Annotated in this window: 93 protein-coding genes, 2 tRNA genes, 1 other RNA gene and 1 other annotated feature (2 of these 97 cut by a window edge); of the genes, 32 read left to right on the top strand and 64 right to left on the bottom strand. The window is 49.7% G+C overall.

The window, feature by feature from the left end; genetic code table 11:
• The 3 genes from AC6R03_RS01720 to AC6R03_RS01710 form a co-directional block, all read left to right on the top strand.
• Positions 1-439, top strand: the 3' portion of a protein-coding gene (locus tag AC6R03_RS01720; protein ID WP_334554388.1) for a YajG family lipoprotein. The gene continues 131 nt to the left of window position 1, outside the view; 439 of the gene's 570 nt are visible here — the last part of the coding sequence; its start codon lies beyond the left edge, outside the window; it ends in the stop codon at positions 437-439.
• On the top strand, positions 439-984 hold the full coding sequence (locus tag AC6R03_RS01715; RefSeq protein WP_487901302.1) for a peptidylprolyl isomerase: 546 nt from the start codon (positions 439-441) through the stop codon (positions 982-984). The genes AC6R03_RS01720 and AC6R03_RS01715 overlap by 1 nt, the downstream gene beginning before the upstream one ends.
• Positions 985-1,079: 95 nt before the next feature.
• Complete coding sequence (locus AC6R03_RS01710; RefSeq protein ID WP_500631750.1) at positions 1,080-2,435, top strand: AmpG family muropeptide MFS transporter; 1,356 nt, start codon at positions 1,080-1,082, stop codon at positions 2,433-2,435.
• A gap of 76 nt (positions 2,436-2,511) precedes the next feature.
• Here AC6R03_RS01710 and AC6R03_RS01705 read toward each other — a convergent pair whose 3' ends face one another.
• From AC6R03_RS01705 to AC6R03_RS01695, 3 genes are all read right to left on the bottom strand, one after another.
• A complete protein-coding gene (locus AC6R03_RS01705) occupies positions 2,512-3,183 on the bottom strand; it encodes a ChrR family anti-sigma-E factor (protein WP_500631751.1) in 672 nt (223 codons plus the stop codon).
• Complete coding sequence (locus AC6R03_RS01700) at positions 3,180-3,764, bottom strand: RNA polymerase sigma factor (RefSeq protein ID WP_334554380.1); 585 nt, start codon at positions 3,762-3,764, stop codon at positions 3,180-3,182. The genes AC6R03_RS01705 and AC6R03_RS01700 overlap by 4 nt, the downstream gene beginning before the upstream one ends.
• 85 nt (positions 3,765-3,849) lie before the next feature.
• Positions 3,850-4,416: an LON peptidase substrate-binding domain-containing protein gene (locus AC6R03_RS01695; RefSeq protein ID WP_500631752.1), complete on the bottom strand. Its 567-nt coding sequence runs from the start codon at positions 4,414-4,416 to the stop codon at positions 3,850-3,852.
• Between the two features lie 356 nt (positions 4,417-4,772).
• Here AC6R03_RS01695 and AC6R03_RS01690 point away from each other — a divergent pair, with 356 nt between their 5' ends.
• The 4 genes from AC6R03_RS01690 (at position 4,773) to csdA (ending at position 8,428) form a co-directional block, all read left to right on the top strand.
• Positions 4,773-5,630 carry a nucleoside-specific channel-forming Tsx family protein gene (locus AC6R03_RS01690; protein ID WP_500628684.1) on the top strand — a complete coding sequence of 286 codons (858 nt, stop codon included), beginning with the start codon at positions 4,773-4,775 and terminating at the stop codon, positions 5,628-5,630.
• A 107-nt stretch (positions 5,631-5,737) separates the two neighbouring features.
• Positions 5,738-6,625 (top strand): 2-dehydropantoate 2-reductase, encoded by an 888-nt coding sequence (panE, locus tag AC6R03_RS01685; protein WP_500631830.1) that lies wholly within the window; start codon positions 5,738-5,740, stop codon positions 6,623-6,625.
• Positions 6,618-7,217 carry a DJ-1 family glyoxalase III gene (locus tag AC6R03_RS01680; protein WP_500631753.1) on the top strand — a complete coding sequence of 200 codons (600 nt, stop codon included), beginning with the start codon at positions 6,618-6,620 and terminating at the stop codon, positions 7,215-7,217. The genes panE and AC6R03_RS01680 overlap by 8 nt, the downstream gene beginning before the upstream one ends.
• Positions 7,217-8,428, top strand: coding sequence for a cysteine desulfurase CsdA (gene csdA / locus AC6R03_RS01675; RefSeq protein ID WP_500631754.1), 1,212 nt, complete (start codon positions 7,217-7,219; stop codon positions 8,426-8,428). The genes AC6R03_RS01680 and csdA overlap by 1 nt, the downstream gene beginning before the upstream one ends.
• Positions 8,429-8,517: 89 nt before the next feature.
• On the opposite strand, the gene radA is transcribed toward csdA, so the two are convergent.
• Positions 8,518-9,897: a DNA repair protein RadA gene (gene radA, locus AC6R03_RS01670; protein ID WP_334554370.1), complete on the bottom strand. Its 1,380-nt coding sequence runs from the start codon at positions 9,895-9,897 to the stop codon at positions 8,518-8,520.
• Between the two features lie 134 nt (positions 9,898-10,031).
• Between radA and AC6R03_RS01665 the strand changes: the two genes are divergently transcribed.
• Positions 10,032-12,377, top strand: a complete 2,346-nt coding sequence (locus AC6R03_RS01665; protein ID WP_500631755.1) for a PilZ domain-containing protein — start codon at positions 10,032-10,034, stop codon at positions 12,375-12,377.
• 140 nt (positions 12,378-12,517) lie between these two features.
• Here the strand turns inward: AC6R03_RS01665 and carB are convergent, their stop codons facing one another.
• The 5 genes from carB to secA all read right to left on the bottom strand — a co-directional run bounded on the left by carB (position 12,518) and on the right by secA (position 21,498).
• Positions 12,518-15,745, bottom strand: coding sequence for a carbamoyl-phosphate synthase large subunit (gene carB / locus AC6R03_RS01660; protein WP_500631756.1), 3,228 nt, complete (start codon positions 15,743-15,745; stop codon positions 12,518-12,520).
• Between the two features lie 16 nt (positions 15,746-15,761).
• Positions 15,762-16,919, bottom strand: a complete 1,158-nt coding sequence (carA, locus tag AC6R03_RS01655; protein ID WP_500631757.1) for a glutamine-hydrolyzing carbamoyl-phosphate synthase small subunit — start codon at positions 16,917-16,919, stop codon at positions 15,762-15,764.
• 482 nt (positions 16,920-17,401) lie between these two features.
• Positions 17,402-18,211, bottom strand: a complete 810-nt coding sequence (dapB, locus tag AC6R03_RS01650) for a 4-hydroxy-tetrahydrodipicolinate reductase (RefSeq protein ID WP_334554362.1) — start codon at positions 18,209-18,211, stop codon at positions 17,402-17,404.
• 71 nt (positions 18,212-18,282) lie between these two features.
• Positions 18,283-18,678: an 8-oxo-dGTP diphosphatase MutT gene (gene mutT / locus AC6R03_RS01645; protein WP_500631758.1), complete on the bottom strand. Its 396-nt coding sequence runs from the start codon at positions 18,676-18,678 to the stop codon at positions 18,283-18,285.
• Between the two features lie 93 nt (positions 18,679-18,771).
• Entirely contained in the window at positions 18,772-21,498 is a 2,727-nt protein-coding gene (secA, locus tag AC6R03_RS01640; protein WP_500631759.1) for a preprotein translocase subunit SecA, read from the bottom strand.
• 322 nt (positions 21,499-21,820) lie between these two features.
• On the opposite strand from secA, the gene AC6R03_RS01635 reads away from it, so the two are divergent.
• Positions 21,821-22,276 (top strand): DUF721 domain-containing protein, encoded by a 456-nt coding sequence (locus AC6R03_RS01635; RefSeq protein WP_500631760.1) that lies wholly within the window; start codon positions 21,821-21,823, stop codon positions 22,274-22,276.
• A gap of 120 nt (positions 22,277-22,396) precedes the next feature.
• On the opposite strand, the gene lpxC is transcribed toward AC6R03_RS01635, so the two are convergent.
• The 16 genes from lpxC to rsmI form a co-directional block, all read right to left on the bottom strand.
• On the bottom strand, positions 22,397-23,314 hold the full coding sequence (gene lpxC / locus AC6R03_RS01630) for a UDP-3-O-acyl-N-acetylglucosamine deacetylase (protein WP_487901315.1): 918 nt from the start codon (positions 23,312-23,314) through the stop codon (positions 22,397-22,399).
• 99 nt (positions 23,315-23,413) lie between these two features.
• Entirely contained in the window at positions 23,414-24,637 is a 1,224-nt protein-coding gene (gene ftsZ, locus AC6R03_RS01625; RefSeq protein WP_500626517.1) for a cell division protein FtsZ, read from the bottom strand.
• Positions 24,638-24,667: 30 nt separating this feature from the next.
• Positions 24,668-25,930: a cell division protein FtsA gene (gene ftsA / locus AC6R03_RS01620; RefSeq protein WP_487901317.1), complete on the bottom strand. Its 1,263-nt coding sequence runs from the start codon at positions 25,928-25,930 to the stop codon at positions 24,668-24,670.
• Positions 25,923-26,705, bottom strand: coding sequence for a cell division protein FtsQ/DivIB (locus AC6R03_RS01615; RefSeq protein WP_334554348.1), 783 nt, complete (start codon positions 26,703-26,705; stop codon positions 25,923-25,925). The genes ftsA and AC6R03_RS01615 overlap by 8 nt, the downstream gene beginning before the upstream one ends.
• 179 nt (positions 26,706-26,884) lie before the next feature.
• Entirely contained in the window at positions 26,885-28,345 is a 1,461-nt protein-coding gene (murC, locus tag AC6R03_RS01610) for a UDP-N-acetylmuramate--L-alanine ligase (RefSeq protein ID WP_334554346.1), read from the bottom strand.
• A gap of 9 nt (positions 28,346-28,354) precedes the next feature.
• Positions 28,355-29,419, bottom strand: coding sequence for an undecaprenyldiphospho-muramoylpentapeptide beta-N-acetylglucosaminyltransferase (gene murG / locus AC6R03_RS01605; RefSeq protein WP_500631761.1), 1,065 nt, complete (start codon positions 29,417-29,419; stop codon positions 28,355-28,357).
• Positions 29,406-30,599 (bottom strand): cell division protein FtsW, encoded by a 1,194-nt coding sequence (gene ftsW / locus AC6R03_RS01600; protein WP_500631762.1) that lies wholly within the window; start codon positions 30,597-30,599, stop codon positions 29,406-29,408. Before ftsW ends, murG begins: the two co-directional genes overlap by 14 nt.
• Positions 30,600-30,612: 13 nt before the next feature.
• Entirely contained in the window at positions 30,613-31,956 is a 1,344-nt protein-coding gene (gene murD / locus AC6R03_RS01595; RefSeq protein WP_500631763.1) for a UDP-N-acetylmuramoyl-L-alanine--D-glutamate ligase, read from the bottom strand.
• A 39-nt stretch (positions 31,957-31,995) separates the two neighbouring features.
• Positions 31,996-33,078, bottom strand: a complete 1,083-nt coding sequence (mraY, locus tag AC6R03_RS01590) for a phospho-N-acetylmuramoyl-pentapeptide-transferase (RefSeq protein ID WP_500631764.1) — start codon at positions 33,076-33,078, stop codon at positions 31,996-31,998.
• Positions 33,075-34,433: a UDP-N-acetylmuramoyl-tripeptide--D-alanyl-D-alanine ligase gene (locus AC6R03_RS01585; RefSeq protein ID WP_500631765.1), complete on the bottom strand. Its 1,359-nt coding sequence runs from the start codon at positions 34,431-34,433 to the stop codon at positions 33,075-33,077. Before AC6R03_RS01585 ends, mraY begins: the two co-directional genes overlap by 4 nt.
• Positions 34,430-35,908, bottom strand: coding sequence for a UDP-N-acetylmuramoyl-L-alanyl-D-glutamate--2,6-diaminopimelate ligase (gene murE, locus AC6R03_RS01580; RefSeq protein ID WP_500631766.1), 1,479 nt, complete (start codon positions 35,906-35,908; stop codon positions 34,430-34,432). The genes AC6R03_RS01585 and murE overlap by 4 nt, the downstream gene beginning before the upstream one ends.
• A gap of 12 nt (positions 35,909-35,920) precedes the next feature.
• On the bottom strand, positions 35,921-37,648 hold the full coding sequence (locus AC6R03_RS01575; protein WP_500631767.1) for a penicillin-binding transpeptidase domain-containing protein: 1,728 nt from the start codon (positions 37,646-37,648) through the stop codon (positions 35,921-35,923).
• On the bottom strand, positions 37,645-37,962 hold the full coding sequence (gene ftsL, locus AC6R03_RS01570; RefSeq protein WP_500626510.1) for a cell division protein FtsL: 318 nt from the start codon (positions 37,960-37,962) through the stop codon (positions 37,645-37,647). Before ftsL ends, AC6R03_RS01575 begins: the two co-directional genes overlap by 4 nt.
• A gap of 6 nt (positions 37,963-37,968) precedes the next feature.
• Complete coding sequence (rsmH, locus tag AC6R03_RS01565; protein WP_500631768.1) at positions 37,969-38,919, bottom strand: 16S rRNA (cytosine(1402)-N(4))-methyltransferase RsmH; 951 nt, start codon at positions 38,917-38,919, stop codon at positions 37,969-37,971.
• 183 nt (positions 38,920-39,102) lie between these two features.
• An RNA gene (rnpB, locus tag AC6R03_RS01560) (RNase P RNA component class A) lies at positions 39,103-39,506 on the bottom strand.
• Positions 39,507-39,587: 81 nt separating this feature from the next.
• A complete protein-coding gene (gene rsmI / locus AC6R03_RS01555) occupies positions 39,588-40,448 on the bottom strand; it encodes a 16S rRNA (cytidine(1402)-2'-O)-methyltransferase (RefSeq protein WP_500626508.1) in 861 nt (286 codons plus the stop codon).
• Positions 40,449-40,511: 63 nt separating this feature from the next.
• Here rsmI and AC6R03_RS01550 point away from each other — a divergent pair, with 63 nt between their 5' ends.
• The 4 genes from AC6R03_RS01550 to AC6R03_RS01535 are packed head-to-tail and all read left to right on the top strand — an operon-like array spanning position 40,512 to position 43,857.
• Positions 40,512-42,326: a penicillin-binding protein activator gene (locus tag AC6R03_RS01550; protein ID WP_500631769.1), complete on the top strand. Its 1,815-nt coding sequence runs from the start codon at positions 40,512-40,514 to the stop codon at positions 42,324-42,326.
• Positions 42,268-42,678, top strand: coding sequence for a YraN family protein (locus AC6R03_RS01545; RefSeq protein ID WP_500631770.1), 411 nt, complete (start codon positions 42,268-42,270; stop codon positions 42,676-42,678). Before AC6R03_RS01550 ends, AC6R03_RS01545 begins: the two co-directional genes overlap by 59 nt.
• A 3-nt stretch (positions 42,679-42,681) precedes the next feature.
• Positions 42,682-43,272, top strand: coding sequence for a phosphoheptose isomerase (locus AC6R03_RS01540; RefSeq protein WP_334554322.1), 591 nt, complete (start codon positions 42,682-42,684; stop codon positions 43,270-43,272).
• 3 nt (positions 43,273-43,275) lie between these two features.
• Positions 43,276-43,857 carry a BON domain-containing protein gene (locus tag AC6R03_RS01535; RefSeq protein WP_500626505.1) on the top strand — a complete coding sequence of 194 codons (582 nt, stop codon included), beginning with the start codon at positions 43,276-43,278 and terminating at the stop codon, positions 43,855-43,857.
• A 95-nt stretch (positions 43,858-43,952) separates the two neighbouring features.
• Here the strand turns inward: AC6R03_RS01535 and sspB are convergent, their stop codons facing one another.
• The 8 genes from sspB to zapE form a co-directional block, all read right to left on the bottom strand.
• Positions 43,953-44,423 carry a ClpXP protease specificity-enhancing factor gene (sspB, locus tag AC6R03_RS01530; protein WP_500631771.1) on the bottom strand — a complete coding sequence of 157 codons (471 nt, stop codon included), beginning with the start codon at positions 44,421-44,423 and terminating at the stop codon, positions 43,953-43,955.
• An 8-nt stretch (positions 44,424-44,431) separates the two neighbouring features.
• A complete protein-coding gene (gene sspA / locus AC6R03_RS01525; protein WP_334554316.1) occupies positions 44,432-45,067 on the bottom strand; it encodes a stringent starvation protein SspA in 636 nt (211 codons plus the stop codon).
• Positions 45,068-45,163: 96 nt separating this feature from the next.
• Complete coding sequence (locus AC6R03_RS01520) at positions 45,164-45,901, bottom strand: cytochrome c1 (protein WP_487901329.1); 738 nt, start codon at positions 45,899-45,901, stop codon at positions 45,164-45,166.
• A complete protein-coding gene (locus AC6R03_RS01515) occupies positions 45,898-47,163 on the bottom strand; it encodes a cytochrome b (RefSeq protein WP_334554312.1) in 1,266 nt (421 codons plus the stop codon). Before AC6R03_RS01515 ends, AC6R03_RS01520 begins: the two co-directional genes overlap by 4 nt.
• Complete coding sequence (gene petA / locus AC6R03_RS01510; protein ID WP_334554311.1) at positions 47,163-47,756, bottom strand: ubiquinol-cytochrome c reductase iron-sulfur subunit; 594 nt, start codon at positions 47,754-47,756, stop codon at positions 47,163-47,165. The genes AC6R03_RS01515 and petA overlap by 1 nt, the downstream gene beginning before the upstream one ends.
• Before the next feature lie 339 nt (positions 47,757-48,095).
• Positions 48,096-48,488 carry a 30S ribosomal protein S9 gene (rpsI, locus tag AC6R03_RS01505; RefSeq protein ID WP_005436094.1) on the bottom strand — a complete coding sequence of 131 codons (393 nt, stop codon included), beginning with the start codon at positions 48,486-48,488 and terminating at the stop codon, positions 48,096-48,098.
• A 15-nt stretch (positions 48,489-48,503) separates the two neighbouring features.
• The gene (gene rplM / locus AC6R03_RS01500) at positions 48,504-48,932 is read right to left on the bottom strand and encodes a 50S ribosomal protein L13 (RefSeq protein WP_005372872.1); all 429 of its coding nucleotides are present in this window, start codon (positions 48,930-48,932) and stop codon (positions 48,504-48,506) included.
• A 247-nt stretch (positions 48,933-49,179) separates the two neighbouring features.
• Positions 49,180-50,286, bottom strand: coding sequence for a cell division protein ZapE (gene zapE / locus AC6R03_RS01495; protein ID WP_500631772.1), 1,107 nt, complete (start codon positions 50,284-50,286; stop codon positions 49,180-49,182).
• A 151-nt stretch (positions 50,287-50,437) separates the two neighbouring features.
• On the opposite strand from zapE, the gene zapG reads away from it, so the two are divergent.
• The 3 genes from zapG (at position 50,438) to degS (ending at position 53,610) form a co-directional block, all read left to right on the top strand.
• Positions 50,438-50,905, top strand: a complete 468-nt coding sequence (gene zapG / locus AC6R03_RS01490; RefSeq protein ID WP_500631773.1) for a Z-ring associated protein ZapG — start codon at positions 50,438-50,440, stop codon at positions 50,903-50,905.
• Positions 50,906-51,021: 116 nt separating this feature from the next.
• Positions 51,022-52,389 carry a DegQ family serine endoprotease gene (locus AC6R03_RS01485; RefSeq protein WP_500628724.1) on the top strand — a complete coding sequence of 456 codons (1,368 nt, stop codon included), beginning with the start codon at positions 51,022-51,024 and terminating at the stop codon, positions 52,387-52,389.
• Positions 52,390-52,542: 153 nt separating this feature from the next.
• Positions 52,543-53,610, top strand: a complete 1,068-nt coding sequence (gene degS, locus AC6R03_RS01480) for an outer membrane-stress sensor serine endopeptidase DegS (RefSeq protein WP_487901332.1) — start codon at positions 52,543-52,545, stop codon at positions 53,608-53,610.
• 91 nt (positions 53,611-53,701) lie between these two features.
• Here degS and parC read toward each other — a convergent pair whose 3' ends face one another.
• The 6 genes from parC to nudF all read right to left on the bottom strand — a co-directional run bounded on the left by parC (position 53,702) and on the right by nudF (position 60,581).
• Entirely contained in the window at positions 53,702-55,984 is a 2,283-nt protein-coding gene (gene parC, locus AC6R03_RS01475) for a DNA topoisomerase IV subunit A (RefSeq protein ID WP_500631774.1), read from the bottom strand.
• Positions 55,985-55,987: 3 nt separating this feature from the next.
• On the bottom strand, positions 55,988-57,868 hold the full coding sequence (gene parE / locus AC6R03_RS01470) for a DNA topoisomerase IV subunit B (protein ID WP_487901334.1): 1,881 nt from the start codon (positions 57,866-57,868) through the stop codon (positions 55,988-55,990).
• Between the two features lie 205 nt (positions 57,869-58,073).
• Positions 58,074-58,655, bottom strand: coding sequence for an esterase YqiA (gene yqiA / locus AC6R03_RS01465; protein ID WP_500631775.1), 582 nt, complete (start codon positions 58,653-58,655; stop codon positions 58,074-58,076).
• Between the two features lie 2 nt (positions 58,656-58,657).
• A complete protein-coding gene (cpdA, locus tag AC6R03_RS01460; protein ID WP_500631776.1) occupies positions 58,658-59,479 on the bottom strand; it encodes a 3',5'-cyclic-AMP phosphodiesterase in 822 nt (273 codons plus the stop codon).
• A 9-nt stretch (positions 59,480-59,488) separates the two neighbouring features.
• Positions 59,489-59,929, bottom strand: a complete 441-nt coding sequence (locus AC6R03_RS01455) for a DUF1249 family protein (RefSeq protein WP_334554536.1) — start codon at positions 59,927-59,929, stop codon at positions 59,489-59,491.
• Positions 59,930-59,945: 16 nt separating this feature from the next.
• Complete coding sequence (nudF, locus tag AC6R03_RS01450) at positions 59,946-60,581, bottom strand: ADP-ribose diphosphatase (protein ID WP_500631777.1); 636 nt, start codon at positions 60,579-60,581, stop codon at positions 59,946-59,948.
• A 231-nt stretch (positions 60,582-60,812) separates the two neighbouring features.
• On the opposite strand from nudF, the gene tolC reads away from it, so the two are divergent.
• Positions 60,813-62,144, top strand: coding sequence for an outer membrane channel protein TolC (tolC, locus tag AC6R03_RS01445; protein ID WP_500631778.1), 1,332 nt, complete (start codon positions 60,813-60,815; stop codon positions 62,142-62,144).
• Positions 62,145-62,226: 82 nt separating this feature from the next.
• On the opposite strand, the gene AC6R03_RS01440 is transcribed toward tolC, so the two are convergent.
• From AC6R03_RS01440 to mnmL, 3 genes are all read right to left on the bottom strand, one after another.
• Complete coding sequence (locus tag AC6R03_RS01440; RefSeq protein ID WP_500631779.1) at positions 62,227-62,673, bottom strand: hypothetical protein; 447 nt, start codon at positions 62,671-62,673, stop codon at positions 62,227-62,229.
• A 4-nt stretch (positions 62,674-62,677) separates the two neighbouring features.
• Positions 62,678-65,020, bottom strand: a complete 2,343-nt coding sequence (gene arcB / locus AC6R03_RS01435) for an aerobic respiration two-component sensor histidine kinase ArcB (protein ID WP_500631780.1) — start codon at positions 65,018-65,020, stop codon at positions 62,678-62,680.
• 133 nt (positions 65,021-65,153) lie between these two features.
• Positions 65,154-66,098 carry a tRNA modification radical SAM protein MnmL/YtqA gene (mnmL, locus tag AC6R03_RS01430; protein ID WP_500631781.1) on the bottom strand — a complete coding sequence of 315 codons (945 nt, stop codon included), beginning with the start codon at positions 66,096-66,098 and terminating at the stop codon, positions 65,154-65,156.
• 513 nt (positions 66,099-66,611) lie between these two features.
• Between mnmL and gltB (AC6R03_RS01425) the strand changes: the two genes are divergently transcribed.
• The 5 genes from gltB (AC6R03_RS01425) to AC6R03_RS01405 all read left to right on the top strand — a co-directional run bounded on the left by gltB (AC6R03_RS01425) (position 66,612) and on the right by AC6R03_RS01405 (position 79,391).
• Entirely contained in the window at positions 66,612-71,150 is a 4,539-nt protein-coding gene (gene gltB / locus AC6R03_RS01425; RefSeq protein ID WP_500631782.1) for a glutamate synthase large subunit, read from the top strand.
• Positions 71,150-72,619, top strand: a complete 1,470-nt coding sequence (locus tag AC6R03_RS01420; RefSeq protein WP_334554283.1) for a glutamate synthase subunit beta — start codon at positions 71,150-71,152, stop codon at positions 72,617-72,619. The genes gltB (AC6R03_RS01425) and AC6R03_RS01420 overlap by 1 nt, the downstream gene beginning before the upstream one ends.
• A gap of 397 nt (positions 72,620-73,016) precedes the next feature.
• Entirely contained in the window at positions 73,017-77,480 is a 4,464-nt protein-coding gene (gene gltB, locus AC6R03_RS01415) for a glutamate synthase large subunit (protein ID WP_500631783.1), read from the top strand.
• Positions 77,481-77,494: 14 nt separating this feature from the next.
• Positions 77,495-78,907, top strand: a complete 1,413-nt coding sequence (locus AC6R03_RS01410) for an FAD-dependent oxidoreductase (protein WP_500631784.1) — start codon at positions 77,495-77,497, stop codon at positions 78,905-78,907.
• A 43-nt stretch (positions 78,908-78,950) separates the two neighbouring features.
• The gene (locus tag AC6R03_RS01405; RefSeq protein ID WP_500631785.1) at positions 78,951-79,391 is read left to right on the top strand and encodes a DUF1499 domain-containing protein; all 441 of its coding nucleotides are present in this window, start codon (positions 78,951-78,953) and stop codon (positions 79,389-79,391) included.
• 77 nt (positions 79,392-79,468) lie between these two features.
• On the opposite strand, the gene truB is transcribed toward AC6R03_RS01405, so the two are convergent.
• The 10 genes from truB to ubiT form a co-directional block, all read right to left on the bottom strand.
• The gene (gene truB, locus AC6R03_RS01400) at positions 79,469-80,413 is read right to left on the bottom strand and encodes a tRNA pseudouridine(55) synthase TruB (RefSeq protein WP_500631786.1); all 945 of its coding nucleotides are present in this window, start codon (positions 80,411-80,413) and stop codon (positions 79,469-79,471) included.
• Complete coding sequence (gene rbfA / locus AC6R03_RS01395; RefSeq protein ID WP_500631787.1) at positions 80,413-80,814, bottom strand: 30S ribosome-binding factor RbfA; 402 nt, start codon at positions 80,812-80,814, stop codon at positions 80,413-80,415. Before rbfA ends, truB begins: the two co-directional genes overlap by 1 nt.
• 109 nt (positions 80,815-80,923) lie before the next feature.
• On the bottom strand, positions 80,924-83,635 hold the full coding sequence (infB, locus tag AC6R03_RS01390) for a translation initiation factor IF-2 (protein ID WP_500631788.1): 2,712 nt from the start codon (positions 83,633-83,635) through the stop codon (positions 80,924-80,926).
• A gap of 22 nt (positions 83,636-83,657) precedes the next feature.
• The gene (gene nusA / locus AC6R03_RS01385; protein WP_334554270.1) at positions 83,658-85,145 is read right to left on the bottom strand and encodes a transcription termination factor NusA; all 1,488 of its coding nucleotides are present in this window, start codon (positions 85,143-85,145) and stop codon (positions 83,658-83,660) included.
• Between the two features lie 24 nt (positions 85,146-85,169).
• Positions 85,170-85,625: a ribosome maturation factor RimP gene (gene rimP / locus AC6R03_RS01380; protein WP_334554268.1), complete on the bottom strand. Its 456-nt coding sequence runs from the start codon at positions 85,623-85,625 to the stop codon at positions 85,170-85,172.
• A 252-nt stretch (positions 85,626-85,877) separates the two neighbouring features.
• A tRNA-Met gene (locus AC6R03_RS01375) sits at positions 85,878-85,954 on the bottom strand.
• Positions 85,955-86,009: 55 nt separating this feature from the next.
• Positions 86,010-86,093 (bottom strand) — tRNA-Leu (locus AC6R03_RS01370).
• A gap of 27 nt (positions 86,094-86,120) precedes the next feature.
• Positions 86,121-86,453 carry a preprotein translocase subunit SecG gene (gene secG, locus AC6R03_RS01365; protein WP_500631789.1) on the bottom strand — a complete coding sequence of 111 codons (333 nt, stop codon included), beginning with the start codon at positions 86,451-86,453 and terminating at the stop codon, positions 86,121-86,123.
• A 215-nt stretch (positions 86,454-86,668) separates the two neighbouring features.
• The gene (locus tag AC6R03_RS01360) at positions 86,669-87,172 is read right to left on the bottom strand and encodes a GNAT family N-acetyltransferase (protein WP_500631790.1); all 504 of its coding nucleotides are present in this window, start codon (positions 87,170-87,172) and stop codon (positions 86,669-86,671) included.
• On the bottom strand, positions 87,156-87,683 hold the full coding sequence (gene ubiT / locus AC6R03_RS01355) for a ubiquinone anaerobic biosynthesis accessory factor UbiT (RefSeq protein WP_500626487.1): 528 nt from the start codon (positions 87,681-87,683) through the stop codon (positions 87,156-87,158). The genes AC6R03_RS01360 and ubiT overlap by 17 nt, the downstream gene beginning before the upstream one ends.
• Positions 87,684-87,882: 199 nt before the next feature.
• On the opposite strand from ubiT, the gene AC6R03_RS01350 reads away from it, so the two are divergent.
• From AC6R03_RS01350 to AC6R03_RS01340, 3 genes are all read left to right on the top strand, one after another.
• The gene (locus tag AC6R03_RS01350; RefSeq protein ID WP_500631791.1) at positions 87,883-89,922 is read left to right on the top strand and encodes a sensor domain-containing protein; all 2,040 of its coding nucleotides are present in this window, start codon (positions 87,883-87,885) and stop codon (positions 89,920-89,922) included.
• Between the two features lie 166 nt (positions 89,923-90,088).
• A complete protein-coding gene (gene ubiU / locus AC6R03_RS01345; RefSeq protein WP_500631792.1) occupies positions 90,089-91,102 on the top strand; it encodes a ubiquinone anaerobic biosynthesis protein UbiU in 1,014 nt (337 codons plus the stop codon).
• Between the two features lie 20 nt (positions 91,103-91,122).
• Positions 91,123-92,004, top strand: coding sequence for a U32 family peptidase (locus AC6R03_RS01340; RefSeq protein WP_500631831.1), 882 nt, complete (start codon positions 91,123-91,125; stop codon positions 92,002-92,004).
• A gap of 34 nt (positions 92,005-92,038) precedes the next feature.
• Here the strand turns inward: AC6R03_RS01340 and nlpI are convergent, their stop codons facing one another.
• The 3 genes from nlpI to rpsO all read right to left on the bottom strand — a co-directional run bounded on the left by nlpI (position 92,039) and on the right by rpsO (position 95,801).
• On the bottom strand, positions 92,039-92,956 hold the full coding sequence (nlpI, locus tag AC6R03_RS01335) for a lipoprotein NlpI (protein WP_500631793.1): 918 nt from the start codon (positions 92,954-92,956) through the stop codon (positions 92,039-92,041).
• A gap of 129 nt (positions 92,957-93,085) precedes the next feature.
• A complete protein-coding gene (gene pnp / locus AC6R03_RS01330; protein WP_500631794.1) occupies positions 93,086-95,215 on the bottom strand; it encodes a polyribonucleotide nucleotidyltransferase in 2,130 nt (709 codons plus the stop codon).
• Between the two features lie 316 nt (positions 95,216-95,531).
• Positions 95,532-95,801, bottom strand: a complete 270-nt coding sequence (rpsO, locus tag AC6R03_RS01325) for a 30S ribosomal protein S15 (protein WP_032551549.1) — start codon at positions 95,799-95,801, stop codon at positions 95,532-95,534.
• 235 nt (positions 95,802-96,036) lie between these two features.
• On the opposite strand from rpsO, the gene mtnN reads away from it, so the two are divergent.
• The 4 genes from mtnN (at position 96,037) to AC6R03_RS01305 (ending at position 99,230) form a co-directional block, all read left to right on the top strand.
• A complete protein-coding gene (gene mtnN / locus AC6R03_RS01320) occupies positions 96,037-96,732 on the top strand; it encodes a 5'-methylthioadenosine/S-adenosylhomocysteine nucleosidase (RefSeq protein WP_500626482.1) in 696 nt (231 codons plus the stop codon).
• 15 nt (positions 96,733-96,747) lie between these two features.
• Positions 96,748-97,722 (top strand): cobalamin biosynthesis family protein, encoded by a 975-nt coding sequence (locus tag AC6R03_RS01315; RefSeq protein ID WP_500631795.1) that lies wholly within the window; start codon positions 96,748-96,750, stop codon positions 97,720-97,722.
• Positions 97,722-98,540: a vitamin B12 ABC transporter substrate-binding protein BtuF gene (gene btuF, locus AC6R03_RS01310; RefSeq protein ID WP_500631796.1), complete on the top strand. Its 819-nt coding sequence runs from the start codon at positions 97,722-97,724 to the stop codon at positions 98,538-98,540. The genes AC6R03_RS01315 and btuF overlap by 1 nt, the downstream gene beginning before the upstream one ends.
• Before the next feature lie 69 nt (positions 98,541-98,609).
• Complete coding sequence (locus AC6R03_RS01305; protein WP_500626479.1) at positions 98,610-99,230, top strand: TRIC cation channel family protein; 621 nt, start codon at positions 98,610-98,612, stop codon at positions 99,228-99,230.
• 86 nt (positions 99,231-99,316) lie between these two features.
• On the opposite strand, the gene thrC is transcribed toward AC6R03_RS01305, so the two are convergent.
• From thrC to thrA, 3 genes are read right to left on the bottom strand one after another with little or no spacing between them, the layout of a single operon-like run.
• Positions 99,317-100,600, bottom strand: a complete 1,284-nt coding sequence (thrC, locus tag AC6R03_RS01300; protein ID WP_500628943.1) for a threonine synthase — start codon at positions 100,598-100,600, stop codon at positions 99,317-99,319.
• The gene (gene thrB / locus AC6R03_RS01295) at positions 100,597-101,553 is read right to left on the bottom strand and encodes a homoserine kinase (protein ID WP_500631797.1); all 957 of its coding nucleotides are present in this window, start codon (positions 101,551-101,553) and stop codon (positions 100,597-100,599) included. The genes thrC and thrB overlap by 4 nt, the downstream gene beginning before the upstream one ends.
• 16 nt (positions 101,554-101,569) lie before the next feature.
• Positions 101,570-104,029 carry a bifunctional aspartate kinase/homoserine dehydrogenase I gene (gene thrA / locus AC6R03_RS01290; RefSeq protein WP_487901359.1) on the bottom strand — a complete coding sequence of 820 codons (2,460 nt, stop codon included), beginning with the start codon at positions 104,027-104,029 and terminating at the stop codon, positions 101,570-101,572.
• Positions 104,030-104,058: 29 nt separating this feature from the next.
• Positions 104,059-104,180, bottom strand: a sequence feature (Thr leader region).
• A 366-nt stretch (positions 104,181-104,546) separates the two neighbouring features.
• Here thrA and AC6R03_RS01285 point away from each other — a divergent pair.
• Positions 104,547-105,011, top strand: coding sequence for a hypothetical protein (locus AC6R03_RS01285; protein WP_500631798.1), 465 nt, complete (start codon positions 104,547-104,549; stop codon positions 105,009-105,011).
• On the opposite strand, the gene AC6R03_RS01280 is transcribed toward AC6R03_RS01285, so the two are convergent.
• On the bottom strand, positions 105,008-105,490 hold the full coding sequence (locus AC6R03_RS01280; RefSeq protein WP_500631799.1) for a putative 4-hydroxy-4-methyl-2-oxoglutarate aldolase: 483 nt from the start codon (positions 105,488-105,490) through the stop codon (positions 105,008-105,010). The two genes, AC6R03_RS01285 and AC6R03_RS01280, sit on opposite strands and share 4 nt — an antisense overlap.
• 81 nt (positions 105,491-105,571) lie before the next feature.
• Positions 105,572-105,961, bottom strand: coding sequence for a DUF3293 domain-containing protein (locus tag AC6R03_RS01275; RefSeq protein WP_500631800.1), 390 nt, complete (start codon positions 105,959-105,961; stop codon positions 105,572-105,574).
• 326 nt (positions 105,962-106,287) lie between these two features.
• On the opposite strand from AC6R03_RS01275, the gene arcA reads away from it, so the two are divergent.
• A complete protein-coding gene (gene arcA, locus AC6R03_RS01270; RefSeq protein WP_334554234.1) occupies positions 106,288-107,004 on the top strand; it encodes a two-component system response regulator ArcA in 717 nt (238 codons plus the stop codon).
• Between the two features lie 84 nt (positions 107,005-107,088).
• On the opposite strand, the gene hldE is transcribed toward arcA, so the two are convergent.
• The 3 genes from hldE to AC6R03_RS01255 all read right to left on the bottom strand — a co-directional run bounded on the left by hldE (position 107,089) and on the right by AC6R03_RS01255 (position 112,911).
• Positions 107,089-108,519: a bifunctional D-glycero-beta-D-manno-heptose-7-phosphate kinase/D-glycero-beta-D-manno-heptose 1-phosphate adenylyltransferase HldE gene (gene hldE, locus AC6R03_RS01265; RefSeq protein WP_500631801.1), complete on the bottom strand. Its 1,431-nt coding sequence runs from the start codon at positions 108,517-108,519 to the stop codon at positions 107,089-107,091.
• A gap of 141 nt (positions 108,520-108,660) precedes the next feature.
• Positions 108,661-111,519 carry a bifunctional [glutamate--ammonia ligase]-adenylyl-L-tyrosine phosphorylase/[glutamate--ammonia-ligase] adenylyltransferase gene (glnE, locus tag AC6R03_RS01260; RefSeq protein WP_500631802.1) on the bottom strand — a complete coding sequence of 953 codons (2,859 nt, stop codon included), beginning with the start codon at positions 111,517-111,519 and terminating at the stop codon, positions 108,661-108,663.
• 135 nt (positions 111,520-111,654) lie between these two features.
• Positions 111,655-112,911 carry a methyl-accepting chemotaxis protein gene (locus AC6R03_RS01255; protein ID WP_487901363.1) on the bottom strand — a complete coding sequence of 419 codons (1,257 nt, stop codon included), beginning with the start codon at positions 112,909-112,911 and terminating at the stop codon, positions 111,655-111,657.
• 122 nt (positions 112,912-113,033) lie between these two features.
• Between AC6R03_RS01255 and AC6R03_RS01250 the strand changes: the two genes are divergently transcribed.
• A complete protein-coding gene (locus AC6R03_RS01250; protein WP_500631803.1) occupies positions 113,034-113,816 on the top strand; it encodes a potassium channel family protein in 783 nt (260 codons plus the stop codon).
• Between the two features lie 28 nt (positions 113,817-113,844).
• Here AC6R03_RS01250 and AC6R03_RS01245 read toward each other — a convergent pair whose 3' ends face one another.
• A protein-coding gene (locus AC6R03_RS01245; RefSeq protein ID WP_500631804.1) for a CYTH and CHAD domain-containing protein crosses the window boundary here: on the bottom strand, positions 113,845-115,343 show its 3' portion. The gene runs 19 nt beyond the window's last position; 1,499 of the gene's 1,518 nt are visible here — the last part of the coding sequence; the start codon falls outside the window, past its right edge; the stop codon is at positions 113,845-113,847.

The raw sequence follows: 115,343 nt of genomic DNA, 5'->3' as shown, positions 1-115,343 counted from the left end.
TATTACCAGTAAAGATGTTCGCTCTGCGCAATATGTCGCCTTGGTCGACAGTGGCCGCTCTAACATCGAACCGATTCATTCTAAACAGAATGTGCGTATCACATTAGAAAATGCCCTGCTAGAGCAGTTCCAATCTCAAGGTTTCCGTAACACCGTCAACAGCGAAAACGCACTGAAGATTGAAGTGCAGGAAGCTTTGGTGTCGGTCAAACACTCGGTAATGGAAAATGAGATGGACGGCAAAGTAGTGCTAGAAATCACCGCCGAAACGCCACGCGGCAAGTTAGTAAAAGCTTACACCGGCACAGCGAAACGCACAGGAGCACTCAGTGCATCCAACCAAGAGATCGAAACCGTTCTTAACGATGTGGTCAACTTGGTGCTAAAAGAAGTCGCGAACGATCGTGAATTGCAAACTTACATGCAGGAGCGTTTCTAATGTGGAAGTGGGCACTGACGTCACTGGCATTGGTGAGCCAACTTGCGTTTGCCGGGCCAAAAGTCTTGGTGGAAACCACGCTGGGTAATTTCACCCTTGAGCTTAACCAAGAGAAGGCGCCGATTACGGTCGCCAACTTCCTCAAGTACGTCGAAGAGGGCAGTTATGCAGGGAGCCAATTTCACCGTGTGATCCCTGGCTTTATGGCGCAGGGCGGCGGCTTTGACACCAATATGAAACAGTTGAGTACGTACGCTCCAATTCAGAACGAAGCCGCAAACGGGCTAAAAAACGACCGTGGCACGATTGCAATGGCGCGTACCAACAACCCAAATTCTGCCACTCGCCAGTTTTTCATCAACTTTAAAGACAATCACTTTTTAGACTATGACCAGCGCCCCCCGGGCTATGCGGTGTTTGGTAAAGTGGTCGATGGCTTTGACGTCGTTGAATCGATGGCGGGCATCAAAACGCACAATGTCGGTCGCTATAGTGACGTACCGTCGATCCCTATCGTCATCAAAAAAACCACCCTTATTGAATAAACCTCTACCCGCCCCAACACATGTTGGGGCGGTGGCATCTCCGTCGTTAGTGACCTGCCCTCTTATTTCAAACCGCACAGAACAAGGATACGTCTATGTCTGCGACATCATCGCCAATGTCATGGCGCGACACCATCAAAAGCTATCTCGATAAGCGTCTGCTTTGGGTATTTATGCTGGGCTGCTCAAGCGGCTTTCCGTGGGTGTTGATTGGCTCCAACATGTCTGGCTGGCTTAAAGATGCAGGCTTAACCCGAGCCGCCATCGGCTATTTTGGTAGCGTGTTCGCCGTCTACGCGATCAACTTTTTGTGGGCACCACTGGTTGACCGAGTCCGCCTGCCTTATCTCACCGATAAAATTGGCCAACGCCGCAGTTGGATATTACTCTGTCAGCTTGTTGTGCTCTCTTGCACCCTGTTCATTGCCGGTGTCGATCCTGCAAAAAACTTAGCGTTCACGTCGATGCTCGCGCTGGGTATTGCGATTGCCTCAGCGACACAAGACATTGCTATTGACGCCTTTCGTATCGACACCTTCCCTAAGTCTGAATCCTCTAAACTGCCTCAAGCCTCAGCGATGGCCGTGATCGGATGGTGGACGGGGTATTCTCTACCGGGTTATCTCGCGTTTATCAATGCAGACAGCATGGGGTGGAATGGCGTCTATTACGGCATGGCGATCATCGTTGGGGTATTGATGCTCTTTACCTTGCTGGTCGGCGAGCCCAGGACTGAGCGAAGTGCGCTGCAAGAACAAGCCGAGCAAAGACATTACCAAGTCGTCGATTCAAAAACCGTCGCGTGGTTGAGTGTCACGGTTGTCGAACCCTTCCTCGATTTCTTCAAACGTAACGGTGTGCGCGTCGCGATCACGCTGTTACTGTTTGTGTTCTTGTTCAAGATTGGTGAGGCGTTCCTTGGCCGCATGTCGATCACTTTCTACAAAGAAGTCGGCTTTAGCAATGAGCAAATTGGTTACTACTCGAAATTGATTGGTTGGGGGGCAACCATTGTCTTTACCTTGGTCGGCAGTCTATTTAACGTCAAATTTGGCATCGTTCGCGGGCTGATGATCGGCGGTATTGCGATGGCGGGCAGTAACTTAATGTTTGCCTGGATCGCCATGACAGGACCAAGTGAAACCCTCTTCTTAGCCACGATCATTGTGGACAACTTCACCACGGCCTTCTCAACCGTCGCGTTTGTCTCATTTTTGACTGTACTCACCGGCCAAGCCTTCTCCGCCACGCAATATGCGCTGCTGGCTTCACTCGGCAACTTCGGCCGTACGACCCTTGCGTCATTCAGTGGCGAGCTCGCCGATTACTTAAACGATTGGTCACTGTTCTTCATACTGACCGCGGTAATGGTTATCCCAAGCTTATTGATGCTCTATTCTCTGCGTCACTACTTCTCGGATCTACTCGAAAAAGCACGTCAGCAAAAATAGACAAGATGGCAAGAACGAAAAAGGCTTGGAGTGCTCCAAGCCTTTTCTTTTGTCTATTATTAATCTAGGGAAGAGACTAAGGGTACAAGCCACGTCCAAACATATTGAAGACTCGGGCGACGCCTTGGGTGAAGATCATAGGCTCAGTCAGCACCGTTAAACACAAGCAATCTTCACCAACTTGAGTTTGCGGGCTGTGCTTGACCGATGCGTCTTTATAGAGAAAGTCGCCGACCTCATAGTGCCCTTCTTCGTCAGAAAAACCGCCATGAAGGACTAACGTCGATTCAAACCCTTTATGGGTGTGCTCGGGCACTTTGACCCCTTCCGCCATGTACATGAGATTGACGCGGGCGTTGCCGGAAATCGCAATAGGGGCGCTAAACACCTTGCCACCATAATTACGCCACTCGCCGATTCGATCATACAGCTTGGATAATGCAAGCGGTAAGGTCATCGAGCGTCCGTTGACATCAATCGTTTTCGGCTGGCGCAGCAGCTTGATAGGATCTTTGATCTGCTCCGTTTGGGTGATGCTTGCCAGCATCTGCTCAAGACTTTGCACCGGTGTTTGGTTGTCTGGCACCTCTTGCTCAAGCGCAACCCCGCACTCTTGCTCAAAGGACCTCACTTGCTCTTTACAATGTGGGCAACTTTCCAAATGCACGGCAATAGTGAACGCGTTGACATCATCCAATGACCCTTGTGCGTATTGCTGCAACATTTCGATGTGTGGATGGTAACTCATAAGCGATCGGCCTCTATGGAATGTTTCAGTTTTTCAATCGCGAGCCTTAGGCGCGACTTCACGGTACCAAGGGGAATATTCAGCATCTCTGCCACTTGCTGGTGAGGCATCTCTTCCAGATAGACGGCTTTGACCACGGTGCGTTGGGCATCCGGTAACGTATCTAAATATTTCACCACTTGCTCTTTAAGCATCTCTTGCTCTGGCGAATAGTGCTCAACCAAGTCAGGCGGGCAGTAATCATTGGGCCAAATGTCATCGGAGGACAAATGGGCGTCGCGCCCTTTTTGCTTGCGCAACATATCAAAGCACAAGTTGCGGGCGATGGTGTAAATCCATGTGGAGAGCGAACTCTTGCTGCCATCAAACATGATGCTCTTTTGCCAGACAATGGTCAGGGTTTCCTGTACCACTTCCATGCACACTTGCTCATTGCCCATGTGGCGATAGGTAAATTGCTTTAAACGCGGGGTAAAATGTTGGAACACCAGGGCGAACGCTTGTGTGTCCTTCTGTTTTACCCTATCCATACACTCAGTCCAATCGGCTCGAGTGAACGCCTGAGTATCTTCACTGACCATATCGATTCCTTGGTTTCACCTAGTCTTGAGATGCGAACGGGTTACTATACGCGCTCACGCGCGTTTCGATCACTCTCATTCTAGATCAAGGCTGAGGAGAAGGAATCATCTGGTTGATAAAGGCAAGTGCCGCCTCACAAGTTTGCTGTTGATTAAGTGAATCAAACCGACTGGGCGTGAGAGGCAGTAACTCCAACCAACGCTGCGATACCCAGCTTGCATCGTCCATAAAGCGCTGCTGGTATAGCTCCCCCACTTGCGGGTAGTCGTGATACACCTGAAGCAGGTGTTCACCAAGATGAACGTCTGAAGGCGACATCTCTGCCACTTGCCAGTTAGGCAGCGTGCGAATTTTCGCCATGCGCAGCCCATCAAACTCAGTGCGCACCCGCTCGATAGTAAACCGCTGAAGTCCACACACCGTGATACCGAGCAGACCGTCGTCTAGCTGATCAAAATCGACGATTCGAACCAGAGAACCTGTGTGTGACAGTTGAACGGCGCCTGACTGTTTGGCCCTTTCTAGCAAGCAAATTCCGAACGTACCGTCTCCTTTCATCGCATTAGAGACGAGTCGTTTGTATCTGGGCTCGAATATCCTTAGTTTCATTTTACCTTCAGGAAGGACAATGGAACTTAAGGGAAATAGCATGATCTCTTGCACTTTGTTTCACCTCTACATCGTTGCCAATGTGTACGCAGCGCTGAAAAAAACCGATCACTAACCAAATCTGTTGATTCATTGACAAGCATAAAACTTCGCATAAACGTTTGCGTAAACGATGTCTGTATCAAAAAGTATGCAAAAGTGTGAAAGTTCCTCGATAACTGATTTTTCTATCTATAAATGTGATCAACCTCACTAACTTTGTGTGTTTTTGCACTCCGTATCACTACCAATTGAGATTTAAATCGCTATTATGCTCACCAACTGAGCACGTCGGAGAACGTGCTACACAATATATGGACGTCATTTTTACACTTAACGAATACATAGAGAGTCCCACTATGCGTAAATCACTTCTAGCTCTTGGTGTTGTAGCAGCAATGTCTGCGCCTGCGATGGCTGCTGACTATTCAGACGGCGACATCCACAAGAACGACTACAAATGGATGCAATTCAACATCATGGGTGCATTCAATGAGAAAGGTGTATCTGAATCAACTCACGATTACCTAGAAATGGAGTTTGGTGGTCGCTCTGGCATCTTCGATTTGTATGGTTATGTCGACGTCTTCAACTTAACTTCCGATTCAAGCAGCGACAAAGCGAAATCTGAGAAAATCTTCATGAAATTCGCTCCTCGCGTTTCACTAGATGCACTATCAGGAAAAGACCTATCATTCGGTCCAGTAAAAGAGCTCTACGTAGCTTCTGTAATGGAATGGGGTGGTGGCGGTGCTACTAACTGTAACGAAACTGGTTGTATTGATGGAAGCCCAGGCGTTAACAGCCAAAAAATCGGTTTGGGTTCTGATGTCGAGCTACCATGGTTTGGCAAAGTAGGCTTGAACTTATACGGTACATACGACTCGAACAAAAAAGATTGGAACGGCTACCAGATCTCTACAAACTGGTTTAAACCATTCCATTTCTTCGAAAATGGTTCGTTTATCTCTTACCAAGGCTACATCGATTACCAATTTGGTATGGACACAGATAAAGGCTACGCAACAGCAAGCAACGGTGGCGCGATGTTTAACGGCATCTACTGGCACTCAGACCGCTTTGCAGTTGGTTACGGCTTGAAACTTTACCATGATGTATATGGTTTTGCCGACAACGAAGGCCTACCGTGGGATGCATCGACCAAAGCAGAATCTTCTGGCGCTGGTCACTACCTCGCTGTCACATACAAATTCTAAGTTAACAGCAATTTCATAGCTAAATGGCGCCAATCGGCGCCATTTTTATTGGCATTCTCGCGCCCAATCCGTATCCTTGCCTCAAATCCTTAACCCTTTGCTTGATGATGAATATCGTGATTCTCGGTCCTGGTGCGATTGGTACCTTGTGGGCCCATGCGCTCTATCGAGCGGGGCACGCTGTCTCGGTCTACTCACGACATGACGTAGTGAGCCTATCCCTTTGCCTAGATGGTGAATCTCTAACGTTCGCCAACAACCAACCGGACCGCTTAGCCAACGCCGACCTTTTGTTGGTCACACTCAAAGCCCCTCAGGTGTGTGAGGCACTGTTGCCACTCCGCGGCCTCGTTCACCCCGATACCATGATCATGCTGATGCACAATGGCATGGGTAACGCAGAGCAATTACAGACCTGGCTACCCAACAATCCTTTACTGCTGGCGACCACCACACACGGCGCCTTACGCAGCGACGGTGGGTCAATTCAACATACCGGCCAAGGGGAAACCTTTATCGGTGCTGCGAATCTTCGCGGTCAAGCGTGTGGCTTTCTGGCCGAGGTGCTCAACCACGCTTTACCAACAACGGCATGGCACCCAGACATCGAACAGGCGTTGTGGCTGAAACTTGCCATTAACTGCGCCATCAATCCGCTGACGGCTTTAGAACACATACGTAATGGTGAGCTGGCCCGAGACGATCTTCAGGCAACCATTGCCGAGATCGTCAGTGAAGTGCATAGCGTCATGCATGCTAAGGGCTACACCATCACTCAAAAAGAACTGTTCGAGAAGATCAATGCCGTGATCGCCAACACCGCTCGTAACTTCTCATCCATGCATCAAGATATTGTGCATAAAAGGCACAGCGAGATAGACTTTATTACTGGATACCTCCTCAAATTGGCGGCGCACTACGGGCTAACCACACCGATGAATCAACGCCTATACCAAGAGATAAAACAGAGAGAACAGAGCTGGAAAGATGACTAAAAAAGTACTGATCCCCATCGCCCCAGGCAGCGAAGAAATGGAAGCGGTCACCATCATCGATATGATGGTACGTGCCGGCTATGATGCCGTGGTGGCCAGCGCCGACTTTGATGGTCATCTGACCATGATTGGCTCACGCGGCATCCCACTCACGGCGCAATGCACACTGGTTGATGTGGCAGACGATGAATTTGACGCCGTCATCCTACCCGGTGGCGTTGGCGGCAGCGAGGTCTTTCGCGACAGCACCGTTTTGGTCGAGATTGTGCGCCAGCAGATGTACGAAGGTAAGTTGGTCGCAGCCATTTGCGCCGCGCCTGCGCTCGTTCTGGTTCATCATGGCTTGTACACCGATGCGCTGATGACCTGTCACCCTAGTTTCTGGCCGATGATTGATAAGCAGAGACGCCGTGTCAAACGAGTCACCTACGACATCAATCACAATCTAATGACCAGTCAGGGACCGGGCACAGCGTTAGAGTTTGCAATGGAAATCATCATTCATCTCTCTGGAAAATCCCATGCTGCCACAGTTGCCGAGCCGATGGTCACGATTCCGACCCTGCAATATCACAAATTGGGTGAAGCGTAATGAGAGAAACCGCTGAGATCATTGGCCAATTTCCAGCACTCAACCAAGACGTGAATGGGCAGCGTTTGGTCTACCTTGATAGCGCAGCGACGACACAAAAGCCGCAGTGCGTCATCGATACATTGAGCCGTTACTACAGCCAGCAAAATGCCAATGTCCATCGTGGCAGTCACCGTTTAACGGCTCAAGCGACCAGTGAATTTGAAGCAGCCAGAGCTCACATCGCTGAGTTTATTGGCGCGCAGAGTCCGGCGTCCGTTATCTGGACACGTGGCGCAACCGAAGCGGTCAACCTAATCGCTCAAACTTACGCGCGCAGCGCTTTGTCTCCGGGCGATGAGATATTAGTCAGCGAACTGGAGCATCACGCCAATATCGTACCGTGGCAAATTGTCGCTGAGCAAACGGGCGCGAAAGTGGTGAAAGTGCCGATGACGCCGCAGTGTCAATTTGATCTTGCAGCCTTTGACGCGCTCCTTTCACCGCGCTGCAAAATTGTCGCGTTAGCGCACGTCACCAACGTGACGGGCACGCGTCAACCGATTGAAACCGTGATTGAGAAAGCTCATCAAGTGGGCGCGATCGTGGTGGTCGATGGCGCGCAAGGTATTGTGCATGAACCGGTCGATGTCGAGCGCCTAGACGCTGACTTTTATCTCTTTTCCGGCCACAAGCTGTTTGCGCCCGCAGGGATTGGGGTACTGTATGGCAAACTCGATCTTCTCAATGCCATGCCCCCTTGGCATGGCGGCGGAAAAATGGTCGAAAAAGTCTCCTTCTCCGGGACGACGTTCAGCGAGCTACCGGGGAAATTCGAAGCCGGCACCCCCAATGTCGCGGGCGCGCTGGCGCTCAGTCGCGCAGTGGCCTGGCTGGAGACGTTCAATCTCTCAGACGTTGAAAAACATGTACGCGCCCTCGCCCGTCAAACCAATGAAAGGCTCTCAGCGCTACCTGATGTTAAAGTGCTGGGTTATCAAGACAACGCCTCTGTGGTCTCTTTTATTGTTGAGGGTGTGCATCATCAAGACGTCGCGACCATACTGGATCAACAGGCGATTGCGGTGCGCGCTGGGAACCACTGCGCACATCCTTTAATGGATGCTTTGAACGTCTCAGGTACGATTCGAGCCTCCTTTGCCCTCTATAACCAGCAGGATGATGTTGATCGATTGATTGAAGCCGTAGAAAAAGCACTCGATATGCTTTAGAGCGGCACTACGTATAGACAAAAAAGCGCCTTGCTGAACGATCGGCAAGGCGCTTTTTAATTCGTTGTGGTGATCAATCACGCTGACAGTTACAACTCATCAAACGCTTCAATCGCTTCAGACAGCTTTTTCACACCATGGATTTGCATGCCCGCAATCCCGCCTTTAGGCATGTTCGCAGCCGGCACGATCGCTTTTTTAAAGCCGTGCTTAAACGCTTCGTTCAAGCGCTCTTGACCACTGGGCACCGGACGAATCTCCCCCGCTAACCCGACTTCTCCAAACACCACAACATCTTTAGGTAGTGGGCGATCTCTAAAGCTGGATAGCAGCGCCATCACCAAGGCGAGATCGGCACTGGTTTCGGTGACTTTGACACCGCCGACCACATTAACAAACACATCTTGGTCAGCCATCTGCAGTCCACCGTGCTTATGTAGCACAGCAAGTAGCAGCGACAAGCGGTTCTGCTCAAGACCCACCGCCACACGACGTGGATTGGCCAACTGGGAGTAATCCACCAGCGCTTGTATCTCAACCAACAAGGGTCGTGTGCCTTCCCAGACGACCATAACGGAACTGCCTGAGGTTTCTTCTTCGCCGCGCGACAAAAAGATGGCCGAAGGGTTACTGACTTCTTTAAGCCCTTGCCCTGTCATGGCAAACACCCCCAATTCATTGACGGCGCCAAAGCGGTTCTTGTGACTGCGCAGCGTTCTAAAACGGCTGTCGGTGCCGCCATCAAGCAACACAGAACAGTCGATAATGTGCTCAAGCACTTTAGGGCCTGCGAGTGTGCCATCTTTGGTGACGTGGCCGACAATAAACACCGAGACGTTGTTTTGCTTAGCATAACGGGTCAGTGCGGTGGCAGACTCCCTCACCTGAGCGACGCTGCCCGGGGACGACTGCACATCCGAAACGTGCATCACCTGAATCGAGTCAATCACCATGATTTTGGGTTGTTCTTGCTCCGCGATCTGGCAGATGCGATCGACGTTTGTCTCCGAAAGCATTTTGAGGTTGTCTTTAGGTAGCCCCAAGCGCGACGCGCGCATTGCGACTTGCTGCAAGGACTCTTCCCCTGTGACATAGAGGGTCGGCATTTGCGATGCTAAGTAACACATGGTTTGCAGCAGCAATGTAGACTTACCTGCGCCAGGATTGCCGCCGATCAAGATCGCGGCACCTGGGACGACACCACCGCCCAATACTCGGTCTAGCTCTTTGAAACCGCTGCTAAAACGGGGCACTTCCTGTAGATCAATCTCAGACAACGTCTGTACTTTGGTTTCAGCGGCGTTGCCCGCGTATCCGCTCAAGCGCTCGTTACGCGCCGCGGCTGGTGAAGCGGCTAAACGCACCTCACTGATGGTATTCCAAGCGCCACAAGCATTGCATTGCCCTTGCCATCTTGGGAAATCTGCGCCGCAGTCGTTGCACACGTAGGCTCTTTTTGCCTTTGCCATGGTTCCTCACCTGCTATTTTGTGACCTTATCAATTCGAATCTGGGTCACTTTATCTTGATTCGATGTAACATATCATTAAAGATCGTGTTATCAAGGTCGATAGAGAATAATTAGGTAGATCTAACCATAAAATATGCAGCAACAGGAAATCCTTTCAATCGCTGAGCGGCTCATTGCCGCTTACCACTCACAAGACTTTGAGTACCTTCTTGCCCAAATGACAGAAGGCGAGCCTCCGTCGGTCAAAATATTGGTCAAAATGGAGCTCAATCGAGTGATGGCACCGTGCACCAAACCGGTGGACCTGCGCGGTCGGGTCAAAGGTGAGTGTCGAGAATACAAGCTTGATGGACTGCGCCACTGGTTAGATGATGTCGCCTTCAACGCTTATCACAAAAATGTGCGTAAGTTTGGCGGCTATACCGAAGGCGTTTGGGAAGCGCTGTCCAACACACACAACAACTTTCGTGTTATGCAAAAGCGCGGCAAGCCCATCGGCACCGAAGTGCAAGCCAAAAGCAGTGCACTGGAAGTCGAGCCGATTAACTTAGGCTATGACCTGAAGCGCAAAGAGAATCGTCTGCGCCTTTCATCCCAAATCGAGCTCAATCTCGCTAAAGGACAACTGGTTCACGGCGTCACCGTTGACCTCTCTCCTTCTGGGGCCAAGTTTAAAGTCCCGTCTGCGTTTGACTATAAGCTGGGTGAAATTGTCGAGGTACGCTTTGTAGAACTCGCCCAAAGCTCAGAAGTAGAGGCCATTCACTCAGCGTTTAGCTATCGGATTGTTGGTATCGACGAGTCTTACGAAAACGATGCAGTGAAGTTTCTGCGTACCATCATGCTCGACGAAACCCAAGCCATCGAAGCGATCATCGCAGAATGCCTCAACAACGACAGTAAAAAAGCCCGTCACGATAATCAAGATAAGATCATTCGCGCTCGCTCTCGAGGGTACGAGCACACTTATCTCAAACACACCTGCAATCTGCCGGTCTTTTTCAGTGGTGACGAGCTTAAACTGGTGTTGATGACGGAGAACAATCAGCCGATTTGGCAGTACTGGCACGACGAACGTAATCAACAAGCGCTCACCAGTTTGTTCAATAAACAGCGCATGAAACAACTGACCACTCCGGGTATGCGCGGCAGCAGTAACGTACTTTACTCCTTCACCCATGACCATCAGGGCAAGCAGCTGTTTTTCTCGATGATGATGCCGGAAGCGACGCGCGAACAGCGACAGTTGTTTTGGCATGTGGGCGCGAAAAAAGAGAGTTGGCGAGCCTTTCGCCTCTCTGTGTTTGAGCTGAATGACGAAGAAAAAAGTGAACTGTCTACGCACTCGACCGAGCTTGGCCTTGAGCCCAACACCTTGACGCACTGCGGCATTTTGCAAGAGATATCAGACAGCAGCAGTCGCAATGACTACTTGCTGACGGACAAGCCGCGTCTTGCCAGCAGCGAGCTCAACCCGTTTCGCCACACTCGCAACCCTAAGTCAAACCCCGCTTGCCTCTACTTTGATGCCAAATCCCGTCGCAAAGAGCCGAGGTATCAGTTTCAATCGCCTTTGCAACTGAAAACCGCCGATGGCCAGCGTCACGCTGGGGTTACGTTAGATATCTCCAAGCATGGCGCGAGCATTGCACTCACCTCACCTTGCGGATTAAAAGCGGGCGATCTGTGTCATGTCGACTTTAGTGAATTAAAGCTTTACGACAAAAAGCTGCCGCTTGATGAAGTGCCGTATACGGTGATACGCATCAGCCCTGGTGGTAAGCGGATGCAACTGGCGATCATCGAAGAGCGCCAGACGATGAAGACTATTGCCTTCTTTGGCTCGCTGATTGATCACAACCAAAATAAATTAGTCGCCAAACAAGAGCTACTGCCCAGTAATGCCCTGCTTGAAGGGTTGCACGATATTTTGTTGGATAAAATGGTCAGCTCACCGCTGTTTTTTGAAAAACGCGGCCCGAATCTGCGCCCACGTGTTATCGGGGTCAACTATCCTTTGCCTCCTTACCTTGGACTCCTGGCTAAGCTTGGTGAAGAGAAGAACTTTTCTCTCGAACCTATCTACAAAGGTCGCACCAATACCCTTATCGCCCAACCGATGCGCCGAATCGAAGGTGCTGAACCTCAATATCATGAGATCTACTTGAGTGCGGCAAAGTTTGGTACGCGCATTCAGTCAATCGAATCGAAGTTGGTCAGCGAATTTGAAACACTGAAAGATCGTATTCGCTTCGTCAAACAAGCGATGTCAATTGGCGAATTTTACGCCCTGAGAATTTGCGCTGCGCCCGTGTTTGATCCTATGACCGCACTGGTACGCACTGACTTAGCCGAGCTTGCTAACATCAGCCTCCACAAGGCAAAAAGCTTAGAGAAAGAGATCGGTACCATCGTCGGTTACGGTGAGCTAAGCGACATCACAGAAGAAGTCCTGATCCGCCTTGAGCTCACGCGCTAATCCGCTCTTTCGCTTGATCCCATCACCCATCACCCATCACCCATCACCCATCACCCAACATAAAAAAGCCCACTCGAAGGAGTGGGCAATGAGGTTGTCAATTCGGCTCTTATCACTGAGCCTATTGTCGAATCAAACGATTAGGCGTTTTCAGCGATTTTTGCGTGCAGCTCTTGTACAGAAGTGACCGATGCACATGCATCCGCGGTGTGAGACATGCACGTTGCAAACGCTGCGTTTAGCGTTGTGGTGTAGTTCACTTTCTCAGCCAATGCGCCACGACGAAGTACTTTTGAGTCTTCAATCGCTTGGCGACCTGCCGCCGTGTTAACGATGTAGGTGTACTCATTGTTCTTGATACGGTCAAGAATGTGAGGACGACCTTCGTGCACCTTGTTCACCAAGCGAGGGTTGATACCCGCTTCACCAAGAATCACTGCAGTGCCGTGCGTCGCATCCAACTGGTAACCGAGTTTTACTAGCTTAGACGCTAGGTCAACCACGCGTTGCTTATCGCCTTCACGAACAGAAAGAAGCGCTCGGCCACCTTCTGGGTAGACGTTACCACAACCCAATTCTGCTTTCGCATACGCTTCAGCGAATGTCGCACCCACGCCCATGACTTCGCCAGTAGAGCGCATTTCAGGGCCAAGCAGTGGGTCGACGCCAGGGAACTTGTTGAATGGCAACACCACTTCTTTCACTGAGTAGTATGGTGGGATGATCTCTTTGGTAAAGCCTTGAGACTCTAGAGATTGTCCAGCCATCACACGTGCCGCGATTTTCGCCAGTGGAGCACCCGTCGCTTTTGACACGAATGGTACGGTACGCGCAGCGCGAGGGTTAACTTCGATGAGGTACACTTCGTTGTCTTTCACAGCGAACTGCGTATTCATCAAGCCGCGAACACCCAACTCGAACGCCAACTTCTCAACTTGCTCACGCATCACATCTTGAATCTCTTGACTCAAGGTGTAAGCCGGTAGAGAACACGCAGAGTCGCCTGAGTGAACACCCGCTTGCTCGATGTGCTCCATGATACCGCCGATCACAACGCGCTCACCGTCACAGATGGCATCCACGTCGACTTCCGTTGCGTCATCAAGGAAGCGGTCAAGTAGGACTGGAGATTCGTTCGATACGCTGACTGCTTCGTTGAAGTAACGACGCAAGTCTTGCTCATCGTAGACGATTTCCATCGCGCGGCCACCCAGTACGTAAGATGGGCGAACGACCAATGGGAAACCGATGTCTTTCGACTTCTCGATCGCTTGTTCCATTGTGGTGACTGTCGCGTTTTCTGGCTGTTTTAGACCTAGACGCTCAACCGCTGCTTGGAAACGCTCACGGTCTTCTGCACGGTCAATCGCATCTGGGCTGGTACCGATAATTGGCACACCTGCCGCTTCTAGCGCTCGTGCGAGTTTCAGTGGCGTTTGACCACCGTATTGAACGATCACACCTTTTGGCTTCTCAACACGAACGATAGACAGAACATCTTCCAACGTCACAGGTTCGAAGTAGAGACGGTCAGAGGTATCGTAATCGGTGGATACTGTCTCAGGGTTACAGTTAACCATGATGGTCTCGTAACCATCTTCGCGAAGGGCAAGAGAGGCGTGTACACAGCAGTAATCAAACTCGATACCTTGGCCGATACGGTTTGGACCGCCACCCAGCACCATGATCTTGTCTTTGTCAGTCGGGTTCGCTTCACACTCTTCATCGTAAGAGGAGTACATGTACGCTGTGTCAGAGGAGAACTCCGCCGCACAGGTATCTACGCGCTTGTAAACAGGGTGAATATCGAACTGATCGCGCAGACGACGAATTTCGCTTTCAGACACACCAAGCAGTGCTGACAAACGCGCATCTGAGAAGCCTTTACGCTTCATCACACGCAACACGTCTTCGGTTAAGCCAGCAAAACCGCCTGCTTTAACTTGGTTTTCTAGATTAACGAGTTCTTCAATCTGAACTAGGAACCAACGATCGATGTTGGTGAGATTGAATACGCCTTCTACCGACATGCCTGCACGGAATGCATCAGCGATGTACCAAATACGCTCAGCGCCCGCTTCTTTGAGTTCGTGACGAATGGTGGTGAGTGCGTCAGGCGCATCAAGATCAACCATTTCGTCAAAGCCATTCACGCCAACTTCAAGGCCACGAAGTGCTTTTTGCAGCGACTCTTGTTGGTTGCGGCCAATCGCCATCACCTCGCCCACAGACTTCATCTGAGTCGTCAGACGGTCGTTCGAACCGGCAAACTTCTCGAAGTTAAAACGAGGAATCTTAGTCACGACGTAATCGATGGTAGGTTCGAATGATGCTGGCGTTGCACCGCCCGTGATGTCGTTTTGTAGCTCGTCAAGGGTAAAGCCAACCGCCAGTTTCGCGGCAATCTTAGCGATTGGGAAACCTGTTGCTTTAGACGCAAGCGCAGACGAGCGCGATACACGTGGGTTCATCTCGATGATAACCATACGGCCATCTTTCGGGTTGATACCAAACTGTACGTTTGAACCACCTGTCTCAACGCCAATTTCGCGCAGTACCGCTAGAGAGGCATTACGCATCAACTGGTACTCTTTATCAGTCAAAGTCTGTGCGGGTGCGACAGTGATGGAGTCACCGGTGTGGATGCCCATTGGGTCGAAGTTCTCGATAGCACATACGATGATACAGTTGTCCGCTTTGTCGCGAACCACTTCCATCTCGTACTCTTTCCAACCGATCAGTGACTCATCGATGAGAAGTTCGTTAGTTGGCGACAGGTCTAGGCCACGACGACAAATCTCTTCGAACTCTTCTTTGTTATAAGCGATACCACCACCCGTACCACCCATAGTGAATGACGGACGGATGATACAAGGGAAGCCCACCATATCGAGCACTTTGTACGCTTCTTCCATGGTTTTCGCCGTGTCCGCGCGAGGACACTCAAGGCCGATAGACTTCATCGCTTTATCGAAACGTGAACGGTCTTCCGCTTTGTCGATAGCATCAGCGGTTGCGCCGATCATTTCTACGCCGAACTCAGCAAGCACGCCGTGTTTTTCAAGGTCTAGTGCACAGTTCAGCGCTGTTTGACCACCCATTGTTGGTAGTACGGCATCCGGGCGTTCTTTCTCGATGATCTTGCGAACCACTTCCCATTGGATTGGCTCGATGTAAGTCGCATCGGCCATGTCTGGGTCAGTCATGATGGTCGCAGGGTTAGAGTTAACAAGGATGACTCGGTAACCCTCTTCACGCAGTGCTTTACACGCTTGTGCACCAGAGTAGTCAAACTCACATGCTTGACCGATAACAATCGGGCCTGCACCTAGAATTAGAATACTTTTTAAGTCAGTACGTTTTGGCATTCTCTACTACTCCGAATTAAGCGATGTTTTGCGTGTCTGAAATAGACTGTTTGATCAGTTCGATAAAATGGTCAAAGAGCGGCGCCGCGTCGTGTGGACCTGGGCTTGCTTCTGGGTGACCTTGGAAGCTAAATGCTGGCTTGTCAGTACGGTGGATACCTTGTAGAGAGCCATCAAATAGTGACACGTGAGTAGCACGTAGGTTCTCAGGGAGTGTCGCTTCATCTGCCGCGAAACCGTGGTTCTGAGACGTGATCATCACAACGTTACGGTCTAAGTCTTTCACCGGGTGGTTAGCACCGTGGTGACCAAACTTCATCTTCACTGTCTTCGCACCAGAGGCAAGAGCAAGAATTTGGTGACCAAGACAAATGCCAAAGATAGGTAGGCCTTTTTCTAGGAAAACCTTGGTCGCTTCAATCGCGTAAGTACACGGTTCTGGGTCACCAGGGCCATTAGATAGGAATACACCATCTGGGTTGAGTGCCAATACCTCTTCTGCACTGGTCTCTGCAGGCACGACCGTTAGACGGCAGCCACGATCAACCAACATACGTAGGATGTTACGCTTAGCGCCGAAGTCGTACGCGACAACGTGGTAAGGCAGCTCGCTCTCTGCTTTCGCTTCTGGCAATCCACTTTCTAGCGTCCAAGAACCTTGATTCCATACGTACGCTTCTTTGGTTGACACCACTTTGGCCAAGTCCATACCTTTTAGGCCAGGAAACTCTTTTGCTTTCGCTAGCGCTAATGCCTGATCGAGATTGTCACCCGCGATGATACAACCGTTCTGAGCGCCCTTCTCACGCAAAATACGCGTCAGTTTACGAGTATCAATATCCGCAATGCCGACAATGTTTTGCGACTTTAGGTAATCAGAAAGCGTTTGTTCACTACGGAAGTTTGATGCGATAAGAGGAAGATCGCGAATCACAAGGCCTTGTGCATGAATTGAAGAAGATTCTTCATCTTCGGTATTGGTACCGGTGTTACCAATATGTGGGTAAGTAAGGGTGACGATCTGCTGGGAATAGGAAGGATCAGTGAGGATTTCTTGGTACCCCGTCATCGAGGTATTAAAAACAACTTCACCAACGGACGACCCATCTGCTCCAATGGAAACTCCGCGGAACACTGTCCCATCTTCTAGGACTAACAGTGCTGATTTACTCAAGACAACCTCCAGAATAAAAATGCAAAAATAATAAATTTAACTGCAAATTTGCCTTCCTGTGCGCAATAAAAAAGCGGTTTTAGGTATTTCAGACAAATTGGCGGTATTCTAATGAGGCCTGTGACATGTGTCAACACACACGTAAAAAAACACCGAAACTTTAGGGCTCTTTAGACAAAAAACAGCCCAAAAGGCCTAAAAGAACAACTTTTGTAAATGAGTAATCGATTTCAATTCAAAAAACTCAAAATCTCTCTTTGTGTCACCTGTATCAGATCACACTTTTTTTCTTCGCTCTTACGCAAACGTTCAACATCGGAAGCAAATACAAACTTTAAAGACATTAAAGACAAAACCAACACCAAGTCACGAAAATAAACAATAAAACTTAAAGAAAAAAGAGCATAGCCTGAAGTTAACTCATTCTCTTTCAACGCACATATATAAAAAACGCCGGGCAAGCCCAGCGCATAATTATTTATTTACAGTTCATTGAGTCCTAGGACATCCGTCATGGTATAAAAACCAGGGGATTTTTGGCTAAGCCAGACGGCAGCTTTGACCGCACCATTGGCAAAGGTCATTCTGTCCGTCGCTTTATGAGTGATCTCTACACGCTCACCAATATCAGCAAACATCGCCGTGTGTTCGCCGACAATATCGCCTGCGCGAATGGTGGCAAAACCGATCTCATCTTTGGTTCGCTCGCCGGTAATACCTTCACGAGCATACACAGCAACATCGCTGAGCTGGTTACCCATAGCGCCAGCAATGGCTTCTCCCATACCAATTGCGGTACCGGAAGGCGCATCCACTTTATGACGGTGGTGCGCTTCAACGATTTCAATGTCGCAGTAATCGCCCATCACTTTGGCTGCCTTTTCAAGCAGTTTGAACACAAGGTTAACCCCAACAGAGTAGTTAGGCGCCATCACGACAGGAACGCTCTGAGCAATCTCATCAATAGTCGCTCTCTCTTGCTCACTAAAACCAGTGGTGCCAATCACAATGCTTTTGCCATGCTGACGGCAAAGTTCTAAATTCGCTAGCGTGCTCGCCGGTGCCGTAAAATCGATAATGACATCAAAGTTGTCGATCTCTTTGGCAAGATCATCCGTCAGCACGACATCAAATTTGCCCTCTCCGCACAGTTCGCCGACATCGACACCCACCAAAGAAGATTCCGGACGCTCGGATCCTGCACCAACACGGGCGTCTTGATTTAAAAATGTCGCTCTGACTAAGTTACGACCCATTCGACCGGCCGCACCCGCAACTGCAATTCTGACCATTGCAAAAAACTCCTTGGTTCTTGTTCCATTTGTGCCAATAAACTATCAACAATCTCGGCTTGAAACCAGTATTAAAACTCTTGAATAACACGCTTTAGAATCGGCACATTTGCTTCCGGAAAGGTGTAGTGACTCAAATCTGCAATTGCCACCCAGGCACCTTGCTGTCCTTCTTTGCCGTACGGCTCACCAGAAAACTCATGCACACAGATAAAATCAAACTTGAGCGATTTATCCGGATAGTCATACTCAAGATGTTCAAACGGGGTTTGATGTAACACGACAATCCCCACTTCTTCTTCCAGCTCGCGCGCCATCGCTTGCTCTATACTTTCCCCCGCTTCGACTTTACCGCCGGGAAACTCCCAAAAGCCGCCCTTATGTTTGTCATCCGGACGCTTGGTGATAAAAATCTTCGATTTGTCTTGGTTGAAGATGATCGCCGCTACGATATGAATACGTTTCATTGACTGGTTCCTATTTGCTTGTTGCTACCCATCAGGCGGATACAAAAAGAGCCGCCAAAGCGACTCTTTTCCTATAGATCTCACGTTAATCGCTTACGCAATTTTACCGTGACACTGTTTGTATTTTTTACCACTGCCACATGGGCAAGGTTCATTTCGCCCCACTTTACGCTCTTCGCGCACCATTGGCTGATGAGCATCATCACTCGCGTCGTCATCACTCAATGGGTTATCGGCGCTCGCGTGTTGCGCTTGTGCCAAACGAGCCGCTTCTTCTGCTTGAGCTCGACGCTGAGCTTCCATACGTTCCACTTCTTCTTGCTGCTGAACGCGAACTTTAGACAAGACAGTGATCACGTCAGATTTCAGTGCTTCAAGAAGACCTTCAAAGAGCTCGAAAGATTCACGTTTGTACTCTTGTTTCGGGTTCTTCTGCGCATAGCCACGTAAATGAATACCCTGACGCAAATGGTCCATTGCAGCCAAATGCTCTTTCCACAAGGTATCGAGCGTTTGCAACATCACTGACTTTTCAAAGTTGCGCAGCACTTGCTCACCCACCACGGCTTCTTTCTCTTTGTAAACAGAGATAGAGGTCGCAATGATTTTCTCGCGCAGCGCTTCTTCATACAGTTTGTCGTCTTCTTCAAGCCACTGCTTGACCGGCGCATCAAGGTCGAAGTCATTTTTCAGACGTGCTTGAAGCCCGTCCACATCCCACATATCTTCTAGCGATTGCGGTGGGATGTACTCATCGATAACAGCATTAAGCACGTCGTCACGGTTTTGCTCAATCATGTCACTGATGTCGTCAGCGCTCATCAGCTCATCGCGCAACTCATACACCACTTTACGTTGGTCATTCGCAACGTCATCGTATTCCAGCAATTGCTTACGAATATCGAAGTTACGTCCTTCCACTTTACGTTGCGCTTTTTCAATCGAACGTGAGAGCATTTTCGATTCGATTGCTTCACCCTCTTCCATACCACTTTGGATAAGGCTAGCCATACGATCCGAGGTAAAGATACGCAGCAGTGAGTCTTCCATCGATAGGTAGAAACGAGACGAACCTGCATCCCCTTGACGACCAGAACGACCACGAAGCTGGTTATCAATACGACGTGATTCATGACGCTCAGTACCGATAATGTGTAAGCCACCAGCTTCCAGCACTTGATCGTGAACGACTTTCCATTCCGCTTTAATCGCGTCAATTTGCTCTTGAGTTGGGTTGTCCAGTGTCTCCACTTTTGACTGCCAACTGCCGCCGAGGACGATATCCGTACCACGACCCGCCATGTTGGTTGCGATGGTGACTGCACCCGGTTTGCCCGCTTCCGCGACGATCTCTGCTTCTTTCTCGTGGAATTTTGCGTTAAGCACGTTGTGCTTGATTTTCGCTTTCTTCAGCGCATTAGAAAGTAGCTCTGATTTTTCAATCGATACGGTACCCACCAGCGTTGGCTGACCTTTTTCAACGCGCTGTTTGATGTCTTCGATAATCGCAGCGAATTTCTCCGCCTCGGTGCGATAAACCATGTCTGGCATATCATCACGAATCATTGGCTTGTTGGTTGGGATAACCACGGTTTCAAGACCATAGATCGATTGGAATTCAAACGCTTCTGTATCTGCGGTACCCGTCATACCAGACAGTTTCTCGTAGAGACGGAAGTAGTTCTGGAAGGTAATCGACGCCAGCGTTTGGTTCTCGTTTTGGATCTTAACGCCTTCTTTCGCTTCCACCGCTTGATGTAGACCTTCAGACCAACGGCGACCAGGCATAGTACGACCCGTATGTTCATCAACGATCACCACTTCACCCTCTTCAGTGACGATGTAGTCAACGTTCTTCTCAAACAATACGTGCGCACGCAAGGCAGCATTAACATGGTGCAGTAGACTGATGTTCGTCGGTGAGTACAAGGTGTCACCTTCGACCATCAAGCCGTTTTTAATCATTAACTCTTCAACAAACTCTTGACCGGTTTCAGTCAAATACACTTGCTTGGATTTCTCATCCACCGTGTAGTGACCATCACCACGGTACTCTTCGGAATCTTCTTTATCTTGCTTCTGGAGTTGTGGGATGAGCGTGTTGATGCGAGTGTACAGCTCAGAGCTATCTTCAGCAGGGCCAGAAATGATCAGCGGCGTTCTCGCCTCATCAATCAAGATGGAGTCAACTTCATCGACCACAGCGAAAAAGCGCGCGCGTTGAACGCGGTCTTCGGCGCGAAACGCCATATTGTCACGTAGGTAGTCAAAACCGAATTCGTTGTTGGTACCGTAAAGAATATCTGCTTTGTAGGCTTCTTTTTTCTCTTGAGGTGGCATGTTCGGCACGTTAACGCCTACCGTCATACCGAGGAATTCAAACAGCGGTCGGTTGGTTTCTGCGTCTCGCTTAGCGAGGTAGTCGTTGACGGTCACGACATGAACCCCTTTGCCTGGCAGCGCGTTCAGGTATGCAGGGAGTGTCGCGGTGAGTGTTTTACCTTCACCAGTCCGCATTTCAGCGATTTGTCCGTTATTCAGAACCATGCCGCCGATAAGCTGAACATCAAAGTGGCGCATGCCATACAAACGTTTTGATGCTTCACGAACCGTCGCGAAAGCTTCAGGCAACAGACTGTCTAGTGTCTCACCTTGATCTAAACGCTGACGAAATTCGACGGTCTTTTGTTTTAGCTCTTCATCAGATAGAGCCTCAAACGTCGGCTCAAAATTGTTGATCTCTTTTACTATTTTTCTCAGACGTCGCAGGGTTCTGTCGTTGCGACTGCCAATTACCTTTGTCAGTAGCTTAGTTATCATTTGCTATGAATCTCTCTTAACTCAGATCGGGCCCGATCATCTTATAATGCCTTCAGTCTCTACCAGTTTTAAACTAAGAATACTGAGATAAATCACTTTCCTCAGATATTGTGCTATTTACTTTAGAATTCAAGGCTAGAACTGATTTTAGTGGCGCCTATCTTATGAAATTTTCACCCTGACAACCAATAGCAAGGTAATTTGTTTGAAGCGCACTTTATTTTTTGTGCTTATATGACGTAAGTTTATCCAATGCAATGCTACCTACTCGCACGAGCTTCGCTTAGAATGAAACAGACCGTCCAGCAATATAAGGCCCACTATGCGTGACCACCGCCCTACTTTAGGCGACGACATCATCGCTCAATCTCGCTTGTCGACACTGCAACAACACGCCGAAGAGATCATCTTGATCAACCGAGCACTGCAGGCCATTTTGCCTCGTGGTACGGAAAAGCATTGCCGGGTGGCAAACATCCGTGAAGGGCAATTGATCCTCGAGGTGGCTAGCGCAGGGATCAAGATGAAGATCGATCGTGATCGTCTGCATATTTTGAATCAATTACGATCTCAGGGATTCGCTCGACTGATCGCTGTCAGCGTACAAATCAATCCGGAGCTATATCGATCCAATAGTGAGAAAAGCGAGCAGTCAGCGCCACAAAGGGATCCGATCTCTTCCACTGCCGCGAGCTATCTTGAAATGATCGCCTCAAACGCCTCGCCGAAAGTAAAGGCACGACTTGAAAGCTTGGCGAAATTAGCCAAGAAATCGTAGAACGTCGCTACACTGATATTTGTTAGGGCAATCAAAAAAGGCCAGATCATTCGATCTGGCCTTTAAAACTATTAGTTAGCTTGCTGGCTTATAGTAGCCTGCTAGCTCAATACCCGCGCTTTATGCAAGCACCATATTAGGCTCTGCAAAAGCCATTGGTGCTGGTGCCTCTTCTTCAAAGGTCACCCACTCCCACGCTTCTTGGTCTGCGAGGACTGCACGAAGCAGTTGGTTATTGAGACCATGGCCCGATTTGTAAGCTCGGAATTCGCCAATGATAGGGTGACCACACATGTACAGATCGCCAATAGCATCAAGCACTTTGTGCGTCACAAACTCATTTTCAAAGCGAAGACCTTCTTCGTTCAGAATACGGTATTCATCCAATACGATGGCGTTGTCGAAACTGCCACCCAGCACCAAGTTTTGAGACTGGAGGTATTCGATATCACGCATGAATCCAAAGGTACGAGCTCGTGAAATCTCTTTCACAAAACCGTTTGTCGAGAAATCAAACACCAAGTGCTGCTCGTCGGCATCAATAGCTGGGTGATTAAACTCGATTTCGAAATCCATACGGAAGCCATTAAACGGAACAAACTCCGCCCACTTGTCTTCTTCTTCAAAACGGATAGGTTTCTTGATACGAATAAAACGTTTTGCGACATTTTGCTCTTCGATACCCGCTTGTTGAAGCAAGAATACGAATGGACTTGCGCTGCCATCCATAATTGGGATTTCTGGCGCATCGACTTCAACGATAACGTTATCGATACCCATACCCGCAAGGGCAGCATTCAAGTGTTCAACTGTTGAAATACGGACACCTGCGTCATTAACCAGAGCGGTACACAATTTGGTGTCGCGCACAGAGTCTGGGTTCGCAGGGAAGTCGACCGCTGGCTCTAAATCCGTGCGGCGATAAATGATACCAGTATTTGCAGCAGCTGGGCGTAGCGTGAGCGTGACTTTACGACCAGAGTGGAGACCCACACCAGTTGTTTTCACTATTTCTTTCAGAGTACGTTGTCTGATCATCTACCTTGCCTCAACAATATTGCCACAAAACGCGGTCAATCTTTAACATCGACCGCGAATCCTACCACATAATCGAACAGTGTCAAATTATGGATGCCATCAATCAGCTTGGCGACGTAGGAAAGCAGGAATATCTAAGTAGCCACTTTCTTTATCGGCTTTCGGTGCAGCAGCGCTTTGGCTTGCCCCACCGCCAACACCTGACGTCGTCGGCTGAGGTGAAACTTGTGGTTTCTCTTGCAAAGATGGTGCCGCTTTTTCTTCCACTTTGTTGACGCTCGCTTGAGGCGTCACCGTTTGTTGTGGTTGAGTTTGCGTAACCGGCTTCGCTTTGCCACCCGCAACCAGAGTAATGTCAGGCTTTTTCTCGTTACCGATACCTGTCGCTACAACGGTGACACGGATTTCATCAGCCATGTCTGGGTCGAGAGAAGTACCAATCACTACAGTTGCATTGTCAGAAGCGAACGCCTTAACTGTGTTACCCACAGTTTCGAACTCATCGAGGCGCATATCCAGACCCGCTGTGATGTTGACCAAGACGCCACGAGCGCCCGCAAGATCAATATCTTCAAGCAGTGGGCTAGAGATTGCCATCTCTGCCGCTTCTTCCGCACGGTCTTCACCTTTCGCGACACCACTGCCCATCATAGCGTGACCCATTTCCGACATCACAGTGCGAACATCCGCAAAGTCGACGTTAATCATGCCAGGGCGAGTGATAAGCTCAGCAATACCTTGTACCGCGTTTTTCAATACGTCATTTGCACTTGCAAATGCTTCGAGTAGTGTGATGCCTCGGCCAAGAACCTTGAGCAATTTCTCATTGGGAATCGTGATAAGCGAGTCCACATGCTTTGAGAGCTCTTCAATACCTTGCTCAGCAAACGCTAGGCGCTTTTTGCCTTCGAAGCTAAATGGCTTAGTGACTACAGCGACGGTCAATACGCCGAGTTCTTTTGCCACTTCTGCAATAACAGGTGCCGCACCGGTACCAGTACCACCGCCCATTCCGGCCGCGATAAATACCATATCGGCACCTGACAACTCTTCTTTAATTCTTTCTCTATCTTCAAGAGCAGCGTCACGTCCTACTTGCGGGTTTGCCCCTGCACCTAGACCTTTTGTCATGTCGCCACCAATTTGGATGACACTACTGACACTGGTTTTTCGAAGCGCCTGAGCATCAGTATTGATACTGATGAACTCAACACCTTCGATGGATTCACGCACCATGTGTTCGACAGCGTTACCGCCGCCGCCACCAACCCCAACGACTTTAATTACTGCATCGTCAGACATTTCCATCATCGGTTCAAACATGTGTTATCTCCGTTTTTCCTGCTGCTCAGGTTAAAACTCTTTTTGTATCCAATTACGCACTCGAGCAAAAAAACCGGTAACTGACTGGCGAGAAGGCTCGTTGTATTCCGTCTCATCATTTACCTGACTGTCGCGCGCGTAATGAAGTAAACCCACAGCCGTAGAATGATACGGCTCTTTGACATAATCCGTTAAGCCGCTCACCTCTAGTGGCTTGCCAACTCGTACTTGGTTGCGGAACACGCGCTCCGCACACTCAACCAAACCTTCAATTTGTGATGCGCCACCTGTGAGCACCACACCTGCGGCAAGATGGTGTTTAATCCCCTCTTCACGCAGTCTTTCTTGAACAGTATCGATAGTCTGGTTCACCAGACCCATTAACTCAGTATAACGAGGCTCTATCACTTCAGATAGAGTTTGACGTTGTAAACTTCGCGATGGACGCCCTCCAACGCTAGGAACGTTAACTGTGTCATCTTTGCTGACCAATTCACTCACTGCACAGCCATATTTGACTTTAATCTCTTCAGCATCGCTGACTGGCGTGCCAAATGCAAAGGCTATATCACTAGTCACCGCATTTCCTGCGTAAGAAAAGACCTCAGTGTGACGTAATGCGCCGCCGGTCCAGATGGCCACATCCATGGTGCCTGCACCAATATCAACCACACACACGCCGAGTTCACGCTCATCTTCTGTAATGACCGCATTACTTGACGCAAGGCCAGAGTAGACCAAATGCTCCACCGTTAAGCCGCAACGCTCAACCGCTTTAATAATGTTTCTCGCCATATCATTGTGGCAAGAAATGAGGTGCACGCTGACTTCCATGCGCACCCCTGACAGACCGAGTGGATTTTTGATTCCCTCTTGGTAGTCGATCGTAAACTCTTGTGGGATGACATGCAAAATACGCTGCTCATCGCCAATTTTAATAGACTTAGCGGTATGAATTGCACGATCCATGTCTTCTTGTGACACTTCTTCTTCGGAGATAGTGCCCATCCCCTTTTCGATACGGCTAGCAATATGGCGACCAGACAGCGAAATGTAGACGTTGCGAATTTGGCACTCAGCCATCAACTCCGCTTGGTCCACCGCGCGCTGAACCGATTTCACTACCGACTCTAGGTCGTTGACTCCGCCTTTATCCATACCACGCGACGGGCTAATCCCAGCGCCAATAATATTAATTTGACCATCAGGCAATACTTCGCCCACCAGAGCCGATACGGTTGCAGTGCCTATATCAAGACCAACAATAATGTTGTCATCAGCGGTCTTAGTCATCTGTACTCTCTTGTTCTAACTCTTGATCAGGGAACCATCCAACGGATGCTCCCGTGTCATACCTGAGGTCAATGTAGCTCACTCTTAACGTGTCGCTACCTAAATTCTGATACAGAGAAACAAATCGATTGATGCGTTCCTCTAACGACTCTTTACCCAATTCCAAACGAATGCCGTTATCTAGAATAATTTGCCACGCTCGGCGCTCGTTTTGCACCAAGGACGTAATCGACAAATTGAGCGCGGTAAATTTCGGGCTAATTCGACGCCACACGTCCAACACTTCTTGGCTGGTACCCTGTGGGCCGTAGAGCTTTACCCGCTCTTCTTCTAGTTGGCCGATGTCACCATTGAAGACGTCTCCCTGCTCATTCAGCAATGCGTTGCCATTCCAAATTGCCGCCGCTTGGTGCTCAGTAAGAAACACTTTGACGGTGTCTGGCCATTGCTTGCGTATTGAGGCGTGAGAGACCCAAGGGATCGCTTCAGCCATCGTCTGCAACACCTTGATATCTTGTGACATAAAGGTTCCGACATGATCCAAATGCGCAAAAGCACGTTGGACATCGAGGGCAGAGACGTAGTGCAAATCACCTTGCAAGACAATTTTAGAGAGTGGCAGACGCTGGTCATCCCACATCCATGAAATCGTCGAATAAAGAAGGGAGCCAATTAACAGCAAAACCACCAGTAAAAAACCACCGCCAACCGCGTGGTTTTTAACAAGTGGGGAAGAGGTTAGATGACGGCTTTCATTAAAAGCACTTTTAATCAAAGTCCATAGTCCTTGCTATTTGTTCGCAATTTTCCCTATCTTCTTTTGCAATAAGGCAAAAGCACTTATTTTAACTTTCGGATTATACTGGCGTCACTGAAAGTATCAAATACTGAAAGTGAGAAATCGCCGCTTAAAACACAGAAAGTGCATCAAACCACGATTTTTCACCCTTAAATCTACGCCTGACGCATCTTATCGATATTTAACTCAAAAGCCGCCAACTGTTTTGCCACTTTACCGACATCCCCAGCCCCTTGAGTAAGCACTAAGTCACCGTCTTGTAAGACATTCGCAAGAACGGAAGGTAACGTACTGCTGTCCGGGACAAAAATTGGGTCAATACGGCCACGTGAACGAATCGTTCTGCACAATGATCGACCATCTGCACCAGCAATGGGCTTTTCACCTGCCGCATAGACATCCAGCATGATCAAGACATCCACTTGTTCCAGCACGTTGGCGAAATCATCGTAGAGGTCTCGCGTTCTGCTGTAACGGTGAGGCTGAAAGATCATCACTAAGCGCTTTTCTTGCCAACCGTTTCTCGCGGCTTGAATGGTCACATCCACTTCTGTCGGGTGGTGGCCATAATCATCAACCAGCATTGCATGTCCCTTGCCAGTTTCGAACTCACCTAGATGATCAAAGCGGCGGCCGGTTCCTTGAGTGCCTGCCATGGCGCGTAAAATCGCCTCATCGCTGACATCATCTTCCGTTGCCACGGCGATGGCCGCTGATGCATTGAGCGCATTATGGCGCCCTGGAATATTCAGGGTAATGTCTAGGTTAGCGCGATGTTTACGTACGACAGTAAACTTGCCCTGCTGGCCTTCTTGGCGATAGTTTTCAATGCGCACATCGGCATCTTCTGAAAAACCGTAAGTAATCACTTGGCGGCTCACTTTAGGAATCAGTTCACGCACGACCGGGTCATCGACACACAAAATCGCTTGGCCATAAAACGGCAGGTTGTGCAGGAAATCGATGAACGTTTGTTTGAGCGTTTCAAAATCGCCGCCATAGGTGTCCATATGATCCGCTTCAATATTGGTAACGATACTGACCATAGGCTGCAAATGGAGAAACGAAGCGTCGCTTTCGTCCGCTTCCGCAATCAAGATACGGCTAGAGCCCAGTCGCGCATTGGTTCCCGCGCTTTTGACCAAGCCACCGTTGACGAACGTCGGGTCTAAGCCTTCTTCAGAATAAATCTGCGTGACCAAGGCCGTTGTCGTGGTTTTACCATGTGTGCCCGCCACCGCAATACCGTGACGAAAACGCATCAGCTCAGCCAACATTTCTGCGCGGCGAACCACAGGGATACGGGCTTCGCGGGCAGCCTTAATTTCTGGGTTTTGCTCGTTGATGGCAGTAGAGACAACCACCACACTGGCGTTGGCGACGTTGTCTGCATGGTGACCGATATAAATCGTCGCCCCTTTTTGCGCGAGCCCCTGCGTAACCGGATTCTCTGCGATATCTGACCCCGTGATTTGGTAGCCTTCGTTGAGCAACACTTCTGCGATGCCACTCATACCCGCACCACCGATGCCGATAAAGTGAATGCATTTCACGCGGCGCATTTCTGGCACCATGGCACGAATCTGCGCCAAATCTTGTGTATGTTGAATTGTCATAATCGTTCTCTATTTCTGTGCCAGTTCGATGATCGCCGTTGCCACCACTGTATCAGCGTCCAGTTTGGCGGCCGCGCGTGCCTTCTCTGCCATAGAGAGAAGATCATCACGGCTCAGATGGCGAATACCTTCGGTCAATGACGCCACACTGAGCGCCGGCTGCTCAATCATTTTTGCGGCGCCGCATTCTACCAGATGATCCGCGTTCAACGCTTGTTGGCGATCTTTGTGCATAAAGGGAATAAAAATCGCCCCGACCCCCGCCGCTGACACTTCCGACACCGTCAACGCACCAGAGCGGCAGACCAGAAGATCGGCCCAAGCGTATGCCGCAGCAACATCATCGATGAATTCCACCACTTCAGCCTGCTCGACGTTTTGATCTTGATAGGCTTTTTTCACAGAATCCGCGTTATTTTTACCCGCTTGATGACGAACTTGATAACAACTTCCTAGGTTGGCCATCACCTCAGGTAAGGTTTGATTTAAAATCCTCGCACCTTGACTGCCACCCATAACCAAAATACGAATCTCATCGCTACGCTCACTCATGCGCACTGTTGGGCTTGGCAGTGAAATCACATCCTCACGCACGGGGTTCCCCACCACTTCTGCATGAGTAAATGCACCCGGAAACGCCTGAAACACCTTGCTCGCAATACGTGATAACCATTGATTGGTGAGACCTGCAACCGCATTTTGCTCGTGCAGTACTACTGGAATGCCCAACAGTTTCGCTGCCACGCCACCTGGGCCACTGACATAGCCGCCCATGCCCAATACCACATCCGGTTGCCAGCGTTTCATGTGCGCTTTGGCCTGAAAGATCGCATTGATGATTTGAAACGGCGCCGCGAGAAGTTTCGCTAACCCCTGTCCACGCAAGCCTTTGACTTTGATAAAGTCGATATCGATACCGTGTTTGGGTACCAACTCGGCTTCCATTCGATCCGCAGTTCCTAGCCAGCGAATTTCCCAACCTTGCTGCTGAAGTTTTTTGGCAACGGCTAAGCCAGGGAAAACATGACCGCCCGTACCACCGGCCATGACCATAAGTTTTTTAGTCTGAGTCATTATTCGATTTCTGTGTTGAGTCAGGCGCATCAACCCGGCATTCGAAGTCAATGCGAAGTAAGATAGAGACGGCCACCGCCATGATAATCAAGCTAGATCCGCCGTAACTGATAAGCGGCAAGGTGAGACCTTTGGTCGGCACCATACCGGCCGCCGCACCGACATTGACTAAGGTTTGAAACGCAAACCAAATGCCGATACCAAATGCCAGATAGCCGCCAAAAAGATGCTGGTTCTCAAACGCTTTTCTGCCAATAAAAATGGCTTTGATCACCAAGCTAAAAATCAGCATTAGCACGAGCACAACGCCAACAAAGCCCAACTCTTCCGCTAACACGGCAAACACAAAGTCCGTGTGCGCTTCAGGTAAGTATTCGAGCTTTTGAATTGAATTACCAAGGCCTTGACCAAACCACTCACCTCGGCCAAAAGCCATCAATGACTGCGTCAATTGGTAACCGCTGCCGAAAGGGTCTTCCCACGGGTCGAGAAACGAGGTGACGCGGCGCATGCGGTAAGGCTCGATCCAAATCAATCCGACTACCGCTGAAATGCCGACCACCATCAAGGCAAGAAACTGAGTCAGCTTGGCTCCGGCGATAAACAGCATGCCAAACAGCGTCACCAACATCACGATAACGGTGCCTAAATCGGGCTGAAGAAGCAGCAAACCGGCTAATGTTCCAAATACGATGATGGGCTTAATAAACCCACCAAAGAAGCTCGATTGAACCTCATCGCGTTTACGCACTAAGTATCCGGACATAAAAATAAACAGTGACAATTTCGCCACTTCGGCAGGCTGTAAGTTAAACAGTCCTAGCGGAATCCAACGTGAGGCGCCATTGACCGATTTTCCCGCCACCAGCACCACGCACAGCAAGAAAATAGACAACAGCAGCAACCAAGTACTGTAGTCGAGCCATTTGCGCATCGGGACTTGTAAAATAACCGCGGACGTTCCGAGCGCGAGGACAAGAAAAAGCGCATGGCGAAACATAAAGTGGAAAGGCTGGTCAGTAAGACGCGAACTGATAGGAAACGATGCGGATGTCACCATCACCAAACCTGTCAACATTAACCCAAGCGCAATCCAGACCAATTGTCGATCGTACAGTGAGTCTGGGCTGTCACTGGTGAGCCAATGTTGCACTCTGTGGATGGCACTGGAAATCGGCATATCGTCCTTGCTGTTATGCGTAGGTGAGAGCAAGCTCGCGGAATGCATCACCGCGCGCCATAAAGTTGTTGAACTGATCAAAGCTCGCACAAGCCGGTGAAAGCATCACCATGTCACCCTCGCTGAGCTGAGGGGCAACCCACTCAATCACATCACTCATACGGTCAAATCGTTTGGCACTAGGATGCAAGGGCATAAACGCCTCACCATCCACGCCAAAGCAGCAAAGCTGCACGTTGAGCTTCGACAGTGGCGATACCAATTCGGAAAAATCTGCCCCTTTACCGACACCGCCGACAAGTAGGTAGAGTCGTCCTGTCAAGGATAGTCCAGATAGCGCCGCCAACGTACTGGCAACATTGGTCGCTTTAGAATCATTGACCCACTTAACGCCGCGTTTGTCAGCCACCACTTGGCAACGATGTGTTAAACCTTGATAAGCCTTGATAGCCGGTAAGGCTCCCTGGAGCTCTATACCCGCTTGATTCAGCAGCGCCAGTACCACCATCACATTCGCAACATTGTGCTGGCCCACCAGAGCAAGCTCATCGGTCGCTAAAATAGGGCTATCTTGAAACACAATCCAGTCACGACCTTGAGATTGGCGTAAATGGTAATCAGCCTCTTGCTTGAGCGAGAACGTCACGAGCGCGCAAGTGTTGTGTTCTGGGTAGGTTTGCTTGTCGTCTGCATTCACAACCCCTTTGATAGCATGGTCGAAAATGCGTAGCTTGGCCGCACGATAAGCCGCCATTCCAGAGTAGCGGTCCATATGGTCTTCACTCAGATTGAGAAAAGCCGCGGCCACTAGATGCAAAGAAGAGGTTGTCTCTAATTGAAAGCTCGACAGTTCAAGAACGTAAAGATCCGCCTCTTGCTTTAGCAGATCCAGCGCGGGAACGCCGATATTTCCACCCACGGCGGTCTTGACGCCCGCAGCGTTCGCCGCTACACCGGTCAGATCCGTGACGGTACTTTTGCCATTCGAGCCAGTAATCGCGATCACCGGTTTGCTGACATGCCAAGCAAATAGCTCAATGTCGCCCACGACCGGCGTGCCTTTAGCAATCACTTGCTGAATCTCAGCCGTCGCCAACGCAATACCCGGGTTGACCACGACCAAGTCTGCACGCTCTAGCCATTGCGTTTGCCATCCACCACTGTGCAATGCAACATCACTCGGCAGCGACTCTTGACCTGGCGGGCACTGGCGCGTATCGATCACCTTAATGTCGAGCGCATTCGGTAAACGCTTAAGGTAATTCACCACCGACAAACCGGTGATACCCAAGCCAACCACGACGACGTGGTGAATCGACTCCCATCGAGAGGGGTTGGCATGAATAGACTCGCGCATGGCCATTCCTTTTATCCTATTGGCGAAACAAAACGGGGATTAGCGAACTTTCAGCGTCGCCAGTCCAATCAAAACAAGTACGATAGAGATGATCCAAAAACGAACGATAACCCGAGGTTCCGGCCAGCCTTTTAACTCGTAGTGATGGTGAATCGGCGCCATACGGAAAATTCGCTGCCCACGCAATTTGTATGAGCCCACTTGAAGGATCACCGATAAGGTCTCCATCACAAACACGCCGCCCATGATCACCAATACAAACTCTTGACGCACCAACACCGAAATCGTACCAAGCGCACCGCCAAGAGCCAGTGAACCGACATCGCCCATAAAGACTTGTGCAGGGTAGGTGTTAAACCATAAAAAGCCTAGCCCCGCTCCCACGATCGCCGTACACACGACGACTAACTCTGATGCGTGAGGCACGTATGGAATGTGCAGGTAATTGGCGAAATTAACGTTACCAGTAGCCCAGGCAATGGCGGCAAAACCTGCAGCGACCAGCACCGTTGGCATGATCGCCAACCCATCCAAACCGTCGGTTAAATTGACCGCGTTGCTGGTGCCGACAATCACAAAATAAGTCAGCACGATATAGAACAGACCTAACTGCGGCATAATGTCTTTGAAAAAGGGCACCACCAGTTGTGTCGCCGCGGTATCTTTACCGTGAGCATAAAGTGCAAACGCCACCACTAATGCGATCGCGGATTGCCAGAAATACTTCCAACGCGCGATCAAGCCATCGGTGTTTTTGCGCACGACTTTGCGATAGTCATCGACAAACCCGACGGCGCCGTAGCCCGCAAGTACGGCGAGCACAGCCCAAACATATGGGTTAGCCAGATCCGCCCAAATCAGAACCGTTGTCATGATCGCTGTTAAGATCATCACACCGCCCATGGTTGGCGTGCCACGCTTACTAAAGTGTGACTCTGGCCCTTCGTTACGTACCACCTGACCAATTTGCAACATCTGCAAACGGCGAATCATACGAGGCCCCATCCACAAAGAGATCGCTAAGGCCGTCAATACACTGACAATGGCTCGGAACGACAAATATTCGAACAGGCGAAAAAATGAAAAGTATGGCTGTAGCAGCTCCGCAAGCCAAATAATCATGCAAACATCTCCTTCACAGCAGCCGCGACTTTAAACATACCGGCGCTATTGGCACCTTTGACCAGCAAAGTTTGTGGCCCTTGGTGCGTCTTTATCTGCTGCTTAATATAATCAATCATGCTCTCATGAGAGCAAAAATGTGTCCCCTGGCAAACCTGGCTGATAACCTCTGCGTCATCACCATAGGTCAACACATAAGGGAAGTTAAAGGGGGCAGCATGTTCACCGACTTGACGATGAAGTGCAAGGCTTTCGTCACCAAGCTCTGCCATATTCCCCAAAATTAGCCAGCGCGTCCCATCAAAACTCGACAAGAGATCCACCGCCGCTTTCATGGCGGGGACGCTGGCGTTGTAGCTGTCATCGATAAGACGAATCTCATCGGTCAATGCGACGGTTTCGACGCGCCCTTTCACTTTGGCAAGACTTTCTAGCCCTTTGACAATCATCTCATCGCTGGCACCTAACTCTTTCGCCAGAGCCGCCGCAGCCAGTGCGTTGGCAACATTGTGCTGACCAATAATACCGAGTTTGACGCTCAGCTCACTACTTGGAGTGCGCAAAATAAAACTTGCCTCACCCAACGCGTTTAACACCACGTGAGTAGCAAAGTAATCTGCGCTTGCATCGGTCATAGAAAAGGTTTTGACCTGTTTATCGGCCAAGACACCACTCCAATGCTCACCACCATGACTATCGAGATTGACGATCGCCACTGAGCCAGACGCAAGCCCTTGGTAGATCTCTCCTTTTGCTTGCTTCACGCCCTCAATCGAACCAAAGCCTTCTAAATGCGCCGCCGCAACGTTGTTCACGAGGGCAACATCGGGTTTGACCAAGGCGGTCGTATAGGCGATTTCACCAATGTGGTTGGCGCCGAGTTCAATCACGCCATAATCATCTTCCGGCGTCGAACGGAGCAAGGTCAACGGCACACCTATATCGTTGTTGAAGTTACCCGCAGTAAACAGCACTTGTCCTTGAAGACTCATGATGCTAGCGACCATCTCTTTCACCGTGGTTTTACCGCAGCTTCCTGTGATCGCCACCGTCGGGGTTTGGCATAACTGATGAACGAAGGCGCCTAACTGCCCTAGCGCCACTTTGGAGTCTTTGACCAATAGCTGAGGGATATCAAGCGGCAAAACTCGACTGACCAACAGCGCCGCCGCGCCGGAATCAACGGCTTTGGCCGCAAAATCGTGCGCATCAAAACGCTCACCGACCAAGGCAACAAACAGCGCGCCCGTTTCGATGGCACGCGTGTCAGTTGACACACTCTCGATCGCCACATCTTGGCCAATCAACTCCGCCGACAGTGGCTCGACTAATTGAGATAACATCATAGTGATCATAAAGGAGACTCCAATAGCTCTGCCGCCGACTCACGATCAGAGTAGTGCACGGTTTTATCTGCCAAAACTTGATAATCTTCATGGCCTTTGCCTGCAAGCAAGATAATGTCTTGCGCTTGGCTGTTAGCTAGCGCGTAACGCAAGGCTTGATAGCGATCATGCTCGACAATCGCCAAGTTTGGCTTCGCCATGCCATCCAGCATATCTTGCACGATGGTCTTAGGATCCTCGCTGCGCGGGTTATCATCGGCCAAAATAACCTGATCAGCCAGTTGTTCACCAATCGAAGCCATCATTGGACGCTTACCCGTATCCCGATCGCCACCGCAACCGAAAATCGCCCACAGTTTGCCGTGACAATGAACGCGCAGCGCTTGCAACGCTTTTTCTAATGCGTCTGGCGTGTGCGCATAATCGACCACCACTTTTGCTTTCCCGGGTGAAGCGAACAGCTCCATACGTCCAATGACGGGCTCTAGTTGAGGCGCTGTCGCCATCAAGGCCGATTTATCAAAACCCAACTCAAGCAGCGTTGTCATCGCCACAAGCACATTACTGGCATTGAACTGGCCGATGAGGGGTACCTGAAGCTCACCTTGGCCATAGAGACCATCAAAGTGCAGCTCGATACCCTGTTCTGAATACAATACATGATGAGCAAACACGGCACGTTTGTGGGTCGTTGGAGAGAGAGAAACCGCCGTCACGTGATCAAGCTCAGTCAGCCACTGGGCACCGACGGCGTCATCGGCATTGATGATCGCGTGCTGGCAGGCATGATCAGTAAAGAGCATTTGCTTAGCACGAGCGTATTCATCCATCGTGCCGTGGTAATCGAGGTGATCACGACTTAGGTTGGTAAACACGCCCGCTGCAAACGGAAGCGCTTTCACCCGGCCTTGAACCAAACCATGAGAGGAGATTTCCATCGCAGTGTAGTGTGCACCTCGCTGCTGAAGCTGAGACAGCATCTGACAAATCGTCACGGCACTGCCTGTGGTATTGACCGCAGGCTGCAAGTTCTCGAGAAAACCATTACCCGCAGTGCCGAGAACCGCCGCGCGCTGCCCTAGCAGCTCTAACCATTGAGCGATGAGCTGCGTCACTGTGGTTTTACCGTTCGTACCGGTGACGCCAATCAGATGATTCCCTGCGACTGGATATAGGGAGAGCGCCAACTGAGATAAACGCTGATCAAGTGCATCGACATACACCACAGGCACCGACTGAATGTATTCCACCAAACCATGCGGAGCACGCGAACACGCCTGTGCAATAACGGCATTGGCCCCTTGAGCAATCGCGGCCGGAATAAACCTCCTCGCATCCAAAGCGTGACCTTGGATGGCAACAAAGGTCGATCCTTTGGTTACTTGGCGACTGTCGAGCTCAAGTTGGCGAACAGGTATCGCGAGCTCATCGCCCAACTCAAGCCAAGGTCGTAATAATTGCGTTAATGTGAGTGTTGTTGGCATTGGCTCTCTCACTTACTCATTTTTAAATCGGTTTTCATCAGGGGCAACATTAAGCAGTTGCAGTGTCCCTTTGAGAATTTCAGCAAACACGGGACCCGCGACCGAGCCTCCGTAGTAGTTATCACCTTGAGGCTCATTGATCACCACTACCAGCGCCACTCGCGGTTTGCTGGCCGGCGCTACCCCCGCGGTATAGGCGAAGTATTCATCTCCGTATCCCCCCGCGATCGCTTTGCGTGATGTGCCGGTTTTCGCCGCAACTCGATAGCCCGGCACTGCCGCTTTGGTTGCAGTGCCGCCCGGCTGTGTGACAGTTTCTAGCATTCTCAACACCATTTTCGCGTGCTCGCTGTCAATGACCTGACGTGAAAAATCTTGTTGGTTGTTCTCTATGATGTGCACGGGCTGATAGACGCCGAAGTTGCCCAAGGTGGAATACGCATGCGCCAGTTGGAGCGGGGTAATGGTCAAGCCATACCCGAATGATAAGGTCGCAATTTCAAACTTCGACCAGCGACGGCGATTGGGGAAGATACCGGAGGTTTCACCGACCAAGTTTAATCCCGAAGGTTGACCAAATCCGACCGAACTGTACATACCAAGCAGAGCCTCAAGCGGCATATCGAGTGCCAGTTTGGTCACGCCGATGTTACTCGATTTCTGCAAGATGGTCGTCAGATCGGCTTTGCCCACTTTCGACGTATCTCTAACCTTGCTGCCACCAATTTCAAACACGCCATTGCCGGTATCGATGACCGTATTGGCATCGGCGCTGCCATTGTCGAGTGCCGCTAATACCACAAAGGGTTTCACGGTTGAGCCCGGCTCAAACGCGTCGGTGATCACGCGGTTGCGCATTTTCGCTGATTGAAGGTCACTACGATTGTTGGGGTTGTAGGACGGCGCATTCACCATCGCCAACACCGCGCCCGTTTGTACATCAAGCACCACAGCCGATCCTGACGTTGCACGGTGATCGGCGACCGACTGCTTAATCGCTCGATACGCAATCGCTTGAATTCGCTGATCGATGGTCAGCTCAAGCGGTTTGCCCTCTTCACGCTCTTCGAGTGAGATATTTTCAACGACTCGGCCATAACGGTCTTTACGAATGATCTGTTTACCCGCTTCTCCGGTGAGCCATTTATCATAACTGCGCTCAACCCCTTCGAGGCCGTGACCATCAATTCCCGTCACACCCACTAAGTGTGCACTGACTTCGCCCGCGGGGTAATAGCGACGTGATTCCGCTTTTAATCCTACGCCAGACAGCTTCAGCTCTCGCACGTAATTGGCCATGGCTGGGCTAACTTGCCGTTGTAAATAGACAAAGCGTCTTGAGCGGTTACGATTGATTTTGTCGATCAGCTCCTCGCGCTTAAGGCCCAATACATCGGCCAACGCGTGCCAACGATCAATATCGCTCAGGCCACCATGTTTGAAAATGTTAACAGGGTCGGCCCATACAGCCTCAACGGGCACGCTGACCGCAAGTGGCTCACCATTACGATCGGAAATAATGCCGCGCGCCGAGTGCAAGGTTTTCGCGCGCACTGAGCGAAGATCGCCCTGTTTGATCAAGTTGCCTGGTTCAACCACCTGAATAAACGCAATGCGAGCAACGAGCGCCATAAAAATGCAGAACACAATAAAGAGCACCAAATAAAAGCGCCAGCGAATTAGGCTCGCCGGAGTGTCCTTTTCTTGTGGTTTGATGGGTTCGACGTTCTTTTTGCTCATGGGAGTGTAATGATGACTTCTTTGTCTGAATCAGGGCGCTTCATCTCGAGCTCTTTGATCGCCACATCTTGGACTCGGCTGTGCTCAGCCAGAGCCGTCTCTTCCAAGATCAAGTTGCGCCACTCGTTATCAAGGCGCTCTCGCTCACCAAGAGCACTATCTTTCTCAGTGACCGCCTGTCTCGTGTGATGGGTAGTAAAGACCACCGCCATAGCGCTGGAAAAAATCAACATCAATAAAAGCAGCGGCACTCGACCTACAGTCAGTAGATCGAGTGCGATAATTTTAGCGAGGTTCCCTTTTGCCTGACTCATTGGAGGTTACAGTTTCTCGGCGATCCTTAGCACCGAGCTGCGCGAGCGCGCATTGAGCTCAATTTCTTGTTGGGTCGGTTTAATCGCCTTACCCACCGCTTTGAGGTTAGCACTACCAAGCGCACGAATCTGCGCTTCAGTCATTGGGATGCCATGTGGCACCTCTGGGCCTTTGCTCTCTTTGCGGATAAAACGTTTCACCATACGATCTTCAAGGGAATGGAAGCTGATCACTGACAGTCGTCCCTGCGGCGCAAGAATGCTCGCGGCGCCCTTGAGTGCGGTGTCGATCTCTTCAAGCTCACTGTTGATGTAGATTCGAAAGGCTTGGAAGGCGCGCGTCGCTGGGTGTTTTTTCTCTTTGAAGCTTTTCGGAGCCGCGTCGGAAATCAGCTTCGCCAGCTGACCGGTGCGCACCAAGGGCTCGTTCTCTTCGTTTTCACGATAGGCAACAATGGCTTTGGCAATTCGGCGAGCATGCTTATCTTCGCCAAACTCACGAATTACCCAAGTAACATCATCAAGGTCTGCTTGTGCGAGCCATTGAGAGACCGGCATGCCGGAAGTAGGATCCATACGCATATCGAGGGGGCCATCTTTCATAAAGCTGAAGCCGCGTTCTGCGTCGTCAAGCTGTGGCGATGACACGCCAAGATCAAGCAGCACACCATCCACCTTACCCACGAGATCATACTGTTTCGCGTATTCAGCCATGCCTGAAAATGGACCATGGATGATGGTAAATCGCGGATCATCAATCTTGTTGGCTTCTGCAATCGCTTGTGGATCACGGTCAATACTATAAAGGCGTCCGTTTTCACCAAGCTGAGATAAAATCGTACGGCTATGACCACCTCGTCCAAATGTGCCATCGATATAGACGCCATCAGGTTTAATGGCCAATCCATCAATCGATTCATGAAGTAAGACGGATATGTGTTTAAATGCTTCGGTCATAATTATCTCGGTTTGCTCTCGCATTCACGCGCTAAGGGTTCCAGTGTACTGATTTAACGCTCATTCGCCACCTTTAGACACAAGGAAGGCGTGATTTTGCGCTAAGTTTATTGCTTACAAAATAAATTTCGTCAGCGTAAAGCAAAAAACCCATCATAACCTAAGTTACGATGGGTCTTAAAAAGGTGGAGCCGACATATAAGCCGGGTTCTGTACCGTTTGCACGGTGGTAGCCATTCGTCTAGGCCAGCAATCACTCACTGGCTCGAGCAACCTACCCGCCCCCTTACGCGAGCAACGCAATGTGGAGGCCTATTTGGTCTTGCTCCGGGTGGAGTTTACCTTGCTACGAACTGTTGCCAGTCGCACGGTGCGCTCTTACCGCACCCTTTCACCCTTACCTGTGCTCATTCCGAAGAAATTGAGCCATCGGCGGTCTTCTCTCTGCTGCACTTGTCGTAGGCTTGCGCCCCCCAGGCGTTACCTGGCACCCTGCTCTATGGAGCCCGGACTTTCCTCCCCTTCATCAGTCTCCCCCACACAAGGTAAGGGGACATCAATAAAGCAGCGGCTACCGAGTCGACTCCGGTGGCGGATTGTATAGAGAAGCCATCAGCCTGTCTAGGGGAATGTGTGTGAGCGCCCAAATAACCAACAACTTGGCTAGATTAGAGGTGTTCCAGCCCCCATTTATAGAGTGCATTTTTTTTCAGGTTGTAGATCTCAGCCGCCAGCGCCGCAGCTTTTTTTAACGGCAGTTCTTGGGTCAAAATAGCCAATGTTCGAGTAGCTTCATCCGGCAGGCCGTCATCACTGTCGGCACGGTAACCATGAACCAACAGCGCCATTTCGCCTTTTTGTTGGTTTTCATCACTGCGCACCCAATCAACGAGCTCACCGAGTGGCATGCCTTGAATGGTTTCGAACGTTTTCGTCAGTTCTCGCGCTAACACCACTTCACGCTCAGGGCCTAAGATCTCCAGCATGTCAGCAAGAGAGTCAAGAATGCGGTGTGGCGACTCGTAAAAAATACAGGTTCGCTCTGCCTTTGCGATCTCTAAGAACTTGTCTTTACGACCTTTGCTTTTGGCAGGCAGAAATCCCTCAAAACTGAAACGGTCAGAGGGGAGACCGGAGGCGCTTAATGCTGTGACCACCGCACATGCTCCAGGCAAAGGCACAACTTTGACGCCCGCTTGACGACATTGAGTGACCAAATGGTAACCTGGGTCACTGATCAGTGGCGTTCCTGCATCCGAGACCAGCGCAATGGAGTGCCCAGCTAACAATTTATCAACTAACACTTGCGCTTTTTGCTGTTCATTATGATCATGGAGGGCGAAAGTTCGAGTTGGGATATTGAAGTGAGACAGCAGCTTACCCGTGTGACGGGTATCTTCTGCAGCAATCAAATCCACCGATGACAACACCTCTATCGCTCGCTGAGTAATGTCGCCCAGATTACCGATCGGGGTGGGTACAATGTAGAGGGTTGGCACCTCTGTCGGTAAGGTTTTGCTATCTGTCATTTGTTTACCATCACTTCAACGATTAATATAGACACAATTTTATACGGAATTACGAAAGAACTCATGGCTAACAATCACCATAAGCGCCCAAGTGTAACACGCTTACTTACTCCTGTAGCACTCGCTATTACATTGGCTGCGTGTTCCTCATCGCCCAAAACGCCGCAGTCTGTCGATATTTTACTCGATCCCTCTCAACCGGTAGAAACCTACCTAATGCGGGCAGACAGCACGACCGGCAGTTTGCAAGTGGATTGGTTGATCATGGCACTGAAAGCCTCCGTTGAGGCCGGTGACGTGGTGCAGTCAGAGTTACTGATTAAGCGCCTTGCGAGACAAAGCCTCACGCCACAGCAGCAAGCTGAGTGGCAATTGACTCGTGCCGACTTACTCATCAGTCAAGGTCAGCACAGCGATGCCTTGTCTCAGCTGAATTTTCCAGTGTCTTGGTCACTGCCTCGTCAGCAGTGGCAAGAGTACTATCAAAAACGCGCCGCGCTGCAGAGCAAGCAAGGTCTCTACCTTGACGCGTCGCGATCCTTAATTGCCCAAAGCGAACTACTCAATGCCTCAGAGCAAGCCTCTATCGCCGATGGCGTCTGGCAGAACCTGTCGCAGTACTCGCTGTCTGAGCTTGCCAAACTGCGTGTGGCACCGAATGAAACCGTGCTGACAGGTTGGCTAGAATTGGCCAATGACAGTAAAGCGTTTGCCAGCAACATTCCGCAATTAAAATCGCGCTTGGAACGTTGGATGGCGAGCAATCCTGACCATCCAGCCGCGCTGTATACACCCCAAGCCCTCAGCGACATTCTGGCACTCGATATTACAAAACCCGTGAACACTGCGCTGCTGCTGCCTCTTTCTGGTAAGTTTGCTAAACAAGCGCAACTGATTCGCGATGGGTTTATTTTCAATATGATGAATGATGATGCGCGTGATGAGAACGCGACCCTGACCGTCATTGATACCAATACACTGGATATGGCGAACTTAGACGCGACGCTAATCGAAAAGAACATCGACTTTATCGTTGGTCCGCTATTGAAAGAGAACATCGAAGCGCTGCAAGAAGCACAACAAGCCAGTGCCCACTCACTGCCGATGTTGGCTCTCAATATTCCGGATGAAACCAACTTTGGTCACAACACCTGCTACTTAGCGCTTTCTCCTGAACAGGAGGTGGCACAAGCGGCGAAGCACTTGTTTGAACAAGGCGCTCGCTACCCACTCATCCTTGCGCCGCAAGGTCGGTTGGGCGAGCGCGTCGTCGAGTCCTTCGAACAAGAGTGGGATAAATACAGTGAGAATAAAGTGGCAGTGAGTCTCTTCGGTGACAAGCGCCAGTTGCAAAAGAACATCAACACCATTTTTGGTTTGCAAGAGAGCCAGCAAAACATCGCGCAAATGGAATCACTGTTGAATATCCCACTTGAAACACAGCCACGCAGCCGTCGAGATGTGGATGCGGTGTACATCGTGGCGACCAGTGCCGAAATTACCCTGATCAAACCCTTCATCGAAGTGGCGATCAACCCAGACACGACGCCTCCTGCACTCTACTCTAACTCTCGCAGTAACAGCGGCCAACGTCAGTACGAGGATTTGACGGGCGTCAGCTACAGTGATATTCCACTCCTTATCCACCCTGATGCCCACCTGAAGCAGCAGATGGACAGTCTGTGGGCCAACAGCTCACACGCGGAGAAACGACTTCAAGCGATGGGGATGGACGCCTACACCCTGATGGAAGTGCTGCCACAAATGAAAGTGATCGAAGGCTACTCAGTCGAAGGACAAACAGGAATTCTGAGTATCGATGAGCACTGTGTCGTACAACGTGAAATCAGCTGGGCTCAACTCGGTAGTGCGCAATAAACGCGCGCACGGCGAACACTATGAACGCCTGGCTGAGCAGCACCTGCTGAGTCAGGGGTTAGTCGCGCTTGAACGCAACTTTACTGCGAAAAGCGGCGAGTTAGATCTGATCATGCGCGATGGCGACGCCATCGTATTTGTTGAAGTTCGTTACCGAAAGAGCACTTCGTTTGGTCATGCGGCTGAAACCGTGACCTACAGTAAAATGCAAAAACTCGTGCGAGCCGCCAATGTGTGGCTCCTCAAGCATGGCCTTTCGGTGCACGATACCCATTTTCGATTTGACCTAGTGGCGATTCATGAGCAAGGTAGCCAAATCGAATGGATAAAAAACGCAATCACTCAAGGATAATCAATGCTAGAGAGCATTAAAGACAGTTTCAAAGAAAGCATTCAAATTCAAATTGCCGCCGCAGAAGCGCTACCCGATGCGATCACTCACGCAGCGCAAGGTATGGTGGCAAGCTTACTCAACGGTAACAAGATTCTATGTTGCGGTAATGGTGGCTCTTCATCGAACGCACAACAATTTGTCTCTTGCTTGCTCAATCGCTTTGAAACAGAAAGACCTAGCCTGCCCGCGATGGCGCTGACTGCCGACAACACAACGCTGACCGCCGTCGCCAACGATTACCACTACACTGAGATTTTCTCAAAACAAGTGCGTGCTTTTGGCCAACCTGGCGATATTTTACTGGCGATCTCAACCAGCGGTAACAGCAAGAACATCATCAAAGCGATGGAAGCGGCAGTGACTCGCGATATGACCATCATCGCGTTAACCGGCAAAGACGGTGGCGAGATGGCTGGGTTACTGGGTGAGCATGATGTGGAAATTCGCATTCCATCTCACAGAACCGCGCGAATTCATGAGGTTCATATGGTGACTTTGCACTGCTTGTGCGATCTTATTGACCAAGTGTTGTTTCCTGCTCACGAAGAGTAAGCCATGAAGTCATTGAAAACGATTATCTTTGTTTTAATTGCCAGCCTATCCCTGACAGGCTGTGCCGGGTTGTTTATTGCTGGCGCTGCAACAACGGCCGCCATTGTGATTGACCCACGCACCACACAAGAGATCTGGAACGATAACAATATTGAGTTCGAAGTGGCGGGAATCGCAAACAAAGAGCCGGTTCGTGGTAATGCTCGTGTTACCGCCAGCTCCTACGAAGGAACAGTCGTCCTAATGGGGCAAGCAAACGATGCGGCGTTGAGTGAGCAAATTGAACAAAAAGCTCGTGAAGTGAAAGGCGTTAAAACCGTCTATAACCAAATTCGCATTAAAGCGCCGCTGAGTGCTGGCGAAGTAAGTCATGACAGTTGGATCACAACCAAAGTGAAATCAGCGATCTTGACCGACTCTGAGCTGAGCGGCATCAAAATCAAAGTGATCACAGAGGATAAAGAGGTCTTCTTGCTTGGCTATGTCTCACCACAACATGCCGATAAAGCGACCGACATTGCGCGTAATATCTCTGGGGTAAAACAAGTCATCCGCGCCTTCCAGATTGCAGAAAGCAACGAATAAACGACTCGTCGCTTATCCCTAATCGAGCTGTTCCCTAATCGATATATAAAAAAAGCCGCATCACAATGCGGCTTTTTGCTATCGTTTCATTCGCGTTACTTGATGACACGCAAACTCGGTCGACCTTTGGGCCTAGGTGGTTCATCACTTGACTCAGTCTCTTCGACCTCTTCCTCAGTCGCTACAGACAGTGGGAATAGAGGTTCATCTTCCAAGCTTTCTTCAATCTCACCAAGGTAAGCATCTTCGGGTTCAAACATCGTCCCTGCACCATTTTCACGGGCATAGATGGCCTGAACAGCATAAAGAGGCACGATGACAGAGTGTGGGCGGCCACTGAAACGGGCGCTGAAGGTGATCGCCTCATTGCCCAGTTCCAAATTACCCACAGCGCGAGGCGCAATATTGAGGATAATTTGGCCATCTTGAATAAACTCTTCCGGCACACGAACGCCTGGTAATGTTGCTTCAACAACAAGGTGAGGCGTTAAATCGTTGTCCACCAACCAGTCATAAAATGCACGAAGCATATACGGTCGGCGTGGGGTCATTTTCTCGATATCCATGCCAACCATTAACGCATTAGACGCATTTCACGTTCAGCTTCAGTCAAGGATGCTAGGAATGAATCACGCTCAAAGACACGGTTCATGTAAACCTTCAGCTCTTTTGAGCCTGGGCCAACCAGTTCGATTCCCATTTGTGGTAAACGCCACAATAAAGGAGCAAGGTAACAATCGACCAAGCTGAACTCTTCGCTCATGAAGTATTCGTATTCCGCGAAGACTGGGCCAAGAGTCAAAAGATCCACTCTGAGTTTGTTACGTGCAGATTCTGCTTCATCAGCTGTGCCGTTCAGCACTTTTTCAGCCAATGAGTACCAGTTTTTCTCGATACGGTAGATCATCAAACGCGTGTTACCGCGAGCAACCGGGTAAACCGGCATCAATGGAGGATGAGGGAAACGCTCGTCCAAGTATTCCATGATGATCTTTGAGTCATACAGTGACAACTCACGATCTACTAAGGTTGGTACTGATTTGTATGGGTTCAGTTCACCAAGTTCCGCAGGTAGGTTTGCTTCATCAACAAGCTCTACTTCAACACTTACGCCTTTCTCTGCTAGAACAATACGTACCTGATGGCTATACATATCAGATGCACTTGAGAATAGAGTCATCACAGAACGTTTATTGGCAGCTACAGCCATGGAGCCCTCCAGCACACTTACATAAATAAAACAATGGAGGCTAAGCCTCCATTGTCAACATAAAAATTTGGAAATTAGCGCAGTATGATAGCACAATTAATGCACATCACGCCAATACTCTTTCTTGAGCAGCACAACCACGATACTAAAGATCACTAGGAAGCCCATTACCCACCAACCTAGCGCATGGCGCTCAAGTTTCACTGGGTCACCGGAGTACTCAAGGAAGTTCACCAAATCGCGTACCGCGTTGTCGTACTCTTCTTGGTTAAGCTCGCCCGTCCCATCCGATTCAATACCGACGACCACTTGCACCTCTTCACCATTCACGACTTTGGTGCCGTAAACAGGTTTAGGAATTCCTTGCAGCTCTTCCAATACATGCGGCATACCGACACTTGGGAACACAACGTTGTTGACCCCAAATGGGCGCGCAGGATCTTCATAAAACGAACGTAGGTAAGTGTACAACCAATCCGTACCACGCACTCGAGCGACAAGCGTCAAATCAGGTGGTGGCGCACCAAACCATTTAGCGGCCGACTCTTCAGGAATGGCATTTTCCATCAAGTCGCCAACCTTGGCTTCTGGGTCAAAAATCAAGTTCTCTTTGAGCAGATCCACTGGAATGCCAATGTCACGTCCAACACGCTCATAACGCTGATACTGCGCGGAGTGACAGCCAAAACAGTAGTTCATAAAGAGCTTGGCACCGTTTTGCAACGACGCTTGATCTGAGATGTCGTTGTTCGCTTTATCGAGTGGAACGCTCACACCCGCTGCCATTGCCAACGATGGCAGCATTGCAAATAAAACTACAATCCATTTTTTCATTTGAATGTCACCCTTTCTGGTAATGGTTTCGTCGCTTCATTTTTGCTGTAGAAGAACAGCAAGACGAAGAACATGAAGTAACCCAAGCTAAAGATCTGCGCAAGGAGTGTGTACGTCGGAGTCGCTGGAAGCGCACCCAAAATACCCAAGGCGATAAAGCTGATGGTGAACTGGATGATATTGAATAAATGGAACTTACTGCGGTAGCGGTAAGAGCGAACTTTACAACGGTCAAGCCAAGGCAAAATGAACAGCACAGCAATCGATGCGCCCATAGCAAGAACACCGATAAGCTTATCTGGCACCGCACGTAAGATGGCATAGAATGGCGTAAAGTACCAAACAGGGGCAATGTGCTCTGGCGTTTTCAGCGGGTTTGCCGCTTCAAAGTTTGGCGGCTCAAGGAAGTAACCGCCCATTTCTGGGTTGAAGAACAACACATAACAGAACAGGAACAAGAAACCAGCCACACCAATCAGATCTTTCACCGTGCCGTAAGGGTGGAACGGGATAGAGTCGATGATGTCGTATTTCTTAGTGTAGTACTCATGGAATTTAAATTGAGGTTGGTAATCATCACCCATTGAGCCTTTTGGCAGCTTAGTTTCGATACCATCTGGGTTGTTTGAACCCACCTCGTGCAGCGCAAGAACGTGCAGCACAATCAGCAGCAGCAACACGATTGGCAGAGCGATGACGTGCAAGGCAAAGAAACGGTTCAATGTGGCGCCCGAGATAACGTAGTCACCACGAATCCAAAGGGTGAGATCATCACCAATGACCGGAATCGCGCCAAAGAGTGAGATGATAACCTGAGCACCCCAGTAGGACATTTGGCCCCAAGGCAGCAGGTACCCCATGAATGCTTCGGCCATCAAGACCAAGAAGATCAACATACCGAAGATCCAAAGCAGCTCACGAGGCTTCTGATATGAGCCGTAGATCAAACCACGGAACATGTGCAGGTAGACAACAACAAAGAACGCAGACGCGCCTGTGGAGTGCATGTAGCGAAGTAACCAACCGTACTCCACGTCACGCATGATGTATTCAATAGATGCAAACGCCCCATCGCCTGATGGCACGTAGTTCATGGTTAACCAAATCCCCGTCAGGATCTGGTTCACTAACACCAACATTGCTAGAGAGCCAAACAGATACCAAAAGTTAAAGTTCTTCGGCATTGGATACTCAGACAGGTGCTTTTTGTACGCATTCATTGCGGGTATGCGTTTTTCTACCCAATCAAGTAGAGCTTGCATTATGCCTCCCCAGTTTCATCAACACCGATAATGATTTTGGTATCACTCAGGTACATATGTTTAGGGACCACTAGGTTTAGTGGTGCCGGAACGCCTTGGAATACTCGACCAGCCATATCAAATTTTGAACCGTGACATGGACAGAAGAAACCGGATTTCACGCCTTGCACTTGCTCACTAAAAGTGTCGGGTAGATAAGTCGGCGAGCAACCTAGGTGTGTACAAATCCCCACAGCAACGAAGTACTCTGGTTTGATAGAACGGTAGGCATTTTGTGCATATTCAGGCTGTTGTTCTTCGCCTGACTGCGGGTCTCGAAGTTGGCCTTCGAGGTTTTTCAATCCATCGACGACGGCTTGTGCACGACGGACAACCCAGACAGGCTTACCACGCCACTCAACACGAACCATCTGCCCTTCTTCGAGCTTTCCGATTTCCACTTCAACAGGGGCACCCGCAGCTTTTGCTTTTTCACTTGGGTTCCAAGATTTTATAAAAGGAACGGCGACAGCAGCAGCTCCTAAACCACCGACAACCGCAGTTGTCGCAGTCAAGAAACGTCTGCGGCCGTTATTTAAAGGCGCATTGCTCATCCAAACATTCTCCCATTTGCTCCCTATGGTCTGGGCCTCGTGACCCTATTAAAATCCCTTAAAGAGCATGGCTAACAAAATACGAATTTAGTTGTATTTATTTGATGGCAAATGATAAATAAAACCCTACTTTTTGACAAGATAAAGCTACCTTTTTGTAACATTCATCAAGTAATTCGCCTATGACGTCACAAAAGATGAACAGCGGCTGAAGCAGAGTTGAGAAGCGTAGTAGGAAAGCCAGAATGGGGGAGACTAAAAAACAAAAAGCCTGGCATGAAGCCAGGCTTTTGAGACCACAATCCAGTAAAAACTGGACGCCAATCTTTGCAAGAAAGATTAACGCTTAGAGAACTGTGGACGACGACGTGCTTTACGTAGACCAACTTTCTTACGTTCAACGCAACGAGCGTCACGAGTGACGTAACCTGCTGCACGTAGAGTAGGACGTAGAGACTCATCGTATTCCATTAGAGCGCGAGTGATACCGTGACGGATAGCACCTGCTTGACCTGAAATACCGCCACCTTTAACAGTCACGTATAGGTCTAGTTTCTCAGTCAATTCAACTAGCTCTAGAGGCTGTTTAACAACCATGCGAGAAGTTGGACGACCGAAGTACTCATCAAGGCTACGCTTGTTGATTACGATGTTGCCGCTGCCTGGTTTGATGAAAACACGTGCAGCTGAGCTTTTGCGACGGCCAGTGCCGTAGTATTGATTCTCTGCCATTTTCGAAATCCCCGATTAGATGTCTAGTACTTGTGGTTGTTGAGCAACATGGTTGTGCTCAGCGCCAGCGTAAACTTTAAGCTTACGGTACATAGCACGGCCTAGAGGACCACGTGGAAGCATACCTTTAACCGCTAGCTCAAGCGCCATTTCAGGCTTACGATCGATCAACTTTTCAAAAGTGATTGATTTTAGGCCACCTGGGAACTCAGAGTGACGGTAGTAAACTTTGTTTTTAGCCTTGTTGCCTGTTACAGCAACTTTCTCAGCGTTGATAACGATGATGTAATCACCAGTGTCAACGTGAGGAGTGTATTCAGCTTTGTGTTTGCCACGTAGGCGAGATGCAATTTCACTTGCTAGACGGCCAAGAGTTTTACCTTCAGCGTCTACAACGTACCAGTCGCGTTTTACAGTTTCTGGTTTAGCAACGAAAGTTTTCATGCTAACAATAACCCGTTAATTTATTAAATTTACACTTAAAGGAGCTTTCGCTCCCACTGACTAAGAGTCCAGTCAACACCCCTTCGAGTGGTTGGTTCTCTCGACCCGTTATCTCGAAATACCTTCGATAATCAAGGTCTGCAGTAACGGTGGGTCGCAGGATTATAGAGAAGTCAGTAGAAAAAATCACCTTTTTTTCAGTGAAAATTGAATTTTTTTTTCGCCTCTCCCTTCCCTCGCAAGCGTGTCACGCTAAATGCTCGCGCGCAAGATACTCATGACTTTGCATTTCGATCAAACGAGACTGGCAGCGTTTAAATTCGAACGCCAATTGACCTCCGGTGTATAGCGCATCGAGTGGCACTTCTGCCGAGATGATCAAAGTGACATGACGCTCATAAAACTCATCCACCAACGCGATAAAACGCCGCGTCGCATCGTCTATGGTGTGGCCCATCTGTTTCACGTCAGCCAGCAACACTGTATGGTAGAGTTTAGAGAGCTCAATGTAATCATTTTGACTGCGTGCACTTTGACACAGCTGCGCAAACGTCGCATGCAGGACACCTTCAGCGCTTTGGACGACTTCTACCTGACGGTGGTTGATTTCAATGCGCACTTCACCGACTTTCCCATCGCCCACCAGTTGATGAAAGTAGTGATCCAGATTTTGACTGGCCTTATCATCCAGAGGGAAATGGTAAATTTCCGCTTGCTCAAGGGTGCGCAAGCGATAATCAATGCCGCTGTCGACATTCAATATGTCACAGTGCGTTTTGATTAATTCAATAGCAGGCATAAAGCGCGCACGTTGCAAACCATTTCGATAAAGATCATCGGGAGGAATATTGGACGTGGCCACTAAAATGACGCCGCGTTTGAACAGCGCTTGAAACAAGGTACCCAAAATCATCGCGTCAGTGATATCCGACACGAAAAACTCATCAAAACAGATGATCTCCGCTTCTGCCTTGAAGATGTCGGCGACCTCCTCTAGCGGATCGTTCCTTTCCCCCAGTCGATTCAACTCATCGTGAACTCGATACATAAAACGGTGAAAGTGCACACGCATTTTTTTCTCAGAGGGCAGCGCATCAAAAAACGTGTCCATCAGATAGGTTTTTCCTCGTCCGACGCCCCCCCAAAAATAGAGACCTTTCGGCGCTATCACAGGCGCAGCAGTACGCTTGCCAAACCATGCTTTCCAACCGGTGACTTGAGGCTGGGGCTGCGCTTGATAATCAATAAATTGGTGATAGAGACGATCCAGCGCTGTCACCGCTTGCAACTGAGCAGGGTCAGACTGAAAACCGTTTTTTTGGATATCGTTTTGGTAAATCTCTAGTGGTGTCATGACTTCACGGCCTATTAGGGAGTCGTTGAAACTGCTAACGAGAGCACACGCATTTTTCTTTATCGGCTCAGGAAGTCATAGTACCATGTCAAAACAGCATGTGTAATCAACCCGTAAAAAACATGTTAAATAACAATCATAAGGAGCCATTATGCCTTGGATTTACGCCCTCGTAGGTTTGCTTGTTGGTGCCGTTTTAGGCGTGCTTTTTTCCCGTATCAGCACTCCAGGTTACAAAAAACAGAAGAACATCCAAAAAGACCTAGACAACACTAAGTTTCAACTCGAGCAACAAAAGCAAGACCTTACCGATCACTTTGCCCAAACGGCTGAAATGCTTGATGCCCTCGGCAAAGAGTACACCAAGCTTTACCAGCACATGGCCAAAACTTCTGGCGAGCTTTTGCCGAATATTCCTGAACAAGACAATCCTTTTGTTAAAAAAATCACAGAGCAAGCCAGTACAGAATCTGAGGTAACTTCCGAGCAAACACACAGTGTGGATACACCAATGGATGAAGCACCTAAAGATTACGCTCAAGGTGCGACGGGTCTTCTTAAAGAACAAAAGAAACCCGTCGTCGATGAAAAAGAAGTGCTGTCTGCTAAAGCTTCTTGATTGAATTTCATGAACTTTACAAAGGTTTTTGAGTCATAACTCCCATGAGTGGCCATTGAGTTTTGATTTTGACGTACAAATATCAGACGAGAGCCTTCACTTAATAGGAGTATCCGATGAAAAAACCTTTGCTTGCCTTAACCGTTCTATCCTTAAGCTTAAGTTCCATCATCGCCCCCATGCCGGCGAGCGCAGCCCTACCACTCTCCGTCAATGGAGAGCAGCTTCCTTCTCTTGCCCCGATGCTTGAGAAAGTGACACCAGCTGTGGTGAGCATTTCTGTTGAAGGTACCCAGGTATCACGTCAACAGATCCCCGATCAGTTCCGCTTCTTTTTTGGGCCAGACTTCCCTACCGAGCAACTGCAAGAGCGTCCATTTCGTGGCTTAGGCTCAGGCGTCATTATTGACGCTAAAAAAGGGCATGTCGTGACCAACTACCACGTCATCAACGGTGCGGAAAAAATTCGCGTCAAACTGCATGATGGTCGTGAGTATGATGCAGAGCTGGTCGGGGGCGACCAGATGTCAGATGTGGCCCTGCTCAAGCTAGAAAAAGCCAAGAACCTCACTCAAGTCACCATCGCGGATTCTGATCAGCTGCGCGTCGGCGACTTTACCGTCGCGATAGGTAACCCGTTTGGCCTCGGCCAAACCGTGACCTCAGGTATCGTCTCGGCCTTGGGACGCAGTGGTCTCAATATCGAAAACTTCGAGAACTTTATTCAGACCGATGCGGCGATCAACAGTGGCAACTCTGGGGGGGCTTTGGTCAACCTCAAGGGGGAGTTGATTGGTATCAACACTGCTATTTTGGGTCCTAACGGCGGCAACGTCGGGATTGGCTTTGCGATTCCATCGAATATGATGACCAACTTGACCGATCAAATTCTTGAGTTCGGTGAAGTGAAACGCGGCATGCTGGGTGTACAAGGCGGTGAAATCACCTCAGAGCTGGCAGAAGCACTGGGCTATGAGTCAAGTAAAGGCGCCTTTGTCTCACAAGTGGTGCCAGACAGTGCCGCCGATGACGCGGGGCTGCAAGCCGGTGACGTGATCGTGTCGGTCAATGGCAAAGAGATCAACTCGTTCAGTGAACTGAGAGCGAAAGTCGCCACCTTAGGCGCGGGCAAACAGATCACCTTGGGTATCGTGCGTGACGGTAAGTCAAAATCCTTCGATGTCACCCTAGGCGAACAAACCGATGTGAAAACCACCGCCGATAAACTGCACGAAGGGCTATCGGGCGCTCAACTGACCAACACCAATGCGAGCGACGCCGTTCAAGGGGTGAAAGTGGCATCGGTTGAAAAAGGCTCGAAAGCGGAAGCGTATCAGCTTCAAGCGGACGACATCATCATCGGCGTCAATCGCAAACGAGTGAAAAACTTGGCTGAGTTCCGCAGCGCACTGGAAAAACAACCGGGCGTATTGGCACTCAATATCCAACGTGGTGAGCGTACCCTGTACCTTGTGATTCGCTAACCCGTTCGAGATTTTCTTTGGTTAAGGCAGCCTTCTCACGGCTGCCTTTTTGTTGATGCTCGCACTGCGCCGCTCACTAACTTCACGTCTGACGGGGTTAGTGCTATTCTTGGCCAACTTACCTGTTGAAAATGAATAACAAATGAGGAAAGCATGCTGCGATTTTTATTGCGCTCAGTCGGATTGGGGTTAATCACAGCATTGCTCTTGTTATTGGCGATTCCGTCGTTGCGATCCAATATTTTACCGAAACATGTGCCAACTGACCTTCCTCTCTTCTCCCGTGAACAAATTTCGTTTAACCAAGCGGTTCGAAATGCAGCGCCTGCCGTGGTCAACATTTACAGTCGAAAATACACCGAATCCGATCGCACTAAGCTCTCGACACAGGGGCTAGGTTCTGGGGTTATCGTCAGTGAAAAAGGCTATATCATCACCAACTATCATGTTGTCGCACAGGCGGATCAAATCATCGTCGCAGTACAAGATGGTCGCGTTGCCGCTGCGCAATTAGTCGGGAAAGATCGCCGTACAGACATCGCGATATTGCAGATCGAGGGCAGTAACCTGCCGGTCATTCCGCTCAATCCAGAGTACACCCCAAAAGTTGGTGATGTAGTGCTTGCCATCGGTAACCCGTATAACCTAGGGCAAACCACCACATTTGGAATTATCTCCGCAACCGGTCGCTCCTCCATCAGCGCCGATGGTCACCAAGCGTTTATTCAAACCGACGCGGCAATCAACGAGGGGAACTCGGGGGGCGCTTTGGTCAATACTCGTGGTGAATTGGTCGGCATCAATACGGCCTCTTTCCAACAAGCAACCGAGCTCGAAACCTACGGTATCTCTTTTGCGATTCCCTACTCGTTAGCAAATAAAATCATGCAAAAAATCATCGCCGATGGACGCGTAATTCGTGGCTATATCGGTATCGATGGTCAAGACATCAACTCTGTGACGTCGCGTTTACTCGGCAATGAGCATCTCGGTGGCATTGTGGTGTTGGGGGTCGACCCGAATGGACCTGCCGCGCAAGCTGGGTTTGAATCGCAAGACATCATCTTGAAAATCGACGGCAATAAGATCAATGGTCGTCAAAGTGTGTTAGACATAGTGACAGAACTTCGTCCCGGTACGGTTGTGGATGTTCTTATTCTGCGTAAAGGGGAAGAGAAGACACTGTCTGTGACCATTGCTGAAGATACTCGCCTCAATTAACGCGACTTTTAGAACACACATAAACCAAATAAAACGCCCACCTTATTGATTAAGGTGGGCGTTTTGCTTTTCTATCACGATGATCTTAGCGTTAAGACTCCGACGTCTCGCTGTCCGAACTGACGTTGCCTACATCAATCTCAATGGCTGTCACACGCTGCAAGCCACGTGGCAGCAAACCACCACGACGACCACGCTCACCGCGGTAGTTGTCGAGATCGTTAGGCTTCAAGCCCAACTTGCGCTTACCGGCGTACAGCGTCACGGTTGCCCCTTTTGGCATTGCGATAAGGTGAGAGACAATCTCTTCACGCTCTTTGGCTTTGGCGGCTGGGATATTGATGATCTTATTGCCTTTACCTTTACCAAGCTGAGGCAAGTCTTTAATTGGGAACAAGAGCATGCGACCTTGGTTGGTGATGGCCAAAATTTCATCATTGTCTAAATCGCCCACGGCATGAGGTGGCATGACTTCCGAGTTGGCAGGCAAGGTGACCAGCGCCTTACCACTGCGGTTTTTCGACAATAAATCACTGCCTTTACAAACAAATCCGTAACCGGCATCAGAGCCCACCAACCACAGCTGATCTTCTTCGCCCATCACAACCTGACGAACAGTCGAACCTGCACTGATATTCAAACGACCGGTGATCGGCTCACCTTGGCTACGCGCCGAAGGTAACGAGTGCGATTCAAGTGAGTAACTGCGACCATCGCTGCCAAGGAAAACCGCCGGCTGATTGCTCTTACCACAGGCATGAGCGAGATAGTTATCGCCAGACTTGTAGTTCAAGCTTTCCACGTTCACATCATGGCCCTTCGCGTGGCGAACCCAGCCTTTCTCTGACAATACGACCGTGATCGGTTCACTTGGTACTAAATCACGCTCTGTCAGCGCTTTGGCTTCTTCACGCTCGACCATAGGTGAACGGCGGTCGTCACCGTACTTCTCAGCATCGGCTTTGATCTCTTTCTTCAACAAGGTGTTGAGACGACGTTCAGAACCCAGCAGCTGCTCCAGTTTTTCTCGCTCTTTTTGTAGCTCATCTTGTTCACCACGGATCTTCATCTCTTCCAGTTTGGCGAGATGACGAAGTTTGGTGTCCAAAATCGCGTCAGCTTGAATGTCGGTGATGCCAAAACGTGCCATTAACACGGCTTTTGGCTCATCTTCCGTGCGGATGATTTCAATCACTTCATCCAAGTTGAGATAAGCGACTAGCAAGCCTTCCAAAATGTGCAAACGCGCCATGACTTTATCCAGGCGATATTGCAGGCGGCGACGCACTGTCGAACGACGAAACTCGATCCACTCAGAGAGGATCTGCACCAACCCTTTCACTTGAGGGCGGTTATCCAAACCGATCATGTTTAAGTTCACACGATAGTTTTTCTCGAGATCCGTTGAGGCAAACAAGTGATTCATCAACTGATCGCAGTCAACGCGATTGGAGCGTGGCACCACCACGATACGCGTTGGGTTCTCGTGATCCGACTCATCACGCAAGTCATCCACCATCGGCAGTTTTTTCGCTCGCATCTGAGCGGCGATTTGCTCAAGCAGTTTCGCGCCAGAGACTTGGTGTGGCAGCGCGGTGATCACAATATCACTGCCCTCTTTGTGCCAAACCGCGCGCATTTTCACACTGCCGCGACCGGTGCGATAAATCTTCTCTAGGTCCACTTTGGGCGAGATGATTTCGGCTTCGGTTGGGTAATCGGGGCCTTGCACAAAGCCCATCACATCATTGAGGTCCGCTTTCGGGTGGTCAATCAGGTGAATGGTTGCCTCAGCCACTTCGCGCACATTGTGCGGCGGAATATCAGTGGCCATACCTACTGCAATACCGGTGACGCCATTGAGCAAGATATGCGGTAAACGTGCCGGCAGCATTTGCGGCTCTTTCATCGTGCCATCAAAGTTAGGCTGCCACTCAACGGTGCCTTGACCTAACTCACCCAGCAATACTTCCGCAAACTTTGATAATTTCGCTTCGGTATAACGCATCGCAGCGAAGGATTTCGGATCGTCCGGCGCACCCCAGTTCCCTTGACCGTCCACCAATGGATATCGGTAAGAGAAGGGCTGAGCCATCAACACCATCGCTTCGTAACAGGCTGAGTCGCCGTGCGGGTGATACTTACCCAGCACGTCACCGACCGTACGAGCGGATTTTTTGTATTTCGCCGACGCCGAGAGACCGAGCTCCGACATGGCGTAGATAATGCGTCGTTGAACCGGTTTTAATCCGTCACCGATATAAGGTAACGCACGGTCCATAATGACGTACATTGAGTAGTTTAAATAGGCGTCTTCCGTGAACTTGCGCATTGGCAACTGTTCGACACCATCATAGGTAATTTCTGTCGACATTCACTATACCTCTGCCAAATCGCCGTTGCTCTGTAACCATGAGCGGCGGTCATCCGCACGCTTTTTACCCAACAACATATCCATCATCTCTAATGTCGCTTCATTGTCATCAATGGTTAGCTGCACCAGACGGCGGGTGTTCGGGTCCATAGTGGTCTCACGCAATTGCAGTGGGTTCATCTCACCCAGACCTTTGAATCGCTGTACGTTGATCTTGGCTTTTTTCTTCGACAAACGCTCCAAGATGCCTTCTTTTTCATCGTCATCCAGTGCGTAAAACACTTCTTTTCCGCAATCGATACGATACAAAGGAGGCATAGCAACATAGATGTGTCCCGCTTCCACCAGCGCACGGAAGTGGCGAGTAAACAACGCACACAGCAGCGTGGCGATATGCAGACCATCGGAATCCGCATCGGCAAGAATACAGATCTTGCCATAACGCAGTCCTTCAAGGTTGTCGTTGTCTGGGTCAATGCCGAGTGCCACGGAAATATCGTGCACCTCTTGCGAAGCGAGCACTTGGTCAGCCGAGACTTCCCACGTATTGAGAATTTTACCCCGCAGTGGCATCACCGCTTGGAACTCTCTATCACGCGCCTGTTTGGCAGAGCCGCCCGCCGAGTCACCCTCGACAAAGAAAATTTCGGTTCGGTTGAGATCTTGCACCGAGCAATCGGTCAGTTTGCCTGGTAAGGCTGGGCCAGAGGCCACTTTTTTACGCACGACCTTCTTGCTCGCTCGCATGCGGCGATGAGCATTGGCAATACAAACTTCAGCCAGTTGCTCCGCCAATTGCGGCTTTTCATTCAGCCACAAACTGAAGGCATCTTTGACCACCCCAGACACAAACGCTGCGGTTTGGCGCGAAGAGAGACGCTCTTTAGTTTGGCCTGCAAATTGCGGATCTTGCATCTTGACCGAGAGCACGTAAGAACAGCGATCAAAAATATCATCGCCCGTCAGTTTGACGCCGCGTGGCAGCAAGTTGCGGAACTCACAGAATTCACGCATCGCATCCAACAAGCCTTGACGCAAACCATTGACGTGCGTACCGCCTTGTTTGGTCGGCACCAAGTTAACGTAACTTTCCGTGATCATCTCGCCGCCTTCTGGCTGCCAAATCACGGCCCAATTGGCCATTTCCGTCTCAGCGACGAATTCACCAATGTACGGCTCCTCAGGCAAGACCGGATAGCCTTTTACCCCTTCTGCGAGGTAATCTTTGAGGCCATCTTCGTAGAACCATTTATGTTCTTCGTTGTTAACTTGATCGACGAAAGTGATCTCAAGTCCTGGGCAAAGCACCGCTTTTGCGCGCAGGTTGTTGACCAACCTAAGGGCAGAGAACTTAGCACTATCGAAGTATTTGGCATCTGGCCAGAAGTGAACGGCGGTACCCGTATTACGGTTACCACAGGTGCCCGTCACCGTGAGTTCGGTGACGGCGGCGCCATGTTCAAAAGCAATTTCGTGCACTTGCCCTTGACGCCTAACGGTCACTTCCACGCGTTTTGACAACGCGTTTACCACAGAGATCCCCACTCCGTGGAGACCGCCAGAAAATTTGTAATTGTCGTTGGAGAACTTACCACCCGCATGGAGCTTGGTCATGATGAGTTCTACGCCAGAAATTCCTTTCTCTGGGTGAATATCCACCGGCATGCCGCGGCCATCATCAATCACCTCTAATGATTGATCGGCGTGCAGAATGACTTTGATCTTCTTAGCATGTCCAGCGAGAGCCTCATCCACTGAGTTATCAATCACTTCTTGCGCTAAGTGGTTGGGTCGCTCTGTTTCGGTATACATGCCAGGACGATGTCGTACTGGGTCGAGACCTTCAAGAACCGAGAGGTCTTTCGCATTATATTGTTCAGTCATAATACGGAGTTCGTTATAAAGAATGAAAACATGACTGTGCGCTGATGAAATCAGGCTTCGAATTGAAAAAGTGGCTCGTGTGACAAATCAACACTTTTGCCAAAACCGCACAAGTATAGGTGGAACATAGTCTGGAAGAGTATCAACTATGTCAAGTGAGACAGCGAAGTAACAAGCAAATTTATGACTCTTCCCTCAATGAGGGCTAGAGCGCTAGGAACTCCACAATCGCCGCAGGGTAGTATTCAAAGCCGACAAAACTGTGATCGCCGCCTTCGATAACGGTCTGTTTCGCGCCAGCGAATTTGCTCACGGCTTGACGGTAGTCCAACACTTCATCGCCGGTTTGTTGCAGCAGCCAAAAATCACTCGGATTTGCAATCACCTCAGTGTCGAGCGCTTTAAGCTCCTCGATATGGCACGCTTGTAAACAATACTCTTCTTGAGTGTAGGGGTTTTTCTGAGGGCCTAAGAAATCCGCCAATAGTTCATAGGGCTTGATAGCAGGGTTAATCACCACCGCTTTAAAGCCAAACTTTTGATTGAGCCACATCGACAAATAGCCACCGAGCGAGCTGCCCACCAGGGCTATCTGATAGTCATGTCGATGCTGTTCGACAATCGCCAGCAAATGCGCGGCCGCTTGCTCAGGAAAGCTGGGCAGACGGGGGATCTCTACTCGAATATCAGGGCGGTGAAACTGGCAATAGTCTCGCATCACATTGGCTTTTAGCGACTGAGGTGAGCTGTTAAAGCCGTGAATGTACAAGAGCATTGAAGGTTTCATGATCAGTATCCTGCTGAGCTAAAGTCCGGTTGAAATTGCCCTTCTGGCAATCGCTGAACACGAGTCTCAAACGAGCCATCGGCATTAAGAATCAGTTCTCGCCAGCCTGGTGAGCGCACATCAAGCGCAAAGTCGTTCGAGTTGGGTTTAAATTGCACGCAAGTAGACGGCGTCGCCATCACTTGTACGCCCTGATGATTCACGTTCATATCTTGATGAACATGACCACACAGCACCGCTTTGGTGTTGTTGTGTTTACTCACCACCTGCCAAAAGTTGTCTGCGTCTTTTAAGCAGTGCTGATCAAGCCATGCACTACCAACCAAAATTGGATGGTGATGCAATAGCACCAAAGCGTGTTTGTCTGGGTATTGAGCCAGCTTGCTATCGAGCAGGTCTAACTGACTGTCGCTTAAACGACCATGAGGAACGCCAACCACTTGCGAGTCAAGTAAGATCAGTTGCCAGTGTTCACCGAGCAGGACATGCTCGGCAGGCTGAATTTGTGAGGTTGGCAATACCGAAGTCATACTGGGCTTAAAATCGTGATTGCCCGGTAGCCAAAAGCACGTTTTCTCAAGCGGAGCAATACCATTGACGAAGCGTTGATACGACTTTTCGGTGTGATCCTGAGAAATATCGCCGGTCGCCAGAATGGCATCAAACTCGACGTGACGTTCGACAATGGCGTTGACCACTGCGTGGAAGCTGTCGCGCGTATTTACGCTCAGTAAGCTGCCATCTTCGGGTTCAAAAAGATGCGTATCGGTAATCTGAACTAATTTGATACTGCCATTCTGCGTTGTATTAGACACTACTTTCAAAATATAAACCTAGATATTTAACGGAGCTTTACTAATGCCCTGCTTCAAACAAAACGACAGCCAATCGCCTAAAAAGCGGTTGAGTTGCACTTTTTCATCTTGTTGAACCATCTTATCGTTCGGATAGTCGTAACGAGGGTTCACCCGTTTTAGATGCTCGCAACCACACACTTCCGCCACGCGAGCATCGTGGTAGAGCCTGACAGACATTTTTGGCAATGGAAATACTGGAACGTCATCACTTTGACAAATATCGACCAAAGTTGTGTACTTTGTGACTTCGCACACTTGAATTTGATACGTCATGCTCGCCGCTTCATAGCAGCGAACGTCGTCGATGCTCGGCTGCGCAGGCAGCAAGGCATTCAACTTGGCGTAATTGGTCTCATAAGTCCGCATCAGATCCGCTAAATCAACATGATACGGTTTCTTCATTGCTACTTGTGTCATCATTCTCTCAAGTGAGTTATGCCTTAGTGGCCCAGTTGGCTCGGACTCGTTGCTGGTTCAATTGCAACCATTGCAGCGCGATGATCGAGGCACCATTTTCAATCGAACCATCCAACACCGCTTGGTACGCGTGTTCACGACTCATCACGTGCACTCTAATGTCCTCTCCTTCATAGTCTAAACCATGAACGCCATGCGCTTTAGAGGCATCCACCTCTCCAACAAAAACATCCAGCTTTTCAGAGCAGCCACCAGACGATGGGTAATAAGAGGTCACTTTCTCAAGGCGCCCGACTTCAATCCCCGCCTCTTCCACCGCTTCTCGGCGCACCACCGACTCGGCGTGCTCGCCAGGCTCAATCATGCCGGCGACAATTTCTAACTGCCAAGGGCAATCATGCTCTAGAGCGCCAACACGAATCTGCTCGATGATCACCACTTGATCCCGCTCTGGATCGTAAGGGAGCATCGCCGCGGCATGGCCGCGTTCAAACATCTCACGCTCAATGGGTTCACTCCAGCCACCCTCAAATAGCTTATGTCTAAAACAATATTTGACCATTTTAAAGAAACCGTCGAATAGCGTCTTCTTCGAGATGATTTCAATATCACGTCGGGTAAAATGCGTTTTCTGCGGGCTCGGTTGTTGCATTTGGCACCTCTCTGAGTGAATCTTATAGTTTACTCAGTCAATTGCTGAACTTCCAAGGGCCTAGTTCAACTTTTTGTGCAAAATTTATAGATTTATTTAAATTGATTAATTTTTTATATTGCACAGCTGGACAGTTACATGTAAAACTCTGAAAAGATTCGAGCAAAATGACAACAAATTGGGTTAAACTCCATGAGTCAACTTTTTCATATATAGGCAGGAATAGGACCAATGAAGAAACTGCTTCCCCTTTTTATTAGCGCAGCGTTAGGCGGCTTAAGCACTCAAGTATCAGCTGACACGCTGGCAGAAATCTACGATCAGGCAAAAGAGAATGATCCCACCCTTTTGAGTGCAGCGGCTCAGCGTGATGCAGCGTTTGAAGCGGTGACTTCCAGTCGCGCCACGCTACTGCCACAAATTAACTTAACGGCAGGTTACAACCTGACCCGTGGTGAAAAAGAAACAGATGCTGGATCGTCATACGATACGGATGTGAACTCGTTGACAGCGGGTATTGCTTTTTCGCAGCAACTTTATAACCGTACCAGTTGGATTACATTGGACACCGCGGAGAAAAGCGCCCGTCAACAAGACGCCTCTTATGCGGCGATCCAACAAGCTTTGATCCTACGTGTTGCCACTGCCTATTTTGATGTGTTGCGCGCACAAGACAACCTCGAATTTGTCCAAGCGGAAAAAGCCGCGGTCGGTCGTCAGCTTGAGCAGACTAAGCAGCGTTTTGAAGTGGGCCTGTCAGCGATTACCGATGTGCATGATGCCCAAGCACAATACGACTCAGTGCTTGCCGATGAAGTGCTGGCGCAAAACACATTGACCAACAGCTATGAAGGGCTACGTGAGATCACGGGTCAATCGCACTCTGAACTGTACGTGCTCGATACTGACCGTTTCTCGGCAACGAAAACTCAAGCGGCCATTGATGCCCTAGTGGAAGAAGCGCAGCAGAAGAACCTCAGCTTGCTCTCAGCGCGTATCGCGCAAGATGTGGCAAAAGACAACATCTCTTTGCAAAGCTCTGGTCACCTACCGTCATTAACCCTCGACGGTGGTTACAGCTACACGGACTTAGACAAGTATTACAGCGACTCTACAAACGGTACCACTAACGACTTTAATATCGGTCTTAACCTTAGCGTGCCACTGTACACCGGTGGTGCGACGACCTCGCTCACCAAGCAAGCGGAATTCAACTACGTTGCTGCCAGCCAACAACTTGAAGCGACCTACCGCAGCGTGGTGAAAGATGTCCGTGCGTTCAACAACAACATCAGCGCATCGATTGGTGCCCTGCGTGCTTACGAACAAACCGTCGTCTCTGCAAAATCCGCGCTGGAAGCGACAGAAGCGGGCTTTGATGTCGGTACACGTACCATCGTTGACGTACTTGATTCAACACGTCGTCTGTACGATGCCAACAAAAACCTCTCCAATGCACGTTACGATTACATCCTAAGCGTGCTTCAATTGCGTCAAGCTGTTGGTACCTTGAGTGAGCAAGACATTCTTGATATCAACGCGGGTTTGAAAGCGTCAAGCTAAGGCCTCACGTGACTGACAATAAAAAATGGTTGGCTTGTGGGCCAACCATTTTTTTATCTCGATTCTTCTAACCTAATAGCGTTTAGTAGACCTTATCAACCGTCACTTGGTTTTGCACCAGCCACTTCACCATGCCTTGGTAAGTAAGAGCGACGGCTACATCAATCGGCTCTTCGCTGCCCACATCGAACGGCTGACTAAAGGACACTTCCCAGTGATGCTCATCTTGAGTACGCAAATCAAATTGGTCTGGCGTCAACTGCCAAAGCTGATCGCCCTGCTTGAGCGTGACGGTTTCCACATCAAGCTCCGCAGGTAACACGGCATTGCTTTTGATGTACAAGGCCCCGTGCAGTGTATCTTTGATGTCATCACCCACTGTGGGCATTTTATCTAACCAGAGGTTGCTTTCGAGCACCACGGTTGCCTCAGCGACATCGAGTTGATCGCTGCTGTTCCACACCACATCTTGTGCCGCACATCCGAGCAGCAAAGCACTGCCCAATACAAGAGAGACTAACTTTTTCATCACGTTACCTTTGTGCTAACCAGTCTTTGAGAACTTGAATATCATACTGGTATTCGTTTTTCATTTCCTCAACCCAATCATCTATGTTTTCCCACCAAGCGGGTAATTGGGGTGATTGCGCCTTTTGCGCCACACTTTGAATGCGTTTTAACCCTATCGAGCCGGCTGCCCCTTTGATCTTATGCGCTTCAGAGACGATACCCTCTTGATGTTTGGCAGTCATGTTGGAATCGAGCACTTGCAAATACTCTGGCATCATCTCTTCAAACATGGTGATACTGTCAAGGACGGGCTGTGGCCCGACGATGCCGACATAAGACTCCAACATGTCGATATCAAGCAGCTGCTGATAGGCTTCAAGATGTTCGTGGCTGTCAGGCGCGGTTTCGCTCTCTGTTGGCTCACTGCCCGATTGCACCTCGGAGAACTTAGCGATCACATCTAACACCGCTTTCACCGACAGCGGTTTACTGATCGCATCGTCCATCCCTTGGTTGAGATACTCGCTTTTATCCTTTATCACGTTAGCTGTGAGCGCGACCAAAGGCGGCAGGTGAGAGTATGTGCGACGGAAATAACTCGCCACATCAAAACCGGTCATATCGGGCAATTGGATATCGAGGAACACCAGATCATAGATCTCTGGATCAAACATCTCCATCGCTTCAGCGCCATCCATCGCAATCGTCACTTCATGGCCGAGGCTTTCAAGCAGTGAACGCGCTACGGTGACATTCAGCTCGATATCTTCCACCATAAAGATATTGAGCTCTTGTGACGCGGCTTGCGTCACCGACTCAGGTTCATTCAAAGAGACAAGCGGCGCTTTGAGCGTCACAGTAAAGGTACTGCCAAAGCCCTCTTCACTGCTGACGGTAATGTCACCTTCCATCATGTTGATCAGCTGTTTAGAGACCGCAAGACCAATCCCCGTCCCGACCGCGTGCAGGTTGTCCGTTTCCGATTTGACTTGGTAATACATGGCAAAGATCTTATCGAGCTCCGCCTCGGGAATACCGATACCACTGTCTTCCACCTCAAAGCTGATGTAGGCATGGGCGTCGTCTGTTTCTGCACTGACGCTCATCACCACCCCACCTTCTTTAGTAAACTTCATCGCGTTGCTGATCAAATTCCACAGCACCTGACGCAGACGAGTCGCGTCCACTTCGATACCGTGAGGCAGCTCGCTAAGCCGCTCAAGATCAAAACGTAGGCCTTTTTGCGAGGCCATCAGCGCAGAGATACTCTCCATCTCAGCCACGAACTCTTCAAAGTTCATCGGCTCTGGGTAGAGCTCCAATTTGCGACGATCAAACTTATCCATATCGATGATGTCGTTGAATATATTCCCGAGCGTAATCGCGCTGACGTTAATGGTTTGCATGTGCTTGCGCTGCTCTTCATTCAGCTGCGTATCAAGCAACATGCGGCTCAATCCCACAATGCCATTCAGCGGAGTGCGCAGTTCATGGCTGATGGTGGAGATAAACGTGGTTTTATCGCGACTGGCTTTCTCCAGCGACTCTTCATGACGTTTACGCTCGGTGATATCGCGGCCAAAACCCACCAACCCTAAATGACGACCGTCCTTGCTGTAAAACGGTACTTTGCGCAGCTCAAAGTAGTTTTTGCGTCCATCTGGGTATTCCAGCCACTGTTCGTAGGTCAAGGCGCGATTGTCAGCAAACACCTTTTGGTCGGTATCGACAATCGGTTCCGCGATTTCTCGACTGTAGACATCCCAAGGGGTTAAACCGACTAACTGGCTCTCTTTCTTACCAGTCAACTCTTCCATCGCTCGGTTACATCCAGAAAAGACCCCATCGGCGTTACGATAATAGATAAGATCGGGCGAGGCATCGATGAAGGATCGCAGCAGCGCGGTGCGCTCCGCCAACTCGACTTGAGTGCGCTCACGTTGATAGACCTCATTTTCAAGATCTTTCATCGCTTCTTCGCGCGCCGATTCGGCTTTGATCCGCTCTTCAATTTCTTGATTGAGTTTTTCGATGTTTTGTTGAAGTTTGTAGTTCAGCTCTTGGTCTCTTGAACGCATGTCTTTGAGTTTAGAGACGAGCTTGGATAAACGTTGACGAGACTCTTCAAGCTGATCCACCACCACAGAAAGAAAATAGACCGCCCAAGGCGTGATGAGTAGACCAAAGAAGACTGAGCGAACAATGTCAATATCATCCACGTGGCCACTCAACACCAGCGTGATCCCCACCTGGACCACCACGGCCAGTGCCACCAACGCCAAAGCAAGCAAAATTGAGAAACGTAAAATGCCAAGTTTGACCAAGAGGTCGACATAATACTGAGCGAGGTTTTTTATCGGTTTCATTAAACGCTCCGAGCCTAGAATCACCACTGCCTCATGATGGACAGTGGTTTCATACTACCTTTTTTGCCCTTGGGCTGCTAAGGCTTCTCTGACTCCTGAACGTTTAAATGTGGGATGTGTGAAGCGACAAGGCTTAGGGCGTGGCAAGTGGCGGCGCTATGTAAACGAATGGACGCTCAATCAACGAGCCTTGCGCACCCAACGCATTGAGCGAGCGCCCAATTTCCGTCATCGCCAGCCAGCGGTTTTCACACCAAAGCGGTGCCAACAAGGTAGGTCTGCGTGCCGCCGAAGAGACGCGATGATAGACCACTTCCGGTGGCGTCATGCGGATCATTTCACTGGCAATAGCAACATATTCATCAAGCTCAGGCGCCTGCAGTTTACCAGCTCGCCACGCTTTAGCCATGGTACTGCCTTCTACAATGTGCAAGCCGTGCAGTTTGATGCCATCGGTACCCACCGCCAACACTTGGCGCAAAGTCTCCAGGTTGTCATCACGTGTTTCGCGCGGCAAGCCGACAATCAGATGAGTACACACTTTGATCCCGAGCGCTCTAGCGCGCTCGGTGATGCGTGCATAACACTCAAAGTCGTGGCCACGGTTGATGCGTTTAAGGGTGTCGTTGTTGGCGGTTTGTAAACCAAGCTCTAGCCAGATTTCATAACCTTGCTCCACGTAGTCAGAAAGCAGTTCAAGCACCGCATCAGGTACACAATCTGGTCGCGTCCCTACGCACAATCCAACGATGTCCGCCGCTTTGAGCGCCTCTTCATACATCGACTTGAGCACTTGCACCTCAGCGTAGGTACTGGTGTAAGCCTGAAAATAAGCCAGATACTTGTTCGCGCGGCGAATCTCCCCCGCTCGGTCAGTGAGCTGGGCTTGAATGCTTTTCACTTGAGCTTGCTCATCAGCAAAGGAAGCGACATTGCAAAAGGTACAGCCACCACGGCCAATCGTTCCGTCGCGATTCGGGCAACTGAACCCACCGTGCAAGGTCAGCTTGTGCACTTTCTCTTTATAGCGACGCTGGAGATCTTGACCAATGGTATTGACTAATTCGTGTAGCTGCATCTTCCACCCAAACGTAAATAAATCTCATTAAGATTTATGTAAAAAAATTACAATCATGAAAATAATTCGGGGAGGAATCTACCGACTTCAAACAGGCGCAACTTTAATCAGAGTCAATAAACATTCATTAAATACAGGCATTTCGCTAAATGTTACGCAAAAGTTAAACGCAATGGTGCATGTTCATGCGAAAAAAGTGGGCGACAAGGGCGAGTTTTCATTGCATTTGCTGCTGACAAAATTGTAGGATACTTACAGTTTTTGTGATTTTTATTACAGACAAAATTGCAAAATCATCGGCGGTATCCACCTCCCACCTATATAAATCACTACATAGTGACAATAAAAACATGGATATCACCAAGGATTGTTTTTCTCGCAATATTTTTCCTGCGAGATACGGAACGGAATCTAAGTCTCCCACCTCGGTTGACTTCGAATCATACAAATCAAGGACAAGACGCCCCTGCGGATTAGGGTAATTGCGTCTAATTGAACTGGAAGGATGTATCTATGGTAGATAGAGAGCAAAGTTCTCAGGGTCTATATACTCCAGAACTGGAGCATGACGCCTGTGGTATCGGTTTTGTTGCTCACCTGAAAAACCGTAAATCACACGAAGTTGTGACTCAAGCACTCGATATGCTCGCTCGCATGGAACACCGCGGTGGTCAAGGTTGTGACCCTTGTAGTGGTGATGGTGCGGGTATCTTGTTGCAAAAACCCCATGAATTTCTTTTAGAAGAAGCAGTAAAGCTCGGTATCAAACTGCCTTCTTTTGAAAAATACGGCGTTGGCGTAGTTCTCTTCCCGAAAGATGAATACAAACGCGAGCAATGTCGTGACATCTTAGAGCGAAACGCCAAGCGTCTCGACCTAGAAATCATCGGCTACCGCGTACTGCCAACCGACAACTCTATGATCGGCGCCGATCCTCTCAGCACTGAGCCTCAGTTCGAGCACGTGTTTGTCACCGGCGGCCCAGGTATGACGCCAGAAGAGCTTGAGCGCAAGCTGTACGTGCTGCGTAACTACACGGTACGCGTCTGCCTTGAGAGCGTGTCGAACATTGGTGATGATTTCTACATCAACTCCATGTCTTACAAAACCTTGGTGTATAAGGGTCAATTGACCACAGAGCAAGTGCCTCAATACTTCCTCGACCTGCAAAACCCAACCATGGTGACGGCGCTCGCGTTGGTACACTCTCGCTTCTCTACCAACACCTTCCCGAAATGGCGTCTGGCTCAACCTTTCCGTTATATCGCCCACAACGGTGAGATCAACACCGTTCGCGGTAATTTAAACTGGATGAAAGCCCGCGAGGCGATCATTGAATCGGATCTGTTTACACAAGCAGAAATCGACATGCTATTGCCTATCTGTCAAGAAGGCAGCTCGGACTCTTCAAACTTCGATATGGCACTTGAGCTACTGGTCCTCTCTGGTCGTAGCCTGCCACACGCATTGATGATGATGATCCCAGAGGCATGGCAAGAAAACAAAACCATGGATCCGACACGTCGCGCGTTCTACCAGTATCACGCAAACATCATGGAACCTTGGGACGGCCCAGCGTCAGTCTGCTTTACCGATGGTGTCCAAGTAGGTGCAACGCTCGATCGTAACGGCCTGCGCCCGTCTCGCTACACCGTGACTAAAGACAACTTCCTTGTGATGGCTTCTGAGTCTGGTGTTGTGGATATTGCCCCAGAGAACGTCGAGTTCCGCGGCCGCTTGCAGCCAGGTCGTATCTTCGTTGCGGACTTAGAGCAAGGTCGCATTATCTCTGACGAAGAAGTCAAAGATACCATCGCAGGAGCTCAGCCTTACGAACAATGGGTGAAAGATAACCTACTTAGCCTAAAGAAACTGCCTGATGCGAGCAACCAGTTCAGCCAGCCTTCTCCAGAGCGCCTTCTCCATCGTCAACAAGCGTTTGGTGTCAGCACTGAAGAAGTGAATGAAATCATTGTTCCAATGGCGAAAGAAGGCAAAGAGCCACTGTCTGCCATGGGCGCAGACTGGCCATTGGCTGTCTTGTCTCACCAGTCTCAGCATCTATCCAACTACTTTAAGCAGTTGTTTGCTCAGGTTACCAACCCACCGATCGACCCGATCCGTGAGCGTATGGTGATGTCACTCAATACCTACCTAGGTAAAGATCATAACCTGCTGACTGAAACTCCGCTTCACTGTCAAAAAGTGGAACTGGAATCGCCAGTGCTCGCGAACTCTGAGCTAGAGAAATTGCGTGCGATCGACAACGAACACCTACAGGCGAAAACGCTCGATATCGTGTTCCAAGCCAATGAAGATCAAGGCAAACTAGAGCGTGCATTGAAGCGTATCTGTCAATACGCCGAAGATGCGGTGGTCGATGGCTACTCGATCATCCTACTCACAGACCGCGCAGTGAACTCAAACCACGCGGCTATTCCAGCCATGTTGGCCGTCGGCGCCGTTCACCATCACCTGATCCGCAAAGGTCTACGCGCGAAGTGTGACATTGTGGTTGAAACCGGTGATGCGCGTGAAACGCACCATTTCGCGACGCTACTTGGCTACGGCGCCAATGCCGTCAACCCGTACTTGGTGATTGAGACCATTGTTGAGCTGCAACGCACCAAGAAGCTCGATCCAGAAGCCAGCCCACGCGATCTGTTTGATAACTATCGCAAGGCGATCAACGGCGGCCTGCTGAAGATCTTCTCTAAAATGGGCATTTCAACCTTGCAGTCTTACCATGGCGCACAGATCTTTGAAGCGCTTGGTATCCACAAATCCGTGGTCGACAAATACTTCACGGGTACCGTCTCTCGTATTCAAGGTTTGACGCTCGATGACATCGCAAAAGAAGTCCTCATTCGTCACCGTGTCGGTTACCCCCAACGCGAAATCCCAGTGCAAATGTTGGATGTCGGCGGCGTCTACCAGTGGAAACAGCGCGGTGAAAAGCACCTCTTCAATCCTGAGACGATTTCGCTGTTGCAACAATCAACACGCAACAAAGATTACGATCAATTCAAGCAATACGCGGCCGCGGTGGATAAGCAAGGCGACAACGCGGTGACACTGCGTAGCCAGTTGGAGTTTGTTAAGCACCCAGCAGGCTCAATTCCCATCGACGAAGTAGAACCGATTGAAAGCATCGTGAAACGCTTCGCCACGGGCGCGATGTCGTTTGGTTCGATCTCTTACGAGGCGCATTCAACGCTGGCCGTTGCGATGAACCGATTGGGCGCAAAGTCTAACTCGGGCGAAGGTGGTGAAGACCCAATGCGCTTTGAGCGCAAAGAAAACGGTGACTGGGAACGCTCAGCTATCAAGCAGGTCGCATCCGGTCGCTTTGGGGTAACTTCATACTACCTCACCAACGCAGATGAACTGCAAATCAAGATGGCGCAAGGCGCGAAACCGGGTGAAGGCGGTCAGCTTCCGGGTGACAAAGTCGATGATTGGATCGGCGCCACTCGTCACTCAACACCGGGCGTCGGTCTGATTTCTCCACCGCCACACCACGATATTTACTCTATCGAGGATTTGGCTCAGCTGATCTACGACTTGAAGAACGCGAACCGCGCTGGCCGTGTGAACGTCAAATTGGTCTCCGAAGCGGGTGTCGGCACGATTGCCTCAGGCGTTGCGAAAGCCAAAGCAGACGTTGTGCTTATCGCAGGTTTCGACGGCGGTACCGGTGCCTCTCCGATGTCATCGATTCGCCATACGGGCCTACCTTGGGAATTAGGTTTGGCGGAAACGCACCAAACGCTACTGAAAAACGGCCTACGTAACCGTATCGTTGTTCAAGCGGATGGTCAGATGAAAACGCCTCGTGACCTCGCTGTCGCCACATTACTGGGCGCTGAAGAGTGGGGTGTCGCAACCGCTGCGCTGGTAGTAGAAGGCTGTATTATGATGCGTAAGTGTCATAAGAACACCTGTCCTGTGGGCATTGCGACACAAAACAAAACGCTGCGTGAGCGTTTTGACGGCCGCGTCGAAGACGTCGTGACCTTCTTCCAATACATGGCACAAGGTTTGCGTGAAATCATGGCGGAACTTGGCTTTAGAACCATTGATGAGATGGTCGGTCAAGGTCAGAAAATGAAGATTCGCCAAGACCTATCGCACTGGAAATACAAGAACTTAGACTTGTCTCCTGTGTTGCACGTTGAGCAACCGCGCGAGCAAGACGGCGTCTACAACCAGACCGTACAGAATCACAACCTAGAGCAAGTGCTTGACCGTAAACTGATTCAAGCGGCGATCCCTGCGCTCGAAAAAGGCGAAGCGGTCAACGCTGAGTTCCCGATCGTCAACACTGACCGCTCTGCTGGCACCATGTTGTCTAACGAGATTTCCAAGGTGTACAAGGATCAAGGTCTGCCTCAACCGATGAACGTTAAGTTTACCGGTAGTGCTGGCCAATCGTTCGGTGCGTTCCTTGCGAAAGGCGTCAAATTTGAAGTCGAAGGCGATGCGAACGATTACTGGGGTAAAGGCCTATCTGGCGGTACCTTGGTGCTCTACCCAGATGCCAAATCAAGCATTGTTGCCGAAGACAACATTGTGGTGGGTAACGTCTGTTTCTACGGAGCGACCTCCGGAGAATCCTTCATTCGCGGTATGGCCGGTGAGCGCTTCTGTGTACGTAACTCGGGCGCGAAAGTGGTTGTCGAAGGCGTGGGAGACCACGGCTGTGAATACATGACAGGTGGCGCGGCGATTATCCTCGGATCGACTGGTCGCAACTTTGCCGCTGGCATGAGTGGCGGTGTCGCTTACGTTTGGGATAAGTCGGGTGACTTTGAATCCAAACTCAACCCAGAGTTGGTCGATTTGGATCCTATCGAACAAGAAGATAAAGCCTTCTTACAAGATATGTTGACGAAACACGTTCAATTCACAGGAAGTGAAGTAGCTCAGTCTTTCTTAGACAACTTTGAAGCAAGCTTAGCGGCGATGGTGAAAGTCATGCCACGTGACTACAAAGCGGTGCTTCAAAAACGTCAAGCTGAGGCAGAACAAGCAGAAACGGAGGCAGTGTAATGGGTAAGCCGACTGGATTTTTAGAGCATGGTCGTGAACTTCCACAAAAGATCGACCCCAAAGAGCGCATCAAGAACAACAAAGAGTTCGTCCTGAACGACGAATTTGGTAGCAAGATCAATACGCAAGCATCACGCTGCATGGACTGTGGTGTACCGTTTTGTCATAACGGTTGCCCCATTGGCAACATCATTCCTGAGTTCAATGATGCTGTGTACCGTGATAGCTGGGAAGAGGCGTGGAACATTCTAAGCTCCACCAATAACTTCCCAGAGTTTACTGGACGCGTCTGCCCTGCACCGTGTGAAAGCGCGTGTGTATTGGGGATCAACCAAGACCCTATCACCATCTGTAACATTGAGAAAACCATCGTAGAAACGGCGTATCGTGAAGGGTACGCTAAACCTAAAACGCCACGCTCTCGCACAGGTAAAACGGTGGCGATCATCGGCAGTGGCCCGGCGGGTCTATCAGCAGCCGAGCAGCTGAACAGCGCCGGCCATAGTGTCACCGTGTTTGAACGTGATGAAAAAGTGGGCGGATTGCTACGCTTTGGCATTCCAGACTTTAAACTGAGCATGGAAGTGATCGATCGCAAGATCAACCTGATGGCCGAAGCGGGCGTTGAGTTTAAAGTCAACCAACACGTGGGAGTTGATGTCAACGCTCAGCAGCTTCGTCAAGAGTACGATGTGGTGTTGCTCACCGGTGGTTCAACCGTACCGCGCGACCTTCCGGTTCCGGGACGCGAGCTTAACGGTGTGTACTTTGCGATGCAGTTCCTCGCACAAAATAACCGCCGAGCCAACAACATGGATCTCAAAGGTGAAGAGATTCATGCTGCCGGTAAACACGTGGTGGTGATTGGTGGCGGTGATACAGGTTCAGACTGTGTCGGTACTTCTAACCGTCACGGCGCTGCCAGCGTCACCCAGGTCGAAATCATGCCGATTCCACCAGAGAAACGCCCAGCGAACATGCCTTGGCCACAATACCCAATGATCCTACGTACCTCGACTTCACACGAAGAGGGCGTTGATCGTCACTGGAATATTCTGACCAAAGAGTTTATCGGTAATGACCAAGGTGACGTCACCGGTCTGCGTATCGCTGACATTGTTTGGCAAGACGCCAAACCGGGTGAACGCCCGAGCTTCAAAGAAGTCGAAGGCAGCGAGCGCGTGATTCCATGTGATATGGCGTTCTTGGCGATGGGTTTCTTGCATCCAGAACCGACCGGCGTTCTTGCTCAGCTTGATGTAGCGCTTGATGAGCGTGGCAACGTCGCGACACAAGACTTCGCCACCAATCAAGCGGGTGTCTTTGCCGCAGGTGATATGCGTACCGGCCAATCTTTGGTGGTACGTTGTATCAATGAAGGTCGAGAGTGTGCACGTGCTATCGACCAGTACCTGATGGGGGGAACCCACCTTGAAGCGAAAGCGGATTCACTTATGCTTTCTGCATAACCGCTTACACTGACATCCTTCCAAACCTATCCAGTTGACCAGCACATTGTGCTGGTCTTTTTTATCCCTCACACTTTCATTGTTACAAAAATGTAACAATAAGAATTCTATCCCTCTGATTTGACGTACTTTTTTTAGTCAATTACTTGGTAAATAGTCACCTAGCGTGATCATTCACCAAAAACTTGACCTTTTTCATCATAAGCTATACGTTGTGAAGTCGATGAAAATTAATTCATCCAATTTTGTAAAATAATAAAAGATAATTTTGTGTATATTTATGCAAAATTTAACAACTTGAAAGCATAGTTAGTCATATTTACCAACCCTTTTTGAGTTCAAGCTGGATACGTTGGTAGTACTGTCTGGAAGACAGCGAAGCAAAGGGAGAATTGCAATGGCTCTATATGATCCTCGTCTTGAAAAAGACAACTGTGGATTTGGTTTAATTGCACACATGGAAGGTGAACCTAGCCACAAGCTAGTTCGTACCGCAATTTCAGCATTGGATCGCATGACCCACCGTGGTGGCATCGCCGCCGACGGAAAAACCGGCGATGGTTGTGGGTTGTTGTTGCAAAAACCCGATTCCTATCTGCGCCTGATCGCCAAAGAGAAAGGCTTCAATCTCGGTAAACAATACGCCATCGGGATGATTTTTTTCAGCCCAGACCCTGTCAAAGCACAATCTGCAAAAGACATTATTAACAAAGAGTTAGCCAAAGAAACCTTATCAGTCGCTGGCTGGCGCGAAGTGCCGACCAACTCTGCGGTCCTTGGTCCCATCGCGTTAAACTCATTACCGAACATTCAGCAGGTGTTTATTTCAGCACCGGCAGGTTGGCGTGAGCGCGACATTGAGCGCCGCCTCTATATTGCACGCCGCCGCATCGAAAAACAGATTCACGATGACAGCGATTTTTACATTTGTAGCTTGTCGACTCAGGTCCTTGTCTACAAAGGTCTGTGTATGCCAGCAGATTTACCGCGCTTTTACCTCGACTTAGCGGATCTGCGCATGGAATCGGCTATCTGTTTGTTCCACCAGCGCTTTTCTACAAACACCCAACCTCGTTGGCCATTAGCGCAGCCGTTTAGATATCTGGCGCACAATGGTGAAATCAACACCATTGAAGGCAACCGCCAGTGGGCGCGCGCACGTGCGTACAAATTTGCCTCGCCGCTTCTTCCGGATTTGCAAACGGCGGCACCTTTTGTCAATGAAACCGGTTCAGACTCCTCGAGTCTAGACAATATGCTGGACTTGTTCCTTGCTGGTGGAATGGATATCTTCCGCGCGATGCGTATGCTCGTGCCGCCTGCATGGCAAAACCACCCAGATATGGATGCCGAACTGCGCGCATTCTATGACTTCAACTCCAAACACATGGAGCCTTGGGATGGCCCAGCAGGCATCGTTCTATCCGATGGACGTTACGCGGCGTGTAACTTAGACCGCAATGGTTTACGCCCTGCCCGCTATGTGATCACTAAAGATAAGCTGATCACCCTCGCCTCTGAAGTCGGCATTTGGAACTACGCCCCGGATGAAGTGGCGAAGAAAGGTCGTGTCGGCCCCGGTGAGCTCTTGGTGATTGATACACGCCAAGGCAAGTTGTGGCAATCGAGCGAGATCGACAACGATCTCAAGAGCCGTCATCCTTATCGCGAATGGATGGAGCACAACGTTCGCAAGCTGACGCCATTTGCTGAGTTATCAGACGATCAAGTCGGCCAACGGAGCTTCGATAACGATCTTTTAAAGACGTATCAAAAGCAGTTTGCGATGAGTAACGAAGAAGTCGATCAAGTGCTGCGCGTACTCGGCGATATGGGGCAAGAAGCCGTCGGCTCTATGGGTGATGACACGCCAATGGCAGTGCTGTCATCCAAAGAGCGCTTAGTGACCGATTACTTTAGACAGAAATTTGCTCAGGTGACCAACCCGCCTATCGACCCACTGCGCGAAAAGCACGTGATGTCATTGGCGACCAGTATCGGCCAAGAGATGAATGTCTTTTGTGAAACCGATGGTCACGCCCATCGAGTCACGTTTGGCTCTCCAGTTCTGCTTTACTCAGACATGCAGCAGTTGCTTGGGCTTGATGATGACCACTACCGCAACACCATCTTAGACATCAACTACGATCCGACTCAGAAAGATCTCAAACAAGCGATTGATGATTTATGTGCACAGGCTGAGCAAGTCGTGCGTGAAGGGACGGTGTTAGTGGTGTTGTCAGACCGCGCATTAGTCAAAGGCCGTTTGCCGATTCCTGCAGCCATGGCAGTAGGTGCGGTACAAACCCGTCTTATCGATGCCAACTTACGTTGTGATGCCAATATCATCGTCGAAACAGCAACCGCGCGCGATCCGCACCAGTTCGCGGTACTGCTCGGTTTCGGCGCTACCGCTGTCTACCCTTACCTGGCCTACGAAGCGCTAGGCAAACTCATTGATGACGGTGCGGTAGAAAAGAGCTACCGAGAAGTGATGCAGAATTACCAATACGGTATTGATAAAGGTCTGTATAAGATCATGTCCAAGATGGGCATTTCAACCGTGGCCTCTTATCGCTGCTCGCAGCTGTTTGAAGCGGTCGGCTTACACAAAGACGTGGTCGAATTGTGCTTTAAAGGCGTCACTACGCGCATTCAAGGCGCCAACTTTGACGACTTCCAACAAGACCTCTTTAATCTCTCGCGCAAAGCGTGGGCGAAGCGTAAGTCTATCGACCACGGCGGGCTACTGAAATACGTACATGGTGGTGAATACCATGCCTACAACCCGGATGTCGTCGGCACATTGCAAAAAGCGGTGCGCTCTGGCGAGAGCCAAGATTACCAAAGCTACGCCAAGCAAGTGAACGAGCGCCCGGTTGCCATGCTGCGTGACTTGATGACGTTGAAAAAAGCCGAGACGCCTTTGCCACTTGAGCGCATTGAGCCAACAACGGAGCTATTCAAGCGCTTCGACTCTGCCGCCATGTCCATTGGCGCTCTAAGCCCCGAAGCGCACGAAGCGCTGGCTACGGCGATGAACCGACTAGGCGGCTACTCCAACTCTGGGGAAGGCGGTGAAGATCCTCGCCGTTTTGGTACCGAGAAAAACTCACGCATTAAGCAGGTTGCTTCAGGCCGTTTTGGCGTGACGCCCCACTACCTGACCAATGCTGATGTGTTGCAAATCAAAGTGGCGCAAGGTGCCAAGCCCGGTGAGGGTGGTCAGCTGCCCGGGCACAAAGTGACGGCAGAAATTGCCAAACTGCGTTATTCCGTCCAAGGTGTGACCCTGATTTCACCGCCACCTCATCATGACATTTACTCCATCGAGGATTTGGCACAGCTGATTTTCGATTTGAAACAGGTCAATCCAAAGGCCTTGGTTTCCGTTAAGTTGGTCTCTGAGCCGGGAGTGGGCACTATCGCCACCGGTGTGGCAAAGGCTTACGCTGACCTTATCACCATCTCTGGCTACGACGGCGGAACCGCCGCCAGCCCACTCACCTCAGTGAAATACGCGGGCAGCCCATGGGAGCTCGGTCTAGCGGAAACCCAACAAGCACTGGTCGCAAATGGTTTGCGTCATAAAATTCGCCTACAAGTCGACGGCGGTTTAAAAACCGGTCTCGATGTGGTCAAAGCGGCCATACTCGGTGCGGAGAGTTTTGGTTTTGGTACTGCGCCTATGGTTGCGATGGGATGTAAATTCCTGCGTATCTGTCACTTAAACAACTGTGCTACGGGCGTCGCGACACAAGACGAAACCTTGCGTAATCAATACTTCAAAGGCCTACCCGAACAGGTAATGAATTACTTCACCGGCCTTGCTGAGGAAGTGCGAGGCTTACTCGCCGAGTTGGGCGTTGAAAAACTCACGGATCTGATTGGCCGCACCGATCTGCTGCAAGCGGTGGAAGGGATGACGGCGAAACAAGCAAAACTGGATCTATCGAATATCCTCGAAGCACCGGTTTCTCCAGAAGACCATCCGCTGTTTTGGACTGAGCCGAACGCGCCGTTTGACAAAGCGCACTTAAACCAACAGATGGTCGATGATGCGATGAGCGCAATCGAAGCGCAGCAGCCCGCAAGCTTCTTCTACAATGTCATCAATACCGATCGCTCAGTGGGCGCACGTCTGTCGGGCGAAATCGCCAAACGCTATGGCAACCAAGGCATGGCCGCCACGCCCATCAAGATTTACCTTGATGGTACAGCGGGTCAATCGTTTGGTGTCTGGAACGCTGGCGGCGTTGAACAAATCCTCACGGGCGATGCCAACGATTACGTGGGTAAAGGGATGGCAGGTGGCAAACTGGTCATCAAACCTCACTTGGGTACGGCGTTCAAATGCCATGAAGCGACCATCATAGGCAATACCTGCCTATATGGCGCGACAGGCGGCAAACTGTTTGCTGCAGGAACGGCGGGTGAGCGTTTTGCGGTGCGTAACTCAGGTACCATTGCCGTCATCGAAGGCGCGGGTGATAACGCTTGTGAATACATGACCGGTGGCATCGTCGCGATTCTTGGCGCAACAGGCGTCAACTTCGGCGCGGGTATGACGGGCGGTTTTGCTTATGTACTAGATAATAATCAAGACTTTGCAGGGCGAGTGAATAACGAGTCGGTAGAAGCGATTTCGTTGGCCGACCTCTATATCCACCAAGAGCATCTACGCGGCTTAATTGCCGAGCACTTGGAGGAAACCGGTTCGGCACATGCCGAGCATATCCTAGCGAACTTTGATGAATGGATTCCGAAGTTCTACCTAGTTAAACCTCAAGCAGCGGATCTGAATACCTTGCTTGGTCACCAAAGTCGTAGCGCTGCTGAACTTCGCGTTCAAGCACAATAAGTCATGGAGGATGTATGAGCCAGAACGTATACCAATTTATCGATGTCCAGCGTGTCGACCCGGCTAAAAAACCGATTAAGATCCGTAAGATAGAGTTTGTCGAGATTTATGAACCCTTTACCAAGCAGCAAGCGACTGCCCAAGCGGATCGCTGCTTAGATTGTGGTAACCCTTACTGTGAATGGAAATGTCCGGTTCACAACTACATTCCGCAATGGCTAAAGCTCGCCAATGAAGGGCGTATCCTTGAAGCCGTTGAGCTGTCTCACCAAACCAACAGCTTGCCCGAAGTGTGTGGACGCGTCTGCCCGCAAGACCGTCTTTGTGAGGGTTCCTGTACCCTCAATGATGACTTTGGTGCGGTGACCATCGGCAACATTGAAAAATACATTACGGACAAAGCGTTCGAAATGGGCTGGAAGCCCGACTTGTCTAAAGTCGAGTGGACGGATAAAAAAGTCGCCATCATAGGCGCGGGCCCTGCAGGTCTCGCTGCAGCCGATGTGTTAGTCCGAAATGGCGTGAAACCAGTCGTGTTTGATCGCTACCCAGAGATCGGCGGGCTGCTCACCTTTGGTATTCCCTCCTTTAAATTAGAAAAAGGGGTGATGGAAAACCGTCGCCGCATCTTTAGTGACATGGGTGTTGAGTTCCGTCTCAATGTCGAAGTCGGTAAAGACATTCAAATGAGTGAGCTGATTAACGACTACGACGCGGTCTTCTTAGGGGTGGGTACGTACAAAAATATGCGCGCTGGACTTGAGAATGAAGACGCACCTGGCGTGTATGACGCGCTGCCGTTTTTGATTTCCAATACCTATAAAGTGATGGACCTTAAAGACGACAAACCGTTTATTGATATGGCTGGGAAAAATGTCGTCGTCCTCGGCGGGGGAGACACCGCGATGGACTGTGTGCGCACCTCTATCCGCCAAGGCGCTGCAAACGTGATTTGTGCTTACCGCCGTGATGAAGAGAACATGCCTGGCTCAAGGCGCGAAGTGAAAAACGCCAAAGAAGAAGGGGTAGATTTTATGTTTAACCTTCAGCCTTTGGGGTTAGAAGTCAACGCAAGCGGTCAGGTCACTGGGGTCAAGGTGGTCAAAACGGCATTGGGTGAACCAGATGCTGCTGGGCGCCGCCGCCCAGAGCCGGTCGAAGGCAGCGAACACGTACTGGCCGCCGATGCAGTCATTATGGCGTTTGGTTTTCAGCCGCACCAAATGAGCTGGTTAGAACCTTATGGTGTAGAGCTGGATCAGTGGGGCCGAATTAAAGCGGCATCTGAACAAACTTACCGTTACCAGACCAGTAACGAGAAGATTTTTGCCGGTGGTGATGCTGTGCGCGGCTCCGATCTTGTAGTCACGGCCATCGATGAAGGACGCAAAGCGGCAGAAGGTATCTTAGACTTTCTAGAAGTGTAACCTTCTTAAAGTCCGTGAAGCCCCCTCTCAGTAAGGAGAACCAATGAAACCCCAATGGCGAACCCTAACCACTCTGCTACTCGCGTCGTTCGCTCTCGCGGGTTGCAGCCAAGGAGTGACGACAATGACAGACAGAAGCGCCGAGCCCTGTGGTGACAAACCTAATTGTGTCTCTACTCAGGATACGCGAGAGAAGTTTTCTCTCGCACCCTTTATTCTGACTAAAGAGGCCAACATCGATGCGATTGAGCTCGCCGCCCTGCAATTACCCGGCGCCAAAACCGCGGTCAGCGATGAAGGTTACTTACGTATTGAGTGCACCTCAAAAATCCTGCGTTTCGTCGATGACTTGGAGCTAAAAATGACCGACGGAGCGCTAATGGTGCGCTCAGAGTCGCGTGTGGGTTACTCTGATTTTGGCGTCAATCGCAAACGCGCAGAGCAACTTCGTGACTTCCTGAAAGCCGAAGGGCTCATAGAGTAACCAAGACGCTTAAAATAAAAAACCGAAGCGCTGATAGTGCTTCGGTTTTTTGTCGTTGAGAGAGGCTTATATCGGTATTAAACCGGGTCTCTGAATACGACGAGACGCTTTGGGGCAATCTTACCGTCGTCGTTCATTTCACCAACGCCGATAAAACACTTCTCTTCACCTTTCGTTAGGCGAACCGTACCCTCAGTCGGAGCGCCGAAAACTTGCACAGGCTGACCATGCATGACGAGATCGGCCAATTCAGGAATCAAGTTCACCTCAGGCAGATCTTCAACAGCGGTGTCCATAGGGAGCAACAGCGGGTCAAGTAACTCACGCGGCGCGCGCTCTTCACGATGCGCTTGTTCAAGAAGCTCATTGAGCTGCTCTAGCGTCACCATATTCTCGTACGGGTAGTTCGCGACCGCCGTGCGACGCAGCATGGTCACATGCGCGCCACAACCGAGCATTTCACCAAGATCGTCTACGATAGTGCGGATATAAGTGCCTTTCGAGCAGTGTATTTCCATCTCGACTTCATCGCCTTCGAAGCGATGGAGGGTAATCTCGTACACGGTGATCTTGCGCGCTTCACGAGGGACTTCAATGCCTTGACGAGCATACTCATACAGCGGCTTACCCTGATATTTCAGGGCCGAGAACATTGACGGTACTTGGTCGGATTCGCCGCGGAACTTGTCGATACACGCTTCGAGCATAGGGAGCTCAACATTCACAGGGCGCGTTTCGACCACTTCTCCGTCTGAATCTGAGGTGTTGGTTCGCTCGCCCAGCTTGGCAATCACTCGGTATCGCTTGTCCGAATCGAGCAAGAACTGAGAAAACTTGGTCGCTTCGCCCAAACAAATCGGCAGCATGCCGGTTGCCAAAGGATCGAGCGCCCCGGTATGACCCGCTTTCTCCGCAAAGTAGATGCGTTTGACCTTTTGCAGTGCGTCGTTGGATGAAATCCCAGTGGGTTTATCCAATAGGATCACACCATCAATAGGACGACCTTTACGACGACGTGCCATTAGTTCTCTTCCTCTTCATCACGACCTGCGTTGTGTTGTTTGCGTTTGTCTTGACTAATCACCTCACTAACGAGGTTAGACATGCGCATACCTTCAACTAAGGTGTTGTCGTAATGAAAGCGGATTTCTGGTGTCAGACGCAGACGAATACGCTTACCCAGCATCATACGGATGTGTACTTCGTGCTCACGCAGTGCCGCCAGACATGATTCTGGGGTTTGCTCGCCAACACATAGGAAAGTGACAAACACTTTGGCGTAGGCCAAATCACGTGACACTTCGACATCGGAAATAGTCACCATGCCCAGACGTGAGTCACGAACTTCACGCTGGAGGATCATCGCCAATTCTTTTTGTAACTGCTGCGCAACGCGCTGAGTACGGCTAAATTCTTTTGACATCTCTTTTCTCACATTAGAAAGAATGGGGGGATGGTCAAGCCAGCCCCCCATGGTGTATTCAACAACCCATTGCTCTCGTCTTTCGACCTTTGAGAGTAATGTTAGTCAATTAGTCCAGTGTACGTTTGATTTCCACTGTTTCGAAGACTTCGATTTGGTCACCGACGCGAACATCATTGTAGTTCTTAACGCCGATACCACATTCGTAGCCGTTCTTAACTTCTTGAACGTCATCTTTAAAGCGACGTAGGGACTCAAGCTCACCTTCGTAGATAACAACGTTTTCGCGCAGTACGCGGATTGGGTTGTTACGCTTGATCACGCCTTCTGTGACCATACAACCAGCGATTGCGCCCAGTTTCGGTGACTTAAATACGTCACGTACTTCAGCAAGACCAATGATCTCTTGCTTGAATTCTGGAGCAAGCATACCGCCCATTGCTTGTTTCACTTCGTCAATCAATTGGTAAATGATTGAGTAGTAACGTAGGTCAACGCTTGCCGCTTCAATTGCACGACGAGCTGATGCATCCGCACGTACGTTAAAGCCAAGGATGATAGCGTTAGACGCTTCAGCCAGTACTGCATCTGTCTCAGTGATACCACCCACACCAGAACCCACGATGTTCACTTTCACTTCGTCAGTAGAAAGTTTCAGTAGTGAGTCTGCGATTGCTTCAACCGAGCCCTGTACGTCCGCTTTTAGTACAACGTTCAGCTCAGCCACTTCACCTGCAGCCATGTTAGAGAACATGTTCTCAAGTTTGGATTTCTGCTGACGAGCCAGTTTCACTTCACGGAACTTACCAGCGCGGTAGTTAGCGACTTCACGTGCTTTACGCTCATCACGGACAACCGTAGCTTCGTCACCTGAAGAAGGCACACCAGAAAGACCCAAGATCTCTACAGGGATAGATGGACCAGCTTCTGTGATCTCGTGACCTAGCTCGTCGCGCATAGCACGAACACGGCCGTATTCTTGACCACAAAGAACGATGTCGCCCTTATTTAGGGTACCTGACTGAACCAGTACTGTAGCCACTGGACCGCGACCTTTATCTAGACGCGATTCAACCACAACACCAGACGCCATGCCTTCTTTCACAGCTGTAAGTTCAAGAACTTCAGACTGAAGAAGGATCGCTTCTAGAAGACCGTCGATGTTGGTACCCTGTTTCGCAGAGATGTGAACGAACATGTTCTCACCGCCCCACTCCTCAGGAATAACGTCGTACTGAGCAAGCTCATTCTTCACGTTATCTGGGTTCGCATCTTCTTTATCGATCTTGTTCACCGCAACGATTAGAGGCACTTCTGCCGCTTTCGCGTGCTGGATAGCCTCAACCGTTTGTGGCATTACGCCATCGTCTGCCGCAACCACAAGAACAACGATATCCGTCGCTTGAGCACCACGAGCACGCATTGCGGTAAACGCCGCGTGTCCAGGAGTATCAAGGAAGGTAATCATACCGTTTTCAGTTTCTACGTGGTAAGCACCGATGTGCTGGGTAATACCACCCGCTTCGCCTGAAGCCACGTGTGTACGACGGATGTAGTCAAGCGTCGATGTTTTACCGTGGTCAACGTGACCCATGATGGTCACAACTGGCGCACGAGGTGTCGCTTCTGCGTGGCTATCACGATCGTTTAGAACCGCTTCTTCAAGCTCATTCTCTTTACGCAACACGACCTTGTGACCCATTTCTTCAGCGATCAATTGCGCTGTTTCTTGGTCAATCACTTGGTTGATGGTCGCCATTGCGCCCATCTTCATCATCGCTTTAATCACTTCTGTTGCTTTCACTGACATCTTGTTTGCCAGTTCAGAAACCACGATGGTTTCACCAATCACAACGTCCGCTTTTGCAACCGCAGCGGTCTTGTCGAACGCTTGTTGCATAGAAGAAGGCTTCGCTAGACGACCTTTCGCGCGGCCTTTACCACGTCCAGGGCGAGCGTTGCGTTCTTGATCATCGTTTTTGCTAGAGAGTTTCTTCTTCTTGCGACGACGACCCGCTTCTTCACGGCGATCTGCTTCATCTTCGGCTTCACGTGCGTAGGTTGAAGTCGTTACATGGTAATCTGTATTTTCCATATCACCCTTTTTCTTTTCAGCAGCAGACCAACGCTCTTTATTCTTCTCAGCCAATTCGCGAGCTTCTTCAAGCTGGCGCTGACTTTCCTCTTCAGCCTTACGCTTAGCTTCTTCTTCCTGACGACGTTTAAGCTCGTCGGCCTCTTTTCGCGCTGCTTCTTGCTTAGATTTCTCTTCAGCGCTACGTTCGTTCTGTTGTCCAGATTGACGTTTCGCCTTCTCGGTAGCGTCACGTTTGGCTTTCTCTTCTGCCTCACGTTTCGCTTTTTCTTCCGCTTCGCGTTTTGCTGCTTCTTCTGCTGCACGTTTTGCTGCTTCTTCGGCTTCACGTTTTGCTACTTCTTCAGCTTCGCGTTTTGCCGCTTCTTCAGCTTGACGTTGAGCGGCTTCTTCAGCCTCACGTTTCGCTTCATCTTCAATTGTGCTCGCTTTCACGTAAGTACGTTTCTTACGAGTCACAACGTTGACTTCTTTGCTTTTGCCGCCACCCGCATTAACACTCAGTGTGCTGCGAGTTTTACGTTGCAGGGTTAAGCGAGTTGGCTCAGCATCACCATTGGTGTCGCCGTGCGCTTTTTTCAGATGAGTCAGCAGTTTCTGTTTTTCATCTTCTGTGACTTGATCTGTGCTCGCTTTTTTCATTCCTGCGTCAGCAAGTTGCTCTAATAGGCGGTCTACTGGCGTACCAATTTCTTCACTTAGTGCTTTAACGGTAATTTGCGTCATGCCGCTCCTCCTTGCTGGGAAATTATGCTTCTTCGCCGAACCAACAGATGTTACGTGCTGCCATGATCAGCTCGCCCGCACGCTCTTCAGTTAGGCCTTCAATACCTTCTAGGTCATCAATACCCTGGTCAGCAAGATCTTCCAATGTGGAGACACCTTTTGCTGCCAGTTTAAATGCCATTTCGCGTTCTAGGCCTTCAAGACCTAGTAAATCTTCTGCAGGCTCTAGACCTTCAAACGATTCTTCTTGTGCTAGGGCGATCGTGGTCAATGCTTCTTTGGCACGGCTACGTAGCTCTTCAACAAGATCTTCATCCAAACCATCAACCTCTAGTAGCTCGTTTACGGGTACGTAAGCAATCTCTTCTAGAGTCGAGAAGCCTTCTTCAACAAGCAGTTGAGCAAAGTCTTCTTCAATATCTAGGTACTTCATAAAGTTTTCGATAGACGCTTGTGACTCTTCAGCGTGTTTCTTCTGAAGATCTTCAACCGTCATGACGTTCAGTTCCCAACCCGTTAGCTGAGAGGCGAGACGAACGTTTTGACCGTTACGACCAATCGCCTGAGCTAGGTTGTCCGCTTCAACCGCGATGTCCATTGAGTGCGTATCTTCATCAACAATGATGGAAGCGACATCAGCCGGTGCCATAGCGTTAATCACGAACTGCGCTGGGTTATCATCCCAAAGCACGATATCAATACGCTCACCGCCAAGTTCACCCGATACGGCTTGAACACGCGCACCACGCATACCCACACAGGCACCGACAGGGTCAATACGCTTATCGTTGGTCTTCACGGCAATTTTTGCACGAGAACCAGGATCACGCGCTGCACCTTTCAGCTCGATGATTTCTTCTGCGATTTCTGGCACTTCAACACGGAACAGTTCTGCCAACATTTCTGGCTTAGAACGTGTGATGAATAGCTGGAAGCCACGCGCTTCTGGCGCGACGCGGTACAGTAGGCCACGTACACGGTCACCAGGACGGAAGTTCTCACGTGGTAATTGGTCATCACGCAGAATAACCGCTTCCGCGTTGTTACCCAGATCAAGAATGATGGTGTCGCGGTTCACTTTCTTCACCACGCCAGTCACAAGCTCACCTTCGTTGTCGATGAACTGTTCAACGATCTGTGCACGCTCTGCTTCGCGAACTTTCTGAACAATCACTTGCTTCGCAGTTTGCGTCGTAATACGGTCAAACGTCACCGATTCGATTTCGTCTTCTACATAATCGCCAACTTGCAGCTCAGGATCTTCGAATTGTGCCGCTTCTAGTGAGATCTCTTTCGTTGGATGCTCAACCTCTTCCACCACTAACCAACGGCGGAAAGTATCAAACTCACCGGTTTTACGGTCGATAGCTACGCGAACCTCGATTTCGATTTCGTACTTTTTCTTAGTCGAGGTAGCGAGTGCGATTTCTAATGCTTCAAAAATACGCTCACGAGGTACCGCTTTTTCGTTCGATACCGCTTCTGCTACCGCTAAAATTTCTTTACTCATTTTAAATAGCCTCTAAGACTTCGCTTAAAATTTAGGGATCAGGTTAGCTTTTGAAATGTTGCTTAATGCAAACTCTTCATCGTTGCCATCCACAGTAATCGTCACTGTTTCACCTTCGACAGAGTGGATAACACCTTTCCACTTACGACGGTTACCGACAGCCATTTTCAAAACGATGCTGACCTCGTGACCAATAAATTGCTCATAATGTGCCGCTTTGAAAAGTGGTCTTTCTAAACCTGGTGAAGACACTTCTAGGTTGTAAGCCACTGTGATTGGATCCTCAACGTCCATCACCGCACTGACCTGACGACTCACTTCTGCACAGTCATCGACGGTAATGCCATTTTCATGGTCAATAAAAATACGCAACGTTGAGTGTTCGCCTGCGCGAATAAATTCTAATCCAACTAACTCATAACCTGATGCTGCTACAGGAGCTTCAAGCATTTCAGTAAGTTGTCTTTCTAAACCAGTCATTTAAACCACTCCAGAAACAAAAAAAGGGCTCAGAGCCCAATTTAAATTCCAAGCAAGCTCTGAACTTTTAAAAAGTTCAGATAACAAAAAACCCCGATATAGTCGGGGTTTTTTGTTGCTGGACCCTGATACGTTAAACGATGCATTTCATCATTTAACTCGCAGTGACTATTCGACATAATCAAGACTGCGAAAACTTGCAACATCCTACTTTTCATCAGATAAGAACTGGTCAAATCTCAATGTAGGAATTGGTTGCGGGGGCCGGATTTGAACCGACGACCTTCGGGTTATGAGCCCGACGAGCTACCAAGCTGCTCCACCCCGCGTCCGACTTGTCGAGCATTATACGCTCTCCAAGGTGTTTTACAAGTTTGTAAATAATGGTGCCGAGAGAGGGACTCGAACCCTCACACCAAAGGCACTAGCACCTCATGCTAGCGTGTCTACCAATTTCACCATCTCGGCATAAATCTTACTTAAGCTATCTATCGCTTATTGAGGAATTTCGTCACCCGTTGTAGGGGCAGGAACTTCACTCACGTCACCAGCTTGAATTACTTGACCTTGCGTTGGGTCAACCCACTGAGACTCTGTCTTGTGTGTCGACATGTTGCCAAGCACTAGGCTGATAACGAAAAATACTGTTGCAAAAATTGCAGTCATTCGGGTTAGGAAATTTCCTGAGCCACCTGCGCCAAACACTGTGTTTGATGCGCCTGCACCGAATGAGGCTCCCATATCTGCGCCTTTACCTTGTTGAATCAGCACGAGGCCGATTACACCAACCGCTGCCAACAGGTAAATCACAAGTAGAACGGTAAACATGCTTTCCACCTATGTTCCAAATTGTTGAGCCAGCGCCGTTCTAGGAGTCGTCCTGAACAAGGCTAGCGACCTCCTCGTTGAAGGCGGAGCAATACTAGCGAAACGACATAACGCTGACAAGTGGTATTTTTGAAAAAATTGGCTTTATCGTGTCGAACGCTTAAAAAAAGGACAAAACCAAGCTTTTCGTGGATAAATCTTGTTCAAGCCGCCACTTAGAGGGCGGTAAACTCCGGACTGTAGTCCACCAAGCCCTGTGCAGCTTGCACTTCACCTGCTGCTAACTCTATGACTTGAAACGCGCCAGCCGGCACATCCCAACGACAATGCAACTGATGCTTCTCCGCTGGCTCGAAGCCAAAACGGCCATAATAGTTCGGATCGCCTAAGACCACACAGGCGGGATAACCAAACTCATGCAGTGACGCGAGCCCTTCTTCAACTAACTGTGCCGCGATCCCCTGATTGCGATACGCGTTCGCCACCGCTAACGGCGCGAGCCCTTGCCAGCTTTTCTCTTCACCATTAACGGTTACTGGGCTAAACAACACGTAGCCGACGACGTCACCCTCATCGTTGCACGCAACCAAAGACAAAGTGCGATTGCCGTTTTCTCGCAGGCTCATCACCAAGTTGGCTTCAGCGTCAGTGTCAAAAGTGGCTTGGAGTAATTTTTCGACCGACAGAATATCAGCGGGCGCTTCAGTTCGAATAAGCATGGACAACCTCTTTGTTTAAGGTCTCAGATTGTACGCCTTTCTGAACAAAGTCGGCCAGTTGATTCATGCACATTTGCAAGGGTTTAGGTAAAAGCGTGAGATCAACACTGTCCATCAAGTTTTTGACTTCCAGACCAAGCTCGGTATCCCCCTCGATAGAAAGGCGGCGTTGGAAAAAGAGCGTATCTGGATCTTCTTTGCGACCTGCAATCAACACCAAATCATTGAGGTTGCCACTGAAGGTCACATCGGCGGTCATCGGAGTATCAGCAACCTGTAGCTGTTCATCTTGATAACTGATGAACCAGCAGAGATCGAGATCTTTGATCGCGACTTTAAGCCATTTGTCTTGCAAGAAGTCAAAATCGCCGTCTTCGAGGGCTTCTTTAAACACCGTGTTGAGTCCATCCAACAAGGCTCTTTTTTGAACAAAATGAGGCAAGAAGTGGATTGGAGATCGCAAAATTGATGCGGCATTACGAACTAGCTGAGTGCGAATCTTGTTAATCACGCTGATGATCCGTTAATTTGTCAAACACAACTCGCCATCATAGTGGATGTCACTGAGAGAAATCCTGTTATTTATCAAAAAACAGTCTTTATCCTTCTCTTCCTTGTCATCACGTCACAAAGGTCGTTATAGTTGTATTGACGTCTTAGTAAATATGCCGCTTACTAAGAAGAATCCTCGGAGAACTGGTACAAACTTGATGCTCTCGCAACAACTTCAGCATTGGTTTACAAAAATAACGGCGAAGAGTCCGTTTTTTTTTGCGATCTTAGATAACCAACATCACTATGCTTTGGTGAATGGGCGTTACTGCGACCTTTCTGGCCTCACGCCTGCGGAAATGGTCGGAATGTGCGACAGCGAAATTCTTGGTAAACAGTTCTACCAACAGCTCAAACCCTATTATGAGCGGGCGTTTAATGGCGAAACGTTAGAGGCAGAAATCACCCTTGATGACATCGACCTCGAAACCAGCGTTCATTTTAGTCTGACTCCTGTTGAGACTGAAGGCCAAGTCGAACATATCGTCTTTCATGCCATCGATACCTCTGAAAAACAAATTTTGGTCCGCTCTCTCGAAGAGTCAGAAGGTAAATTCAGTACCTTAACCACGATACTGCCAGATGGGTTATTGCTGGTCGAAGACGACTGCATTCTATCGGCCAACCCTGCAGCGCTGCGTCTACTCGGTTTTGAGATGATTCAAGAACTGCTGGGCGAAAGCTTCTCTCGCCTGTTTGTCGACGAGAAAACCAAGACCGTCTTTGCCAAATCGCTAGAAAACCAGATCGTTAAAGCGCCTTTGGTCTGTTTAACCGGGCCACGCTGTGGTTTTGAGCGTAAAGTTCAGCTGCACGCAGGCGCAACCAAACTGCTTGGTGGCAACACACAAATCGTGCTGATTCAAGACGCCGAAGTGAGTAACAAAATACTCTCACCAACCAGTAAAGAGGATGCGCACCTCGACTCACTAACCGGTCTATACAACCGCTTTGGGTTTACCAAGCGCCTTGAGCAACTGATTCACAACGAAACGCCGTTGATTATGCTCTATCTAGACATTGATAACTTTAAAAATATCAATGACTCACTGGGTCATCACATCGGTGACAAAGTGATCAAAGAAGTCTCATCAAGACTCAAACGTCTCTTGCCTCCCCAAGCGATTTTGGGGCATCTGGGCGGCGATGAATTTGGCCTTATTCTGCCCGAGCCAGAAAACAACCGCATGGCCGAGATGCTCTCTGAGCGTATTATCTCGCTGATTAACCAACCTTTTGATTTGCACCATTTTAGTAAGCGCTTAGCCTGCTCTATCGGCAGTGTTGCGTATCCAGGTGATGGCAACGACGCACGCATTTTGTTGCAAAATGCCGATACCGCGATGTACGAAGCGAAAGATCGTGGCCGAAATCGGTTGATCAAATTCAATGATCAAATGAACAAAGAAGCGCGGATGCGCCTTTGGCTCGAAATTGAGCTGCAAAAAGCGCTCCAGCAAAACGGGTTAGAAGTCTGGTATCAGCCGAAAGTTAATGCGCGCGATTTTAGTATCAATGGCGCCGAGGCACTGATTCGTTGGAAACATCCCGTTGAAGGCTACATCAGCCCTGGCGCCTTTATTCCGGTGGCCGAGCGCGCCGGATTGATTGAGCACCTTGGACGCGTGGTGATGCGTGATGTGTTCAATACGGTCAAACGCTGGAAGCTGCAAGGCATCTTGCCGGGACGTGTCGCCATCAACTTGTCTCCTGAGCAGTTTGGCAACCCTAAGCTTATCGACTACATGGAAAAGCTCTTGCGTACCACTGAGCTGGACTCTAACTGCATCACCTTTGAGTTGACTGAAAGCGCCGTTATGAGTGACAGCGAGCACACGCTACAGATGCTCAACGCGATCAAAAAGCTCGGTTTTTCCTTGTCGATTGATGACTTCGGTACCGGCTACTCGTCACTCTCTTATTTGGCACGCTTTCCGATTGATGAGCTCAAAATAGACCGTGCCTTTATCACCGACATCGACACGCTACCTAAGCAGATCACCGTCATCGAGAACATCATTAATCTCGGTAAATCGTTGAACTTAACCGTGGTGGCCGAAGGGGTAGAAACCCAACAGCAAGCGACCTTGCTCTCTAATCTCAATTGTCATTCGATTCAGGGTTTCCACTTTCACCGCCCTCAACCAAAACAGGACATTGAAGAGCTGTTCGCACAAAACCGCCGCCACAAGAATTAACCCTGAGGTATTTTTTTACCACTAAGTGATTATTTTCAGAGCGAATTCGCTCAAACCTGCCTCACATCAAATTTGCTATTCATAAACCTTCATAAAATGCCCAGCATACTTTGACACCTCTTCGCCCACGCCTTGGACGTGGCGGATTAAGAACGGGTAATGTGCAATGGAACTCCTATGCCCAGCAGGCAATCTTCCTGCTTTGAAAACCGCGATTGATTGCGGTGCTGACGCGGTCTACATCGGCTTTAAAGATGACACCAATGCTCGTCACTTCGCAGGCCTCAACTTTCAAGGTAAGAAGCTCGACAAAGCGGTCGACTACGCTCATGACCACAACAAAAAAATTCATATTGCGTTGAATACCTTTGCTCATCCGAATGGGTTTGAACGCTGGACCAACGCCGTCGATCGTGCTGCCGATTTAGGCGTGGACGCCTTGATCGTTGCAGATATTGCGGTGCTCGATTACGCCGCCAATCGATACCCAGATCTTGAGCTGCACTTGTCGGTCCAAGCTTCAGCCACCAATGTTGCCGCAATCGAGTTCTACCAACAGAACTTCAACGTCAAACGTGTCGTGCTGCCTCGTGTTCTCTCAATTCATCAGGTAAAACAGCTGTCTCGCAACATCACCTCAGATGTCGAACTGGAAGTGTTTGCCTTTGGCAGTTTGTGCATCATGTCGGAAGGTCGTTGCTACCTCTCCTCATACATGACAGGAGAGTCCCCCAATACCGTTGGTGCCTGCTCGCCCGCGAAATACGTCCGCTGGCAAGAGACCGAGCAAGGATTAGAATCACGCCTCAATGATATCCTGATTGATCGCTATCAAGCGGGCGAAAACGCTGGCTACCCTACCCTGTGCAAAGGGCGCTTTGACGCTGAGATCGCAGGAGAGCACAAGCGCTATCACGCTCTTGAAGAACCGACCAGCTTGAATACTTTGTCTATGCTACCTGAGCTGTTTGCGGCGAATGTGGCTTCAGTCAAAATTGAAGGACGCCAGCGCAGCCCGGCGTACGTCGAGCAAGTCACGCGAACATGGCGCGCTGCTATTGACCGCTACCAATCCGTGCCAGAGCAGTATCAGGTGGAACCGCAATGGGATGCAGCCCTTGCGAACGTTTCCGAAGGGACACAAACCACACTAGGTGCATACCACCGTAAATGGCAGTAGAGACTGATATGGAAAACACGATGAAATACGCCCTTGGCCCCTTACTCTACTTCTGGCCAAAGCAGAACGTTGAAGACTTTTATCAACAAGCGAAGCAGAGCGATGCGGATATTCTCTACTTAGGCGAAAGCGTCTGCTCTAAACGACGTGAGATGAAACCTAGCCACTGGTTTGGCTTGGCGCAAGAGCTGAGCCAAGCAGGTAAACAGGTGGTGCTCTCCACCATGGCACTTCTTGAAGCGCCGAGTGAAGTCAACGTGATGAAAAAGTACATCGACAATGGTGACTTCGCTATTGAAGCGAACGATGTCTCCGCGATTCAGCTCGCCTCACAACACAAAGTGCCTTTTGTGGTCGGCCCTGCGGTCAATACCTACAACGCCCACACGTTAAAGCTGTTTCTTCAACAAGGGATGATACGCTGGTGCATGCCCGTTGAGCTCTCGCGAGAGTGGCTCTCAAACACCTTATCGCAATGTGAGGATCTAGGCATTCGCGGCCAATTTGATGTTGAAGTGTTCAGCCACGGTTACCTGCCTTTGGCCTATTCAGCGCGCTGTTTTACCGCGCGTGCGGAAAACCGCGCCAAGGATGACTGCGAAACCTGCTGCATCAAATACCCGACGGGTCTCAAGGTACGCAGCCAGGAGGGGCAAGAGGTCTTCAATCTCAATGGCATTCAAACGCAATCCGGTTATTGCTATAACTTGGTCAATGACTTGCCGAGCATGCAAGGCTTGGTCGATGTGGTGCGCTTAAGCCCACTCGGATTGGAGACCTTTTCACACGTCAGCGAGTTTAAAGCCAATGAACAAGGTCAAAAACCTCAGATGTTGCACGATCGCCAATGCAATGGCTACTGGCATCAAATTGCTGGGCTTGAAGTGAAAAATCTAGACTAACGAAGAAGGCCATCGCATTGCGATGGCCTTGTCATTATTGCGTTGCCTCTATGGCTTGCTGCTTCGCTTTGGCGAGCTGTTCCGCTTTCACTTGGTTATAAATCCGGCTCAGTTCCAAGAAAGAGTAGCGGTGCTCGACATACTCATACACATTGAAGGAGATCGCGAGCTTATATAAAGAGATTGCACTAGCGAAATCCCCTTCGCTTTGATAGCGCTTGCCTAGGTAGAAATACGCTTCAGTGAGACGCTGAGCCAGCAACGTGTTATCACGGGTTCCCGCTAAGATCGCTTTAAACGCTTGCTGCTCCGACACTTCACCTAACGTGATCGCCACCAGCACCCATCCCCACTGCTCATCTCGGTCATGATAACGCTCAAGCAAGGTCGTACGGGCTTGCTCTGGTGCGCGCTCCGCTTCAATGATGTAGAGCCACAGCGCTCGAAACGGATCACTCGGCTCCTCGGCAAAATGCTTGTTCATGTCTTCAAGAGCAAGATCAAGTCGATCGCCATAGTACAAGGCAATAGCTCGATTGCGCGCCGCATAAGAGTTCTCAGGATCGAGCTCTAACGTCGAATCGAACGCATCGTACGCTGCGTCGAATTCACCAATTTGGGTAAAGTAGACGCCAAGCAGGTTAAACAGATCGGGCTGCGCGGGATTGAGTGACAAAGACTGATTGAAATCGAGTCGAGCTAAGTCACGCAGACCAACACTGTCATAGTAGTTTCCACGCTCATAAAGCATCTTCGCCCGCACATCATCATTCAGATCCGTACGTTGCAGTAACTGACTCAAACGCGCTATTTGCACTTCCTGTTGAACACTGGCTTGCAGAGGGACAGCCATGGGAGGGTAGAGCCACTCCGCATTTTGGTGAGACTGAGTGGCACAACCTGCGGTAATGAGAAGGGTCAGGCCTAGAGTTGCGGTTTGAAACCATTTCACAAATAGATACTCCTGTAGCTAAGCGAGGCTTAGCGAAATCCCTGAAAATAATAAAGGGAGCGTAATGCTCCCTTTATAACATGCTTTTAGAGTAATAATCTAATTTACCCCCTTAGGAGGCAAACGCGATTATGCGTCAGACGCTGGCTTCTCTTCTGCCGCTTCTTCCGCTTTCTCTACCGCTTCTTTCATGCTTAGACGAACGCGGCCTTGACGGTCAATCTCAAGCACTTTCACTTGAACTTCTTGACCTTCTGCAAGGTAGTCAGACACTTTCTCTACACGCTTGTCAGCAATTTGAGAGATGTGTACTAGACCATCTTTACCTGGAAGGATTGTTACAAATGCACCAAAGTCAGCTAGACGAGCCACTTTACCCGTGTAGATGCGACCAACTTCAACTTCAGCCGTGATCTCTTCGATGCGGCGGATAGCTTCTTTCGCTGCCGCGCCTTCCGTTGCTGCAATCTTGATAGTACCGTCGTCTTCGATTTCGATAGTTGTACCTGTCTCTTCAGTTAGAGCACGGATAACTGCACCACCTTTACCGATAACGTCTTTGATCTTCTCAGCGCTGATCTTCATAGTGTGGATACGCGGAGCGAACTCAGAGATATCTTCACGAGCACCAGAGATAGCTTCATCCATTACAGATAGGATGTGCTTACGTGCACCTTGTGCTTGGTTAAGCGCAATTTGCATGATCTCTTTAGTGATACCTTCAATCTTGATATCCATCTGAAGTGCAGTAATACCAGTGTTAGTACCTGCTACTTTAAAGTCCATGTCACCTAGGTGGTCTTCGTCACCAAGGATGTCAGAAAGAACAACGAAATCGTCGCCTTCTTTAACAAGACCCATTGCGATACCCGCAACAGAAGATTTAATTGGTACACCAGCGTCCATAAGAGCTAGAGACGTACCACATACAGAAGCCATTGAAGAAGAACCGTTAGATTCTGTGATTTCTGATACAACACGTACAGTGTATGGGAACTCGTCTACTGATGGCATTACCGCAGCAATACCACGCTTAGCTAGTTTACCGTGGCCGATTTCACGACGCTTCGGAGAACCTACAAAACCAGTCTCACCTACACAGTATGGAGGGAAGTTGTAGTGTAGTAGGAAGTGATCTTTACGCTCACCTGTTAGCTCGTCGATGATTTGAGCATCACGCTGTGTACCTAGAGTCGCCGTCACTAGCGCCTGAGTTTCACCACGAGTGAATAGTGCGCTGCCGTGAGTACGTGGAAGCACACCAGTACGTACGTCTAGCGCACGAACCATGTCTTTTTCACGGCCGTCGATACGTGGGTTGCCCGCGATGATGCTGCGGCGAACCACTGTCTTCTCTAGATCGTGGAAGATAGTGTGAATTTCTTTAGTGTTTGCTTCTGGATCTTCAGCAAGCAACACTTCGTTCACTTCACCTGCAATAGCGTGGATACGGTCGTAACGCGCCATCTTTTCAGTGATTTGGTAAGCTTCTACTAGTTTAGCTTCTGCAAGTTCTGCAATCTTGTTTACAAGCGCAGTGTTCTCTTCTGGAGCAACCCAATCCCAAGCAGGAGTCGCCACTTCAGCTGCGAACTCATTGATCGCATTGATAACAACTTGCTGTTGGTCGTGGCCGTAAACCACTGCAGATAGCATCTCTTCTTCTGTTAGGTTGTCAGCTTCTGACTCAACCATTAGAACAGCGCCTTCAGTACCCGCTACAACTAGGTCAAGCTTAGACGTTTCTAGCTCTGTGTTGCTTGGGTTAAGAACAAGTTGACCATCAACGTGACCAACGCGCGCTGCACCGATAGGACCATTGAATGGGATACCAGAGATAGCTAGCGCAGCTGAAGTACCAATCATAGTTACGATGTCTGGCTGTACGTCTGGGTTAACAGAAACAACAGTTGCGATAACTTGTACTTCGTTTTTGAATGCATCTGGGAATAGAGGACGGATTGGACGGTCAATCAGACGAGCCGTCAATGTTTCGCCTTCAGAAGGACGACCTTCACGCTTGAAGAATCCACCTGGGATTTTACCCGCAGCGTAGGTACGCTCTTGGTAGTTTACTGTTAGAGGGAAGAAGTCTTGACCTTCAACCGCTTCTTTTTTACCTACGACAGAAACGAATACCGCGGTATCGTCCATAGTGACCATAACGGCAGCCGTAGCTTGACGTGCAATAACGCCAGTTTCTAGAGTAACTGTGTGGTTACCGTACTGGAACGTTTTAACAACTGGTTTTTCGAACATTGTTATTCCTTGTGTCTAGGTTCACGCCGTGATGCGAAACCTAAAAAGAGTGGATTAAGACTCAAGGCATTACGAATTAAACAGTCTAGAGTTTAGTTTCTAACTCCCAACCTAAGGGCTAAGTTATCGGTGAGAAGCTGGAAACTAAATTCTATGACTGGCCCAAATGGCAATTGTAATGCAATGAGCTAATTGAAAATCCTAATCAGGATTTGCCGCCCGTAGTATAACGGCATAAATGAGGTTTGGCTAAATTTAGACAACAAAAAAGGGGCTATAAGCCCCTTTTTTACAAACTATTCTATGCAGACGCTGATTAGCGACGTAGGCCTAGACGTTTGATTAGCTCTTGGTAGCGACCTAGATCTTTACCTTTTAGGTAGTCTAGAAGCTTACGACGGCTAGAAACCATACGTAGAAGACCACGACGGCTGTGGTGATCGCCTTTGTGAGCTTTGAAGTGACCTTGTAGGTGGTTGATAGAAGCTGTAAGTAGAGCTACTTGAACTTCTGGTGAACCTGTGTCGCCTTCAGAGCGCGCGTATTCTGCAACGATTGCTGCTTTAGTTTCTGCATTCAGAGACATCATTCTCTCCTAATAAGAGTAAGTTAATATTTGTGCCAGCCAATCTCTGATTCAGCCGACACGAGGAGCGCGAATTATAGGGGATGCGACTAGGCGGTGCAATAAGTATTTTGGTTATCACGGGTTGCACCCATGGTGGATGCGGTAGCGCCGCGGCGACAAAGGGTGCCCTGCGGCATTTTTCTGATAAACTGTCGGGCAAACAGTATTCTAGTGAAAATGAACAGGATTCATTATGAAAATCGGTATTATCGGCGCGATGGCGCAAGAAGTTGCGATTCTAAAAGACGCGTTAGACAACGTTCAAACCACGACTAAGGCAGGCTGCACCTTTTATGCAGGTCAACTTCACGGTGTGGATGTCGTATTGCTGCAATCTGGCATCGGTAAAGTGGCCGCGGCCGTCGGCACCACCTTGTTGATCAGTGAGCATCAACCAGACGTCGTGATCAACACTGGCTCTGCGGGCGGGTTCGACTCATCGCTAAATCTTGGTGATGTCGTGATTTCGAGTGAAGTTCGCCACCATGACGCCGATGTGACCGCGTTTGGCTATGAAATGGGCCAAATGGCCGGCCAACCTGCTGCGTTCGCGGCGGATGAAAAATTGATGGCCGTCGCTGAGCAAGCACTAGCAAAAATGGACGACAAACACGCGCTACGCGGTCTGATTTGTACTGGCGATGCGTTTGTCTGCACCGCAGAGCGTCAAGCCTTTATCCGTACCCACTTCCCATCTGTCATTGCCGTAGAGATGGAGGCTTCTGCCATTGCTCAGACGTGTCATCAGTTCGCGGTGCCTTTTGTTGTCGTCCGCGCAATCTCTGATGTTGCAGACAAAGAGTCACCGATGAGCTTTGAAGAGTTTTTACCTCTGGCTGCGCAAAGTTCTTCGGAAATGGTGATCAATATGGTTCAGTTACTGAAATAAGCGCAGTGGAGCATCATGGAAGATCTGTTCACTCAATTCTACGCTGGGGGCGCACTGCTGGTGATGTGGGGCGCCCTGCTTTGCAACTGGCTGCTTCCTTTCCCCAGAGAGGCGCACCCTGCAATCCTCTGGCACAAATTTGCCGAGCAGTTAGCTGAGAAGGTCAATACCCGCGCCAGCTACTCGCAAAGCCTCATCTCTGGGACACTGGCATGGGGCTTAATGATACTGCCGACACTGGCGGTCTTAATCGCGCTCAAACCCTTGGTTTGGCAACCCGCCCTATTCGAACTCGCGTTTTTGCTGCTGGCGATAGAGTGGCGCAATACCCAACGTTTTGGCCGCCTCTTTGTTGAAGCGCTCGCTCGCAATGATAAAGAGCAAGCTCGGCTGCTTATTCGCCCCTATCTCAATCGAGAAACCCGTCCGTTGTCGCTACTTGGGCTTGGGAAAGCGGGCGTAGAAACGTTGACAATGTCGTACGGACGCAATCTGATTGGCGTCTTATTTTGGTATGGCATCTCTGGTGCGACTGGCGCCTTTTTGTATCGCATGTGTGTCGAACTGGCGAGGGCATGGTCACCTTCTCGTGAATACTTTCATCCATTTGGGCTACCCGCGGTGCGCGTTGTCGCGATACTCGACTGGTTACCGCTGCGCCTTTATAGCCTCTTTATATTGCTGGGTCAGCGTAGCCGTGCGACTTATCTCTTACTGAGAGAGCAAGCGAGGCAATGGCCGTTACCTGGCCCGGCTTGGCTATTGGTGAGTGTTGGCGCGAAGCTGGAGTTGTCGATGGGTGGGCCTGCCATCTACCCCACCGATGCCAAACATCAAGCGAGCAAAAAGCGTATCCGAGCGAAACTCGGCGGGCGAATCGCCCCGTCAGCCATTCATGTTGCCCAAGTCCTGACTTTACTCAACCAACGATTACTCGTCTGGTTTGTGTTACAAAGCCTGCTTATGGCAATGATTTATCAAGGATTCTAATGAGATTGCGACCTCTTTTCGCGCTGTTGGTACTGACTAGTGCCCCTTCGTGGGCCATCGAACGCATCGTCAGCTTGTCCCCTCACACCACTGAGTTGGCGTTTAGTGCTGGGCTTGGCGATAAACTGATCGGCGTCTCCGAGTACAGCGATTACCCTGATCAAGCGCAGCGCATAGAGCGAGTCGCCAACTACCAAGGCTTTAAGCTCGAGAGAATCATTGCCTTGGAGCCGGATTTGATTCTCGCGTGGCCGGGCGGAAATCCCGCCAAGGAGCTCGATAAACTGGCTCAGCTTGGCTTTGAGATTTATTACTCACAAGCGCACTCCATCCAAGACATCGCAGACAATATTGAACGCTTAGGGCAGTTTGCTGACGACCCATCGGTCGCCAAACAGCGAGCCGAGCAGTTTAGGCAAACGCTGAATGATATGGCTCAGCGCTACGACACCTCGCAACCTGTACGCTATTTCTATCAATTGAGCGAATCACCCATCATCAGTATTGCGCAAGGAAACTGGCCGAGCGAAGTGTTTACTTTTTGCGGCGGCGTCAATGTGTTTGAAGATGCAGCCATGCCCTACCCTCAAGTGGGAATGGAGCAAGTGCTGCTCGCCAATCCTGAGGTCATGTTTACCTCCGAGCACGCCATTGCCAATGGCAGCATGTGGCAACGTTGGCAGAGCGAGTTAACTGCCGTTCAAGCCAACAACGTATGGTCACTCCACTCAGACTGGATCAATCGACCCACTATGCGCACCCTCAAGGCCATTAAGCAAGTGTGTGACTATTTTCAGCAGGCGCGAGAAAAACGCTAGCGATGGCGCGAGCCTTTCCCTTACAATTGCGCCTCCTGTTTTTGCTGCAAATGAAGAGAAACTCGTGTCATGGACACTATGCTGCTCTACTTTTTTGACTTATTCGGTACGGCTATCTTTGCTATCTCTGGCGTCCTGCTGGCAGGCCGTTTAAAAATGGATCCCTTTGGCGTAGTGGTACTGGGTAGTGTGACGGCCATTGGTGGTGGCACCATTCGAGATATGGCGCTGGGTGCCACGCCTGTGTTTTGGATCACCGATACCAATTACTTGTGGGTGATTTTGTCGACCTGCTTGCTGACGATGTTGATCGTCCGCCGCCCTAAGCGCGTGGCGTGGTGGATACTGCCGGTATGTGATGCGATTGGTCTGGCGGCGTTTGTCGGTATTGGCGTGGAAAAAGCCATGGTCTATCAAGATTCGGCTTTGGTGGCCGTCATCATGGGCGTGTTAACCGGTTGTGGCGGGGGCATCATACGCGACGTGTTAGCCCGAGAAGTCCCAATGGTATTGCGCAGTGAAGTGTACGCGACGGCCTGTATTGTCGGCGGCGCTTTTCACACAACCGCCCTCAGCATGGGTTATGACACCAACACCGCTTTCTTATCAGGCGTCTTGTCTACCTTGCTGATTCGTCTAGGGGCGATTCGCTGGCATTTATCACTGCCCACCTTTGCGATTAACCGCTAAATCGCGTTAAACCAACATATAGAAACACAACAAAAAGGTCACTACGATGAGTGACCTTTTTGCTTAATCTAACGCCGATCTAGACGTTATTTTTGCACGCGGCGTAGAACCTGCTTCAGTGCGTCAAAATCGTTGCCTAAATCTTCAGACAAGAGTTCCATCGCAGCATGCTTGGCGAGAGGGCCTGGCAGTTCGATGTCGGTATCCAAAATCTCATCAACCACTTCTTTGAATTTGGCAGGATGAGCGGTACAAAGGAATAACCCCGTTTCGCCCTCTTGAAGCTGCTCATCCAATACGCGGTAAGCAATCGCGCCGTGTGGCTCACATAAGTAACCCAAAGAATGCAACGCTTTGACTGACTGAGCACTTTGGTCATCAGAAACAGCGCCTTTACCTAGTGTCTCCAAGCCCCACTCTTTGACGCGGCATAGCTCTTCGATGCGCGGCCAGTTGTTTGGCTGGCTGACATCCATCGCATTGGAGGTTGTCGCGACAGTTGGCTTAGGATCCCACTGACCGGTCTCTAGATAACGTGGCACAGTATCGTTGGCGTTCGTCGCCGCAATGAAGCGTTTGATCGGCAAGCCCAACGCTTTTGCGAGTAGACCGGCGGTAAGATTACCAAAGTTACCACTTGGTACTGAGATCACTAGGTTCTCACGCTCGGCTTTACTCAACTGAGCAGCCGCTTCAAAGTAGTAACAGATTTGCGCCATTAGGCGGCTGATGTTGATTGAGTTAGCAGAGTTAAGACCAATCTCTTCACGCAGCGCTGCATCATCAAAGGCTTGCTTTACTAGTGCCTGACAGGCATCAAAATCACCATCGATAGCGACAGTATGGATATTTTGACCCAAGGTACAGAACAGCTTCTCTTGCAGTGGGCTGATCTTACCTTTCGGATAAAGGATCACCACATTGATGTCTTCCATACCATAGAAGGCATGGGCTACCGCTGCGCCCGTATCACCGGATGTGGCCGTTAAAATGGTAATTTTACCGCCATCAGACACGGCTGCTAAAGATTGCGCCATAAAACGGCCGCCAAAGTCTTTGAACGCCAGCGTTGGACCGTGGAACAACTCTAGTGCGTAGACCCCATCTTTCACTTTGTTGATCGGTGCTGGGAATTGGAATGCCGCATCCACCATCGAATGCACTTGCTCTTGCGTCAGTTCATCGCCGATCAATGCCGACAAAATCTTAGTGCTACGAGAAACAAAATCCTCTGCTAAAAGCGCATCCACATCATCAAATGTTGGCAGTTCGGATGGAAAAAATAGGCCTTGATTGCGACCTAACCCTTGGCGAACGGCTTGGCCAAAGGAAACTTGTTCATCATTTTCTTTTATGTTGTAAAGCTTCATAGCTCACTTCCTGTTACTGTCGATCCTTGTTTGTTCAAACGACAAACATGGACGAATCCTTCTTCATTTTGTACGTAGTTCTGCTCGAGCCAATGAGCAACCCGCTCGGCGACGTCTTTGTCTTTGCAAACACTAAATAGTGTGGGACCACTTCCTGAAATGCCCGTTGCTAAGGCGCCCGCCGATGCCGCGTATTTACGCGCATCCGCAAAACCAGGCAGCAGTTTCTCACGATATGGTTCTGCGATCACGTCTTTGATCATTTTCGCAGCCAACTCAGGCTGACCCGAGTGGCACGCATGAATAAAGCCCGCCAAGTGGCGACCGTGAGCAATAATATCTTGACGGCGGTACTGAGCGGGCAAAATAGCGCGCGCTTGTGCCGTCGACACTTTAATGCCCGGGTAGGCCATTACCCAGTACCAATCATCAAAACAAGGCACTTCTTGGCTGATGATACCGAGCTCTTCTAACATCAACTGCACACCACCTAAATAGCAGGGAGCAACGTTGTCGTAATGGATACCACCGGAAATCTGACCTTCCATTTCCCCCATCAACGCTAGTAGTTCGGTTTCATCTAAAGGCTGTCCATGAAAACGGTTAAGCGCATCCAATGCCGCGACAATAGAACAAGCGCTTGAGCCAAGCCCTGAACCAATCGGCATGTTTTTCTCTAACGTCATCTCAACCGGCAATACGGTCTGCCCTTTTTTGTCCAGCTCTCGCGAGAACACTTGCCAGCAGTGATAGACAATGTTCTCTTTCGCATCACTCGGCAGCTTATCGACGAAGCGACCTGCGGTGCGTAGGTCAAACGCGTCATTCCCAGCTTTCACCAATACACGATCACCAAGTAAGGTGCCATCCACCGGTGACACCGCGGCGCCAAGCACATCAAACCCCACACTGACGTTACCAATTGACGCTGGGGCGTATACCACTACATCCATACCACGACTCATTACACTACACCCCTAATTTCCAGCCAAGTGTACGCATCACGTCAGCAAAGACGCCCGCGGCAGTCACTTCCGTGCCCGCACCATAGCCACGTAGAACCAAAGGAATGGGCTGATAGTAACGGCTGTAAAACGCCAGCGCATTTTCACCATCTTTGATTTTGAACATAGGGTCGTTCTCATCAACCGCCGCCATGCTAACGCGGCACTCTCCATCTTTGATTTCACCGACGTAGCGCAGTACTTTACCCTCTTGGGCAGCCTGCTTTGACAGTTCTTGGAAGTAAGCGTCCGCTTGAGGAAGACGTGCCATGAACTCGTCTACCGTACCTGAATCATCAAAGCCTGGCGGCAGCGCCTGATCGACCACGACATCTTCAAGTTCAAGATTCATACCCGCTTCACGAGCCAAGATAAGCAGCTTACGTGCGACATCCATACCGGACAAGTCGTCACGTGGGTCAGGCTCGGTAAAGCCATTCTCTTTAGCGATATTGGTCGCTTGGCTCAACGTCATGCCTTCATCCAATTTACCGAAGATAAAAGAGAGAGAGCCCGACAAAATACCGGTGAAGCGCTCAAGTTCGTCACCCGCTGAAATCAGATTTTGCAGGTTTTCTATAACTGGAAGGCCGGCACCAACGGTTGTTTCGTACATTAGCTTACGACGAGAGCTACGCGCGACATCGCGTAACTGATGATAATAAGCCATGCTCGCCGTATTGGCTTTCTTATTCGGAGTAACGACGTGGAAACCCGCCGCCAAAAAGTCCGCATATTGGTTAGCAATCGCTTCGCTCGAGGTGCAATCAACCAAGACTGGGTTGATGATGTGATTACGTTGAACGGTTGAGATAAGGCGCGCTAAGCTGAACTCTTCGCTTGCGCCATTCATACGATCACGCCAGTGATCCAAAGGCAGCCCGTCACTATCAAGTAGCAAACCTTTACTATTGGCAAGGCCGCAGACACGAAGCACGATGCCTTTTTCTGCTAACTTGGCTTGTTGACGCTCGATTTGATCCACCAACTCACCGCCCACACCGCCGACACCGACAATAAAGACATCAAGGAAGTGCTTTGAGTTAAATAGATTTTCATGACACGCTTTGATCGATTCAGAGATCTTATCTTCTGGAATCACCGCCGAGATTGCACGCTCAGAGGAACCTTGTGCAATCGCAACAATATTGACGTTCACTTCCGCAAGCGACGAGAAGAACTGAGAGGCCACACCGCGTGATGTGCGCATGCCATCGCCCACTAGGGTCACAATGGCAACGTTATCAATAAAATCTACCGGCTCGAGCAAGCCATCTTTCAGCTCCAACTCAAATGCATCAGCGAGCGCTTTTTGCGCCAGCGCTTTATCTTGCGCTTCGATACAGAAGCTGATGCTGTACTCTGACGATGACTGAGTGATCAAGACGATAGAGACGCCCGCCGATGACATGGCACCAAACACACGACTCGCCATGCCCACCATACCTTTCATACCAGGACCGGAGACGTTAACCATAGTCAAATCGTTGAGCGTCGTGATACCTTTGATCGCCAGCTTGTCTTCGCCCGTATCTTGGCCAATCAAGGTACCTGCACCTTGGGGGTTAAAACTGTTTTTGATGAGGCAAGGGATATGGAATTGAGCAATCGGTGCAATCGTTTTGGGATGCAGTACAGACGCGCCAAAGTACGACAATTCCATCGCTTCTTGGTAACTCAGTGACTTAAGCAGACGCGCATCATCAACTAAACGTGGATCGCAGTTGTAGACACCGTCAACATCTGTCCAAATCTCGCAGCAATCGGCACGCAAACATGCCGCCAACACTGCGGCAGAGTAGTCCGAGCCATTGCGGCCCAACGTGACCAACTCACCTTTGTCATTGCCCGCGGTAAAGCCCGGCATAATATTGACATGGCCTTGTGGAAGCGGCTTCTGACGAAAGTTCTGGGTGGAAATCTCCACATCTACCATGGCTTCAAGTGGCTCACCTTTTGCAAAAAGGTACTCAACCGGATCGATCAAGCTTGCCGCTTGACCTTTCGCTTCCAAGACGGCTTTCATCAATTGAATCGAGACGCGCTCACCTTTGCTGATGATGCGAGCATTCACGTTATCAGGACACATCCCCAGTAGGTTAATGCCATGAACAAATTGACGCAGTTGAGAGAGGGAGGTTTTCACTTGATGGTTATAGGCACTGCCATCGATCGAAGGCAGCACTTGTTTGATGTCTTGGAACAGGTCGCGGAACGAATCTTCAAGCTCGGCGATTTGCAGTTCAGACTCTCCGTTTTTCAACGCTGATTCAATCACAGCCACGAGCTTGTTGGTTGTTTTACCCGGTGCGGAGAGCACCACGGCCACTTCTTCTTGTTGGGCATTATTGGCAATGATATCCGCCGCTCTTAAGAAGCGGTCGGCGTCCGCCAAAGACGAACCGCCAAACTTTAATACACGCATCCCTTCCTCCAAATGATAATAAATGGGTATAAAAAAAGGCCTGTATCTTGTTGGATACAGGCCTTTTTTTGAATTTCCTTCGCTTAGCAGCCTGCCCCAACATAAATAGTGTCGGTAATAATAATGGTTGTGGTCATTACTGAGCTGTTAAACATATTTGATTCTACTTGATGTGTTTGCTTCACATAGGTTTAACCTATTTGTGAATAGTGAGTCAACGAAAACTTGCTATTTTTTCATTTGTTTATTCTTGCACCAGGTTCACATCCGCCGACCATAGCAATCAGGCTCATAGCAAATCATCCACAGACGCTCTGCCTAATAACCAAATGCTATATAATTTCTGCTCAATACGGTGCACTTTTGTGCTTTAATGATAATTACCCTTCCGTTATGACTTGAAGGACAATACACCTCAAGCGTAATGTGGGCAGTGGAGAAAACAGCACGAATCAATCGAGCGACAACGAAATAGCCATGAGCTAAAACCACATAACCATAAGCTAAGGAGTGGCGTATGAAAACGACAATCGGCCTCTTGCTGCTGCTTACTACTTTTTCGTCTGTTGCCGCCACCTTGCCCCCCTTGCCTGCCTCGCAACACACGTCACCGCACAAGCTCTTCCTTTCGAGTGAAAATGACAGCTTAGATTTTGACTCTTGGAAAATTGATGGCGGGTACTCTTATTCTCTGTTCGACAACATCGATCTCTATGTCGGTGCGCGTCTCAATCAAAGTGACACAAACAGTGAATCAGGATTTCTTAGTGGGGTGAGTTACCAGCTTACGTCGCGTCTCTCTGTAAAAAGTACTTTGCACTCTTACAGCATAGAAAGTGTGGATGAAGGGAAACGTCAGCCAGCGCTCTCAGCCGAAGTCTCTAGCCGAATGAAGCTGACTGAAAACCTCGATATTCATGCCACTCTCGATTATCAAGAGTGGCAACAAGGCGTTGAGGTCGGGTTAGGCTTTCGCTTCTAACTCCACTCTAACGCCTCAGAAGACATCAAGACGCCATTCCAATCCGCGTAAATATAGTCGCCCGGTTGAATCATCTGGTTTTGTATGGTGAGGGTCACGTTGACTTCACCCGCACCGCGCTTCTCAGTCTTGAAAGGGCAGGTACCTAGCGCTTTTATGCCTAGCTCCATTTCAGCCATTGTCGCGACATCACGTACCGCCCCATGAACAATGACCCCTTCCCAATTGTTTTCGATCGCCATGATCGCCAATTGATCGCCGAGTAGCGCTTTTTGACACGAACCATGCCCATCGACCACCAGCACCTTTCCGCTGCCATCTTGACTCAGCATGTCTCGCACTTTGGAATTGTCGTGATAACAACGAATAGTGACGATCTCTCCCCAAAAAGCCAACTTACGGCCAAAGCTTTGAAGCGGTAACTCAAGCAGTGTCACTTTGTCTTCGTGCTGATCACAAATATCAGGCGTAATATCCATTGTATATCCTCCATGAAACATTCAATTGTTAAAACTGATTCTCTGACGTTCGCTTCGTAACCCCAGAGGGTAAATCGACCTTTATAGGCATCGAGTGCGCCACTGCCCTAGCGATTCTTGTCGACCATCAGGCAAACAAGATACCAAGATCAACGTCTCTCCTTGGACGTAGTAAATGGCATTTTGCCCAAAACGGTTGGCCAATGAAAGCGCGGTTTGCATCGGCATCGTCACCGCCAGGCTCTCTTCGCTCCATTCAAAACGGCTATCCCCTACCAAGACTTCACTCCATGCTGCGCCGCCTAGACTTGTGATCATCGCCTGCTGCCGAAGGCGATTTTGCTCTAAGGTAAGGCGTTGGCTGGCGGGGTTCCACGCCGTCACGATGGCGAACGCATCAACAGGTGGCGTACTGATAAATCGGAAAAATGGCTCGCGATAGGCTTGCCACAGCTGAGCATTGATTGTCATATCGTCAACAGTTTTACATTTACTCGAGACTATTAATATTTGTTACATTAGAACTCTTGATATAAATCAACAAAGTGATTGGAATTAACATTTCTGCATTGTTAGCATGCTGTTAACATTATAGAATCCGCTTCAACGACTAATGGGATACAGAGGACTAAGGGACCTCGCTGCAAGTCTGTTAGACACCAAGGATGGCGGGCAACTAAAGGCAGTGTAATTTTAAAGTCTTTGGTTTATTATCAACAAGACATTACCTGTATGTTATGTTTTTGCCTAGAATTTATTCTATTAGCACAGTTTTTTCACAAGTTTAGGTACCGCCAATGCAAACCCCGCACATTCTTATTGTTGAAGATGAGCAAGTAACTCGTAACACTCTAAAGAGTATTTTTGAAGCAGAGGGATACGCTGTTTTTGAGGCCAGTGACGGTGAAGAGATGCACCAGGTTCTGTCTGAGAGCCATGTAAATCTGGTGATCATGGATATTAACCTGCCTGGTAAAAACGGCCTGCTACTGGCTCGTGAGCTGCGCGAACAAGCCAATGTGGCACTGATGTTCCTAACAGGTCGTGACAATGAAGTGGATAAAATTCTAGGCCTAGAAATCGGTGCGGATGATTACATCACCAAACCATTTAACCCACGTGAATTGACCATTCGCGCGCGCAACCTGCTTAATCGTTCGATGAACGCCAGTGCCGTGCAAGAAGAAAAACGTAGCGTTGAGAAGTACCAGTTCAATGGTTGGGTACTGGACATCAACAGCCGCTCACTGGTGAGCCCAAGTGGCGATGGCTACAAGCTGCCTCGTTCAGAATTCCGTGCCCTACTGCACTTCTGTGAGAACCCAGGTAAGATCCAAACTCGCGCTGATCTTCTGAAGAAAATGACCGGCCGTGAGCTTAAGCCTCATGACCGTACTGTTGATGTTACGATTCGTCGTATTCGTAAGCACTTTGAATCGGTATCAGGCACGCCTGAAATCATCGCGACTATTCACGGTGAAGGTTACCGTTTCTGCGGTGATTTAGAAGAGTAATCGACATCTCGCAGTCAACATAAAAAATGGAGCCTAAGGGCTCCATTTTTGTTGGGTATTTTTGTTATGTGTCGCTCGGTTGGATCAGCCTTTTCCACCACGGATGGCTTGAATGATTTCTGTGGTCGAGCAACCGTCTTCAAAATTGAGCACTTTGACTTCACCGCCGTTAGCAATCACCTCAACTCCACCAGCAATCTCTTCAGGCTTGTAATCACCGCCTTTGACAAGCAGATCCGGCAATACCGTGGCAATCAGGCGTTGTGGGGTATCTTCACTAAACGGTACTACCCAGTCGACGGCACCAAGTCCTGCCAGTACAGCCATGCGGCGATCAGTTGGGTTGACAGGTCGACCTGGACCTTTAAGGCGTTTTACCGACTCATCAGTATTGACGGCTACGATCAAACGATCGCCGAGCTCCGCTGCGTGATTGAGGTAAGAGACATGGCCGGCGTGCAAAATATCGAAACAGCCATTGGTCATGACCACTTTCTCGCCTTTCTGTTGCGCCTGCTTAACGGCAGTAATTAACGCTTTCTCGCTGATCACACCGTAATCGGTATCTTGGCTGCCATGTACAGCTTCGGCAAGCTCGATGGTTGATACCGTAGAAGTACCCAGCTTACCCACCACAACGCCTGCGGCGGCATTGGCCAACGCACACGCTTCATCCAACGCTTTCCCTGACGCAACGGAGGCAGCCAACACGGAAATCACCGTATCGCCGGCACCCGTCACATCAAACACTTCTTTCGCTTGAGTGGGAAGATGGAATGGCGCTTGACCGCGACGTAGCAAGGTCATACCGTGCTCACTGCGCGTCACCAAGAGTGCGTCCAAGTCAAACTGCTCGATAAGGGCTAAGCCCTTTTCCACCAAGTCGTCATCGGACTTCACTTTACCTACCACATGCTCAAACTCTGCCATGTTAGGTGTCAACAAAGTTGCGCCGCGGTAGCGTTCAAAATCTGCGCCTTTCGGGTCGATAAAGACAGGCACGTTCGCCGCTCGCGCTTTTTGAATGTACTGCTGGACGTGCTCGAGCGCGCCTTTGGCGTAATCCGATAACACCACCGCTTTGACGTTGGGCAGTGCATTCTCCATACGAGCAAGCACTAATGACGGGTCAACACCTTCAAACTTGTCTTCAAAATCGAGACGAATCAGTTGTTGCCCTCGGCTCATCACGCGCAGTTTTGTGATGGTTGGATACTCGGCCAAACCAACAAAATCGCAGGTCACGTTCAGCGCCGTCAGCGTCTCACTCAACACCTGAGCTGGCTCATCAATACCCGTTAGACCGACGATGTGCGCATGTCCGCCGAGTGACGCAATGTTCATAGCGACGTTGGCGGCCCCACCTGGACGCTCTTCGTTATTTTCTACTTTAACCACAGGCACCGGTGCTTCTGGTGAAATACGGCCAGTCGGTCCGTACCAGTAGCGATCCAGCATCACATCACCAATGATTAAGACACCAGAATCCTTGTAGTTCGGCAGGATAGGTTTCATCAACGATCTCCAAAATTAAATTCTCGCGAGAGTTTAGCACAGCGTTATACCACCCTAAACCCTTGCCTTAATGCCAAATTGTCGGAATTAGGCGATTTTTCTGCCAGCCACCGCGTATCGGCTTTGTCACTTTAGTAAACCTTAGGAGGCCGACTCCAAACTTAACCACTGCGCCCATATTCTCTGCACCAGCGCACGCTCATCGGTAAATTTATCTTGCGTGACATCGGCGTCAAGGTTGAGCAGATTGCGGTGATGAATTTGGTCGCGCATGGTGGTGTAGGCGTGAGTCAGCGCCTGCGCCGCCGAATCCTCAAGCACACCTTGCGCCATCATGGATTCGAAAATACGGACGTTATCACTCCAACGCGTGAGTTTTGGCTTCTCATGGCTATAGCGAAGCACCAAATATTGCGCCAAAAACTCCACATCCGTGATACCGCCTGGGTCTTGTTTGAGCATAAAGCGGCCAGGCTTTTTCCCACCCAGATGATCGCGCATTTTTTCTCGCATCTCGGCGACGTCTTTGCGCAAACTGGCTTCATCGCGCGGCGTCGCCAAGACCTCATGGCGCGTTTTAGCAAATGCAGCCTGTAGCGGCTCATCACCGTAAATCATGCGGGCGCGCACTAGAGCTTGATGCTCCCATGTCCACGCCTCTTGATGCTGATATTCATCAAAGGCGTCGGCAGGGCTAACCAGTAAACCAGAGATGCCGGATGGCCTTAAGCGGGTATCCACTTCATACAAAATCCCCGAGGCTGTGCGGGTTGAGAAAATATGGATAATGCGCTGGGCAAGGCGCAGATAAAACTGGCGCCCATCAATCTCTTTTGCGCCATCGGTGTAGACGTTCACTGGGCAATCGTGCATGAACACGATATCCAGATCCGAGTTGTAGCCCAGCTCCCAGCCTCCCACTTTGCCATAGCCAATGACCGCAAAGCCTTTGCCCTCTCTCTCTTTGAGATGCGTCGGCTCACCGTACTTCTCAGCCATTTGTAGCCAAGCTTGATGGACGACCGACTCAACAATAGCTTCGGCTAGGTAGGTTAAGTGGTCACTCACTTTCATGACAGGCAAGACACCGGCAATATCGGCGGCGGCAATACGCAAGATGCAAATCTGTTTAAATTGACGCAGCGCCTCCATCTGCTGCTCCATATCATCCTCTGGAATACGGGCAAGAAAGTCGCGCAATTCGGTGCGATAACTATCAAGTGGGACGGGGTTATACAGCTGCTGAGGGTCAATCAGTTCGTCAAGCAAGATCGGATAGCGACCCAACTGCTCCGATATCATGGGACTGGCGGTACACAAACGCACCAGTTGCGTCAACGCGGCAGGATGTTCATCCAACAGCTCAAGATAGGTGGTGCGTGTGACAATTTTATGCAATAGATGCAGCACTCTAGGTAAACCGAACTCTGCATCCTGATGTGAATAGATCGCAGCAAAGATCTTGGGCATCAAACGGTTGAGTACCTCACGCCCACGTGGGCCCAAGGTTTTTTTCGCCAAATCATGCTTAAATTGAATGATGGTCATCGCCATCGCACTGGCTTCTTCTCGCCCGATGTCATGAGATAAAATATGCTCCATCACATCCGGTTTTTCTGCCATATCCCACAGCTCATGAAAATGCTTGGCGACATCGCTCTGCTCATGCTCTTCTTCATCGTCACCAATTAATGCCTGAAACACATGGTGAACCCGCTGCATGTGCGCTTCTACCTCGCGCGTTAGTGCAGGCCAGTCAGCAAAGCCCATCGCCGTTGCTAACTGACACTGCTCAAGGTCAGACTCTGGCAAGGTTTGCGTCTGTTTGTCGGCCATCGCTTGGAGCAGGTTCTCCAAACGACGCAGAAAATGATACGCCTGAGTGAGATGAGTCACTTCATCCCTTGAGAGCAACGCCAGTGCTTCAATCCCCTCTAAGGTGACTAACAATCCACGCTGCCTTAAGCTCGGCTCTCGGCCCCCACGGATCAACTGGAACACTTGGGCGATAAATTCGATTTCGCGGATACCACCAGCCCCTAGCTTGATATTGTTACTCAGCCCACGGCGGCGTACTTCACTGCTGATCATGGATTTCATTCGGCGCAGCGATTGAATGGCACTAAAATCGATGTAACGACGGAAAACAAAGGGTCGCAACATCTCTCTCAGCGCTTGATATTCGGGATACATCTCTCGCCCCATCACTCGCGCTTTGATCATCGCGTAGCGCTCCCAATCACGCCCTTGCTCTTGGTAGTAATCTTCCAGCGCGGCAAAACTCATCACCAAAGGGCCACTTTCGCCAAAAGGGCGCAAGCGCATGTCGACGCGGTAACAAAAACCGTCAAAGGTGTGTTGATCGAGCGCTTTGATAATGCGCTGGCCCAAACGGGTAAAAAACTGAGCGTTAGCAATCGAACGACGGGCGCCTTGGGTTTCCCCGTTTTCTGGATAGGTAAAAATCAGATCGATATCGGATGAAAAGTTGAGCTCACCACCGCCAAGCTTACCCATACCAATGATCAACATCGGCTGTGGCTTCCCCGCCTCATCACAAGGTGTACCCCACAATTCGCAACAGGCTTTGTATTGCCATTGATAGGTTTCAACAATCATCGCCTCAGCCAGTTCCGAAAGATGACTCAGGCTCTCTTCCAATGTCCAACTCTGACAAAAGTCTCGCCAAGCGATGTAGGTCATTTCACGACGACGAAACTGTCTTAAGACTCGCTGTCCTTGCATCTCATCGGAACAGGTTTCAAGTTGCGCGCAAAGATCTGCACGATAGTGCTGCTTGCGATCTTGCTCAGTAAGCATCTCTGGCAGCTGGCGCAGCAGTGACTCATCTTTGGTCAGATTGTCTGCGACGAACTGACTTAACCCTAGGACGTACTTGAGCGACTCGAGCAACGCGGCTGGCCATTGCGCCAATGCCTCACTGGGCAGCGCCGCGAACGCTTTATCACTAAGAGGAGACAACGAGGAAGGCAAATGCATGAGGAGTCCTTACAATCGAATGCATAAAAAACCGAAGACGTTAGTTATACCAGACTTGCGTCAATAAAAAACGCCCATGCGTAGGCGATGGGCGTTGGTTCAATCAATTTTATTGGTCGTTGCGCGATTTATTCGTCAGACACGGAAAGAGGTAATTTTTTCATCCAACTCTTCAGCGTTGCGCTGCATCATTTCTGACGTCTCAAGCAGTTCCGTTACCACCACCACAGAGGCTTCCACCAGCTCACGAACATTGGTCAGGTTCTGGTTCATCTCTTCCGCCACGCTGCTTTGTTGGCCCGCTGCCGTCGCAATTTGGAAGTTCATATCATTGATTTGGTTAACTTGCGATACGATACCATCCAGCTCACCGCCAGCATTGGTGACCAATTCCACCCCTTCTGCCGCTTCAACAACACTCTTTTCCATCAACTCAACCGCCGAGGATGCGCTGCTTTGCAACTGAGAAATCATATCTTGGATCTCGACCGTCGCTTGCTGTGTGCGCTGCGCCAGATTACGGACTTCATCCGCAACCACAGCAAAACCGCGCCCGGCTTCGCCGGCACGCGCCGCTTCAATCGCCGCGTTCAATGCCAAAAGGTTGGTTTGCTCTGAAATTCCTTGAATGGTGCCGACAACACTGCCGATGGCTTCAACGCTCTCTTCGACCTCGTTAACGGCCTGCGCTGAGGCAGCGATGTCTTTCGACAACGCACTGATTTTATCGACCGTACCTTTCACAAAGTGTTGACCGCTTTGCGCTTGCCCTGTCGCACTTTCCGTCAGTGCAGAAGCATTCTGTGCATGATCAGCTACGGTTTGCACCGTTGAGGTCATTTCACTCATCGCCGTGGCTAATTGGTCAATTTCATTAAACTCTTCTTGCGCCGACTCTTTCGTCTCAGACATGCTAAGAGTCATCACTTCAGTCATCGTTGAGAGCTCTTGCGAGGCCTCTACTTGCAGTTTGATCACCTCTTGCAACTGACGGCGTGTTTTTTCTAGCTCACGCGCCACATCGCCATATTCATCTTTGCAGTCCATTTCAATCGGATTGGAGAGATCGCGATTCGCCATTTGTTTGATTGAATCATTCAAATACTGAGTTTGGCGCAGCATAATACGAGCAGCAAAGAGCAAAATAACGACAAAGACGCCAATCAAAATTACAGTTTGCCAAGCCACTTGTACTAAGTAGGCTTGATAATGCGCTTGCGCCACTTGGGCATTTTGAGTGGCGGCGAGCAAGGAGTCGTGGAAAGTACTGGCATCCCACAACTGTTTAGCCACGATAAGGACGGTACTGAATACCATCAGTAGCACCATTTTGGGGATCAAACGGACGTTCGTTATCGCTCGCTCCCATGGCTTAAATGCCATTTTGGTCATTGTTCGTTCTCCGCTAAGTCAACTATGATACGGTGTGATTGAGTACTTATCAGACACTTAATGCTTATCGCTGCCTACCGCGAGGGAACGGTCGCACTCATATTATTTATTTCGAGCCTCGTATGAAAAGAGATGATACCAAAGACGATACGAAACCAATGAGCTTACTGTCACTAATTTTGTCTTTCGTCGCACTATTTGTGATTTCAGGCTTATTGTTCTTTCCAGTCAGTCAAGAAACTCGACAAGTCCTTATCGGCTTGGACTTCGCAATCTGTAGCATATTTATCCTGCAGTTGAGCATAGATTTGATCCGTGCAACAGATCGCGTGAAATACATGAAACGCCATTGGATCGATTTTGTCGCCAGCATCCCGATGATTGAACCCCTGCGCTACGCACGTCTGTTTCACATCATGCGCGTGATCTTGGTGATCCGCGCCAGTAAGCACATCTTGCGTCAGATCTTAAGTAATCGTCATGAAATGACCTTAGCGTCGATCTTATTGCTGTTGATCGTTTTACTTACGGTTGGTTCAAGTATGATGCTGTTGATTGAAGGGGGATCAGATCACGCCAATATTCAATCCGGTGGGGATGCCCTGTGGTGGGCATTGGTCACCATCTCTACCGTTGGCTATGGCGATCACTTTCCCGTCACCCATGGCGGTAAGATCTTAGCGTCGGCCCTGATCATCTGTGGAGTAGGCTTGTTCGGTATGATCTCAGGGCTTATCACTTCGTTGATCACCTCGCCGTCCAAGTTGCAAGCCAAACGATCTGAGCACAAAGAACAACTACTCAAAGAGATTCTCGCCAATCAACGAGCCATCATTAAACGGCTCGATACATTGGAGAATAAAACGCAAAAAGCTACTCCCCAGACAACAAAAAGGGAGCCTTAAGCTCCCCAGTGATGGTGATGATGCGAGACTAGTGGCGCCAATAAGGCTGGGCCTCTAAGCAGATGATTCGCGTCTGCTCCATCGCATGCAAAATGGAGTTTTCTTGGCGAGTTAGCCAACGCAACAGTTGCTCGCGCTGCTCACCCTCTAATTTGTTGCTAAGTTGATCCAGCGTTTCAAGGGTCAGCAAATCATCGATGCCATGCAGCAAGTCACTCCAAGGCAAGCGGAAGCTGTTGCGCTCATCGACATTGAACAAGCTAGCAAAACTCACCCCTGTGTATAGATTGCGCATCAGATGGTACTGCTGCTCCACATACGCCGGCGCGTTGAGATCTTGCTCAGGCGAGAACACCTCAAGCAACTGTGACCAGGTTTTATCGAGCTGGGCGACAGCAAAGCGCTCTACACCCTCAGCCATCTCTTCACGGGCTTTCTCATCTAAAAACGGCTGCCAGCCGCGAGTCAAAATCCAACGGCTTAAATCCAGCAGCAAACCGGCGTAGCGGGCGGAATGAATCAGAGCCAACATCTCTTCTCTGTCAGGCAACTGCTGCTGAATCTCTTTCAGCTCTGCGACAAGGAACTTACGTGCCTCTAGTTTACGTAACGCGTGCCCTTTATCTTCCAGCAGCTCTTCAAGGTAATCGTACTGCTTAAGCCACTCTAAGCTTTGTTCAAGCCATTTGAGCTCTTGTCGAACCAGGGCGCTGGCACGACGTGGCACCACATCGCGATAGACGGTCAATACTTGGCGAATAAAACTGATGGCGTTTTTGATTTCATGCAGCGCATCAATCGACTCGCGCTCAGAGTAAATCTGCTCATGGTAGTGCCAGTGCGACAACGCATGCTCAAGCGACTGGACAAAACAGGTCTCTACGCTGTCTTTTTGCTGTGTCTCAACCAAACTTAGCGGTTTCACTTCGTCACCTTGGTAGCCAGATGCTAAGCGATAACCTTTGGCCGCTTTGCTTAAGTTGCCTAAGCGCATCCCTCCTTGCTCTGACAAGCTGCGCGCTAAGGTAAAGAGGGCATCGGTCTGGCCTGATTTCAGCTCCAGTTCCACTTCGCAAATCGGCGCGGTTAAATCCCCTGATTCGACACACCCTAGATCAAACGCCACTTCAATTTGGCTGCCATCTGGCATGCCAACCAGCCATTGCTCACGGGTAAAGTTGGTCGAGAAGAGAGGAGCGATTTGAGATTGCAGTTCCTCAATCGCGCGGCCATCGGGCCAGATGTCTTGCGGATGTAAGGTAAGGACGGGATCGTTGCTATTATGTTCTGCATTGTATTCCGGTCTTTGATGAAGCCCGGCGACCACACGTCCTGCGGTTTTGACCGTTTGCACGAACACATCATCATAACGACGAATTCTTAATCCAATATCATGTTGACGTAGCCAGTTGTCCGGGGTGTCAAAGTAAGTATTCCCTAACTCACGACAACTGTGCTGAAGTACTTTTGTTAACGCTATTTTTTCTCTTAACGTCTCTGAAAATTCAGGTGAAACAAAAAACTTCA

This window comes from Vibrio sp. R10-SG-ISO4, from assembly GCF_059834135.1.
This window is presented reverse-complemented; position numbering and strand designations above follow the sequence as displayed.

What these genes read in the sequence shown, in the direction of transcription:
- AC6R03_RS01715 (WP_487901302.1), top strand. Translation starts at nt 439, where the DNA reads ATGTGGAAGTGGGCACTGACGTCACTGGCATTGGTGAGCCAACTTGCG.
- AC6R03_RS01710 (WP_500631750.1), top strand. Translation starts at nt 1,080, where the DNA reads ATGTCTGCGACATCATCGCCAATGTCATGGCGCGACACCATCAAAAGC.
- AC6R03_RS01705 (WP_500631751.1), bottom strand. Translation starts at nt 3,183, where the DNA reads ATGAGTTACCATCCACACATCGAAATGTTGCAGCAATACGCACAAGGG.
- AC6R03_RS01700 (WP_334554380.1), bottom strand. Translation starts at nt 3,764, where the DNA reads ATGGTCAGTGAAGATACTCAGGCGTTCACTCGAGCCGATTGGACTGAG.
- AC6R03_RS01695 (WP_500631752.1), bottom strand. Translation starts at nt 4,416, where the DNA reads ATGCTATTTCCCTTAAGTTCCATTGTCCTTCCTGAAGGTAAAATGAAA.
- AC6R03_RS01690 (WP_500628684.1), top strand. Translation starts at nt 4,773, where the DNA reads ATGCGTAAATCACTTCTAGCTCTTGGTGTTGTAGCAGCAATGTCTGCG.
- panE (WP_500631830.1), top strand. Translation starts at nt 5,738, where the DNA reads ATGAATATCGTGATTCTCGGTCCTGGTGCGATTGGTACCTTGTGGGCC.
- AC6R03_RS01680 (WP_500631753.1), top strand. Translation starts at nt 6,618, where the DNA reads ATGACTAAAAAAGTACTGATCCCCATCGCCCCAGGCAGCGAAGAAATG.
- csdA (WP_500631754.1), top strand. Translation starts at nt 7,217, where the DNA reads ATGAGAGAAACCGCTGAGATCATTGGCCAATTTCCAGCACTCAACCAA.
- radA (WP_334554370.1), bottom strand. Translation starts at nt 9,897, where the DNA reads ATGGCAAAGGCAAAAAGAGCCTACGTGTGCAACGACTGCGGCGCAGAT.
- AC6R03_RS01665 (WP_500631755.1), top strand. Translation starts at nt 10,032, where the DNA reads ATGCAGCAACAGGAAATCCTTTCAATCGCTGAGCGGCTCATTGCCGCT.
- carB (WP_500631756.1), bottom strand. Translation starts at nt 15,745, where the DNA reads ATGCCAAAACGTACTGACTTAAAAAGTATTCTAATTCTAGGTGCAGGC.
- dapB (WP_334554362.1), bottom strand. Translation starts at nt 18,211, where the DNA reads ATGGTCAGAATTGCAGTTGCGGGTGCGGCCGGTCGAATGGGTCGTAAC.
- mutT (WP_500631758.1), bottom strand. Translation starts at nt 18,678, where the DNA reads ATGAAACGTATTCATATCGTAGCGGCGATCATCTTCAACCAAGACAAA.
- secA (WP_500631759.1), bottom strand. Translation starts at nt 21,498, where the DNA reads ATGATAACTAAGCTACTGACAAAGGTAATTGGCAGTCGCAACGACAGA.
- AC6R03_RS01635 (WP_500631760.1), top strand. Translation starts at nt 21,821, where the DNA reads ATGCGTGACCACCGCCCTACTTTAGGCGACGACATCATCGCTCAATCT.
- lpxC (WP_487901315.1), bottom strand. Translation starts at nt 23,314, where the DNA reads ATGATCAGACAACGTACTCTGAAAGAAATAGTGAAAACAACTGGTGTG.
- ftsZ (WP_500626517.1), bottom strand. Translation starts at nt 24,637, where the DNA reads ATGTTTGAACCGATGATGGAAATGTCTGACGATGCAGTAATTAAAGTC.
- ftsA (WP_487901317.1), bottom strand. Translation starts at nt 25,930, where the DNA reads ATGACTAAGACCGCTGATGACAACATTATTGTTGGTCTTGATATAGGC.
- murC (WP_334554346.1), bottom strand. Translation starts at nt 28,345, where the DNA reads ATGACAATTCAACATACACAAGATTTGGCGCAGATTCGTGCCATGGTG.
- murG (WP_500631761.1), bottom strand. Translation starts at nt 29,419, where the DNA reads ATGACTCAGACTAAAAAACTTATGGTCATGGCCGGTGGTACGGGCGGT.
- ftsW (WP_500631762.1), bottom strand. Translation starts at nt 30,599, where the DNA reads ATGCCGATTTCCAGTGCCATCCACAGAGTGCAACATTGGCTCACCAGT.
- murD (WP_500631763.1), bottom strand. Translation starts at nt 31,956, where the DNA reads ATGCGCGAGTCTATTCATGCCAACCCCTCTCGATGGGAGTCGATTCAC.
- mraY (WP_500631764.1), bottom strand. Translation starts at nt 33,078, where the DNA reads ATGATTATTTGGCTTGCGGAGCTGCTACAGCCATACTTTTCATTTTTT.
- AC6R03_RS01585 (WP_500631765.1), bottom strand. Translation starts at nt 34,433, where the DNA reads ATGATCACTATGATGTTATCTCAATTAGTCGAGCCACTGTCGGCGGAG.
- murE (WP_500631766.1), bottom strand. Translation starts at nt 35,908, where the DNA reads ATGCCAACAACACTCACATTAACGCAATTATTACGACCTTGGCTTGAG.
- AC6R03_RS01575 (WP_500631767.1), bottom strand. Translation starts at nt 37,648, where the DNA reads ATGAGCAAAAAGAACGTCGAACCCATCAAACCACAAGAAAAGGACACT.
- ftsL (WP_500626510.1), bottom strand. Translation starts at nt 37,962, where the DNA reads ATGAGTCAGGCAAAAGGGAACCTCGCTAAAATTATCGCACTCGATCTA.
- rsmH (WP_500631768.1), bottom strand. Translation starts at nt 38,919, where the DNA reads ATGACCGAAGCATTTAAACACATATCCGTCTTACTTCATGAATCGATT.
- rsmI (WP_500626508.1), bottom strand. Translation starts at nt 40,448, where the DNA reads ATGACAGATAGCAAAACCTTACCGACAGAGGTGCCAACCCTCTACATT.
- AC6R03_RS01550 (WP_500631769.1), top strand. Translation starts at nt 40,512, where the DNA reads ATGGCTAACAATCACCATAAGCGCCCAAGTGTAACACGCTTACTTACT.
- AC6R03_RS01545 (WP_500631770.1), top strand. Translation starts at nt 42,268, where the DNA reads ATGAGCACTGTGTCGTACAACGTGAAATCAGCTGGGCTCAACTCGGTA.
- AC6R03_RS01540 (WP_334554322.1), top strand. Translation starts at nt 42,682, where the DNA reads ATGCTAGAGAGCATTAAAGACAGTTTCAAAGAAAGCATTCAAATTCAA.
- AC6R03_RS01535 (WP_500626505.1), top strand. Translation starts at nt 43,276, where the DNA reads ATGAAGTCATTGAAAACGATTATCTTTGTTTTAATTGCCAGCCTATCC.
- sspB (WP_500631771.1), bottom strand. Translation starts at nt 44,423, where the DNA reads ATGGATATCGAGAAAATGACCCCACGCCGACCGTATATGCTTCGTGCA.
- sspA (WP_334554316.1), bottom strand. Translation starts at nt 45,067, where the DNA reads ATGGCTGTAGCTGCCAATAAACGTTCTGTGATGACTCTATTCTCAAGT.
- AC6R03_RS01520 (WP_487901329.1), bottom strand. Translation starts at nt 45,901, where the DNA reads ATGAAAAAATGGATTGTAGTTTTATTTGCAATGCTGCCATCGTTGGCA.
- AC6R03_RS01515 (WP_334554312.1), bottom strand. Translation starts at nt 47,163, where the DNA reads ATGCAAGCTCTACTTGATTGGGTAGAAAAACGCATACCCGCAATGAAT.
- petA (WP_334554311.1), bottom strand. Translation starts at nt 47,756, where the DNA reads ATGAGCAATGCGCCTTTAAATAACGGCCGCAGACGTTTCTTGACTGCG.
- rpsI (WP_005436094.1), bottom strand. Translation starts at nt 48,488, where the DNA reads ATGGCAGAGAATCAATACTACGGCACTGGCCGTCGCAAAAGCTCAGCT.
- rplM (WP_005372872.1), bottom strand. Translation starts at nt 48,932, where the DNA reads ATGAAAACTTTCGTTGCTAAACCAGAAACTGTAAAACGCGACTGGTAC.
- zapE (WP_500631772.1), bottom strand. Translation starts at nt 50,286, where the DNA reads ATGACACCACTAGAGATTTACCAAAACGATATCCAAAAAAACGGTTTT.
- zapG (WP_500631773.1), top strand. Translation starts at nt 50,438, where the DNA reads ATGCCTTGGATTTACGCCCTCGTAGGTTTGCTTGTTGGTGCCGTTTTA.
- AC6R03_RS01485 (WP_500628724.1), top strand. Translation starts at nt 51,022, where the DNA reads ATGAAAAAACCTTTGCTTGCCTTAACCGTTCTATCCTTAAGCTTAAGT.
- degS (WP_487901332.1), top strand. Translation starts at nt 52,543, where the DNA reads ATGCTGCGATTTTTATTGCGCTCAGTCGGATTGGGGTTAATCACAGCA.
- parC (WP_500631774.1), bottom strand. Translation starts at nt 55,984, where the DNA reads ATGTCGACAGAAATTACCTATGATGGTGTCGAACAGTTGCCAATGCGC.
- parE (WP_487901334.1), bottom strand. Translation starts at nt 57,868, where the DNA reads ATGACTGAACAATATAATGCGAAAGACCTCTCGGTTCTTGAAGGTCTC.
- yqiA (WP_500631775.1), bottom strand. Translation starts at nt 58,655, where the DNA reads ATGAAACCTTCAATGCTCTTGTACATTCACGGCTTTAACAGCTCACCT.
- AC6R03_RS01455 (WP_334554536.1), bottom strand. Translation starts at nt 59,929, where the DNA reads ATGACACAAGTAGCAATGAAGAAACCGTATCATGTTGATTTAGCGGAT.
- nudF (WP_500631777.1), bottom strand. Translation starts at nt 60,581, where the DNA reads ATGCAACAACCGAGCCCGCAGAAAACGCATTTTACCCGACGTGATATT.
- tolC (WP_500631778.1), top strand. Translation starts at nt 60,813, where the DNA reads ATGAAGAAACTGCTTCCCCTTTTTATTAGCGCAGCGTTAGGCGGCTTA.
- AC6R03_RS01440 (WP_500631779.1), bottom strand. Translation starts at nt 62,673, where the DNA reads ATGAAAAAGTTAGTCTCTCTTGTATTGGGCAGTGCTTTGCTGCTCGGA.
- arcB (WP_500631780.1), bottom strand. Translation starts at nt 65,020, where the DNA reads ATGAAACCGATAAAAAACCTCGCTCAGTATTATGTCGACCTCTTGGTC.
- mnmL (WP_500631781.1), bottom strand. Translation starts at nt 66,098, where the DNA reads ATGCAGCTACACGAATTAGTCAATACCATTGGTCAAGATCTCCAGCGT.
- gltB (WP_500631782.1), top strand. Translation starts at nt 66,612, where the DNA reads ATGGTAGATAGAGAGCAAAGTTCTCAGGGTCTATATACTCCAGAACTG.
- AC6R03_RS01420 (WP_334554283.1), top strand. Translation starts at nt 71,150, where the DNA reads ATGGGTAAGCCGACTGGATTTTTAGAGCATGGTCGTGAACTTCCACAA.
- gltB (WP_500631783.1), top strand. Translation starts at nt 73,017, where the DNA reads ATGGCTCTATATGATCCTCGTCTTGAAAAAGACAACTGTGGATTTGGT.
- AC6R03_RS01410 (WP_500631784.1), top strand. Translation starts at nt 77,495, where the DNA reads ATGAGCCAGAACGTATACCAATTTATCGATGTCCAGCGTGTCGACCCG.
- AC6R03_RS01405 (WP_500631785.1), top strand. Translation starts at nt 78,951, where the DNA reads ATGAAACCCCAATGGCGAACCCTAACCACTCTGCTACTCGCGTCGTTC.
- truB (WP_500631786.1), bottom strand. Translation starts at nt 80,413, where the DNA reads ATGGCACGTCGTCGTAAAGGTCGTCCTATTGATGGTGTGATCCTATTG.
- rbfA (WP_500631787.1), bottom strand. Translation starts at nt 80,814, where the DNA reads ATGTCAAAAGAATTTAGCCGTACTCAGCGCGTTGCGCAGCAGTTACAA.
- infB (WP_500631788.1), bottom strand. Translation starts at nt 83,635, where the DNA reads ATGACGCAAATTACCGTTAAAGCACTAAGTGAAGAAATTGGTACGCCA.
- nusA (WP_334554270.1), bottom strand. Translation starts at nt 85,145, where the DNA reads ATGAGTAAAGAAATTTTAGCGGTAGCAGAAGCGGTATCGAACGAAAAA.
- rimP (WP_334554268.1), bottom strand. Translation starts at nt 85,625, where the DNA reads ATGACTGGTTTAGAAAGACAACTTACTGAAATGCTTGAAGCTCCTGTA.
- secG (WP_500631789.1), bottom strand. Translation starts at nt 86,453, where the DNA reads ATGTTTACCGTTCTACTTGTGATTTACCTGTTGGCAGCGGTTGGTGTA.
- AC6R03_RS01360 (WP_500631790.1), bottom strand. Translation starts at nt 87,172, where the DNA reads ATGCTTATTCGAACTGAAGCGCCCGCTGATATTCTGTCGGTCGAAAAA.
- AC6R03_RS01350 (WP_500631791.1), top strand. Translation starts at nt 87,883, where the DNA reads ATGCTCTCGCAACAACTTCAGCATTGGTTTACAAAAATAACGGCGAAG.
- ubiU (WP_500631792.1), top strand. Translation starts at nt 90,089, where the DNA reads ATGGAACTCCTATGCCCAGCAGGCAATCTTCCTGCTTTGAAAACCGCG.
- AC6R03_RS01340 (WP_500631831.1), top strand. Translation starts at nt 91,123, where the DNA reads ATGAAATACGCCCTTGGCCCCTTACTCTACTTCTGGCCAAAGCAGAAC.
- pnp (WP_500631794.1), bottom strand. Translation starts at nt 95,215, where the DNA reads ATGTTCGAAAAACCAGTTGTTAAAACGTTCCAGTACGGTAACCACACA.
- rpsO (WP_032551549.1), bottom strand. Translation starts at nt 95,801, where the DNA reads ATGTCTCTGAATGCAGAAACTAAAGCAGCAATCGTTGCAGAATACGCG.
- mtnN (WP_500626482.1), top strand. Translation starts at nt 96,037, where the DNA reads ATGAAAATCGGTATTATCGGCGCGATGGCGCAAGAAGTTGCGATTCTA.
- AC6R03_RS01315 (WP_500631795.1), top strand. Translation starts at nt 96,748, where the DNA reads ATGGAAGATCTGTTCACTCAATTCTACGCTGGGGGCGCACTGCTGGTG.
- btuF (WP_500631796.1), top strand. Translation starts at nt 97,722, where the DNA reads ATGAGATTGCGACCTCTTTTCGCGCTGTTGGTACTGACTAGTGCCCCT.
- AC6R03_RS01305 (WP_500626479.1), top strand. Translation starts at nt 98,610, where the DNA reads ATGGACACTATGCTGCTCTACTTTTTTGACTTATTCGGTACGGCTATC.
- thrC (WP_500628943.1), bottom strand. Translation starts at nt 100,600, where the DNA reads ATGAAGCTTTACAACATAAAAGAAAATGATGAACAAGTTTCCTTTGGC.
- thrB (WP_500631797.1), bottom strand. Translation starts at nt 101,553, where the DNA reads ATGGATGTAGTGGTATACGCCCCAGCGTCAATTGGTAACGTCAGTGTG.
- thrA (WP_487901359.1), bottom strand. Translation starts at nt 104,029, where the DNA reads ATGCGTGTATTAAAGTTTGGCGGTTCGTCTTTGGCGGACGCCGACCGC.
- AC6R03_RS01285 (WP_500631798.1), top strand. Translation starts at nt 104,547, where the DNA reads ATGAAAACGACAATCGGCCTCTTGCTGCTGCTTACTACTTTTTCGTCT.
- AC6R03_RS01280 (WP_500631799.1), bottom strand. Translation starts at nt 105,490, where the DNA reads ATGGATATTACGCCTGATATTTGTGATCAGCACGAAGACAAAGTGACA.
- AC6R03_RS01275 (WP_500631800.1), bottom strand. Translation starts at nt 105,961, where the DNA reads ATGACAATCAATGCTCAGCTGTGGCAAGCCTATCGCGAGCCATTTTTC.
- arcA (WP_334554234.1), top strand. Translation starts at nt 106,288, where the DNA reads ATGCAAACCCCGCACATTCTTATTGTTGAAGATGAGCAAGTAACTCGT.
- hldE (WP_500631801.1), bottom strand. Translation starts at nt 108,519, where the DNA reads ATGAAACCTATCCTGCCGAACTACAAGGATTCTGGTGTCTTAATCATT.
- glnE (WP_500631802.1), bottom strand. Translation starts at nt 111,519, where the DNA reads ATGCATTTGCCTTCCTCGTTGTCTCCTCTTAGTGATAAAGCGTTCGCG.
- AC6R03_RS01255 (WP_487901363.1), bottom strand. Translation starts at nt 112,911, where the DNA reads ATGACCAAAATGGCATTTAAGCCATGGGAGCGAGCGATAACGAACGTC.
- AC6R03_RS01250 (WP_500631803.1), top strand. Translation starts at nt 113,034, where the DNA reads ATGAAAAGAGATGATACCAAAGACGATACGAAACCAATGAGCTTACTG.